The 115,343-nt window shown below is 46.8% G+C and carries 103 protein-coding genes and 1 pseudogene (1 of these 104 running past the window's edge); 30 read left to right on the top strand and 74 right to left on the bottom strand.

All coding sequences use genetic code 11. The features are described from left to right. From QNM19_RS02980 to QNM19_RS02965, 4 genes are all read right to left on the bottom strand, one after another. Positions 1 to 37, bottom strand: partial view of an alpha/beta hydrolase-fold protein gene (locus tag QNM19_RS02980; protein ID WP_284026300.1) — the beginning only. 1,148 nt of this gene lie to the left of the window's left edge; only the first 37 of its 1,185 coding nucleotides appear in the window; it begins with the start codon at positions 35 to 37; the stop codon falls past the left edge of the window. A gap of 491 nt (positions 38 to 528) precedes the next feature. Next, positions 529 to 936 carry a hypothetical protein gene (locus QNM19_RS02975; protein WP_049866323.1) on the bottom strand — a complete coding sequence of 136 codons (408 nt, stop codon included), beginning with the start codon at positions 934 to 936 and terminating at the stop codon, positions 529 to 531. A 774-nt stretch (positions 937 to 1,710) separates the two neighbouring features. Continuing rightward, a complete protein-coding gene (locus tag QNM19_RS02970) occupies positions 1,711 to 2,043 on the bottom strand; it encodes a hypothetical protein (protein ID WP_049866322.1) in 333 nt (110 codons plus the stop codon). A 379-nt stretch (positions 2,044 to 2,422) separates the two neighbouring features. Continuing rightward, positions 2,423 to 3,043, bottom strand: a complete 621-nt coding sequence (locus QNM19_RS02965) for a glutathione S-transferase family protein (protein WP_284026299.1) — start codon at positions 3,041 to 3,043, stop codon at positions 2,423 to 2,425. A 535-nt stretch (positions 3,044 to 3,578) separates the two neighbouring features. Between QNM19_RS02965 and QNM19_RS02960 the strand changes: the two genes are divergently transcribed. Further along, a complete protein-coding gene (locus QNM19_RS02960) occupies positions 3,579 to 5,753 on the top strand; it encodes a phosphatidylinositol-specific phospholipase C domain-containing protein (protein WP_284026298.1) in 2,175 nt (724 codons plus the stop codon). 64 nt (positions 5,754 to 5,817) lie between these two features. Here QNM19_RS02960 and QNM19_RS02955 read toward each other — a convergent pair whose 3' ends face one another. The 4 genes from QNM19_RS02955 to QNM19_RS02940 form a co-directional block, all read right to left on the bottom strand. Then, a complete protein-coding gene (locus tag QNM19_RS02955; protein ID WP_284026297.1) occupies positions 5,818 to 6,135 on the bottom strand; it encodes a hypothetical protein in 318 nt (105 codons plus the stop codon). 163 nt (positions 6,136 to 6,298) lie between these two features. Then, positions 6,299 to 7,333, bottom strand: coding sequence for a Kelch repeat-containing protein (locus QNM19_RS02950; protein ID WP_049863154.1), 1,035 nt, complete (start codon positions 7,331 to 7,333; stop codon positions 6,299 to 6,301). A gap of 212 nt (positions 7,334 to 7,545) precedes the next feature. Further along, positions 7,546 to 8,574, bottom strand: coding sequence for a methionine synthase (locus QNM19_RS02945; protein ID WP_049863153.1), 1,029 nt, complete (start codon positions 8,572 to 8,574; stop codon positions 7,546 to 7,548). A 28-nt stretch (positions 8,575 to 8,602) separates the two neighbouring features. Then, positions 8,603 to 9,577: a DUF1852 domain-containing protein gene (locus tag QNM19_RS02940; RefSeq protein WP_049863152.1), complete on the bottom strand. Its 975-nt coding sequence runs from the start codon at positions 9,575 to 9,577 to the stop codon at positions 8,603 to 8,605. A 444-nt stretch (positions 9,578 to 10,021) separates the two neighbouring features. On the opposite strand from QNM19_RS02940, the gene QNM19_RS02935 reads away from it, so the two are divergent. Next, positions 10,022 to 10,831 (top strand): sulfite exporter TauE/SafE family protein, encoded by an 810-nt coding sequence (locus QNM19_RS02935; RefSeq protein ID WP_049863151.1) that lies wholly within the window; start codon positions 10,022 to 10,024, stop codon positions 10,829 to 10,831. Between the two features lie 53 nt (positions 10,832 to 10,884). Here QNM19_RS02935 and QNM19_RS02930 read toward each other — a convergent pair whose 3' ends face one another. The 27 genes from QNM19_RS02930 to QNM19_RS02800 form a co-directional block, all read right to left on the bottom strand. Then, positions 10,885 to 11,844: a hypothetical protein gene (locus QNM19_RS02930; protein WP_156202149.1), complete on the bottom strand. Its 960-nt coding sequence runs from the start codon at positions 11,842 to 11,844 to the stop codon at positions 10,885 to 10,887. Between the two features lie 274 nt (positions 11,845 to 12,118). Further along, positions 12,119 to 12,631: an EF-hand domain-containing protein gene (locus QNM19_RS02925; RefSeq protein WP_049863149.1), complete on the bottom strand. Its 513-nt coding sequence runs from the start codon at positions 12,629 to 12,631 to the stop codon at positions 12,119 to 12,121. Between the two features lie 17 nt (positions 12,632 to 12,648). After that, on the bottom strand, positions 12,649 to 13,743 hold the full coding sequence (locus tag QNM19_RS02920) for a YHYH protein (RefSeq protein WP_082225319.1): 1,095 nt from the start codon (positions 13,741 to 13,743) through the stop codon (positions 12,649 to 12,651). A gap of 188 nt (positions 13,744 to 13,931) precedes the next feature. Continuing rightward, the gene (locus tag QNM19_RS02915) at positions 13,932 to 14,369 is read right to left on the bottom strand and encodes a GNAT family N-acetyltransferase (protein WP_082225318.1); all 438 of its coding nucleotides are present in this window, start codon (positions 14,367 to 14,369) and stop codon (positions 13,932 to 13,934) included. Between the two features lie 115 nt (positions 14,370 to 14,484). Next, positions 14,485 to 15,246, bottom strand: coding sequence for a DUF429 domain-containing protein (locus tag QNM19_RS02910; RefSeq protein WP_284026296.1), 762 nt, complete (start codon positions 15,244 to 15,246; stop codon positions 14,485 to 14,487). 47 nt (positions 15,247 to 15,293) lie between these two features. Beyond that, positions 15,294 to 15,800, bottom strand: coding sequence for a YfiR family protein (locus QNM19_RS02905; protein ID WP_049863148.1), 507 nt, complete (start codon positions 15,798 to 15,800; stop codon positions 15,294 to 15,296). Next, on the bottom strand, positions 15,793 to 17,772 hold the full coding sequence (locus tag QNM19_RS02900) for a TonB-dependent receptor plug domain-containing protein (protein ID WP_049863147.1): 1,980 nt from the start codon (positions 17,770 to 17,772) through the stop codon (positions 15,793 to 15,795). The genes QNM19_RS02905 and QNM19_RS02900 overlap by 8 nt, the downstream gene beginning before the upstream one ends. After that, a complete protein-coding gene (locus QNM19_RS02895) occupies positions 17,769 to 19,025 on the bottom strand; it encodes a sensor domain-containing diguanylate cyclase (protein ID WP_082225317.1) in 1,257 nt (418 codons plus the stop codon). Before QNM19_RS02895 ends, QNM19_RS02900 begins: the two co-directional genes overlap by 4 nt. A gap of 519 nt (positions 19,026 to 19,544) precedes the next feature. Further along, on the bottom strand, positions 19,545 to 20,129 hold the full coding sequence (locus QNM19_RS02890) for a TetR/AcrR family transcriptional regulator (RefSeq protein WP_049863144.1): 585 nt from the start codon (positions 20,127 to 20,129) through the stop codon (positions 19,545 to 19,547). Further along, positions 20,080 to 20,514 (bottom strand): hypothetical protein, encoded by a 435-nt coding sequence (locus tag QNM19_RS02885; RefSeq protein WP_049863143.1) that lies wholly within the window; start codon positions 20,512 to 20,514, stop codon positions 20,080 to 20,082. The genes QNM19_RS02890 and QNM19_RS02885 overlap by 50 nt, the downstream gene beginning before the upstream one ends. Positions 20,515 to 20,850: 336 nt before the next feature. Then, the gene (locus QNM19_RS02880) at positions 20,851 to 21,588 is read right to left on the bottom strand and encodes a MaoC/PaaZ C-terminal domain-containing protein (protein ID WP_010384309.1); all 738 of its coding nucleotides are present in this window, start codon (positions 21,586 to 21,588) and stop codon (positions 20,851 to 20,853) included. A 299-nt stretch (positions 21,589 to 21,887) separates the two neighbouring features. Further along, positions 21,888 to 22,688 (bottom strand): carbohydrate-binding protein, encoded by an 801-nt coding sequence (locus QNM19_RS02875; RefSeq protein ID WP_049863142.1) that lies wholly within the window; start codon positions 22,686 to 22,688, stop codon positions 21,888 to 21,890. A gap of 488 nt (positions 22,689 to 23,176) precedes the next feature. Beyond that, positions 23,177 to 24,061: a hypothetical protein gene (locus tag QNM19_RS02870; RefSeq protein ID WP_284026295.1), complete on the bottom strand. Its 885-nt coding sequence runs from the start codon at positions 24,059 to 24,061 to the stop codon at positions 23,177 to 23,179. Positions 24,062 to 24,344: 283 nt separating this feature from the next. Beyond that, positions 24,345 to 25,004 carry an NAD(P)H-binding protein gene (locus QNM19_RS02865; protein ID WP_082225316.1) on the bottom strand — a complete coding sequence of 220 codons (660 nt, stop codon included), beginning with the start codon at positions 25,002 to 25,004 and terminating at the stop codon, positions 24,345 to 24,347. Positions 25,005 to 25,008: 4 nt separating this feature from the next. After that, positions 25,009 to 25,908, bottom strand: coding sequence for an alpha/beta hydrolase family protein (locus QNM19_RS02860; RefSeq protein WP_284026294.1), 900 nt, complete (start codon positions 25,906 to 25,908; stop codon positions 25,009 to 25,011). A 91-nt stretch (positions 25,909 to 25,999) separates the two neighbouring features. Next, positions 26,000 to 27,742 (bottom strand): fatty acyl-AMP ligase, encoded by a 1,743-nt coding sequence (locus tag QNM19_RS02855; protein WP_049863136.1) that lies wholly within the window; start codon positions 27,740 to 27,742, stop codon positions 26,000 to 26,002. Positions 27,743 to 27,806: 64 nt separating this feature from the next. Continuing rightward, positions 27,807 to 28,085, bottom strand: a complete 279-nt coding sequence (locus tag QNM19_RS02850) for an acyl carrier protein (RefSeq protein WP_010384317.1) — start codon at positions 28,083 to 28,085, stop codon at positions 27,807 to 27,809. Further along, the gene (locus tag QNM19_RS02845) at positions 28,082 to 28,909 is read right to left on the bottom strand and encodes a fatty acid desaturase family protein (protein ID WP_049863135.1); all 828 of its coding nucleotides are present in this window, start codon (positions 28,907 to 28,909) and stop codon (positions 28,082 to 28,084) included. Before QNM19_RS02845 ends, QNM19_RS02850 begins: the two co-directional genes overlap by 4 nt. Continuing rightward, complete coding sequence (locus QNM19_RS02840) at positions 28,902 to 30,038, bottom strand: alkane 1-monooxygenase (protein WP_049863134.1); 1,137 nt, start codon at positions 30,036 to 30,038, stop codon at positions 28,902 to 28,904. The genes QNM19_RS02845 and QNM19_RS02840 overlap by 8 nt, the downstream gene beginning before the upstream one ends. Positions 30,039 to 30,042: 4 nt before the next feature. Further along, positions 30,043 to 31,074 (bottom strand): 2Fe-2S iron-sulfur cluster-binding protein, encoded by a 1,032-nt coding sequence (locus tag QNM19_RS02835; protein WP_049863133.1) that lies wholly within the window; start codon positions 31,072 to 31,074, stop codon positions 30,043 to 30,045. A gap of 20 nt (positions 31,075 to 31,094) precedes the next feature. Continuing rightward, positions 31,095 to 31,883 (bottom strand): SDR family NAD(P)-dependent oxidoreductase, encoded by a 789-nt coding sequence (locus tag QNM19_RS02830; protein ID WP_049863132.1) that lies wholly within the window; start codon positions 31,881 to 31,883, stop codon positions 31,095 to 31,097. Beyond that, the gene (locus QNM19_RS02825) at positions 31,883 to 33,442 is read right to left on the bottom strand and encodes a choline/carnitine O-acyltransferase (protein ID WP_197094216.1); all 1,560 of its coding nucleotides are present in this window, start codon (positions 33,440 to 33,442) and stop codon (positions 31,883 to 31,885) included. Before QNM19_RS02825 ends, QNM19_RS02830 begins: the two co-directional genes overlap by 1 nt. Before the next feature lie 152 nt (positions 33,443 to 33,594). Continuing rightward, complete coding sequence (locus QNM19_RS02820) at positions 33,595 to 34,929, bottom strand: NAD(P)/FAD-dependent oxidoreductase (protein ID WP_049863130.1); 1,335 nt, start codon at positions 34,927 to 34,929, stop codon at positions 33,595 to 33,597. Further along, a complete protein-coding gene (locus QNM19_RS02815) occupies positions 34,919 to 36,370 on the bottom strand; it encodes a DUF2156 domain-containing protein (RefSeq protein ID WP_049863129.1) in 1,452 nt (483 codons plus the stop codon). The genes QNM19_RS02820 and QNM19_RS02815 overlap by 11 nt, the downstream gene beginning before the upstream one ends. Before the next feature lie 52 nt (positions 36,371 to 36,422). Beyond that, positions 36,423 to 39,014, bottom strand: a complete 2,592-nt coding sequence (locus QNM19_RS02810) for an aminotransferase class III-fold pyridoxal phosphate-dependent enzyme (protein ID WP_049863128.1) — start codon at positions 39,012 to 39,014, stop codon at positions 36,423 to 36,425. 14 nt (positions 39,015 to 39,028) lie between these two features. Then, the gene (locus QNM19_RS02805) at positions 39,029 to 40,153 is read right to left on the bottom strand and encodes an acyl-CoA dehydrogenase family protein (RefSeq protein ID WP_156202147.1); all 1,125 of its coding nucleotides are present in this window, start codon (positions 40,151 to 40,153) and stop codon (positions 39,029 to 39,031) included. Between the two features lie 395 nt (positions 40,154 to 40,548). Next, positions 40,549 to 41,814: an NAD(P)/FAD-dependent oxidoreductase gene (locus QNM19_RS02800; RefSeq protein WP_284026293.1), complete on the bottom strand. Its 1,266-nt coding sequence runs from the start codon at positions 41,812 to 41,814 to the stop codon at positions 40,549 to 40,551. A gap of 967 nt (positions 41,815 to 42,781) precedes the next feature. On the opposite strand from QNM19_RS02800, the gene QNM19_RS02795 reads away from it, so the two are divergent. Beyond that, the gene (locus QNM19_RS02795) at positions 42,782 to 43,213 is read left to right on the top strand and encodes a hypothetical protein (protein WP_010384330.1); all 432 of its coding nucleotides are present in this window, start codon (positions 42,782 to 42,784) and stop codon (positions 43,211 to 43,213) included. Between the two features lie 326 nt (positions 43,214 to 43,539). On the opposite strand, the gene QNM19_RS02790 is transcribed toward QNM19_RS02795, so the two are convergent. Continuing rightward, positions 43,540 to 44,025 carry a TlpA family protein disulfide reductase gene (locus QNM19_RS02790; RefSeq protein WP_049863123.1) on the bottom strand — a complete coding sequence of 162 codons (486 nt, stop codon included), beginning with the start codon at positions 44,023 to 44,025 and terminating at the stop codon, positions 43,540 to 43,542. Next, positions 44,015 to 46,120 carry a TonB-dependent receptor plug domain-containing protein gene (locus QNM19_RS02785; RefSeq protein ID WP_049863122.1) on the bottom strand — a complete coding sequence of 702 codons (2,106 nt, stop codon included), beginning with the start codon at positions 46,118 to 46,120 and terminating at the stop codon, positions 44,015 to 44,017. The genes QNM19_RS02790 and QNM19_RS02785 overlap by 11 nt, the downstream gene beginning before the upstream one ends. A 275-nt stretch (positions 46,121 to 46,395) precedes the next feature. Between QNM19_RS02785 and QNM19_RS02780 the strand changes: the two genes are divergently transcribed. Next, positions 46,396 to 46,779, top strand: a complete 384-nt coding sequence (locus tag QNM19_RS02780; RefSeq protein WP_284026292.1) for a nuclear transport factor 2 family protein — start codon at positions 46,396 to 46,398, stop codon at positions 46,777 to 46,779. Positions 46,780 to 46,826: 47 nt separating this feature from the next. Next, positions 46,827 to 47,435 carry a LysE family translocator gene (locus QNM19_RS02775; RefSeq protein WP_284026291.1) on the top strand — a complete coding sequence of 203 codons (609 nt, stop codon included), beginning with the start codon at positions 46,827 to 46,829 and terminating at the stop codon, positions 47,433 to 47,435. Positions 47,436 to 47,517: 82 nt separating this feature from the next. Here QNM19_RS02775 and QNM19_RS02770 read toward each other — a convergent pair whose 3' ends face one another. From QNM19_RS02770 to QNM19_RS02760, 3 genes are all read right to left on the bottom strand, one after another. Then, positions 47,518 to 48,018 carry a GNAT family N-acetyltransferase gene (locus tag QNM19_RS02770; RefSeq protein ID WP_049863119.1) on the bottom strand — a complete coding sequence of 167 codons (501 nt, stop codon included), beginning with the start codon at positions 48,016 to 48,018 and terminating at the stop codon, positions 47,518 to 47,520. A 129-nt stretch (positions 48,019 to 48,147) separates the two neighbouring features. Then, the gene (locus tag QNM19_RS02765; protein WP_049863117.1) at positions 48,148 to 48,777 is read right to left on the bottom strand and encodes a LysE family translocator; all 630 of its coding nucleotides are present in this window, start codon (positions 48,775 to 48,777) and stop codon (positions 48,148 to 48,150) included. Positions 48,778 to 48,994: 217 nt separating this feature from the next. Next, positions 48,995 to 50,077, bottom strand: a complete 1,083-nt coding sequence (locus tag QNM19_RS02760; RefSeq protein WP_284026290.1) for an alpha/beta hydrolase — start codon at positions 50,075 to 50,077, stop codon at positions 48,995 to 48,997. Positions 50,078 to 50,161: 84 nt separating this feature from the next. On the opposite strand from QNM19_RS02760, the gene QNM19_RS02755 reads away from it, so the two are divergent. Both QNM19_RS02755 and QNM19_RS02750 read left to right on the top strand, forming a co-directional pair. Further along, on the top strand, positions 50,162 to 51,109 hold the full coding sequence (locus QNM19_RS02755; RefSeq protein WP_082225313.1) for a LysR family transcriptional regulator: 948 nt from the start codon (positions 50,162 to 50,164) through the stop codon (positions 51,107 to 51,109). An 86-nt stretch (positions 51,110 to 51,195) separates the two neighbouring features. Further along, a complete protein-coding gene (locus QNM19_RS02750; protein WP_049863112.1) occupies positions 51,196 to 52,161 on the top strand; it encodes a hypothetical protein in 966 nt (321 codons plus the stop codon). A 53-nt stretch (positions 52,162 to 52,214) separates the two neighbouring features. On the opposite strand, the gene QNM19_RS02745 is transcribed toward QNM19_RS02750, so the two are convergent. The 4 genes from QNM19_RS02745 to QNM19_RS02730 form a co-directional block, all read right to left on the bottom strand. Further along, positions 52,215 to 52,967 (bottom strand): hypothetical protein, encoded by a 753-nt coding sequence (locus QNM19_RS02745; RefSeq protein WP_049863111.1) that lies wholly within the window; start codon positions 52,965 to 52,967, stop codon positions 52,215 to 52,217. A 99-nt stretch (positions 52,968 to 53,066) separates the two neighbouring features. After that, positions 53,067 to 54,656, bottom strand: coding sequence for a PepSY-associated TM helix domain-containing protein (locus QNM19_RS02740; RefSeq protein WP_049863110.1), 1,590 nt, complete (start codon positions 54,654 to 54,656; stop codon positions 53,067 to 53,069). 8 nt (positions 54,657 to 54,664) lie between these two features. Then, a complete protein-coding gene (locus tag QNM19_RS02735; protein ID WP_010384346.1) occupies positions 54,665 to 54,919 on the bottom strand; it encodes a hypothetical protein in 255 nt (84 codons plus the stop codon). After that, on the bottom strand, positions 54,909 to 55,229 hold the full coding sequence (locus tag QNM19_RS02730) for a hypothetical protein (RefSeq protein ID WP_284026289.1): 321 nt from the start codon (positions 55,227 to 55,229) through the stop codon (positions 54,909 to 54,911). Before QNM19_RS02730 ends, QNM19_RS02735 begins: the two co-directional genes overlap by 11 nt. Before the next feature lie 314 nt (positions 55,230 to 55,543). Here QNM19_RS02730 and QNM19_RS02725 point away from each other — a divergent pair, with 314 nt between their 5' ends. Further along, complete coding sequence (locus tag QNM19_RS02725; protein ID WP_284026288.1) at positions 55,544 to 55,987, top strand: GNAT family N-acetyltransferase; 444 nt, start codon at positions 55,544 to 55,546, stop codon at positions 55,985 to 55,987. On the opposite strand, the gene QNM19_RS02720 is transcribed toward QNM19_RS02725, so the two are convergent. From QNM19_RS02720 to QNM19_RS02680, 9 genes are all read right to left on the bottom strand, one after another. Then, complete coding sequence (locus tag QNM19_RS02720) at positions 55,977 to 56,786, bottom strand: substrate-binding periplasmic protein (protein WP_058798649.1); 810 nt, start codon at positions 56,784 to 56,786, stop codon at positions 55,977 to 55,979. The genes QNM19_RS02725 and QNM19_RS02720 overlap by 11 nt on opposite strands. An 83-nt stretch (positions 56,787 to 56,869) precedes the next feature. After that, positions 56,870 to 59,917, bottom strand: coding sequence for an amino acid adenylation domain-containing protein (locus QNM19_RS02715; RefSeq protein ID WP_284026287.1), 3,048 nt, complete (start codon positions 59,915 to 59,917; stop codon positions 56,870 to 56,872). Next, positions 59,914 to 60,633 carry a DUF1796 family putative cysteine peptidase gene (locus tag QNM19_RS02710; RefSeq protein WP_049865840.1) on the bottom strand — a complete coding sequence of 240 codons (720 nt, stop codon included), beginning with the start codon at positions 60,631 to 60,633 and terminating at the stop codon, positions 59,914 to 59,916. Before QNM19_RS02710 ends, QNM19_RS02715 begins: the two co-directional genes overlap by 4 nt. Next, a complete protein-coding gene (locus QNM19_RS02705) occupies positions 60,630 to 61,733 on the bottom strand; it encodes a glycosyltransferase family 2 protein (RefSeq protein ID WP_049865839.1) in 1,104 nt (367 codons plus the stop codon). The genes QNM19_RS02710 and QNM19_RS02705 overlap by 4 nt, the downstream gene beginning before the upstream one ends. A 10-nt stretch (positions 61,734 to 61,743) precedes the next feature. Continuing rightward, complete coding sequence (locus tag QNM19_RS02700) at positions 61,744 to 63,366, bottom strand: ATP-binding cassette domain-containing protein (protein WP_049865838.1); 1,623 nt, start codon at positions 63,364 to 63,366, stop codon at positions 61,744 to 61,746. Further along, on the bottom strand, positions 63,363 to 64,046 hold the full coding sequence (locus tag QNM19_RS02695) for a glycosyltransferase (RefSeq protein WP_049865837.1): 684 nt from the start codon (positions 64,044 to 64,046) through the stop codon (positions 63,363 to 63,365). Before QNM19_RS02695 ends, QNM19_RS02700 begins: the two co-directional genes overlap by 4 nt. A gap of 8 nt (positions 64,047 to 64,054) precedes the next feature. Continuing rightward, on the bottom strand, positions 64,055 to 65,227 hold the full coding sequence (locus QNM19_RS02690) for a radical SAM protein (RefSeq protein WP_049865836.1): 1,173 nt from the start codon (positions 65,225 to 65,227) through the stop codon (positions 64,055 to 64,057). Positions 65,228 to 65,244: 17 nt separating this feature from the next. After that, positions 65,245 to 66,345 (bottom strand): glycosyltransferase, encoded by a 1,101-nt coding sequence (locus QNM19_RS02685; protein WP_049865835.1) that lies wholly within the window; start codon positions 66,343 to 66,345, stop codon positions 65,245 to 65,247. Position 66,346: 1 nt separating this feature from the next. Continuing rightward, complete coding sequence (locus tag QNM19_RS02680; protein ID WP_284026286.1) at positions 66,347 to 66,955, bottom strand: hypothetical protein; 609 nt, start codon at positions 66,953 to 66,955, stop codon at positions 66,347 to 66,349. 277 nt (positions 66,956 to 67,232) lie between these two features. Between QNM19_RS02680 and QNM19_RS02675 the strand changes: the two genes are divergently transcribed. Together QNM19_RS02675 and QNM19_RS02670 are read left to right on the top strand one after the other, a co-directional pair. Beyond that, positions 67,233 to 67,583: a hypothetical protein gene (locus QNM19_RS02675; RefSeq protein ID WP_049865834.1), complete on the top strand. Its 351-nt coding sequence runs from the start codon at positions 67,233 to 67,235 to the stop codon at positions 67,581 to 67,583. 409 nt (positions 67,584 to 67,992) lie between these two features. Then, the gene (locus tag QNM19_RS02670) at positions 67,993 to 68,187 is read left to right on the top strand and encodes a hypothetical protein (RefSeq protein WP_082225551.1); all 195 of its coding nucleotides are present in this window, start codon (positions 67,993 to 67,995) and stop codon (positions 68,185 to 68,187) included. A gap of 103 nt (positions 68,188 to 68,290) precedes the next feature. Here QNM19_RS02670 and QNM19_RS02665 read toward each other — a convergent pair whose 3' ends face one another. Then, entirely contained in the window at positions 68,291 to 69,103 is an 813-nt protein-coding gene (locus QNM19_RS02665; protein WP_284026285.1) for a pyridoxamine 5'-phosphate oxidase family protein, read from the bottom strand. 191 nt (positions 69,104 to 69,294) lie between these two features. Between QNM19_RS02665 and QNM19_RS02660 the strand changes: the two genes are divergently transcribed. Next, positions 69,295 to 69,987 carry a pirin family protein gene (locus tag QNM19_RS02660; RefSeq protein WP_284026284.1) on the top strand — a complete coding sequence of 231 codons (693 nt, stop codon included), beginning with the start codon at positions 69,295 to 69,297 and terminating at the stop codon, positions 69,985 to 69,987. Between the two features lie 111 nt (positions 69,988 to 70,098). Continuing rightward, entirely contained in the window at positions 70,099 to 72,345 is a 2,247-nt protein-coding gene (locus QNM19_RS02655; protein ID WP_049864410.1) for a hypothetical protein, read from the top strand. Between the two features lie 46 nt (positions 72,346 to 72,391). On the opposite strand, the gene QNM19_RS02650 is transcribed toward QNM19_RS02655, so the two are convergent. After that, positions 72,392 to 73,039, bottom strand: coding sequence for a glutathione S-transferase family protein (locus QNM19_RS02650; protein ID WP_049864409.1), 648 nt, complete (start codon positions 73,037 to 73,039; stop codon positions 72,392 to 72,394). Between the two features lie 88 nt (positions 73,040 to 73,127). Next, positions 73,128 to 74,012 (bottom strand): LysR family transcriptional regulator, encoded by an 885-nt coding sequence (locus QNM19_RS02645; RefSeq protein WP_197094283.1) that lies wholly within the window; start codon positions 74,010 to 74,012, stop codon positions 73,128 to 73,130. A 108-nt stretch (positions 74,013 to 74,120) separates the two neighbouring features. Between QNM19_RS02645 and QNM19_RS02640 the strand changes: the two genes are divergently transcribed. After that, positions 74,121 to 74,891, top strand: coding sequence for an SDR family oxidoreductase (locus tag QNM19_RS02640; protein ID WP_049864407.1), 771 nt, complete (start codon positions 74,121 to 74,123; stop codon positions 74,889 to 74,891). Here QNM19_RS02640 and QNM19_RS02635 read toward each other — a convergent pair. Together QNM19_RS02635 and QNM19_RS02630 are read right to left on the bottom strand one after the other, a co-directional pair. Beyond that, entirely contained in the window at positions 74,888 to 76,948 is a 2,061-nt protein-coding gene (locus QNM19_RS02635) for a TonB-dependent receptor plug domain-containing protein (RefSeq protein ID WP_156202265.1), read from the bottom strand. The two genes, QNM19_RS02640 and QNM19_RS02635, sit on opposite strands and share 4 nt — an antisense overlap. A gap of 238 nt (positions 76,949 to 77,186) precedes the next feature. Beyond that, on the bottom strand, positions 77,187 to 78,992 hold the full coding sequence (locus QNM19_RS02630) for a S41 family peptidase (protein WP_284026283.1): 1,806 nt from the start codon (positions 78,990 to 78,992) through the stop codon (positions 77,187 to 77,189). Positions 78,993 to 79,399: 407 nt separating this feature from the next. On the opposite strand from QNM19_RS02630, the gene betI reads away from it, so the two are divergent. From betI to QNM19_RS02605, 5 genes are all read left to right on the top strand, one after another. Then, a complete protein-coding gene (gene betI, locus QNM19_RS02625) occupies positions 79,400 to 79,990 on the top strand; it encodes a transcriptional regulator BetI (protein WP_284026282.1) in 591 nt (196 codons plus the stop codon). Position 79,991: 1 nt separating this feature from the next. Continuing rightward, a complete protein-coding gene (gene betB / locus QNM19_RS02620; RefSeq protein ID WP_284026281.1) occupies positions 79,992 to 81,455 on the top strand; it encodes a betaine-aldehyde dehydrogenase in 1,464 nt (487 codons plus the stop codon). A gap of 15 nt (positions 81,456 to 81,470) precedes the next feature. Further along, positions 81,471 to 83,138 carry a choline dehydrogenase gene (gene betA, locus QNM19_RS02615; protein ID WP_049864404.1) on the top strand — a complete coding sequence of 556 codons (1,668 nt, stop codon included), beginning with the start codon at positions 81,471 to 81,473 and terminating at the stop codon, positions 83,136 to 83,138. A 136-nt stretch (positions 83,139 to 83,274) separates the two neighbouring features. After that, entirely contained in the window at positions 83,275 to 84,492 is a 1,218-nt protein-coding gene (locus tag QNM19_RS02610) for a choline transporter (protein WP_049864403.1), read from the top strand. Positions 84,493 to 84,504: 12 nt separating this feature from the next. Then, positions 84,505 to 85,215, top strand: coding sequence for a TorF family putative porin (locus tag QNM19_RS02605; protein WP_049864402.1), 711 nt, complete (start codon positions 84,505 to 84,507; stop codon positions 85,213 to 85,215). Between the two features lie 259 nt (positions 85,216 to 85,474). On the opposite strand, the gene QNM19_RS02600 is transcribed toward QNM19_RS02605, so the two are convergent. From QNM19_RS02600 to QNM19_RS02585, 4 genes are all read right to left on the bottom strand, one after another. Continuing rightward, the gene (locus tag QNM19_RS02600; protein WP_049864401.1) at positions 85,475 to 86,083 is read right to left on the bottom strand and encodes an RICIN domain-containing protein; all 609 of its coding nucleotides are present in this window, start codon (positions 86,081 to 86,083) and stop codon (positions 85,475 to 85,477) included. A gap of 317 nt (positions 86,084 to 86,400) precedes the next feature. Beyond that, positions 86,401 to 87,414 (bottom strand): AraC family transcriptional regulator, encoded by a 1,014-nt coding sequence (locus tag QNM19_RS02595; RefSeq protein ID WP_049864400.1) that lies wholly within the window; start codon positions 87,412 to 87,414, stop codon positions 86,401 to 86,403. Continuing rightward, positions 87,405 to 88,307 carry a GGDEF domain-containing protein gene (locus QNM19_RS02590; RefSeq protein ID WP_049864399.1) on the bottom strand — a complete coding sequence of 301 codons (903 nt, stop codon included), beginning with the start codon at positions 88,305 to 88,307 and terminating at the stop codon, positions 87,405 to 87,407. Before QNM19_RS02590 ends, QNM19_RS02595 begins: the two co-directional genes overlap by 10 nt. Before the next feature lie 164 nt (positions 88,308 to 88,471). Next, positions 88,472 to 88,606 carry a hypothetical protein gene (locus QNM19_RS02585; protein WP_284026280.1) on the bottom strand — a complete coding sequence of 45 codons (135 nt, stop codon included), beginning with the start codon at positions 88,604 to 88,606 and terminating at the stop codon, positions 88,472 to 88,474. A gap of 114 nt (positions 88,607 to 88,720) precedes the next feature. Here QNM19_RS02585 and QNM19_RS02580 point away from each other — a divergent pair, with 114 nt between their 5' ends. Further along, on the top strand, positions 88,721 to 90,652 hold the full coding sequence (locus QNM19_RS02580) for a phytase (RefSeq protein ID WP_284026279.1): 1,932 nt from the start codon (positions 88,721 to 88,723) through the stop codon (positions 90,650 to 90,652). 51 nt (positions 90,653 to 90,703) lie between these two features. Here the strand turns inward: QNM19_RS02580 and QNM19_RS02575 are convergent, their stop codons facing one another. The 3 genes from QNM19_RS02575 to QNM19_RS02565 form a co-directional block, all read right to left on the bottom strand. Next, a complete protein-coding gene (locus QNM19_RS02575) occupies positions 90,704 to 91,150 on the bottom strand; it encodes a hypothetical protein (RefSeq protein ID WP_284026278.1) in 447 nt (148 codons plus the stop codon). Positions 91,151 to 91,296: 146 nt separating this feature from the next. Then, positions 91,297 to 92,022, bottom strand: coding sequence for a YebC/PmpR family DNA-binding transcriptional regulator (locus QNM19_RS02570; RefSeq protein WP_010384392.1), 726 nt, complete (start codon positions 92,020 to 92,022; stop codon positions 91,297 to 91,299). A gap of 111 nt (positions 92,023 to 92,133) precedes the next feature. Continuing rightward, complete coding sequence (locus QNM19_RS02565) at positions 92,134 to 92,751, bottom strand: HAD family hydrolase (protein WP_049865850.1); 618 nt, start codon at positions 92,749 to 92,751, stop codon at positions 92,134 to 92,136. Positions 92,752 to 92,964: 213 nt separating this feature from the next. On the opposite strand from QNM19_RS02565, the pseudogene QNM19_RS02560 reads away from it, so the two are divergent. The 4 genes and pseudogenes from QNM19_RS02560 to QNM19_RS02545 all read left to right on the top strand — a co-directional run. After that, a pseudogene (locus QNM19_RS02560) lies at positions 92,965 to 93,549 on the top strand (pyridoxine/pyridoxamine 5'-phosphate oxidase); the annotation flags it as partial. Positions 93,550 to 93,734: 185 nt separating this feature from the next. After that, entirely contained in the window at positions 93,735 to 94,160 is a 426-nt protein-coding gene (locus QNM19_RS02555; protein ID WP_049865852.1) for a DUF2141 domain-containing protein, read from the top strand. A 265-nt stretch (positions 94,161 to 94,425) separates the two neighbouring features. Continuing rightward, a complete protein-coding gene (locus QNM19_RS02550) occupies positions 94,426 to 96,417 on the top strand; it encodes a methyl-accepting chemotaxis protein (protein ID WP_049865853.1) in 1,992 nt (663 codons plus the stop codon). Next, a complete protein-coding gene (locus QNM19_RS02545; protein WP_049865854.1) occupies positions 96,418 to 96,918 on the top strand; it encodes a phosphatase domain-containing putative toxin in 501 nt (166 codons plus the stop codon). A gap of 45 nt (positions 96,919 to 96,963) precedes the next feature. Here the strand turns inward: QNM19_RS02545 and QNM19_RS02540 are convergent, their stop codons facing one another. From QNM19_RS02540 to QNM19_RS02530, 3 genes are all read right to left on the bottom strand, one after another. After that, positions 96,964 to 97,776 carry an SDR family NAD(P)-dependent oxidoreductase gene (locus QNM19_RS02540; protein ID WP_284026275.1) on the bottom strand — a complete coding sequence of 271 codons (813 nt, stop codon included), beginning with the start codon at positions 97,774 to 97,776 and terminating at the stop codon, positions 96,964 to 96,966. A gap of 216 nt (positions 97,777 to 97,992) precedes the next feature. Beyond that, positions 97,993 to 98,601, bottom strand: a complete 609-nt coding sequence (locus QNM19_RS02535; protein ID WP_049865855.1) for a glutathione S-transferase family protein — start codon at positions 98,599 to 98,601, stop codon at positions 97,993 to 97,995. 73 nt (positions 98,602 to 98,674) lie between these two features. Then, the gene (locus tag QNM19_RS02530) at positions 98,675 to 99,349 is read right to left on the bottom strand and encodes a type 1 glutamine amidotransferase domain-containing protein (RefSeq protein ID WP_049865856.1); all 675 of its coding nucleotides are present in this window, start codon (positions 99,347 to 99,349) and stop codon (positions 98,675 to 98,677) included. Positions 99,350 to 99,697: 348 nt separating this feature from the next. Between QNM19_RS02530 and QNM19_RS02525 the strand changes: the two genes are divergently transcribed. Both QNM19_RS02525 and QNM19_RS02520 read left to right on the top strand, forming a co-directional pair. Continuing rightward, entirely contained in the window at positions 99,698 to 100,732 is a 1,035-nt protein-coding gene (locus QNM19_RS02525; protein WP_049865857.1) for an alpha/beta hydrolase, read from the top strand. A gap of 109 nt (positions 100,733 to 100,841) precedes the next feature. Then, a complete protein-coding gene (locus QNM19_RS02520; protein WP_049865858.1) occupies positions 100,842 to 101,444 on the top strand; it encodes a hypothetical protein in 603 nt (200 codons plus the stop codon). 80 nt (positions 101,445 to 101,524) lie between these two features. Here QNM19_RS02520 and QNM19_RS02515 read toward each other — a convergent pair whose 3' ends face one another. Beyond that, on the bottom strand, positions 101,525 to 102,637 hold the full coding sequence (locus tag QNM19_RS02515; protein WP_049865859.1) for an amidohydrolase family protein: 1,113 nt from the start codon (positions 102,635 to 102,637) through the stop codon (positions 101,525 to 101,527). 176 nt (positions 102,638 to 102,813) lie between these two features. Here QNM19_RS02515 and QNM19_RS02510 point away from each other — a divergent pair, with 176 nt between their 5' ends. After that, positions 102,814 to 105,201: an ABC transporter permease gene (locus QNM19_RS02510; RefSeq protein WP_284026274.1), complete on the top strand. Its 2,388-nt coding sequence runs from the start codon at positions 102,814 to 102,816 to the stop codon at positions 105,199 to 105,201. A 38-nt stretch (positions 105,202 to 105,239) separates the two neighbouring features. Here the strand turns inward: QNM19_RS02510 and QNM19_RS02505 are convergent, their stop codons facing one another. After that, on the bottom strand, positions 105,240 to 106,631 hold the full coding sequence (locus QNM19_RS02505) for an MATE family efflux transporter (protein ID WP_049865841.1): 1,392 nt from the start codon (positions 106,629 to 106,631) through the stop codon (positions 105,240 to 105,242). Between the two features lie 98 nt (positions 106,632 to 106,729). Here QNM19_RS02505 and QNM19_RS02500 point away from each other — a divergent pair, with 98 nt between their 5' ends. Further along, complete coding sequence (locus QNM19_RS02500; protein WP_049865842.1) at positions 106,730 to 107,605, top strand: LysR family transcriptional regulator; 876 nt, start codon at positions 106,730 to 106,732, stop codon at positions 107,603 to 107,605. On the opposite strand, the gene QNM19_RS02495 is transcribed toward QNM19_RS02500, so the two are convergent. Then, complete coding sequence (locus QNM19_RS02495) at positions 107,602 to 108,171, bottom strand: DJ-1/PfpI family protein (RefSeq protein WP_049865843.1); 570 nt, start codon at positions 108,169 to 108,171, stop codon at positions 107,602 to 107,604. The genes QNM19_RS02500 and QNM19_RS02495 overlap by 4 nt on opposite strands. Before the next feature lie 171 nt (positions 108,172 to 108,342). Here QNM19_RS02495 and QNM19_RS02490 point away from each other — a divergent pair, with 171 nt between their 5' ends. Next, a complete protein-coding gene (locus tag QNM19_RS02490) occupies positions 108,343 to 110,511 on the top strand; it encodes a M3 family metallopeptidase (RefSeq protein ID WP_049865844.1) in 2,169 nt (722 codons plus the stop codon). Between the two features lie 64 nt (positions 110,512 to 110,575). Here the strand turns inward: QNM19_RS02490 and QNM19_RS02485 are convergent, their stop codons facing one another. Then, positions 110,576 to 110,953: a response regulator gene (locus QNM19_RS02485; protein WP_049865845.1), complete on the bottom strand. Its 378-nt coding sequence runs from the start codon at positions 110,951 to 110,953 to the stop codon at positions 110,576 to 110,578. A gap of 273 nt (positions 110,954 to 111,226) precedes the next feature. After that, a complete protein-coding gene (locus tag QNM19_RS02480) occupies positions 111,227 to 111,697 on the bottom strand; it encodes a GNAT family N-acetyltransferase (protein WP_010384413.1) in 471 nt (156 codons plus the stop codon). Between the two features lie 639 nt (positions 111,698 to 112,336). Between QNM19_RS02480 and QNM19_RS24450 the strand changes: the two genes are divergently transcribed. Next, positions 112,337 to 113,245, top strand: coding sequence for a GNAT family N-acetyltransferase (locus QNM19_RS24450; protein WP_082225553.1), 909 nt, complete (start codon positions 112,337 to 112,339; stop codon positions 113,243 to 113,245). On the opposite strand, the gene QNM19_RS02465 is transcribed toward QNM19_RS24450, so the two are convergent. Next, on the bottom strand, positions 113,242 to 114,027 hold the full coding sequence (locus QNM19_RS02465; protein WP_049865846.1) for an MBL fold metallo-hydrolase: 786 nt from the start codon (positions 114,025 to 114,027) through the stop codon (positions 113,242 to 113,244). The genes QNM19_RS24450 and QNM19_RS02465 overlap by 4 nt on opposite strands. Positions 114,028 to 114,283: 256 nt before the next feature. Here QNM19_RS02465 and QNM19_RS02460 point away from each other — a divergent pair, with 256 nt between their 5' ends. After that, positions 114,284 to 115,312 (top strand): DUF4097 family beta strand repeat-containing protein, encoded by a 1,029-nt coding sequence (locus QNM19_RS02460; protein WP_284026273.1) that lies wholly within the window; start codon positions 114,284 to 114,286, stop codon positions 115,310 to 115,312. Positions 115,313 to 115,343: the final 31 nt, after the last annotated feature.

Raw genomic sequence — 115,343 nt, 5'->3', positions numbered from 1 at the left:
TAATTAGTGAGAAAAGAAAAAATAAGAGCTTTTTCATCGTTGCAAATCATTCCTGTGATGATGAGTTTGGGGTGTGGTACTAATACTGTATTCGCATCCATGGCAGTTTAAGCGCATTCTCAAAACAGAGGGAATAACACTCAAGAAATAACGAAAAGCTAACACCTAGTTGTTAACAGCTCAAGTCAAAACACGCCCAAAAAGCGAGCAATGAGTTTAACTGGGCTCGTATATATACAAAAAGAGGCTATGTATCGCAGGTTAATAGGTGCCGGCTCGCAAGCGTCCGGGATGGCGGTGGGGTTTGTATGTTCGGCTGAAGCGAGTGACCACTGCGCCGCACGTTGGAAGACTCCTGTTCACAGGCATCCAAAAGACAAAGGTGAATATCCAGACCCAAACCTAGACTAACCCCCTTTGTCTTTCCTCCATATGAGATGGTTTAAAACTGATAACCAATAGGGCAGATAGCTGCCCTATTACTTGTATGAACACCTTAGGGGTTATGAATATGCACTTTGTCAGTAATTAAGTTCCATCAAATGGACTCTTAAGATCTTCACCGGGAGGAATATTATCAATCACGCTTCTTTCCACGTCTTTTATGTACGCTGTGGAAAAGCCATAATCATGAAAAATGTTCCCGCTTGGGATAAATAACTTTTGTTGATTCGTTACAAGGTATGTCGCAGCTTCACCTTCTATTCTGAGCAAAGATGCCCCAGAAGTAAGTGCCTTCCCTTCAGGGATATTCTCCAAATTGGGATCATTTTGGATACCGCTGTTGTCGTCTCCCCACAGGTTTACATAGGTAGAACCATCTGGAATGAAGCGCTTGAATCCATTGATCACCACATAGGTTGCATTAGGATGGACGCTATCTTCGTTTCGCAGTCGTTTGCCATTAAATAAATTGTAGTTTACTGAATCAGACATAATTTACTCCTCTAGCTATCAAAATAAATCAAAACCCAGGTGAATTATGAACTCTAAAACCAGGCCTTCCATTACACCCCATTACATTTAATTTACTTTTACTCATAAAGTGTAGCTTTGCCTTTCAGAAGACAGCTCCCGAATTGCAAATGTTCGGAATAAACGCGGATTGGTTGGGTTCGAGGTGAGCAAAGCAAAATGACGCCTAGGCTGGTAGACCCCAGCTTGTATGCGTCCGGGATAACGGTGAGGTTTGTATGTTCGGCTGCACTACTTTTTTAAACCATCAGTGCTCTGCGCTATTTCCGCATGGTACTTTAACACTTTGCGAAACCACAGGCTCGTTGAGCAGGCTTCCTTCAAGCCAAAGCCTGCCGAGTAAAACATGGCGTACCAACATGCCTATTGAGCTTGTCCCTATGGACAAACAACCATTAATAGCCCACGGAGATCAGTGCATCCTCGCCTTGTATTGCGGCATTGGCAGCCACAATACAAGGCGAAACACAGCCGCTATACCAGCAGCCAGCTTACTTATTAGAATTAAGCGGGATATATAATGGAATTACAGCCCAGACCAAAGACAACTGCGCTGCATCAAAATGTGTTTTCCACCGGGTGCATTTGGTACCCATTTGAAAGACAAACAGTGTTGTATTTTAACGTAGAACATACCCGGAAAGTACAGGTGGAAATCCACACGGAATCTTCCTTGCAGTACCCTTCGTTATAAGTTTTGCATGGGCCTCAACGAAGTGGCACTCAGCCTTAACTTTATTTCGCCATTGTCAGCATTGATATGACACATCGTTTTTGTGAAGGAAAATAAAAGTCGTGCGCATTTAGGAACACCTTGACTGGTTTTCCCGTTGAGAATGCGGCAAGCGCAGCAGAAACAAGATGTGTATCACTTTTCCTTATTGCGGCAACACCTTTATGACAATCGCCTGACTCAAATCCGCCCTCAATTTGTAATTGGACGATATCTGGGTGGCTTGACATATTCGCCCCCGCAAAGGCAATCGAAGTGATTTTGCCCTCATTGACCGCAAAAACGCTGGATGAAAAAGCACTTACAAATAAGCCTAACAGTATTTTATTTTTCATTGTTTCCTCAGATATGGAATGGTCGAACAGACTGAGTTTTGACATGCATGCAATGCACGCTGTTCATTGTTTGATCAAGGCGCTGCCAGAAGGTTGTTTTATTGGAATAGCATGTGATGAAAAAGCTGTGCGCGTTTTCATTTCTAATAAAACGTATTTCTGTCAGCGTTCTCATTTACCTATATTAGAACCAATTTATTTCTAATATACAAGCACCTATGGCGCAATCTGGCGATTCATATCAGGAGTTTGTTGCGCTTTTGGTTAGCAGTTCCCGACTCACTCGCGTTCGGGATGACAGCTTTGCTCAAGCATCTGCCTTAAATTCTGGCTTGGAAGCATGTTCAAATTAACAAACCACAAAGGCGCTAAGCTGCCCCTATGGTTTTTTTAACGTGCAATGCTCGCGGTTATAGAGTCGATCCATATACTCATAAATGTTCGGAAAGTCACCCAGTAGCTTTTGCTCTTGTCCCCAGCAAAGAGTGTATGCAAGTACGATATCTGTGACCGAGAATTGATCGTCAACCAGATAGTCGTGCCGGGAAAAGTGATTTTCTAACGCTGCGGCCGCTTTTTTATACAACATGTTATTTTGTGGGACAATTTCCCGAACATGCTGCTCTGCTGGCAAAACAAAGTCCATTGAGTTGATCTCGGTGGACTGCACATAAGGTTCCAGCTCACTCAATGTAAAACAAACCCATTGGTTATGTAGATTTCTCGACCAGCTTGAAGGCTCTGCGATCAGCTTTTTATCAGGCACTAGGTCGGCTATCGCTGTGACAATGGCCGCTGACTCAAAAAGAGGCAGTCCATTGATTAGCACCGCGGGTAGTTTGCCCAATGGGTGAATATTTAACAGCTCCGTAGACTTAAATATCTCTACTCCGTTTTGCACAGACTCGAATGTTAACCCTGCCTCAAGCAACGCCCAGCGTACTCGGGCAGACCTTGTTGGGCCTAATTCAAACAATTTGATACTAATTTCTTCAACCATAATCGCTAGTTAGTTTTCTTTATCCAAAGTTGTAGTGATTCTGCTGCTTATTACTTACGACCTTAGCAGCAAGATACTTAATAGCATACCCATAATACAAACAATTGGCTAAGAGGTTGCTGCAAAGTGGTTTGTCAGGTATTTGACCACAAAGAGCCAGAGTATTACGGGTTAGTAGCTTCCGGCTCGCACGCGCCCGGGATGACTGAGGGGTGGGTTAAGCTCGAAAAAGCAGAAAAATACTGAGCGTCAATTAATAACGGCCGCGTGCTCATGCTTTCATTTCTATTACAGTTTATTGAAATACATTTCGTTTACTTTTTTCATAAAACCACCTGTGTGTCGAGATTCGAACTTTTTCTCAAAATAACAAGGGGCTGGCTACACGCACACCAACCCACTTTAGAGTTTAAACTCTTTTCTTCACACTTCTTGCACTTTTCACGCCTATATTTGCCGCGGTTGCTCGTACAGGGTGCGTAAACAGCGCCCTGGTTAAGGACCAGCATCAGACTAAAAGGAGAGGATTTTTACTATGAAACCAAGCAATACACTGGCGCTGCTGCTAGCAGGTGCGGTAGCGACATCTTGCGTATCATTCGCAGTGAGTGCCGCAATAGAGACCGATGATGAGAAAGTCACCCGACTGGACCTGCAAGGGCAAATAGATAACTTTGCACCATTTTCTAAAACTCTGTGGGCCGGGGCGCACAATGCCTATGCGTCACACGCCTGGAGCAAAGGCACTTACACCGACGTCAATCAATACTATTCACCCAAAAGCCTGCTTAAGCGCGGCATTCGGGTCATGGAGTTTGATATTTATCCGGAAGGCACCTTTGATTCAACCCCTATGTTGTGTCACAACTCGCTGGAAAATAAAGCCATTTGCTCCAGCTTTCACGCTAAGTTGTCAGAAGGGTTAGACGACATTAAAGACTTTCTGAAAGACAACCCGGACGAGGTCGTTTTACTGAAGATTGAATCATACAAGCATAACGACCATAAAAACTGGCACAACAAGATTGGCGAGCGCCTGGAAAAAGACATCGGCGATTATCTGCTTATGCCCTCTGACTGGGGCTATACCGATAAGAGCTGTGCATCATTGCCAGTGTCGCATCTCACTAAACGCGACATTCTGGCAGCGGGCAAGCAACTGGTTGCTGTAGTACAAACCCCCCGGGATCACAGCAATTTGTGCTCCTATCACAGTAGCGGCAGCTACTCCAAGTTCTGGAATACCGTGTTTATCGGCGTGGATGCCTTCGATGCCAATGGTAACCTGCAAAGCAATCAGCCATTTTGTCAAAACGGCAGCAATGAGTGCGTAAATGGCGACCAAACCGCGCATTACCTTGCCAACAATATGACAGTGATCATTGATGGCGCCACTCAGCTCAACCCGGATGGCCCGAGTTCAAGTAAAACCGGCAGCAATGTGATCAGTAAATGGGCTAACAAAGGCGCGCAAATTCTCGAACTGGCGCTGGTCGAGGCCAATAACACCAGTGCTGCCAGCGGCTATGGTGCCAATGAAGTCCAGATTGAGGACTTTATCTGGTCGTGGAAATCAAGTCGACCCAATGGCTCTGGCGACTGCGCCAGCCTCGAAAGCGATACTGCGATTGTTGACAAAGCCTGCTCCACTTATCAGTACCATGCTTGTGTGGATGAGAACCGCAACTGGCAGCTGACCACCAGCAAAGGCAGCTGGGATATGGGGTTTGCTAACTGTCAGAGTCTTGGTGGCAGCTTTCAGTTTGCGATGCCATTCAACGCCTATGAACATGTTCAGCTGCAAAACGCTATCGGCGACAGTTCAGAGCACCATTGGGTGAACTATTACAAGGCATTCGACTCTTTCTGGTTGTCGAACTCTGCTGAACATATTGACTGGCAGTACGTGAAAAACAACGCGGTGGGCTCGACCAATAAAGGCGACTCCTTCAACGATATTGCTTTGTTAAAGCGTAAAGCCCTGGTAGGCGGCACCTTTAACCTCAGCTCAGTACGGGTTCGCTCAAACAATCGGGTGGATGGATTTCAGGCTTGTTACGAGACCAAACAAAGCCTGTCGCATGCCAGTGTCGGCACGTCAGAGTTGTGTGTTACTTACGGTGGCAGCGGCGGTAGTTGGGGCAATAAACTAATCTTTGATAGCAGCAAAGGCGAGCATCTGAAGAGCCTGCAGATCTGTGAAGACAATGGCAAATATGGCTACGATACCGTGTACTACCTGAAGCTGACTTCCAGCAATGGCAATTCAGTTAAAGGGGGGACTGCCTCTGGCAGCTGTACAACCTACTCAGCCAGTGCCAGCCAGCAATTGTTTGCCTTTCATGGCACCGAGAATAAAGAGCTGAATTCACTGGGTGTTTACCGTATCGCCAGTTCACAGGTCAATGGCGGGCTCTATGCCACCGGCTGGCTTGACCGCGATGACCCGGCCAGTGGTGATAACGAGCTGTTTAGTTCACACCAGTCTGCAGGCAACATAGCAGCCAGTTGCAGCACCAGTGATGTTGCGGGTGTCATTGCACGGGTTAAAGGCAGTAAGCTGGACTCAAGCCTGAGCGGGCAAAACCTGGTCAACAACAGCTCTGGCTTTGCCTGCTGGAACTCCAGCAATGGCGGGAATAGCAGCTACACCACCTGTGAAGATTACGAAGTAAGATACTTCTTCACCAAGCCCAGCTGTTTGCCATAAGTTAGCATATGAACCACTGCACTCTATCTGCCATAGAGTGCAGTACCACAAAGCGCGATTGCAGCTAATCTATCTCTACATGAGTTACTTTGCAGCTACCGCCTGGAGTATCCTGAGAGTAAGCAACAACTGATAGTTTTAGTTCTGCTACCTTAGCGGTCATCACAAGTGAGTAGAAGTTTTCACATTCCTTTGAAGCGATTGGGCAATAGAGGTTACCCCACGCACAATCTGTTGAAAACGACTTATCAAAAGACATATAAAATACCTGACCAGCATGGCTACCCAGACGCTTGATATTCACCTGATGTTGCGTAAAGTGCTTAGTACTTGCTTGTGTACTTATACATATAAAAGACAGAACAATTAAAAAGTATTTCATTAAAAATCCATTTGTTGGTGGCTGTATTAAGAGACAGCCTGTCATTGTCCCTTTATTGTACACTAGCAAGTAACATGTATGAAATATAAACAATCTTTATATCTGATAAAACCCGGCTCTCGCTCAACAACTCAGTGCTATCTAATTTGATATCGCTATTTCGTTATGGGTCCACATTCGGTGTCAGCACTAGCGTCGACGACAAGGTTTCCTGCGGCCCAACTTTAGCCGCACCGCCGATGATATGGAGTTGCTCGTTTAACGAGACAGAGCCATGTCCGTGACGTGGCTGAGGCAAGTCAGGCAATGCCTGCCACTGGTTGGTCTGCGGATCGTACGCCCAAACAACATCAAAAGCTTTACCTGCCTGCCAGTTGTCTTTCGGACCAAACACTTCTCCGCCGGAAACAATGATTTTGCCATCCAGAACACTGGCCGACAAACCGCCGGAAGCCACCGGCAGCGGTGCAATAGGCGTCCAGGTTTCGGTTTTTGTATCATACACTTCAGCGTAGCTCAGGTTAGCCCCGTCCTGGCCTGATGTACGCCCACCAATGACATAGATCTTGTGGCCAATGACTGCACTGGCAGCGGAGTTTCTGACCAGGCTCGCTGATTTCAGCTTTCGCCAGTAAGAATTATTAATAAGCACATAGTGGGCGTCGGTGTCGACATTCTTACCTGTCTCTCTGGAGATCGTTTTACCACCAATCACATGAATATTTTTGCCAACATTAGCATACACAGATTCGGCCAGAGGAATAGGCAAGGACGGGCCGGTGCGCCAGGTCTGTAAATTACCATCCAGGCGAAATACAGAGTTTTGAATTTCCCAGGCGCTGCCTTTGGCACCCGTAAAGCCACCGATACCATAAATGAAGTGCCGATTACTGACCATACCAAGGTGGTGACGTGGCGCAGGTAAGGACGGTGCTTTTGTCCAGAACTCTTTTGCCGGGTTAAGTAAAAAGACGTCTGTGCTTGGACCCAGCCCCGAAAAGGACGGTGAATCAGAGGGGGTGAATCCGCCCCCAACAAAAATACGTTCATTAAATACAGCAGGATATACTTCTTGCAGCGCCATAGGTAAGTCCGGACCTGCAGTCCAGTTGTAGGCCTGACTTGGTGTGTTGCTCTGGGTGGCCTGAAGTGAACCCGATAGCAGCAGACATAGGATACTTGCTGATAAATGTCGCATTCTTGCTCCTTAAAACTCTGTGATCTGGTTATACGTTGTTGTAATAGCACAAGATCAGATATTGTGCCGTCATCTGACGTACTGTTACCGCAAAATATAACCAACATCAACAAAAAGCCGTTGTATGCACTGCTCAGTGAGTCCTAACCCAGCTTTATGTGACAGAGATAAAAGAGCAAGCAGACACACTCATCAGCATGTCTTGCTCAGGCTTACTTAGCCAGCTCCTGACGCACAATTTCAGCGCCGGCACTGAGTGCATTCAGTTTGCCCCGGGCAATGTCGCGGGCAAGCGGTGCCATACCACAGTTGGTGCAGGGGTAGAGCTTATCGGCATCCACGTATCTCAGCGCTTCTCTGAGTGTGGCTGCAACTTCCTCTGGTGTTTCTATGGTATCTGTTGCCACATCAATGGCCCCCACCATGACTTTTTTGCCTCGAACCAGGGATAATAACTCAACTGGCACCCGCGAGTTGTGGCACTCCAGTGAGATAATATCTATGTTCGACTTTTGCAGTTTAGGGAATACTTCCTCGTACTGGCGCCACTCTGAACCCAGCGTTTTTTTCCAGTCAGTGTTGGCTTTAATACCGTAGCCATAGCAAATATGTACTGCAGTTTCGCATTTAAGGCCTTCGATGGCACGCTCCAGACAGGCAATGCCCCAGTCATTGACTTCATCAAAGAAGACATTAAAGGCCGGTTCATCAAACTGAATAATATCAACACCCGCCGCTTCCAGCTCTTTGGCCTCCTGATTCAGCACCTTGGCGAATTCCCTGGCCAGCTTTTCGCGGCTCTTGTAGTGATCGTCATACAAGGTATCAACCATAGTCATCGGACCGGGCAGTGCCCACTTAATCGGCTGATTGGTCTGCTGGCGTAAAAATCGTGCATCCTCAACAAAGACCGGCTTTTGACGGCTGATCGGCCCAACCACAGTGGGTACACTGGCATCATAGCGGTCGCGAATTTTAACTGTTTTACGATTTTCAAAATCCACACCGTCCAGGTGCTCTATAAAGGTAGTCACAAAGTGCTGACGGGTTTGCTCTCCATCGCTGACGATATCAATGCCTGCCAGTTGCTGCTCCTGCAACGACACCCTTAGTGCATCTTGTTTGCCGTCAACGAGTGCCTGATCTTCAAGTTTCCAGGGGGACCACAACACCTCAGGCTGTGCCAGCCATGAGGGTTTAGGTAAACTGCCTGCGGTGGACGTCGGTAATAGTGTTTTCATCATATTTGCCATTTATTCTCGTTAACTATCAGGCGTAATTCGCCGACCACTGCTCAAGCACACTTTGGTAAGGTTTAATAAAGTGCTCATGGGCAAATTTTCCCTGCTCCACCGCCAGTCTGCTGCGTTCCTCGCGGTCATACACAATTTGCGTCAGTGAATGGTCGAGGTTTTTAAGATTTGGCTGGTAACGTTGACCTGCCACCGCATTGGCGTTGTATATCTCCGGGCGATAGATCTTCTGAAACGTTTCCATGGTGCTGATAGTGCTGATCAACTCCAGGTTAGTGTAGTCATTCAACAGATCGCCAAAGAAGTAGAATGCCAGCGGGGCAACACTATTTGGCGGCATAAAGTAGCGTACTTGCAGGCCCATTTTCTTAAAGTATTGCTCGGTCAGCGAGGACTCATTAGGCTCATACTCATAGCCCAGCACCGGATGATGATTTTCAGTTCTTTGGTAGATTTTGCTGTCTGACACGCTCAGGCAGATAACCGGCAGTTTTTTAAAGTTTTGTTTATAGGCGCTTGAGTTCACGAAATGTTTAAACAGTTTGCCGTGCAACTCACCAAAGCCTTCAGGAATACTAAACTGCGACTTACCTTTATTGTGGTCAAGCAGTACCACACTGAAGTCATAGTCTCGTACATACGATGAGAAGTTATTGCCGACTATGCCTTCGATGCGATCACCAGTTTTATGATCAATGATGTTGGTTTTCAGTACCTCAATCGATGGAAACGCTTCTTTGTCACCCGACACGTCGATATCTACCGAGATGATTTCCAGCTCAATGGCATAGCGATCTCCATTGGGGTTATCCCAGTTAGCCAGCGCATTGAAACGATTGTCGATCATCTTCAGTGCATTACGCAGGTTTGCCTGACGGCTTTCCCCTCTGGCCAGGTTTGCAAAGTTCGTGGTGATCCGTGTGCTGTCTGACGGATGGTAGTTTTCATCAAAAATGATGCTTTTAACTGTAAAAGTAAACTCGTTATTCATGGCGTTCTGGTATCCAATATTCTGTGATTAACCCAAATGTACAATGTGCTCTTCCCGGTGCAGCGCATGCACTTAGCCATCGTTAAGCTAGCCTGGCGTTTGGAGCAATTACATTGTTACCCGGACAAGCACTTGAAGAAAAACGGTTTAATTTCACCTAAAACTTGAGTTGTATTCATGGTTGTTGTGAAGCTCTGACATTTTGCAGGGGGAGCATGGAAAAATAGGGACAAAAACACCTAGAAATAAAAACATCTAGCCATCTAGATGCTTAAATTGAATTTACTTCAAGTAAAACGTGAGGAATATTCAAAACTTATCTGAAAAGGCACAGACATTATCTTGATATACTCGCTCAGAACGTGGCGAACCGGTTGCCAGCTGGCTAACCGTCGATACACTCGCCATCCGTCTAACCCCACATAATATAATGAGAAAAACGGAATGAGTGACTTGTTGTTATTGATAGCATGCTGCGCCTTGTTAGGCAGCGGTGTTGGTTTTCTGGCCGGGCTCCTTGGCATTGGTGGTGGGCTGGTGATTGTCCCGGTCCTGAGCAGTATTTTGCTGTATTTTGCGGTCCTGCCTGCTGAGCAGGTGATCGTTGCCGCCATCGCCACCTCCTTGGCCTCTATTCTGTTTACTTCTACTTCATCAGCCATCGCCCACCATAAAAATGGCAATGTGCCCTGGGAACTTGCCCCCTGGATTATGACCGGAGTTGCGCTGGGTGCGCTGATCAGTGGTTTTTTAGCCACCATGTTACCCGAGCAAATCGTACGCTGGGTCTTCGCCGTCAGTGTGATTTTGATCGCTCTCAAAATGTTTTTTGGCAGTAATAAACCCGCATCAGACGAGCGTAGCATGCCAAACAAGGGACTGTTAACGGGGTTTACAACCATCACTGGCGGGCTCTCAGCCATGATTGGTATCGGTGGCGGTGCACTTCTGGTGCCCCTGCTGACGTTTTTCTCTATTGATATGAAAAAAGCCATTGGCTGTGCTTCAGCTTGCGGCATCGTGATAGCACTGTTTGGCTCTGTGGGTTACATCACGTCGGGCAGTGCACAGTTTGCCTTATCAGATGGGTTTGCCGGGTTTGTGTATTTACCCGCCCTATTGGGCATAGTGTGTACCTCGTGGTTTACCGCGCCATTAGGGGCGAAGTCTGTGCAACATTTGCCCGTTCCGACCATCAAGAAGCTATTTGCAGGCTTGTTGGTCGTGGTGGCCGGGAATATGATTGCCTTGTAGCCTCAGACAGCAGGCAGCTGCTTGGCTGCCTGCGAGTTTCTCACTTGCAACTATCAGAAATCAGGGAACAGGTTGCACGCTTTATCGGAGTATATATAACACGGGTTTTGGAATACCTTGTTACTCATACTGATGGTAAAGTCGCCGGACAGGTCAACATAGAACGACGCACCATCCATCTTTTGTACAGAAGAGGACATCTTGATGTACTTACCTGGCAACAAGCTGGTCAGTCTGTTTTTCACAGACACACCCAATGAACCAAATTTATCATCCGGAATTGCCTTGTCCAGCGAGAACATAGCCTTACTCCAGCCGTTCGTCTTTGAATTCAGATAGTCTTCAATCTTGTCACGAATAACGCCTTCAACTCGGCTATTGATGAAATTACTCAGCACAGGGACACTGATACCAAAGATCCTGGAATCAACATCCACATCTAAATGGAGCGGATCAACTTTAAGGTCATAGGCCTCGCCTTTCACAAAGTCATATTTTGCGTTAACAGAAATACGCTCAACCTTAACCGTTGCGTACGCGCTCGCAATCATTGAAGGGACATTTTTCAGGGTATATTTCGCTTTGGCGTAAAATCCAAAGCCATTCACATTGGCGAGGATCTCACCATTATGATTGGCCGTCAGGGTTGTCGACAGGCCACCTTTTAGTTCGAAGTTGGTGTACCTGTGTCTGAGCGAGCTGTTAATGCCATTTTTCAACTCGTCATCCAGCCTGGTTCTGAGTTCCGTCTCCAGTTGGTTGCGCAGTGAACGCTGTCGGGCAAGTACATCATAAACAGGGTTGTGAAGATCTGGCGACATGCGTACGCACTTTGACTGACTACCAGCACTGATCCAGAGTCTTTGCACTTCTTCTGATTCATGATAGCGGTTCATTTGAGAAGTGATCATAAAATCATCACACTCTCCGGGCACTGATGCCTGCGCATCTGTTACATAAGAGGCAGCAAGACTACTTACGAGCAGGGGTAAAACGAACTTAACGACTTTCACTGTCATTCTCCTTATATCATTTGTGATGTGAGTTCGAAGAAATGGTACACAGCGAAAAATCGCACAACAATTCAAAATGGGGACAAAAAAGCTCAAGTTTCATCAAGAAACATAAAGTTCGCCATATCTTGTAACAGGTCCTGCTTTCTTGCCACGGTTTTTAAGATTAACTATATGATTTATAAGAATAGAAAAAGAAACTGTGAGGCGCTGCTGCATGGCGAAATAAATGCAGCAGCCAACCCTCAATTGTAATCACTGCCCTTGAAATCCGTTAAAACACCTTAGCAGTAGGCTGCTTTGCTGTCAGGGTAAAGCGCTGCGTTAACCCCAGGCGTTTATATTTAGCACGCATGGCTAGCTGCTTTTCGTTGTTTTTGCCGTACAAGCCATTGTGAAACTGCAACCCTTGCTGGTGATCAACGCCAACAAATTTGCCCATCACCACGATTTGATCAATTTCTTTCTCGTCGCCATGGTGTGCGGTTTGTGGTGACAGCATCAAACCTTCGATGTGCTTTTGAGTCTCTCCCTGGGTCATAAAAACCTGTGCCTGGATGGCTTTAAAAAGCGTATTATGAGCCTGTTTAAACTCCTCGACTGACAAATGGCCATTCTTATCGGTATCCGCCTTTGGAAAACTTAATGGGTCGATGGCCACCACCAGATAGGCACCTGACTCGTCAAAGTTCAGTGTGCCCTGCTCGGCCACCATTAAATGTGCATGGGCTACGCTGTTGAGTGAAAGGCCTGCGGCCATCAGTAAACCTGTGATGAAATTGTGCATGCTTAAACCTCCGCTGACTACAACTGACCTTTGACACAACGCTGAAAATACGGGTAAGTATCGGTGGCATAGTAATGATAGATACCCTGAGGGAACTCAGGCGTTACACCATAACGGCCATTACATTCATCAAGGTCACCACTGCCTGCCACATATTCCCAGTCCTGTGCAAACGTCCCTAAGGCGTAAACTGATGTGGCTGGCCGACTACTGCTGACGTTTTGTACCAATTGATAGCTGCCCGTCATCACCTTTAGGGCCGACCCTGCGTCTTGTGCATCACTGAAACCATACCGGGCATAAATGGGAAAACCGTCAGCTGCCCAGCCAATCAGGGTCATACTGGACTCTGAACCACCGCGCATCGCAATAAAGCCTTCCGGCATACCATGATAATGATACGAACCATTAGGCTGAACGTGGGCGTTGTTGTCGTCGGTGCCAAAGTCAAAGCTCGTCTGACCAAGCGCTTCTATATGCCAGTTACCTGTGTTACCGACCAAGCTACAACTGTTGCCCGAGTCGTCGCAGGAACCCGCAGTATTCGCATCAATCTTAACGCCGTTCAGCACATAACCCGTTGCCCCTCTTGGTCCCCCCAGAGTCGATACCGTGTCTGACTGTTCGGGTGTGAGGGTGTAACTGACTGACACCGCCGTTTCGCTGATGGTGTTGGGGTTTCCCGGGTTAGGAAAGGTGCCGGTCTGATGATCGGGGATGCCATTCGCAGTGAGTTGCCGGGTGGTGCCTGTGCAACTCCAGTCAGCATTGCTAGTCATTTGCACCGACGCTGAGTCATTGAACTCATTATAAAAGTAATCACACAGTACTCCGTCAGTCGAGTCCGACGTCAAGGCCGTGCCTGTGTCTGTATTCAACTCGGGGGCTTCTGACCCTGAATCATCAGAGCCGGTGCTACTATCGCCCGTATTGTCTGTCGTACTATCGCTTACTGTTGCTGAGCCTGAACTGCTGCCACTGACCTCACCGCTTGGTGAACTCGACTGTACCTGAGTACTGCTGTCATCCCCAGACCCTGAACCACCGCATGCGGACAACATCCACACCGATATCCACACTGCCAACAACGACCTTTTATGCACTGTATTCATACTAATCACTCCCACAGAGCTGAACATCTGATAGCCTTTGCTGCTATCTCTGATCTCACTATATGAGTGGATTGTGCAAACACCGCGCAAAGAACGTGCAAATACTGTGCAAGGTAAAAACACTGCACTGCCAGCCAACCAGCAGCCGACGAACAAACATGGAGCCAGGCATCCAGTGAGGCAAAATGTTAGAGTAATTTTTCCATTAGCAGTAGCGGCTTGCCCTGATACTCGCTGCGATCAAACTGATCGTATCCCTGCTTTTGATAAATATGGATCCCTCGGGTATTTTCGGTAAACACATCCAACCAAATACGTTTACGTCCCAACTCATTGACGCAATAGTGTTCCATGCAACGCATTGCGTGTTGGCCAATACCACGACCCTTTTCGCTCACAACAATTCTGCGAAATTCCACACTGGTCGTATCATCCAGTGAAAGAATGATAAAGCCAACCAGGGTTTGGCGCTCGTAGATAGATAAATAAATAATCTGTGCTTGCGCCATCGCGGCAAGGTGTTGCTCTACGCTGCAGGGAATAATAAACCCGGCAGTATCATCCGCACTTTCCATCTCCACAAATCGCGCTATCTCTGCAATTTTTGATTCTTTTAACTCGATCACTAGACTTGCCTTAGAATGATTTCACATCTGAGTCTCTATCTGTTTATATATTTAAGGGTACGAGTTTGACCACTGCCAACTAGCCCAATGGGATAACGCTCCCCTGTAACAGATATTATGCACACGTTTCCTGGCTGGGTGGCGACCACGAAATACATGATATTTGCGGCACCCAGATATACCCTTGCTTGTCGCAGCCATAGGTCATCCCCTGGGCATTTATCTGATACAGCCCGGCAATGTACAAACAAAAGATGGCATCCAGTGCGTCTTCATTACTTTTAAGGGCCTGCCCGCTTAACGATTCAATATAGCTCTCAGACAAGATATAAGAGAATGGCTCTGGTACCTGAAGTGCCAAAACCTTAGAGGAAGCGAGCTGTGCAATTAAACTGGCCAGCGCTGTCTGACCGGCTTTTCGCGTAGCCACATCTCCTTTTTTATAAAGCAGCCTTTCGGGCAACTCAAAACACTCGATCATCGCAGGGTGTGGATAACACTCAATTTGCCATTGTGAATTAGCCAAATGCCCAAACCCAAGCTCCCGCAATGCCATAGAGAGTACAACACTTGACGCATCGGGATATAAGGTGGTGTTTGAGGTATGGCAAGACGCCTTTCGCGACCCATACTCTCTGCTGAGCTGTTTTTCACACTCCCGCTGACCGGTTTGATTTTCAATGATCAACGGCGCATCGATCGCAATACCTGTAAGCGATGGTTCGTTCGCGATGAACGCCATCACATCCGCGATCCCAAACAATGCAGGCTCTAAAGCCTCCAAAGACAAAACCCCCTGATCCAATTGCCCTATTGCCGCTGCGGATGGATTCTTTTCACTATGCCAGGCCAAATCGAGTCCCATCAACTTCATCATATTCTCCTTTACGCTTTGCTATTTTTATTTGTCGCGCTTTACCAGCTTCACCGTACCTCAGTGGCCAGCTTTAGTAAATGTGCACTGAAGTTCAGGCCACGCCGCTTTGCATCCGTCAGATTGACACGAAAACTGAGATTATTGGCATCAGCTATCAGGCCTATCATGGCCCCCTGACGAAACCCTTCACTGGTATCGGCCACCACCAACACCGGAGACTGCGCCAGATCTTCCAGCCAATACTGGGTTTGTTGGCGGTTTTGCTGGCTTAAAAACAAAATATCGCATTGCGCTACGTGCGCGTTGTCGGGCAGTTCAATGACTTCAGTATCATCGTCCACTTCCTGTTCGTGCAGCAGAGAATTAATGGCCTTAAATAGATCCGGGTTACCGACCACACAAAAGCTCAATTTATCGGGCGGAGGCGGCGGCCACTTACTGAACTGACTAAAACGATATACAAACGCCGCCTTGAGCTCGTTCTCACTCAGGTTCTGAGCCTTCCCCTCAGACCAAAACAATAACAAAAACATAGCAATGAGCAGCTTAATCATTGTTCCAGCCCCAGTTAACCGACAAGTGCACCTGACGACGACGCTGCAAATAAGGCACAAAACCGTCGTCGGTAATATCGAGTATTTCTTTGTCGGTGATATTCCTGACTCCCAGAGCAACGAATAAGTCCTCCTTGTTCTGCCAGTTTACACTGACATCATGGCTGGCAAAGCCCGGCAAATGACTGTCAAATGTTCTTCGTTTACTGACTGCATAAGAATTTAAACTCAATGTAAAGCCTGAGCGGCCAAGCGGTAGGCTAAAACGCACCTTACCGATAAACTCCGGCGAGTTGGCAATACCAAATCCGCCTTTTAGTCGTGAGCGCTGAATGGCTGTACTGGCGATCAGTGACATGCCGCTGGCCCAGCGTTTGTCTGCGCCAAACTCAAAACCATGACTGCGAATGGGCGGCGGATTAAAGTAGATTGGCCGGAAAAAATCCTGATGGATGAGATTGTCTATGTTGGCGTAGTACAACGTGCTAAACGACGACAGCGAATCGCTCCAGCGCTGTACCAGGCTGATTTCATTATAATCAATGGTTTCATTGTTCGGATTTGGCTCATTGAACACGTTGTTCGCATTTCTTTCGAGAAAGTTTGCGACTCTGAACGCCCGACTGTGACGTAATAGCAGGTGGTGTCCCTCAGTGACACTGTATTTGGCTGTAAAACTGGGAGACCATCTGGCTGAACTAAAGTCAGAGTTATCATATCTCAGCGCCCACTGAAATTTGAATTTTGGGGTAATACGCCACAGATCCTGGACATACACGCCATAGCGATTTTCGTTACTTTTTTGCTCAAAATTAAACTGAGTTGGCAGGCTTGAGCGGGAACTAAACTCCTGCCGGTGGTCTTTTTGAAAGTCTATTCCCACCATAAACTCGTGATTTTCGAGCCCCAAAAAGACCAGCTGACCGTCTATATTGCTCCAGCGCCCCGAGTTCATTGGGCGGACAAACTCAAGCCCGCCATCAGGCAAAATAAGCGGAAAGTTACGGATCAGGTCATTACCATGGGTTGAGATATGAAAGTACGCTTCTATGTCATCCGATATAGTGTCATCAAAGGTTAGCGCCACAAAATAGGCTTCATTATCGAGCGTCTCTAGTTCCGGAGTCGTATTCACCGGCGCTCCCGAGCGCAGTACACTAAAACCATCAGGGAAACTGCGTTGGCGCCTTGAAGCCGCAGCTTGAAACTGAAAACTGCCACTTTGATGGCTGAACATCGCCCTGCTACTACTTTCTTTGTTCAAATGTTGCCAGGCCAGCAGTTCGGGCGGTGCGCCCGGTACAGGAAAGTCGATAGAGCGTAACTTAGAGCCGCTCAAAGAAAGCCAGCTATCCGCGCCGCCTTCTGAACGAAACCCGGCTGTAATCCGGCCATGCTGTGTTTCATCGTTGGTCACAGAGAACGCAGTGTTCAGACCGCGCAGCTTGCTGCTGGTTTTAGTGACTATGTTAATTACCCCAAGCAGCGCGTTGTTCCCATACAAAGCAGCGGATGCACCGGGGCTATACTCCACCCGCTCTATCAGCCCGACATCGACAAAATTTTCATACCCAACAAGCCCGGCATCCAAAAGGTTCTCGTTCATCCTGGTGCCATCCAGCAAAAACAAAAAGCGCGAATTAAAATCCCCGGGCCGGCCTATGCCCCTTGCGCCCAGATAGATGAAGGAGCTGTTATCCCGGGTCGTGATCCCTACAAACATGGCCAGAATGTCTGCCAGTGATTGCAAGTTGAATTGCCTGATATCCTTATCGGTGATCACGTGTGTTACAGCCATGCTGTCACTACTGGAGCGTTCAATTCTGGACCCCGCTGAAATTTGCGTATTACTGGGTAGCTGGTTGAGCTGCTGGTTCAGTAAGTCTTCCAGATCGGGGAGCGGGTCATTTTGCGCCTGAGCAGAGGCGCAGAGCATGTAAATCAACCCGGCGATAAGATACTGCTGTTTCATACTGGAGCCTGTTTGCTGAATACCTTGAAGTTATTTTTCCCGGCACGTTTAGCAGCATACATGGCGTCGTCGGCACAATTGAGCAGATCCATGGGTGCATCAGCATCCAGCGGCGTATAAGCAAGGCCTATACTGATCCCAATTGGCATCACAGTATCTTTGACCATAATGGGCCGGTTAATAATGGTGACAATCCGTGCGGCCAGTTTTTCGGCGTTTTCTGTCGATTCTATACTGGGCAGTAATAACGCAAACTCGTCACCACCCAGTCGGCAAAGCAGATCATCACTACGGATCATGGCGCTGATCCGGTTTCCAACCTCAATCAGGGTTTCATCACCAGCATCATGGCCATAATTGTCGTTAACGAACTTAAAGTTATCCAGATCAATAAACATCAGGCAGCTCAGCGGCCTGGGATTGCATCCCTCGCAGGTTATTTCTTTGAGTAACTGATTCAGGGCAACCCGGTTAGGTAAATTGGTGAGTGGGTCGGTGCGTACCATTTGTTTAAGCTGCTGACCCTGGGCTTGCTCTTGCTCTAGCTGCTGTTTCAGCTCAGCCTGAGAAATATCCACCCGCTTGAGTAACTCATTGAAGCTACGCGTTAAAATGCCTATTTCATCGTCCCGTATCACATTGGCACGCAACTGAAAGTTGTGTTCACTGGATACCCGCTGAGCCAGCTCCGACAAAGTGATCAGGGGCATCAGAGCCTGACGCTGCACACGTGCCAGCAAGAAAACAGAGCCCGTGAATAAGGCGGCGATCAGCAACGCCAACATAAGCACCAGTTGTAAATACCAATACATCATGCCGGTTAAGTCGAGCACCATAATCAGGTCGCCCTCAAGCTTGCCTTTGATTGACACCGGGTAATATAAGCGCATTCGCACGCCCTCGTACTCGCGCTGAGATTCAGTGCCAACCTGTTGATATAAAGACGAATACGGCACAAAACTAGGCTTGGCATACTCGCTAAAAACCTCACCTTTGGCATTACGTAAAGACACAAACAGCACATCTTTATTAATCCCGACTAACTCCAACTCTTTGCTGGCAGTATCTGCGTCATTAAAAACCAGCATAGGTACTACGTTATGCGCTAGCTGAGCAAGGTTAATTTCCGCGGTTTCCGCCTGACGGTCTCGGACCACAAACCACAGCAATATCGAGGTTAGCGAAAAGACCAATAGCATACTGCTTGCCATCACCGACAAGTTAAGCTGAGTTAATCTCTTTACAAGAGACATAGAAGGTAACGGCTCGCTCAAGTGCCCCCCAACAAACCAGACGACTGTATTGTCTTAATAAATATAGAAGACAGCTGTTCAAAAAACAGTAAGTGGCAGGTAATTAGGGAAATTTATTAAGTTTATTACAACAAACGAAAGGTCACAAAGTAGCGGCCAGATATGTTACTCAGTATTCAAAGTACCTGCGAAACAGGCTCAGAGACACAATACAACTTGATACGCTTTTCGCCGGCAAGCAGCGTGAGTGAGGTTTTCTGCAAGCGCTAGATTTGAGTTTAAACACAAGTTTATCTTGATTATCAATCATCAACGTCATGGATACTAGCAGGCTTGCTTATATCGCTCGCCAGCACGCAGAGGCAGCCCATATCCGTCTTTTCCCTCAACCCTCTCCAGCTTAATGTTATCCTCACCGGGGCCAGTTGTTATCAGGCGAATCGTTCCGTCATTAGCTTCTGGCGCGTTATCAACTTTCAATAAACTAAGACAGAGTCATTGAGCTACGAGAGTGAGTTTCTAACTTTTATATCGATTAATGAGGTTATCAAAAGCACGCCAAAAGTGCGTTTGTTCACTGTCTTCAAAATCAACCCATTTCAATTGCTGAGAACCCAGATACAATGAATAGAATTCAAATACAAAGTGTTTGGCATCTGTGTCCTGTTTAAAGTCGCCTTTTTCTATTGTTTGACTCACCAAGTTCTCAAGGAAAGAAAGTAACAAGGTTAAATCTCTTTTCAACTTGTCTCGTACAGGCCCGGGTTGATCATCAAATTCACTCGTAGCACTGATATAGATACAGGACTGGGCCTGTTGGCCATACCACTTCTGCCAGAGTTCAACCGTTTTAAGTAATCGATCAAAGGGGTCTTCAATATCATTCAGAGGCTCAATAACCTGTTCGCGAAAAACCTTATGGGCATACTCCAACACCGCGAGCTGTAAATTCTCTTTGGATTTGAAGTGGGCAAACAATCCGGACTTAGACATCTCAGTAGCCGCGGCTAAACTGCCTATCGTTAGATCGTTTAAGCTGGTGCCTGTGGCAATATTAAGCGCAGTTTCTAAAATTTGTTGGCGGGTTTGCTTGCCTTTTCTCATTCGATGCCTCGATGTGATTAAAATTAAGTAGGTCTATTAGTACACTCGATAAACAGGCAATGGCTGTTAACATTAGCGCGACAAAAGCTACGTTATGATTGACGGGTAAGTGATGAAAAATAGCTGAGTGTATAATGCCCCACCCCATCCCCAAATGGAATAATATACTGATAATTCTAACCTCTTTCACCTGTATCTGCTTTTCTTCAAAAAGCCAAAGCGCCAGGCTAAGTGTTAAGTAAGCAGCACCTAACAGCCGTACAAACATTGGAGAACCCAAAGCATTCAGTCCCAAACCTTCCAGTAGCTGCATTGGAAAGAATGTGAATGGTATCGCCCAAAATATAACCAGCAGTCGTGCAGATAGTTTTAGTCTTGAAGTCATTTCGGTGTTTCCTTTTTTTTAGATAATAGCACGAACGTTCGTTAATACAACTAAAAAATTGACGGAAACTTAATCAAAATTGTCCAGCGTCACCTGAAGTACTTAATCGCCTCGCTACAAGGCTAAGAATAGGGTCTGATAGATGCCACAGAGCGCATTGCACCGGGAGGATAAGGGAAGCAAAACTTGATAGGCTGACATTGATAAACAGTCTCTTAAAGCCCAGCAAGCTCCAGACATAAACCAATCTTGAACAATTGACACACACATTAAGCAAAAACAAAGATTGGAGCCTGACTATCGCTCAGATACCTGATAACACTTATCAGCAAGGTATTAAAGTGACAGCCAGTGGCCCGTCAAATGTTGTTGCAACAAATTGTTTGAATACATGCTAAATTTTCCCTGGTTTTGTTCTGACTGATGAGAAAAGATAATCTCAGCAGGCAAAAGTATGGGGTTTTTAAACTTTACATGTGCCTCAAAAGCGGGCGGAAGTACATCAGACAAAGCAGATAAAGCCCTGCCTTTACTCCACATGCCATGAATAATATGCCTTTGAAAACCATATAACTTTGCAGTCAACGGATACAAATGGATCAGATTGTAATCACCTGATACTTTGGCGTAGTTGCGTCCCAGATTGTTGGCTAATGTCCAATTTTCTGTTGCCCCCTTTGGCTCAATGGGCTTTCTCAATGCCGGCATATTGCCACGGGCAATCGTCTGAACTTCTTGTCTGAGCAAATTTGTGCTTGCAGAGCGCCAAACGAGTTCATCCCCAACATACGCTTCTGTATTTAAGGTAAATTGCCATCCTCTTTTGTGAGAGATCAAATCAGATGAGTAACATTTAATATCGAGACTCTCATTAATATGGATCGGGCGTAGTTGACTTATAGTATTTTTTATATGCACTAATCCCATCAATGCGAAAGGAAAAGATTCTTCCAATACCAAAGACATCTGTAACGGAAACGCCATAATATGCACAAAAGTAGGCGGAAGTTGCTCACTTTTATTCCATCCAATCACCGAATTAAATTGCCGTAGTTTCTGTTCAGAAACTCTCATCCCTTGACACTTTAATACGGTTACTGGTAGTGAAGGAGCGCCTATAGCCACTGTTCGCTTGCAACTAGCCCGACCTAGCAAGCCTATCGTATTCGGTAGTGCTTCGGGTTCTATTAATAATGTTGAATTATCTGACACTATTCCTCATCTCCATTGATGCCAGGGATTAAGCCGGCCTTAACCAGATCTTTGTACGACACACAACTTCAAATATTAATATTTACAAATAAAACGCCATGGGTTTGTGCTGAACGTTTGGTGTTAAAGGGGCGTTCGTAACGCCCCTTTTTGGTCATAATTTATTGAAGCTTTTCCCAAGGCTCTCCTTGAGTGGAGTATTGCTTAGGATTCTGGTTGAAGTTCCACCATTTCGCGCGGTAACGCACACCCTCGTACACGACTTCGTCTCCACCAACATACTCCCGATCAGCCTGCCAGGTAGTGCCAACAGCGGAAATATCTGTCCATTGATTCGCTAAACAGATAACACTGTCAATTTCGCTGTCAGAAGACTTAGTGCCGTCTGCAAAATCACAGTAGTTTTCACTTTGCTTGTAAGCACCAATGATTCTTTGTGCAAACTGAATCGCTTGTTCCTTTGTGGGTATTGAACATGTACCGTCTTGCTTAACAACGGCCTCCCACTTCCAGTAACCTTTACTGAAATCCATGGGTCCACCACTGTTTACGTGCCAAAAGCTACTAGGTCGAGTCGCTCTGTCCAAAGTGGCCGCCGAGTAATCCGTTACCCACATATAGACCCGACGTGTTGCACCTAAATCTTTAAGCGTTTCGAATTCCTGAGGAAGGCTTACCAAAAACTCAGATAAAGCAGCATATGAAGATTCAGCACACGCCAGCGTGTTACCGGGGATCTCTACATTATGACCGTACGTATTAAGCTCTCCATAAAAACCCCATTGAACATGGTTCGGAAAGGCAAACTCTTCATAACCAAGTATAGGGAGGTATTCTGCTCCAGAGATTGTGTACCCTTTAATTTCAACTTTTTTCATATCACTTGCTTCAGCATGCGAGATGCCAGCAATCGGCAAAGATAAAAGCATAGCCATGGAGAGCATTTTATTTTTAATATTCATTGGAAAGTTCCTTAAACATAAACCCTTAGAAATAAATCATCTCAAGTGAAAAACCACTCACCCGTTTTTTATAATAAGCACCTGGCTTTCTTCACTTACAGGGATAACCCCCAAAAGAAAACCACGCACAATTTATAATACTTCTAAAACCAATCAATCGAGAAAGCTCTTAAAACCGACAACGCCTTTATTAAAAATCCATCAAGACCTGGAAGCTCGCTCCGAAATTTATTGCATCAACCGCACACACAACTGGCAATTGAGAAAAAGAAATAACCAACAAATAAAAACAACTTAAAAATCAAAAACAACAAAACCGCAAAAATCTAACAGCAAATAAAAACCTGCTTAATATAGACCAAAGACTTCTACTTAATTTTCAAAACATGTCATTTATAGCAAAGCCAGAAGTTAGCTTATTTTAAATAATTCCAGACCAACTCCAGCTGCATACTTAATTAGACAATCACTCATTAAATATATTATTTTTATTCTGGCTGTTCTAATGCGCCCCTGTTTGAAATAGAAGGGTCAATTTGACTTTTCCTTGTTCGGGAGTAAAGCAAAAGCGCAAAAGTGACAGTACATCCAATTAAGGAGAAGTACGTGAAGAATGAAACAACATGTGGGACTGATATGAAATCAGGGAGCCTGGCAAAGTCAAAACCTTGATAATTAATATCATATAAATAAAGTAACTTAGCATTAATGATCATCAAATGACTTGCCGTCAGGATTCTGGTATGGAAGAAGTCTCCTGATTTCATCGCCAAAACGACTGAAGAAAGGTGTAATATTGGCACAATGACCTTAGGGAGATAACTATTGTATTCAACAAGTAAAACACCTGATATCCAGAATAAGTATAATACTTGAAGTAGTTTTGGTTCATTCACTCCAAATATTAAAACTCTTGATGAGTCTGTGACCTTAGCGCTAAGCCCCTTAGTGTCTTTGAAAAAAAGAAGGATCCCCACAAAAAGCATGAAAGAATTCAACATCAAAAGGTAAACTTCTTTGGTATATTGAGCATAGATGAACCCGCCTACCTGTAAGAAGAACCATCCGCCAAACAGGAGCTTCAAACCCCTTTTAACATTCTCACCCAAATTGATTTTATGTGAAAACAACAATAGCAAGACAAATATATTAAAAACCGTCTCCAGCACAATCAATCGACGAGTGTAAAAGTCAGCATAATCAATAAATGGAATCAAAAGAATAGGAATACCAAGGACTATTAACACTTCATATTTAAAGCCCTTTCGCGCGAAGGCGAGAATTCCACTCAAATAAGCGTAGCTGACGATATAAACGATAGCCACGGAACAAAGAAAAAGAATAATTTGAGAGACCATTTGGTTTTCCAACATACCTACGTCCATTTCTTTTTATCTATTACACTCTTACTTCTAGCCTATTAAACATTTAAGCATTGAGTATTATTATTTATTTCATGCACCCATGGTTACATAAAAGGCAATTACTGTAAATAGTATAATTCACGAATCTTCATTAATAAATTAACACAAAAAATAATTAAAAATCACTTTAACTTACCAATTGACACTCCCCCTCTATCAGCAAAAAATAAAAATCGACCGGGATAATTTAAAAAGTATCAAATTAAAACTTATTACATTTATTTATAACTTATTATTTTACTAATCTAAAAACATCTTCCAATTCATAAATATGATAACCACCTTGGTTTTCTCGTGCAGCGTTGATCATGGCGCTTGCTACGCACCGGCCATCTATTGGACGATATTTTTTCATCCAGGGTATTAATGACAAAAACCCGAGTACTCCTATCAGGAGTGTTTCACCAATTCGCAGTGACTCCCGACTTCCACCTAACACAGAGGGTCTGATAATGCTGACCTTTTCAAATTTAAGCTTTTTGACTGCTGTATCTAGCTCACCTTTCATCCTTGAATAAAAGACAGCAGATTGAGTATCGGCGCCATAAGAAGACAACAAAACATAGTTTTTAACCCCGCTTTGGCAGGCCAGCTCAGCGACTCTATATTGCATATGAAAATCGACGTTGTACTGAGCAGCGCGCGTTTTTGCAATTTTAACCGTTGTTCCTAAACAAGAAAAAAGCACATCATAACCCTCGAACATGTTGTCATCGGGTAATTGATCAAAGTTCACAATACTCTGTGATAAACGAGGGTGGGAGATCCCCGTTGCCCGTCGTGCCAGGACTTTAACGTGCTCAATCGAACTATCTGCCAGCAATTGCTCAAGCAAGCTTTTTCCCACTAACCCGGTCGCACCAATAAGAATCACTTTCACATTAAATTCCAACTAGTTAGGCGTATAACTTGTGATAAAAAACAGCCAAGGATTCCGCAGATCTAATAATGCCACGATGCCCCAGGTTGTTTGTTTCTATCAGACTAGCCTCAGGCCATGCATCGACCAGCACTTCACTTTCAATTTTTTTGACATACGTATCATGATTGTCATGAATGGCTACTAACGGAATGGATATATGCTCGATATTTGCGTAACCACTGTAGGTATCCCAGCTACTATCACAAATACCGTATCTGTTCAGAACAACTTCCGAAAGGTGGCACTTCATTGCTTCAGATAAATTTAGTTGAGCTGATAGCTTTTCAAATATGCCGTAGAAACTGGACGGAGCACTGATAATGCCTATTCGCTGGACAGGCAGGCCAGACTTAACTGCGTTAACAGCCGCAAGCCCCCCGAAGCTGTATCCAATTATGCTTCCTATGCTATTGAACTTTTGATGGAGTTGTTGAATGCAGCCGACAAAGTCTAATAGATCTGATTGCTTACCTTCCGATTGACCATGAGCGACCGAATCAAATGCCAGCACGCAGTGATTTTTTTCCACAAGAAGCTTGATCAATGTCGAAAAATGAGAAGACTTCGATTCCCACCCGTGCACCAGAATCACGTCAGGCTGTTTCCCTCCCCATATGTAGTATTTACAGTCAATCCCGGGCTTTAAAGTAAACGTATCAGTGACATCAGCGGTTTTTAAGAACTGATCTTTAGGATCATTTTTTTTAACTCTGGGTTTAAAAATGAGGTCACCCATCATTTTCTTTGTGTAAGTTGGCAAGATAACCTCGGCCACTCTGACAAAGTTACGGAAGCATTTCAGAGTCAACCCGCCTTTGAACTCAGGTCCATCATATTGCTTATATGACAAAGAAATTCTATCTCTGTATTCCATCGTAGACATTCTCACTATACGTCTTTATAAAAATATACTGGCCACTCAGATAGCCCCTAAAAACACCTATTTTTTAAGGGCTTTAGCACACTTAGAGTGAAATATAACTGCCCTGCAGATAGTTGTTTTTCACTTGCAACCGCTTTACCTTGCCACTGGTTGTTTTCGGTATGGTGGATTGCTCCACAATGACAACCTCACCAGGGCGAATGGCATGTTGTTCAAAACACTGTGCGACTATCTGCTCTTTGAGTTCCTGTAACTCAACTTTTCTTTGCCAGGACCTTTCAATTTCCTGCACTATGATAAGTTGTTCACTGTCCTGATCGATGGAAATGGCAGCGCCACTATCGGCCCTCAATGCAGGCGATACAGATTGAACGGTGTTTTCAATGTCAGAGGGGAAATAGTTTTTTCCATTGACGATGATAAGCTCCTTCAGGCGTCCGGTAACAAATAGCTCTTTCCCGTCAAAGAACCCATAATCCCCGGTTCTTGCAAATGGCCCTCTACCGTCAGAGGTGTACGCCTGAAAAATATCTTCGGTTTCGACAGGCTTTTTCCAATACCCATCAGCAATACTCTCACCGGCAAGCCAAATCTCGCCTATTTGCTTTTCACCCAGTACTTTTTGCGAGGAGGGATCAACAATCAACACTTGGTTTTCAAGCACATCACCGGTACTGACCAGCTCCCGACTCTCATGGCCCGGTTCAGTGAGCATGACCTGATGAGACTGTAGCGCTGTTTTATCCACATTAACGGTTTTGTATGCTCTCCCGGAGTCACATCCGGAAATAAACAATGTGGCCTCCGCTAACCCATAACAGGGGTACATGGTTTCCTTTTTAAATCCGTAGCGGGAAAACACTGCGGCAAAGTCCTTAAGGGTTTGAGATTGGATTGGCTCTGCACCATTAAATGCCACTTGCCAGGAGGACAAATCAACGTCCTTCATTTGCTTTTCGTTATGATGCTTTAAACAAAGCTTATAGCTAAAGTTGGGGCCGCCACTCGATGTCGCACCGTAACGTGAAATCGCTTGTAACCAACGCATAGGTCGTCTTAAAAACGTCATTGGCGACATGATATTAGAGGTAAAACCCCCGTACAGAGGTTGTATAATTCCGCCAACGAGTCCCATATCATGAAAAGGTGGCAACCAACTCACTACCTCGGAGTTAGCTGTGTGCCCAAACTTTTTATAAATCACCCCGGAGTTATGCACCAGGTTGCGGTTAGGCACGATCACCCCCTTGGGGTTACCGGTTGAGCCAGACGTATATTGCAAAAACGCAATTTTTTGCGTGTCGATAGAGTGGCTCTGCCCGGCATATATACCCAGTTCATCTACCACGATGATGTCAAACGCATCCGGTGACAAATTTTCCTGTTTAAGCCAACTGAGCAAACGATCTTTGAGCGCAGAGTTTGTCAATATATAACGAGGCTTACAGTCATTGATTATTACGCGTAGCCTGATACTGTCCGAGTGAGATAACATCGGATACGCTGGTACAGCCGTCACACCGCCGTATAGACAGGCATAAAAGCTGGTGATGTAATCCAAACCTGACGGAAATACAAGCAGCGCACGATCAGCCTCTAGCCCCTCAGAAACCGGCGAAAAGCTTGCTGAAATCACTCGCATTCGTAGCAGCAACTCAGCGTAAGTTAACTCTTCATACTCATCCAGCCCATTGTGTAAAAACCGGTAAGCAACCATGTCTGGCTGATTTTCCCCTCGCCACTGACATATTTCGGCAACTGAATTGGCCGTCAACCCAATTTCAGAATGAGGAACATGATAAAAATCATCAGTATTTTGCGTCATTGTAATACGACCCTTTAAATAAATTGACCCAATGAAAAACACTCAGTATTGATACTGTGTGTTTTTAGCAAACCCCATTTTCTTCACACAGTGACCTTAACTCTCCCAGCGTTTTGCACTCAAATACCTGGGCATCCGACAGCGTTATGGAAAAGAGATCTTCAATGTTGCCAACCAATTCAAATATTTGTACTGAATCCAATCCGAGCCGTTGAATACTCATATTATGAAGATCGTCTTCACTTTCTAAAGACGTGAATACACTTAATGACTCTGCCTGTACATTTTCAATGGCTTCACATAAAACCCGATAAAAAGGTAGATTTTCAATTTCGCTTTTCATGAATTATCCTTACTAAATAGTCCTGCTAGATGACAGCCTTTTACGACTTTGCGTTCTGTTTCAGCAAGCATTCGTTCTCTTGCCTGAGGTAGTTTGGTCCAATGGATTTCCGGTTCATAATGGTGCTCCTGGTGATACCCATTATTAAACCAAAGAAGGTTATATACTGACGTATAACAACTGACTGAGTTACTCAATTTGTTATCAGGGCTGCATCCATGATGCTCGGCATAATTTTCTAATGACGCCATAGAGGTGCCGATATAATGAACTGGCAAGACAAAAACCAATACAGCCCATGGATTAATGATCGTAAGACCGGTGATGAACAGCGCTAACACCACGATTTCAATCAGAACAAGGCTCCCATTGCGCTGACTCGAATCTTTATATAAAAACGCGATAGATAACCTGAAGTAGCTTAAAAGTGTATACCGAAGCATTCCTTCTTCTTTGCCATTTTTGCCGTAATAATATAAAGATGATTTATCTTTAGGCGGCTCACCGTTTTGCCACTTATCATTGTTATGAACGTGGTGATTTATGTGATGCGACTTATAAAATGATTGAGGCATGATCAAGCCAAGGGTATTTAAAACCGAAAACCACCCATTCAGATAATCAGATTTAAAGAATGTATTATGAATAAAGTTATGAGCAATACACTGATAGTTTGTACACATCAGCATGATATTTGCCAACGCAAACATGCATAAATTCATAATTGATAGTTGCTCAAAATAGAGTACAGGCAAAACCCAGCAGGCGACATGCAGCATACTCAATATGACCAGAAATAAGTCTCTTATGCTGTGCTTAAACATCTTGCTTTCTCCAGTTCTGTCTCTGGGTAGCCATTACTTTTCGCTCAGCATCCGTGGCATAGTTCTCTTCCCAGTAAATCAGTTTGTCTTCCATCATTCGGAACCAATAACCCGGGACGAGCGCCTTCATCATCTGGACAACATATCCATGCTCAATCATCATATTTTCGTTTGTTGATCCCAACAGCCAATATTCTTTGTTTGGATTGGCATGGTGATCGGAATGCCGAGTCAAATTTAACAATGCCGAAGAAGAGTATGAGGCAATACAATCCCAGCTATGCTCCGGTCTCACTTTGGTCTGAGGGATACGCACCAGTCCATAATGCTGGATGTAATTAGTACTTTCGTAATTAGCCTTAGACACAAGCATGATGATCAGATACAGCATCACTCCCATCCAACCTGCAAGGACAAATGTACAGGCAGCAATTGCCAGCGTGACAAAATACCAAGGCAGGAGCTTGTTACCAAAACTGAATGCTGAGCGGGATGATCTTTCTAACCGAACTTTTTCAAACTGCCAGGCTTCTCGATGCTGTCCGAGCGCGGAGCGCAGAATAAAGCGGTATAAGTTTTCACCACGACGCGCTGTTGCGGCATCTTCTTCTGTACCAATATTCTTGTGATGGCAGTGAACATGCGAAATAGCAAACTGGCTGTCACCAACAATTGCCAGGGATACATGCCCCATAAACATATCCAACTTACTCAGCGTGCGATGCGTTAACTCATGGCCAACCACCATATTAATGCTTATCACAAACCCGGTTCCGACGGCTGCAACTACGGAACTGATAAGAGATGGATTTGCCAGCTCAGAAAGAGAGATGCCGGTCAGTTCCATTATTTTGCTTAATACCAGGCCATGATAGTCACTGGCGGTAACGCACACCGAGGCAACGGCCACGAAAGACAACAGAATATGCAAATACATAAACCCATTCAAAATGAAAGGAAAGCGGGTCGGCTCATCGTTTTGCATGGAGTCTGTAATTCTGTCAAATACTAAATAACAGACAAGAATGAAAAGAAAGTTAAGTAGCGGATACCAACCCCCTAACAAATTAGCGATAATCAGCAAGGGTAAGTAGAGTAAAGGTACTATAGAAAATCGTATATATTTCATTTTATTACCTAATATCAATTGTGTTATTTCCAAACGATTCAGCTTCTATGCTTGAGGCTCGGACTAAATATCCTTTGAGTAGCTCCACACATGAGTTTATGAGTGGCTCAGAGCCGCACATTAGAAAGTGCTCAGTACCAGTCAGCTTTTCTGCCGTTTCTAAGCGAAACATGTTCTGCAAAAGTTCTGGTGCTCGAACTGGTACAAACCCGCCCTGTTCATAATTTTCACGCGACAAAGCAATCTGAAAATCAAATCCAGGGTAAGTGTCTTTAAGGTGGTTTAAACGGCTAAGATCGTAGGAGTGGGCTTTATAGCGCACCGCATGAATGAGATGAACATTAGAAATCTTCCCAGATTTCATCCATTTTTCTGCGATACCTAATACCACCCCTAAAGCCGATCCTCCGGCAATAGCGACACAACGATTGGTATCGGGAAACGAATGGCCAAACTTACCTTCAGGCTGTCCCAGCTCAACGGTTTGGTTTACATTGCTTGCATCCGTCAACCAAGGGGAGCAAATACCTTGCTCTTTAACGGCAACATCAATGCTAATTCGGCCTTCATCTACGCCTGCCACAGAATAATAACGACCTTGTCCAAGCGCGGGAATATTCACCATCAGGCTCTGCCCGACTTGCGCTTCTAATGCTGTCTTCAATGTGATCCGAGAAACGTTGTCACTCAGAGTTTCAACCGTCTCAATCAAAGCGGATTCAAATTGCACGTCCTGGTCCACTTCGTTCACAAAGCTCAATTTAAGGTCACTTTCTGGGACCGCCTGGCAAGAAAGAATGTAGCCTTTGCTTTGCAATTCTGGAGAGAGATAAGCCTCCAGATCTACCAACGAGCTACACTTACCGTCCGTGACTTTGGCAAGGCACTTTTGACAAGATCCAACCTGACATGAATATGGGACTTCAATGCCTTCATCAAGAATGCTGTCCAAAATGGTGCGTTTTCTGTGCAGCTTAAACGACTGACCTTTTACTTCGCCGTATATAGGTGGTTTCTTTTTAAAAAGCGAAAACATGGTACTTTCCCTGCGTAAAATTACTGATTAATCTGTGCGGTTATTTGACGAGCTAACCACCTAGGTGCCAGGCGAATAGAGAACATGGCTATCTTGTTAACGATCCCGGGAACCACGACAACACGTTTTTTAAAGAGCCCTTTTACGCCTGCAGCAGCAACCTCATTGGCACTCATCACGATGCCAAATAACCCTTTCGCTAATCCTGTATCCGTCGAGCCAGCGCGATGATGAAACGGTGTGTCCGTGGTTCCTGGACACAAGGCACTGCAAATAACATTGTGCTTTTTAAGCTCAACGGCTAAACCTTCGGTAAAATGCAATATGTAGGACTTTGTTGCGTAATAACTGCTGTAGTAGGGCCCAGGTTGAAAAGCTGCCAGCGATGCTACATTCATGATGTAGCCACGTTTTTTGGCAATAAAATGTTTCGCAATAAAATGGCTGAGTGTAACTGTCGCCTTGATATTAATATCCAGCAGCCTGTGTTGCTCTGACAAGGAATTGCCCACAAACTCCCCACTCAGCCCAACTCCTGCATTGTTGATGAACACTTCCACCTGATCGATGTAAGGCTCCAAAGCTTGCATAAGCTGCTCTATTGAGGATTGGCACGTCAAATCATATGCCAGCGTAATAACGCCTACGCCATAGTTGGCGACCAGATCATTACTGACTGTTTCGAGCCTATCAGTGTCTCGCGCTATCAAGATCACGTTATATCCACGCATCGCAACCTGACAGCTCAAGGCATAGCCAATCCCAGAAGATGCACCAGTAATAACGGCATATTTATTGTTTTTCTTCATCACTTTGAATCACTTCCTTTCGTACGAATTAATTTTAAGATCTCTCGGATCTTCTCTTCTGTGATTTGAATAAATTGGGTGGCTGAAATAGGCAGTAACTTTTGCTGACAATAGAGTACTTCTAAGTAAATACCGTCGTGCTCGACTCGATACCCAACCCCTATCATATTTGGCAGATGACAAATGGTACCAAATCCCTTTACAGGCGATTTAGCAGTGCCATTTGAAACCATCATGTCCCGGTGATATATAAACTTCATTGCTGGCAAGAAAGTAAAAACGATTTTTCTTAAAAATTCTTTTAAGTGGGTATTAAAGTTGTTTCCAAACGTAGAATAGTAAGTCATACCTAACAGGTGACCTATTAACCCCAACCCTTGCTTACTTCGCTTTATATTCGCTCTGTGTATTTCTGAGCCCTGCTGAAGTAATGCGAACTTTTTATCTGCAGAAGAAGCGGAGCTGTAGTGCCTGAATGCACCAGAAACAGGATTTATAAAGTCTAAATTACGACTTGTCATATGTGACAAGGAGATCGGTTCAAAGACTGTAGGTGAGTGCCCGGCACTTTCTCTGAATGTTTCATATACGCAAAGCTGTATCAGCATATCTGATGATATGCCATTATCACGAGCACAACTAAAATCAATATCGTTAATATAAACTGACGCGTTTTGTGACGTAGATATAAGCGCTGTCAAATAGTGCTTTATTTTATTGGCTGAGTTTGTTCCAAGGAACAAGTCACTGGCGTCATTATCGTAACGAACTGGCTCTGGTAGCCTTTTATCCAGGCCATTCGATAAATCAGTTACAGAATACTGAGAAACTCTCTCAAACAGCTGATTTGCTTTCATTCCATCTACGCTGGCGTGCTCACACAAAAGCATAATACTTTGGTGATAATAGTTAACGCACAGCTGAATAGACTTATCACAAAACCGATTGTCTAAATGGTCAAATCTGCTTGGGCAGTCAATCTCCCTGTCAGGCGTGTTATCTAAGCACACGACGAAGCGACTATCTCTTAACATGTCTAAGGTGCGTTTTAAGGATGGGTGCTTGTCTACATTGTTTGACCACACAGCCCAATCCCGCCGCTTGTAAGACGCACACTCGGATAGTGTAATAGCGACACCTTCTTGCTTCGTGACTTTGCCTTCAGCGAGCAGATCATTAAGCATTTTTGCTAAACGACCTGGGTTCTCAGCGTAAGCTAAGGGCACCTGGAAAACAGAACCCTGGTATAGCAGAGCAAAATAATCGTTTTCTGTAGGTACATATAACTGATCACATATTCGACCTGGGATCCTGCATCTTCTGAACTCTTCTGAGATCTCCGTATCTTTCTCAATAGCCAGGCATAACTTGTTGATCAGCTCTGATACTTCATGGGTAAATTTCTTACTTTCTGGTGACTGGGTCACCAGCAAAGGAAAATTATTGTAAAATGGGAGGCTTTCTCTGCAAGACAAATAAAGCTGAGCCACACTTTTTCGATGATGCAAACGGCCAGGAGCACGCAGCATATCGACAAAATAAAAAAATGAAATGCTCACCACAAACAATATTGAGTTTAAATGACTGGTGAATCCACCACTTCCATTAACCAGTTTAACGTGCTCACAGATCTGCCGATAAAATCGGATAAAGCTTGCTTTTTGTCTTGTGCTATTCATTTTGCTACCTACTATTTTTTATTGTCCATGACTTACCCACCACGCAGGTTATCCATGATATTCAGGTAACGAATGTACGAATTACTGGCAATTGGTAATAATGGGATAGGTGACAAATAAGGTGCTTTTTTTCTGTGCCAATACAAACCAGTCTGAGATGACGACTCTTTTTGTTGCTGTGCGTATGCAGCACCATAAGCGAGTGACAGTGCCAGGCCATGGCCACACCAGCCAATCACACTGTCGATACTCTTGCGGTATGAGCTGATCACCGGGAAGTTATCTAGCGTGACACCAATCGTACCTGTCCATACTTTTTCAATATGGAGCCCAGTCAGGTCTGGTAAGTACTTATTTACTCCGGCAGACAGTTCTTTATAGACAGAACCCGGCCCATCACTTCCACGGCGTTGTTCGGCGATAATGCCGGAGGTGGAATAAAACGGTGCTCCACCACCAAAAATTAACCGATTGTCCGCTGTCAGCCTGAAATAATTGAATATCTTCCTGTTATCAATTACCGCATTTTCAGTTTTAAGTGCTAGTTGCTGACGTTGTTGTTCAGACAAAGGCGACGACATCATCAACGAAGTAGAAACAGGGATCACACGCCCTTTTTGAATACCCAGAGAATGAGAAAATCCGTTCATTGAAATAACAGCGCGCTCGAAATTGATACGCTTTTTACCAACCCATGCATGCCCTTCTTCCAGCTCCGTGCAAGCTGAATTAAGGATAATTTCACCGCCCAGTGCAGTAATTTTTTCGGCCAAAGCGCGTAACAACTTCACCGGATTGATCGTCGCAGTGTTGCTGTATTCAAGGGCATATCGGTAGCGCGGCCCATTGACGATCGCCTGTACCGAATGTTCATCATAGGTATTTAACTCAAACCCATTTCGATGCAAGGCATCGGATTCAAGCCTCAACTGCTGATCATTCGATGAGTTTGTTGATACTTTAAACTGGCTGCCAACGGTCAGGTCGCAGTCAAAAGCTTCCCTTTTTATCAAAGCGATACTGCTATCAACAGCATCTAGCGTATGCTGGAACATGGTGCGCGCTTTCTCTGGGCCAAACTTTTTTTCTAATCGGTGAAAAGGCGCACCAATGCCAGGACCAAGCATGCCCGAATTACGCCCACTGGCGCCAGAACCAAGCGTATGGGAGTCTATCAGGACGACCTTTTTCTCTTGTCCAAACTGCTTAAGCAGGTTGTACGCTATGGACAGACCCGTAAAGCCCGCGCCAATGATCAAATAGTCACATTGGATGTCTCCACTTAAACTTCCGCCCTTAAAGGCATCAATAGAGGGGACCCAAGGATTACCTGTGCTACGGGTATCTTGATTTGTTTTATAAGGCATTGGTCAACCTCATCAGTCGAATCAAATGCTTGAATCGAAACTTCCCGTGCACCACAAAATACTCAGGCGTTTGTTCGATGGGCTTCCACTTGTTCTTATAATTCACCTGATCCAATGCCGGATAAATTTTCTGTCCATAGCGCTCTAAAAAGCCAATAATGCGCTTCAGAAGCGGGCTCCTGGAAGGGAAGGTATCTTGTGCATCGTTCACACCGAAGAATGGCGTAAAGCCAAAATTAAGATAACGTTCGCCCTCAGACTTGAAGCGATTAATCGCTTCAGCATTAATAAGCTCCATCGTTCCCGGAGGCGCATCATTAAGGCGACGAGTCAAATCATGCATCCACCCTTGATACTGGCCAAAACTAGGCACATAACTGATATAGCCGATGATTTTGTCATCTTTAACTGCGACAAAAATACGTTCTTTGTCCAGGTCATTGGCTTCCAGATCGCCGACCATAAATGACAGCAGCTTTTTGTTACCTTTTTCCTGAAGCCATGAGCGAGTAATCTCACTCAACATCTCTTTTTGCTTTTCGCCTTTAAAGATATCAGCACCCAGTTCGTGGACCGTCACGCCAGCCTTCGCCGCCCTTTTAATTTTATTTCTCAGACTCATAAAGTGCTTACCAGCCAAAGAAAACGACTCAAGGCCTAGCGTGTAGGAGCAACCCATCTGGTTAACCTGAAACCCTTTTTGCTCAAATAGTGCGGCCTGTTCCTGACGAATTTGAGCCCCCGCAACTTCCCTTTTATGCGTCTTCGCGAATTCAATGAAGCCGTCCAGTAACACCGCTTGATCTTCATTGGCAGCAACAATACCAGCTAAAATAAACAAGCAACTACCGTCGTCCTCATAGGGGATATAGCCAACAACGCCATCTATGCAATAGGTTGATATGTTCTTGTTTAAAGCCAGGAACAATGACGGATGATCACCGTACTTTTCAGTGATCATGAACTGCCTGACTGGATCAATGGATTGAGATGGTAATTTTCTCGCGTCTGTAATCTGTTGCTCGAACTCTTTATAAATAGGGTGTTTCACCGGTTCAAAAGACAGCATTCGGGATTTAAGTCCATTACCAAACAGACTGCGATCACCAAACAGGTGTATCAGAATGCCCATTAATGCCCACTCAGGTTTAACAAAGTAGCACCAAGCTAAGGCAACCAAACCTGCCGTGAAGAAGTTGTGCGCAAAGTTATACAAAACGTAATAGATCTCGGGCACTTTCCCCTTATATTTACGATAGGCGATGGCACCAGGCAGATAACCTATTAAGTCAATGTAAGCAAACAGGAGAATAAACGGGATGATCCGCACTTCCTGCCAGTGATAAAGTGTCACAGCAACACTGATCAACAGTAAAAAGCCGTACTCCAGTCTTCCCAATAATCGGGTATTTTTGGTTTCAAAATTATTTACAGTATCCATATCACCACTCCAAAATCACACGTTGAATGTTTCATCGATAAGCACCTTAACTTCAGACATTCGTAATGGATTTGTCTCGATTGATGAAGTGGCGAAAACCATGTTTTTCAGCGATTTTGCTGACATCGATTGCCTGCTTATATGAGATTTCTTTACCCAGACTGTAATTCTGCTCAACGCCATCCATACCCAGTAAAATGGTCTCAGACAGGCAAGCTAAATTCACGCCTGGACGACAACCTATGATATTACAATCACTTAGCATAGCCCGGCGGTCAGGTAAGTAGACGAGACCGCCTTCATGGACTTCTCTGTCTTTATGTTCATCCAACACATCAAATGGCCGGGCCACATCAAATATTTTGCAGTTTTTAGGGAATATTTCGGCAGAGATGAACGCTTTACCTTCACTGGTCGCTGACAGAACACAGTCGAGATTTTCGCTGACGTTTTCAGTGTCAAGACCAACAAACAGGTTAAAGGTTGACTCTCCCTGAGCATGCCCGTGTTCAATCACCTTACGCATCATGTCTGGGACTTCGGGCGACTCACTCTGAATAAGCTGTTCTTTAACATTCAGAGCTTCTGCATATCGCCAAAATTTACCCGCTGCGGAACCCGGGCTAATTTCTGGAATTTCATTTAATACCTCAACCAGTGCATTTCTGAGGTTGACGTATTGCTCATCCAGTGGCGTATGTTGACTGCCAACCACATCCACGACGCCAAAACGATGAGATAGATCCATGAGTGCAATCCGACCCACAGAACCTCGTGCACCAATGACCATCAGATGCCTGTGCTCAATATCATCAGCAAACATTTCTCTGATGGCGTTACACGTCGATATCGCTGTCCAACAATTACCGGTCGTCAAATGAAAATCGTCTGAGGCAATATCCAGTCCACCGCGAGTGATCACTGAGGTATACGCGCCAAGTCCTATTAGATTCGCGTCAAAGTGTGATGCCTTTTGCAGATACTTTTTCATGAGTTTCGCTTTGTTGGCTCGACTCAGCTTTAACATACCTGTTGGGCTTATAGGACTATAAATCATCGCCGCATTGACGACGTCTCCCTGACCGCCGGTCATAGAAAACTCAAACACAGCTTGTGGTTCGTTTTCGATATCTCCCAGTGCAAACAGCCACTGAGACAATTCCATTTGCTGTTGTTCTGAGAAGTTTTCTTTGACTTTTTGCGGTAATCCCCGACGGATATCTTCCGCACTGGTTGAATGGAACAAAAAGGCAAGGCGGTATTCTTTACCCTCAGTTGGTGCCGGGAGTAATTGAATTGGTTTAGGTTTTTTCTTTTGCTGCTTTTTGGTTTTTTCTATTTCAACAACCGGTTTATAGCCAACCAGGAATCCCATTAGCTGGTCATAGCGCTTCTCACTGAGCAGCTCACAGACTTCTTCAAACGCGCCTAAAAACCGGCTAACTTCACTCCTGCTCACATTCAATGCTGGCTGAAAACGGATGGCTCCACCAAGCTCTGTTCTGTTAAGCATAGGCATGCAAAAGATGCCTTTCACATGGACTAAATAGCCGCAAATTAGCAAAGGCAGCAGGTCGCTTCTGTGTGCGTAGCTGACAATGTAATTGCCTTTGGTCTCGAGATCCTTGAAGTTTAAGGCATACATCAAACCCAGGCCGTTAAACGAAAAGTGCTGTGGGTAACGTTCCTGTAATCGTGTTAAACGCTCAACGATAACCTGTTCAAGCTCTTTCACATTATTCAGAACTAAGCGATCCTGTGCCTCCAAAGCATCCAGTACTCCCAGGCCAACGGCACACGCTAAGCCACCATTAGCGAATGTAGAACTGTGTTTGGAGTCAAACTCTTGCTCATATGTGCCCCGTTTCATGATCATGGCACCAATGGGAATAAGTCCTCCACCCAGAGCCTTAGACAACAGCAGTAGATCTGGCTCGATTTTGTATCGGTGCGCCGCTAATATCTCACCACTACGACCCATGCCAGTTTGGATTTCATCGAGTATGAACAAAGTGCCATACGTCTTACATAACTTAGCCGCATGCAGAAGATACTCTCTGTCTGCCGGGAGCATGCCACCTTCCCCCTGAACAGGTTCAATGATGAACGCAGCATATTTTCGGGTTTTGAGGGCCTGCTCTAGTTCAAACAGATCATTCAACTCCACTCGGTCATATTGATTTTTATCAACGATAACTGGATCACTATGGCGGTCACTGCCTGTCGCCGACAAAGCTGCAAACGTTTTCCCGTGAAATGAGTTATTGACCGAAAGAATATGACTTCTTTGTGTTTTCAGGCGGGCCAGTTTAAAGGCCGCTTCCACAGTTTCAGTTCCTGAGTTACTAAACGTTACGTATTCATATTTATCGCCTGCCAATGCAACCAAACGCGCTGCGAGCTCTTGCGTACTTTTAGGCAAAAATGGCTGAATAAAATTAGGTTGTTCCGTTGCTAGATACTCAGTAACTATTTGAGTTAGTTCACTGGAGTTATGACCTAACGGTAATGCCCCATATTGAGAAACACCATCAAGTATTTTCCGACCCTCATTGTCATAGTGATAAGATCCCTTACTACGGACAATGCTCAAATCTAACTTAAACTGCTCTAAAATCGACTGGCGATAAGGTTGACACTTCACGACGCTAAAACCTTTTAGTTCTTTAGTTGTTGTTCAAAACCGAATTGAGTTACCGGGTGAAAAGCCAGTAAATCGATTGTTCTGGATAAGTAATGAGCGGTATCATCAGAAAGGTACTTATGTGCACCAATACTTTCAAAAACGATATTCCTCACATCTTTAAGCGACTTCTGTATTTGATATCGTAAAGACAACACTTCCGGCACCAACCACTCCAGGTTCTCTGGCGCTACTTTGTGTGACAATCCACATACACTGTAACGGCACTGCGCCAACGTTCCTGTAACGGGAATGAAAATTGAAGGAGCCTGAAGCGCAGCGGGATTAAGACGCCCAACTAACGATTTACACACGCCTGTATACGCAGCGCCGATAAATAAATTGAAGTTCACCAGACCAGTACTCAGATACATTTCAAATGAATCGTCTTGCGCGAGCACCGACCATTCATTAGGCACAATGACGTTATTAAAGATCACTTCATGACTGTCGGTGCTTTTGAGGATATCTCCCGGCCAGAAAGGCTTTCGTTCCAACCCTTCAGAGCCATTAGAAACAATGGCCACCCCAGGTATGCCTTCTGCTGTGATGATAGAAACGGCAAAATAGTCGGCTACATGGCTCATCGTACAAGGCTTTTTGCTGCCGGATATGATGATGTAATCTTCCTCGGTGCTGGTCGCCGCAACACTGGTATGAAATATATCTTGGTTCCCTGAGCTTTCAGCAAAGGCAGAAGCGACTAAGGCATTGTTTTCAGATATGTCTTTGAGCAATGGCCCTGCAAACTGAAAGGAATTCGGATACATGGAAATGGTAGAAACAACGTGAAAATGCATGCACAACATCAATGCAGCTGAGGGGCAAATCATGGCGACGGAGTACACCACTTCCAGTGCATCTTTCATTGGCATTTCCAGCCCGCCAAACTCTTTTGGCACGATCATAGAGGGCAACTGAGTGCTTGAAATCAATGCTTTAATTTGCGCTGGAGTCATAGATTCCAGCTCAGATAATTCATACTCTCGCGTCAGGGCATAAAACTGCTCCAACGGAGCCAAAACAGGCAAAGAAGAATGGTTAAATGAATTCATGATAGAACAATCCTTTATAAAAATTTTTAGTGTAAATGCCTTCACATATAAACCCGAAATTCGCTTCTTCTCAGTCACAGTTGAGTTGGTAAAGCATTTAAATTTCGATTTATGTACTGGGTATCTGCCTCCAATAAACACAAAGCAACCCTCAAAGCATGAGCTTTAACTTTTGCTTAATAGCTTAAGAAAAAATGTCAGACACCTTTAAAAAGTGACTCATTATCAATGTAATTTATTATGCCACCACCCTACTTTAAAAAACACACAGCTAGCCCCTATGCGGTTTTTTATAAAACCACACCCACCAAAAAAATACAGAGTTTAGTTTCAGTAACCTTTAAGAAAATAAAGGCTCAATGTGAAAATAAAAAATCATTTTAATTACATAAAAAATAACCAAAAACAACAATGAATTAAAATAAAATCAAGTAAAAACCTTACGTTTTAAACGCTCTTAAAAACTGAGCTCTCACCAATCTAGCAAGAAAAGAAAATGTAATAAGGTCACTTAAGTTGACTTCACGATTCAAAAATAGATCAAGTTTATTTGCAACTTTTTGGTCATACACCGCTGAGGAAAGCACAGCTCTTTCAGGCGGAAATATGTAGTTGAATTCTCTACCAGATGAGTAACTTGAAATAATAAATTCATGCTCTTTTAATTTCTTTTTATGTATATTTTCATAATCTCTTACACTATTAAGTAACGCTATCGGATCATTTTCTAACAGGCTGCGGCACGTTTTTTCTACCAGCCAATCAGCGCTTAACAGGCCAAATGCAACGCCAGTTCCAGCATAGGGATCTATTGACAACATAGCGTCTCCGATCAGCGCAACACCTTCAATTTGATGCACGGCCCTTTGAGTATCCATATTAGGTCCGACCGTGATATTAGCCACACGTTCTGCGCTATCCATATCAGGACCATCCGGTAACTCTTTGAAAAAATTATGAAAGTTTGTTTTGTAGTCTTTTTTGAATTCTGATAGTTGCTCATCATGTAATCCAATACATAATAAGGTGAGATCACCATCACAGGGGAATGCGTACGCAACATGTTTTCCCCAAAACCACAGTTGTGAAATAAGTCCTGATGTAAGTTTCAGGTCTTTATAATAAGAAACATAAAATGTTCGGTTATTTTTTCTTTTCTCGTAAGATGCGTTAATCTTTTTAGCAACAATCGAATTACGACCGTCTGCTCCAACGATAAGATTTGCGAATAGCTTGTGCTTTTCGCCTCCTTCTAAATCATCAGCTTCTACACCGATAACTTTTTTAGGATCCGAAAATATAAGCGCTGTCATCTTGTAACCTTGCAGTAGAGTTACATTTTCATGCGCCGCAGCCCTTTTTCTTAAAATGGGATCTAACGTTTTACGACGAACATTGTATCCATGATGCTCAGCACTTACAGCTGGGTCTGGTTTTATCCAACCCCACTTAGTCCACAACTGTATAAAGTTTTTAATTGCCCCAGATTTTTCAATCTCATCAACAACATTTAACTTTTTCAATATAGGAGTGGCTACTCCTTGTAAAAAGTGAGTACAAACAGGTTTATAGCTATTGATGTCTTTTGACTTTTCAATCAGACCAACCGACAACCCTTGTTCTGCATATAAAATTGCCGCAGCACTGCCAACAGGTCCAGATCCGACAATTATTACATCATACCTATTTTTACATTTATGTTTCATTTCGAGCTTCACCGAACATACAACATACATTGGGTTAAAATTTATAATACATACGGGTACAAAAGACAAGCAATTGGGGAATAAATGTCTAAAAAAATGAAAGAAATAATAAAACAAACACTTAAAATGAAACATTAAATTAACAAATAATTGGGAATATTTATGATGATCCTGTGCTTTTACAGGAATAAATTAACTCTCAAATGGCCGTAGTTATGAGAATTTGCATATACATTTAGATGAATTATTAAATTATTAATAGAGCGGTTCAAATTGACGCTGATTATATACAGAAATCATCGTTCCTAACTTAATGTGAGAAACCCGCATCGTCACCTGTGACGGGAATTTAACCGCTGAGGCAAAGTTCGTGACACGATTAATCAGACTCAGGTCATCACCTGTAAAAATGGACAGATACACAACCCATTAATTTGTTACCGAAGAGGGGAACCCGGCTACAATCAGCAACCAGGTAAAAGTGTCGAAAAAATGTACGCAAAAAACAAAATCGTGTGTATAAAAAATGTCTACATATATCTAACAGGTGACGTGCCGTACTGATTCTCCAAATAAACACATGCTCCATGCGTATCACACGCACGCTTACTTTGGGGTCATAGGTTGTACTCTTGAACGTCAACATGAACGCTCAATTTAATACAAAAAAACTGGATAATCTTTGGTTTTCAATCACAATTTCCGATCACAAAACAAGAAGGGTAGAGCGGGTATGAATGCTCATGTTGATGATTTTTTGTGAAGTCAATTTTTAACTTGCCTTTTTAAACAGGTACGGGTACTTTTTTTCTCCGTGGAAGAAAATGACGCTCGTCAGCTTACAAAAGCATACGCCAGACGGACAATTTGAGCGGTAGGCCAGTCTGACAGCTAAACACCCATATTAAGAATGATTAACAGGATCAAGGGTGTTGATTCCACCTACCCACAACACATAAGGAACATCATGATAGAACTTACACAGATAGGTGCGCACCTCATCTTTATTGGTATTGCCTTCTTCCTGGTCGGTTTAATACAAGGTGCGCTGATACCAGCTGCAAAAAATTCCCGTATGGCACTTTCTGGCCACCTCACCGCTGTTCAGTGCGCCATGGCACTGGCGATCTTTGGCATTATCTGGTCACTGGTTGAACTGCCTTATTATTTAGAAGTTTTTGCTGCTTATGGCTCTGCATTGGGATTCATACTTATTTGGATCGGCATCACATTTGCCTCATTAACAGGCGCAAGTAAAGCGCTGCCCATCGCTGGCGCGGGATTCTCAGCAAACGTCTCCGCAGAAATTATGTTGAAAGTATTGGTCGGTATTGGGTCGCTGCTATCGTTAATCACCTGTGCTTTATTGGTGTTTGGATTATTGTCATTACTTAGTTAGTGAGTAATTGATGGCTGAACAAGTTAAGAGTGCACTCTAAGGAACTCTAACTTCAGTCAGCAATAATATGTAGATACGAACAGCTCATGCCCACATTGACCAGTGGGCAACGAAGCGCGATTTACAGGCAACAATGCCCAGTCACACGTGTGAGACAGAAGCTCAACAAAACACACGCTATTACGTTGAAGCATCAATGTGAATTTTTTTAAAGTTACCAAAGTGGTTTCTACATCTTCTCTCCATAGCCTGACCAGTGCTATTGATTACTGTAACAACACCTCTATCACTTTATGTTATGTCTGATGTTTAAGACCAGCGCTAACTCAGAGGCACTGTGTTACTTGATGCTCTTTCAGCAGTGTAGATAAAGTTTGCTGTGAACGATAACCCTGGGTGTAAAACACCAGCTCCCCTTGATTATCAAAGATCAAGGTCATCGGGACCGGCGGGTTTGTTCCTAACGCCTGAATAAACTCACGACTGCTTAAAAAGGCGGGAAATTCATTGTGTTTTCGCTTAAGTGCACGACGTAAATCGAGGCGATTACCATTCACGCCCATCATCACGGGCTGAACGCCAGCACACGACTCGACCAGGTCACTCAGTGCGACATGCTGCTTTTCACACCAGCGACAGTTTGGCATAAAAAAAGACATCAGCACTGGCGCCCCAGTAAACGGGGCCAGCGTTTGCAGCTCGCCATAAGCAGCGTCATCAAGACGCTGCATGGGTTGTGTATAAAAGTCAGTCGCCTGACTCTCATACACCAGGCAACTGGTCAGCAACATGGCCACCCATTTAAAATTCATAGGTGAGCCCGAGGTAAGCCTGTCTGCCTCTCAATGGGCCATGAATATACACCACATCATAGCCACCTTCAGCATCATACATCAGCGGACTGCCCATATCTTCAGCCTGATTATAATCAAACAGATTGCTGGCACCAGCGTACAGACTGAGAGCTTTGGAGAGTGGCTTAACCACTTTTAAGTCAACCGTGACATAACTCTCAGCTGTGGTGGGTTTGGCAAACTCGCCGTTGGCATCGTTAAAACCTTCATAGCCGTATTCTGTCAGATCGCGACTCGCCACCCAGATTGCACTGGTTATGATTTCCCATTCATTAATATGCAAGTCGGTGCTAAGCGTCGCGCGCTTTTCAATCGGTGCGATGCCAAAGGAGGCCTTGAATGTGTCGTCGTAATGATACTGCTCCGCGATTGCTGACACAGTCAAAGTATCTGAAACCTGCCAGTTTGCCGAAATATCCACAGCGGTCACCGCGGCAGTTTCTGCCAGCTGAGTGAGCACCGGCGTGCCTGAATCAGTATGAGACAAAGTGGCTAAGTGCTCCACTTTAGTATGTGCGGCTGAGGCTGTAACAGTCAGCATTTCTGTCTCATAGCTGAGTGAGTATGTCGCCGATTTTGAGCGTTCTGGTTCACTGACCTCTACCTGAAAACCTTTACCGGAATCCAATATGCCGTGGTCACTTTCAAAGAAAGATAAAGGTGCGCGATAACCCTGCCCCAGTGACAAACGTGAGGTAAATGAATCATTGTGGAAATAACGCATGTCGACTCTGGGGGACAGGATGGTTTTGTCGATTTCAATGCCTGGCTTTTGTGGATCAACAAAGTCGGCCTGGATCTGATCCAGACGTAACGCAGCTGAGACCTCAACGGATTCGTTTGGTAACCAGGTATCCTGTATATAAAGTCCGGTTGTATCGTAATCAAAGCTGTCCGATACATAATTTGCAGTGCTTTCGAGCGCAGCAGACGAGGAGCGCATCTTTTCATCTCGTTTGTCCGCGCCAAAGGTAAGCAGGTGCTCAGCATTCAGATCATAGTTAAAGCGCACCGAGTAATAGTACATAGTGTCTTCAGCATAGTAATCTGTGCTTTCATAAAATGAATCTTGAATATGATCAACATAGGCCAGGCTGGAGGTCACGTTCAGGCGGGATGAAATCTCATGTAACCAGCTCAGGCTGGCCTCTTCGCGCTCTGTTTTAACCCATTCCGCAGTTTCCCAGGCATTACCGATGTAGCGATTTCTGACATCATCGTTTACGAATAAGGCGTCTGCTTCCCCTTGGCTGACACTGGCTAACGTAGCAGAGATACTGGTTGCAGTATCACCCAGAACCGGGCCACCAAACACTTCTGATTGGGTTTGATTCAGCCGCACACGAATATTGTCCGAATAACCAATATCATGAGATACCATTAACGTCAGTGACTGATTGGTCAGGGCCGGATTTTCACTTACGCCGTTGCCATCACCATCAAACTGATCCTTGTTATCATACTGACCAATCAGGGTTGCTCGGGTATTGCCATCAGCACTGATGCCATTTGCCAGCGCAGAGATCAGCTTGTATCCACCGGTACCCGTCGCCATATCCAGTTCTATTTTATCTTCGCTGGGTTCAGCGGTAACCAGGTTAACCGTACCGCCAATGGCTTCCGGCGCAGTGAGTGAAGCACCCGCACCACGGGCAATTTCAATACGTCCGATGCCAGATGCCGCTACTGAGTCCATGCCGTAAAAGCCAGAAATCATAGTATGCATGGGGATGCCATCAACGAGAACATTAGTATGTTCTCCTTTTAATCCATTGATCATGATCCGCTTTGCACCACACATAGCGCACTCATTAGACACACGAATGCCAATGGCATTTTGGATTGCATCTGCCAGGCTGGAGGACTGGGTGTTTTTTATATATTCGTTTGAAAGCAGCTCCGTTTTGGCAATATCGTCTTTTAATGCACCCGACTTGATCAGGCGTGAACGCACTCCTTGTACCTCAATTTTTTCTACTGACTTGTCCACCCCGGTAGCAGGCGCAGATGCAGCTGACGCAATGACCGTCAGCGTTGACAAAAGCAATGACATGTTTGTGAGATCCTAGTTCTTATCTTAGTTAAAACCCACAAATGTTATAATATAACATTTCAGTTTTCATTAAATTGGGGTTAAATACTAAAAACGTAAGACGAAGTGAATAATTTAGTCAGAAAACAGCGCACAGACCTGCCACAAAAATAGTGCGTACTTAGGCTGTTTTTTTACCATTAAGCCTCTTGCCAAACTGTATCTCAGCCGATTTAATAACTTTAGCCCTGCCCAAATTCGCAGTGGCAAACATGGTTCATTCAAGGAGAATTGACATGTCAGAACTCACTCATATTGATCTGGTTGAGGCTTATATTCATGCCTACAATACATTTGATATCGCCGCGATGCTGGCACTGTTAGATGACCAGATCGTGTTTGAAAACGAAGCTAATGGTGAGATCACGGCCAGCGCGCATGGTAAAGCGGCGTTTGAGCAACTCGCTGTAAAAGGGGCTGCGTTATTCGAAACCCGCCAACAGACAATCACAGAATTAGCTCTCGAAGAGCAGGCAGCCACAGTCTACATTCAATACCAGGCTACGCTTGCAGCGGATCTGCCAAATGGCTTAAGTGCCGGAGACACGCTCCAACTTGAGGGCGAAACCCGGTTCCGTTTCCACAACAATAAAATAAGTTACATTAGAGACGTGAGCTGAGATACCATCAGCCAGGATAGTTTATTAAGCCCTGAAGGAGCAATTGCATGACCTTTGAACACTATATAGCATTGTTTATCGCAATGTTTGTTGTCGCCATCATACCCGGACCTGCCGTATTCGCCATTACATCGGCCTCACTTGCCAGTGGATATAAACGGGGCATATTTATGACTGCGGGCTTACTGCTGGCCGATTATGTGTTCATTTTGCTTGCAATTTCTGGTCTGGCTGTCGTTGCCGAGGTGTTAGGTGGCGCTTTTGTTATCATCAAGTACCTCTGCGCCGCCTACCTGATCTGGATGGGTATTTCCTTGTTACTATCAAAGCCCGGTGCTTCGGCCACTGGCACGGCAACACATAGCACCCAATCGGCCGTACTGAGTGGTTTTTTACTAACGCTGAGTAACCCCAAGGCCATAGTTTTTTATGTTGCTTTGTTTCCTACCTTTGTGGCCATAGAAAGTATGACCTATACGGACATTTTAGGGATCATGGCATGCGCAACGCTGGCATTTGGTTCAGTTAATCTGGGGTATGTATATCTGGGCGGTCAGGCCAGAAAGCTAATATCTACACCACGACGACTGACCATGCTCAATCGCTGTGCCGGCTCGGTGTTAGCAGCATCGGGCGTTACGGTTGCTGTTCGCTGAGCTGTTCAACAGAGGCCACGCCGTTATACGTGTGGCCTGAACAAGGCTTAACTGAATATCAGAGGCTTTGTTAAGTTCACGCTCAAAGCTCTATAGCCAGAATACAGCTATTTTGTGAGCCCGCACTGCGTTTGTCCGGATCATGAAAAGTATCAAGGATATGAAATCCGGCTTTTCGCATCATACCAGCCGAAGCCAAATTTTCCTCATGTCGCTCAATTAACACGATTTCAGCGCCGACTTGCCTGGCCTGCGTAATACACGCCTGTAACAGGGCTGTGGCAATGCCTTTCCCGCCGTGCTGACTTGCAACGACCACATCGCCGATAAAGTACATCAATTTCTGATGCGTGTATTTGTTTAAGTAATCCGGGCTATGTGTTGCGTCAATCAGTACCGAGCAGCCGATAATTTCGTCATCCTGTACTGCCACCACGGCACTTGCTGCCCCACGCTCGAGCAACTCAAACTCAGCATTGACCCCGTCTTCGGTGAGGTAATTCCATTCATTCTGACCATGCTGCCATAGCAGGGCTTTTAGTGTGTCGGCTTCGGTCGGTAAAGCGAGTCGATAGGTGATCATCTGGGTATTCCTTACATTGTTATTATCTGTCAGACCTGATTTCACTGCCCTTAAGAAGGTACCATACACTTTATCTTCCAAAGTTGTGATGATACACGCAAGTGTAAATGCCCTTTACACTAGATTCGGTCAAAGCGTGGTCATCGGTCCCGATAACTGTACCACTATTTCCTTTAAGACCGGTAATACAGAGATCACCAAGAGTCCCGCCATCGCCAGATTAAAGCGCTTACGACTGGCGGTACTGTTCAGCCAATTTTTTAGTAGTGAGCCAAACAACAGCCAGACACCAACACACGGAAAGGACACTAACAAAAAAGTGGTGGCAATCAACATAGTCTGAGTATCAACGCCACTACCCACAGTGGTAAAGGCAGCAATCGCGCCGGTCGCCACCACCCAGGCTTTACCATTGATCCATTGAAACAAGGCGCCTTTTAGGAACGAAAGTGGTTCACCCTGACTATCCGTATCCTGGGTCTCGGCTGAACGCGCGATCAACCAGGCCAGATACAGCAAATACAGCACGCCCGCACATTTAATGATCATATGTAGCGCGGGAAACCACTCAAATAAGCGAGAAAAACCAAGCCCAACTAACAGCAGCATAAAGGCAAAGCCAATGCATATACCGCTGAGTAAAGGCAGACTTTTTTTTACGCCAAAGTTCACGCCAGAGGTCATGACCATGATGTTATTAGGGCCTGGTGTAACAGAAGACGAAATCGCAAAGAGGATAATTGCATAGAGGTATTCCATACTGGGCGTTTCCTTTTTTGTTATCTAATCTTCTTTTACAGATCTCTGTGCAAATAGACAAGTAGCAGTGTGGCCCCAAGCTTGAGTATGCTCATTTACCTAGCGTATATTCAATGTTGTGATAAATAGGCAATATAGCTTTTGTAATTCGGTCACGCTTAAATGTGCTCGCGAGAAAAACTCGCCCAGAGTTCTGAACGAGCCTTCCCTCGCTTGTTTACAGCTCAGTATGCTTACTAAATACAGTCGCAAAATGTGGCAACACTCGCTCGCTGATGCGCTCACCAAAACGGCTACTGTGGTCGCCTTCAAACACTTCTACCTGTACCTTGCTATTACTGGCCCGGCTCAGCTCACCAAGGCGCATACTGCCGTCTGAGATCCAACGGTACTCATCTTTATTACCCACCTCTACATGTACAGTTTGCAACTTACTCAGGACATGTGGGTTTGTGTATAGTCTGAGCAACTCACCAAACCCGCCTTGCCAGGCGTCTTTGCTGCTCTCAAGCTCAGTATAATGGGGGCCAAACGCATCACTTTGTGTGCCTGCAAACGCACTGCCATAGGCAAGCACCAATGCCAGATTAGAGTGATCGACCCCTTGTTGCCAGAGTTTTAACCCCTGATAATCGGCAAATGCACTTGCCATAAATGCCGCGGGGTCGGCTGCTTTTGCCAGTTGCTGACGAAACAGCTTATAACCTGCCACCGCTTTCTCATCAGCCAGATAGGAGTCTTGCATGCCCTGCTCTGAAAACAGACCCGGGCTCATGGCATAAACATGGTTGAAGTGTTGCGGATATTTGGCGGCAAAGCGCAATGCGCCTGTTCCGCCCATAGAAAAACCAGCAATGGCAGTGTCTCCGGGTTGCTTGCTGATCCGGTAATTTGCATTCACAAAAGGCAAGGCTTCTTTCATCACAAAGTCTTCAAAATTACCGTGCGCTTTTGAATTGACGTAGAAACTGCCGCGCAAGGGGGTATCCCCATCTAGCATGACGACAATAAAGTCCATTCTGTTTCCGTCTTGCACGAATGTATCAAAGCGCTTAGCCAGACTCTGAGCAAATCGATCTGGCCAGTTATAAGCGCCCAGAAAATACAATACCGGATAACTTTGTGTGCTGGTGTCATAGTCTTTGGGCAGATAAACACTGATGGTGCGGTTGGGGTCAGTGCCAATATAACTGCCCTCAATGGCCTGCGAATAGTAAGCGTGTTGTACCAACTTTGCCTGAACAGCTGCACTTACAAGGGCTACACATGTCAGCAATGCGGTTAATAGTCTCTGCATCATCATTATTCCTTTTTATTATTTGCATCTAAGCTACCCAAAGCATATTGTTTAATCCAATATATAAATCACCTTTATTTATATCTAATGAATATAGATTGGCTCGACCTTAGAAAACTCCGCTATCTGGTTACCGTTGCCCAGGAGCTCAGCTTCAGCAAGGCAGCTCGGCGATTGAATATGGCCCAGCCCCCGTTAAGTCAGCAGATCAAAAAAATTGAACAACAACTTGGGTTTACCGTTTTTGAACGCTCAACACGTCAGGTCTCATTGACACGCAGAGGAGAGCGACTGATCCAGCATGCTGATAAAGTACTGGAAAGCCATTATGCGTTAATGCGTTATCTGGGAGCTGAGCAGTCAAGTGAGCTACTCCCTTTGCGCTTAGGTGCCATCGGTCTGGCAATCGATGTGTTAATTGCGCCCCGTATTGCGCCTTTTCACCAACAGCATCCGGATTATCTGATTGACCTGGAAGAAGGCACCACCCAGCAACTTATCTCACAATGTCACGCCCAGTTGCTGGATGCCGCAATTATCAGACTGCACCAACATACCCTGTCTGATGAGCACTTGTATCTTCTGAAAAAAGAGCCCTACGTACTGGCAGTGCCGCGAGCATGGCAACTCACCGCAGCAGAACTGTGCTTGTCAGCACTGGCCAAAAAACCCTATATTAGCTATCCACGGGATTTGCATCCTGAGCTATATGATGAAATTAACCAGGCATTTGCCATCGCACATGTGCGTCCCAAACTGGTCCAGCAAGTCAAAACCAAATCAGCCACACTGGCGCTGGTTGCTAATCAGGTTGGTTTTGCAATCGTACCGGCCTCATTGTCTGAGCCAGACAACAAGCACATTGATTTCATACCGATAAAACAAGCTTTGCCCAGCGTAGATTACTACCTCTATTGTCGTGATTTAGAGCGGCATCCTGGGCTCAGAGCACTGCTACGTCTGCTGAAAGAAGAGCTAAACGACATGACTCCTCCTGTGCGTGAACCTGAAAAAGATGATCTAGATTTAATTTAGTTAAAAATTAATATTTATTCCTTTGACATTGGATAACAAAAGTAGATAGCTTGTTACCGAAAATTAAAACACAAAGGAAATGAAAAATGATCACAAAAGTTAAAGCATTGACACTTGCAGCGGTTTTAAGCACTGGTTTTGTGCCAGGTATGGCATCTGCCGCTATCAACAACAATATTGGCGAGTGTGATTTCTACAGCTTATTTGAGCAATACAATCGGGACGATTATGTGACCCGGGTTAGCGCATCTGTTTCTTACAAAGGCTATCAGGATTGTGCGCTGGATAGAAACAACTATGTAAAATCTGTGCTGGCAAAAACCTCTGCGCGCAGAAATGCACTTGAGGCAGACATCCGCCAAAAGATTTATCAGAGCGTCGACGCTAACCTGAATGGCAGCTTTGACCTTGACTATGTTAACACCAACCTAAATGGTCCTATGGTATTTGAGCTGCGTGAATCAGGCGGTCGCATCTTAGCAAAAGTGGGTGGTGTCGGTATCAGTTCTACCGCAAAAATAACCTTAAAAAACACCCCGTCGTTTATTTTCAAAGCCTATGGCAGGATCAACTCCCCTGAAATCTGGGCAACCGCAGACTACAATGCCTTCAGTGGTGAAGTGAGCAACATCAGAGTGAATCCGGTCAACCTGAACATTGACTTTGAAACGCGCTTTTTGGGGATCAGCATCCCTGGCCTGTCAAACCTGATAGACAACTTTGTTGAATCCAAGCTATCGAGCATGGCATATGCCGCCATTAACAGTGATAAGTTAACCGGTTCTCGCACTATTTTCTCTCTGGATAAAGCGATCCCAAGCGGTGAATTTTTCTATGGTGGTGAAGATTTGGGAGTGAAGGCAAAAGATGCGATTCGTCACATCATCAGTGGTCAGTCCGTCCGTATTTCTGTCTCGGGTAATTCACTGGGCTACACCACGCATTCAGCTTCTTTAAACGTTAAGCTCTCTGACACGCTGGAGATACAGTTAGATAGTCAACGCAGAAAGAACCCGCTGGGCCCTGACAACTGCCCGGTCACTTGCCACTAAAAAATTTAAAAAGTAATCTGAGGCACCGCTGTCAGTGCCTCATATTTCTATACTCAACGCGTGCTTACTTGATCTCCCACTTTAGGTAAGGCGCGTTTATCAAGCAGCTTAAAGTCACGCAAATCGATCAGGGCACTGAAAACCTGCTCCTGTCGGCGATACACTATCAGTAAATTGCCCTGTTTGTTTACAGCCTGTGTTATCAGATCGCTGTAACCACTGATGATTTCGGTGTAGCCGGAGCCATCAAGACGACTCAAAGCAAAAATGAATTCATCATTGTAATCCAGCTGCTGATCCGCATTGCTGTCTTCATTGATAAGCTCGTAGAAAATCGCCTGATTTTGCTCACTCAGCCGAGTGCCTTCTTGCTCCAGGGTATCAAAGCGATAGATAAGCTGATCCACTGAGTCGAACAGCCAGCGAGATTCATTGGTACTGGCGTTGACCAAAATGGCGTTTTTCATACGCGACTCTCGATAACTGCTAAACATTTGGTGCGGCCCGCTATTGCGCTTAAACCCCTCTATCGCAGAGAGATCTGACGCGTCGACTGTCAGCTTTTCAGATTCCAGTGGGATTAAAAAGTAATCGTAATCTCCCAGCTGTACCGGATAACCCAGATCCCAGTTCTCTTCCTGGTCTTTATCCTCAGCCAGGTTCAACGTTACGTTTGGCTCACTGCGCTCCCTGAGTAAGTCTTTGCTGACTTCATAAACAAAGAGTGCGCCCAAAAACAATGCTGTGAGCAAAATGATCAGGCCGTTAATCCGCCAAATCCAGGAAAAGAAAGTCTGTGATTTCATAGTGACACAGGGTCCTTTGTATTGTGATAATTTCCCTACTATGCCTTTATTTCGGGCACAAAAAAAGGCGCTAATAACAGCGCCTTCTCAGCATGGATGTTATGCCCGAGATGTTATGGGTTCAGCGCCAATTGGCTGTGTCTTCACTTCCTGCGCATACACGCGTTTCGTTGCGGCCATACAAATGGCAGCCAACAGCAGCAGCATAGTATCCACCAGCAAAACGTCCCGCAGTGCAGCACCATCGAGCAGGCTGGACGTACTGTAGAACAAGGTCCAGTCGCTGATAGCCGTAATTGCAAACAGTGCAGCAGACGCGCTCAGCAACGCCTTACAGAACAGCTTTTGGTTGCTCATCAGTTGCGATACCACAATACTGATAACCCAGATAAGGTAGAAGCTCCGTTCAATCAACTCTGTCCGCCCCAGGTACTCAACCGGCAACGCTCGTGCCAGTGCGAACCCTGCCGCAGTAGCCGCCACAACACCAATAAAGCTCCCAGAGGTCAAACGCCTTACAAAGTTAAGGCTACGCTGGCTTTGGTTACGTTGTTTAGCGCGTTTAGCAATCCACATCAGATTACCTGTGATGATCACATAGGCAGTCGCCAGACCAAACAAGAAAAACGCCAGGCGCATGCCATAACCCGCAAAATCACCAAAATGCAGACTGGCAATGGTCGACAAGCCGCCACGCACGGCATTGTCATAGTTGTCCATGGTCAGATAAATTTGCTCCTGACTGCTCATCAGATAGCGCACTTCACGCCACAAGGAAAAGTCTTCGTTACTGGTCGCAGCGAACACCAAAATTGCATTCTCATCACCAAAGTGCTCAATGCTGATCCTTTGTATAGTGACATCGCCCATAGTAGACATTGCTCGACGATACATGTCATCGACGCCTGTCATGGCCATACGCTTATCGACTTCTTCCAGGTGAGGCTGATCGAACCCGGCCGCATCCAGCAAGGCTTCCTGATTGCCCTGATACAAAATCACCGCGTAGGAGATCTGGTAAATGATCACCAGATTAAATACCAGGCCAGTAAATGCATACATCAGGTGCATCGGCAGGCCCATAGTACCTATCAGGTTATGCGCATCAAGCCACTTATCTTTATTGCCGTCTTTTCGATACTGAAAGAACTTGCTGAACACTTTGCGCCAGTGGATCACTATGCCACTCAGGATCGCCACAAAAAAGAACAAGGTAACCAGACCAACAAAATACAGCCCTGCGCGTCCCAGCCCCAGATCGTAGTGCATTTTGTACAGGAAGTGAGCATAGTTATGCGTATCGCTGCTGGCTACGATTTCGCCTGTAATAGCGTCCAATAATAAGGCCTGATGAAGGTGGTCTTCACCGGTGATAGGATCTGGCTGAGCCAGCTCGCTCTCAAACCGGGCCTCAATAAACGGATTGTGCTGGTCAGGGGCATATATAAACATGCCACCATGCATATCCACCTGATAATTTTTCTCAATGGTGGCGATAGCTTTATCAAAAGCCGGATGCTCAGTGTTATGCGCAGCATCAATCAACAAAGGAGTGCGCTCCCAGCTGGTGATATTGTCCTTAAACAAAGTAATAGCACCGGCAAAAAACACCACAAACAAGACGGTAGAAATGATCAGACCGACCCAGGCATGCGCATTAGTCAGTGATTTAAGGGTTTGATTGTTCATTATCTGATTTACCTCAGCACCATCAGGGCAGTATTAAGTAAAACGGATGGCACCAGCGCCAACATCAAGGCCCTGAAAGACTTCCAGGCCGAAGGAAATGAGTAGGCCCATACCAGTGCCGCTGCCCAAATGGGAAACGCCAGAATAAGACCAATTAAGAGACGGGTTCCCTCTGAAAATGGCAACAGTAAATTCAGATTAAGCACCACAGAGATGGATAAGAACAGGCCTATGAACAAACCCGATAATGTTTTAGGCCACATAGCTTGCTCCCCCAAAAAGCAGGCTAAACAAACACACGCCTCCCGTAATCGACAAGGTGCGCCCTCTGGAATAACCCGAGCTAATCGTCACCGTAAACAAACTCAGCATAAACACCACCAGCGCCGCCAACATCGACGAAACCCAGGGGTAATCAAAGCTAAAAGTTACAATACCAAGTAAAAATAAAGACATAGCACCAAATCCAGCCAAAGGTCTGGGTAATGCACGCGTGATGATAATTTGTCGCTGACTGCCGAGATACAAACTCAGTGCAGCAAGCCAAAGCGGGATAATTGCAATAAAACTCATATTTATACTAATCGTTATCATTTGCAATTATGGTACGGTTTTAAAACCAGACATTCAACTACAAAGCACAAAATATAGTCGCTCTGGCGCGAAGGTCGCCCCTATTCGGTCATTATCTGTGTGTCCTGGTCATGGCTATTCCACTTCATTAAAGTTTTGTTTCTTTGAACAATTTCTGCTTGCAACCCCGGTGACTTTGGGATTAGATGAATTCAGGCCTGCCAGGGCAGAGTCCTCGCCAGCCTGTACATAAAGTATTACTGCATATCCACGCACTCTGACAAAATGTTCAGAAACAGAACAAGGAAAGGACAATGCATATTGAACTAAAACAGGCCTGCGATACCGACAAACCCTATTTATTAAACCTACGCCTGCAAACTATGGTGGAGCACCTGGAACGGGAGGGGGTTTTTCTCAGTGACGAGGCGCATTTGTGTCGGCTTGAGGAAGACTATGCCCATTCTCACTTGCTGATCATTGATCAGGTAACGGTCGGTACCCTCAAATTCCGACTGAGAGACAAGCAAGTGGAAGTGATGCAGTTACAAATTGATCCTCAATACCAAAAGCAGGGACTTGGCCGTAACACACTCAGGCACATGTTTGCGCAATATCCCGAACACCCTTTTCTCCTGACTGTGCTTAAACATAATCCGGCCCGTCATTTATATTTTTCGCTGGGCTTCAGAACCTATGATGAAGACGAATTTGAATACCATATGCGCCGACCAGCACAGAGCACACTTACTGCTTAGTTTGCACAGAGCCGGATAACAGGCGCTGAAAATGTAAATCAATCAGTCCGTCAATAGCTGCCTGATTGCGCACGATGGCCAGATTGAACTGCTGCAATTGTTGTTCACTAAACAAGCCAGGCCGGATCATATAATGTGCGGGGTTTTTATGTACGGTCAGACGGCTTGCTCTCACATGTGCTTTGTAGGGGTCTCGATTAATTAAATAAATACCCGTGAACAAATCTTCCACCGCATAGTCGACACGCTTTTTGACCAGCAAATCAAAACGCTCTGTGGCCAGGTTAATGTCCACCACACAATCCGGGCACTGCTGAACTATGCGTGAAAAAGCGTCGCCATAGACACTGCCGCGATTCACGGCCACGATAGATTTGGTTAAAAAGCTTAAGGTAGGCGCAAATGCACTTTGAGGACTCAAAGGGTTATCAACGTGGCGAAACAACTGCATCACCTCATCCCGATAAGGCAAGCTGAACTCCGAAAACCGGCGTCGTTCCTGGGTAAAGCTGGCTGCAAAAATCACATCGACTTTACCTTTTTTAAATTCTTCAAAGGTCCGGCTGGATGAGGGGAATGATACATAGCGCCAACATAAATTGGCACTTTTCAGGACCAACTCGAGGATCTCAATATCCAGCCCGTGATATTGCTCGCCTACCCGGTAAGAATAAGGTGGCCAGTTGTCGCTGGCACTGACCGTAACGGTTTGCCCACAGGTCTGTGCCGCTGCATTAAATGTACTAAAACATAGCAAGCTGACAAATATAAACGCTAAGTAGCCTCGACCTAATTGCACTTTTACCTACCTATTTAAACAGGTATCTAAGCTTATAACATATCAGGTACTTTTTCCGCCAGTTACCAAAGACAAATTATCTGTCACTCGCAGCAGTGCTCTTCAAAGCACCTTACTATCAACCCGGATAAGCTATCCAGCCAAAGCTCGCTAACAAGGTCGGCATCACTATTCAGCTCAACCATCAGGCCTACTTCTTGATCGCGAACAAAACGAACCTGTAACCAATGATAGCGCTGCTCGAACGCAAATACCTGCTCGTCTGTCAGCCAGTCCTGCCCACTCAGACCAAACCTTGGCTGAGCAAACAGCTGCTGCTCCGGCAATTCACTCAGATCTGCAAAAGCGATCGACACTCTGGGAGCCTGGGTTTGCACCAGCGTTTTAAATGCCTCATCTGTGCTAAACATACTTAGCCAGCCATAACTGTGCCCACCCACCGGATATCTGGCTAAATCCGCTTGCGTCAGTGCCAATTGTGAACCAGGTTCATCACCCGCATGCAGCAGCAACGGCGCACTGTGAGCAAACCAGCCCACAGCCTGCCCCACTTCCACCGATACCCCGCTGTCACCGCCTGTAAAAGGCTGTCTGCCATTGTTTTCCAGTGCAACAACAACGGCACTGTCACCGCTACATTGATGGTAACTGTGTGCCAGGGCAGCAAATAACACGGCTTGTAGTGATGTGCCCTGACGGGCTAAGCGCGGTAATAGCAAAGCTAGCTGCTGTGGAGTAGCTAGCTGTACCTGGCTATAAATAGGCTTATTATTGTGAAGCTTTGTGAGTTTACGCTCCGCTTCCTGACAAAATGCGCCACGCGTGCTGAGCGCTTCCCGCCAATAGCTGAGATCGGCATTAAAATGGCCCGCCATGACCGCATTGTGGCATTGCCGCTGCCAATGCAATAGCGTCCAGTCCCGCTGTCTGTCGAAATGTGTGGGGGCGTTCAGCAGGCTTTCGAGGTCGCTACTGAGTACTTGCAAGCTGATGTCATCCACCAACAAATGGCTGATCCCTACCGCGACTATATGCCCATAGCGACTTCGATAGCTGGCGATGGAAACCAACTGTTCAGTCAACGAAGACTCAGCCAAACAAGCTCTAAATGCCGCCCGGGCTTGCTGTTTAAAATCATCAAAACTCGATACTGTGAGCTCAGCACTGAGGTGTAAAGCCCCTTTACTCACGCGCTGTGTCATGTTTACTGGGTCAAAGCGCAGCCTTAAAGCCGGGTATTTCAGCAGTAATATACGCACAACCTGATGGATTTTTTCGCAGCTTAGCTGTTGTTGAGTAAACAACATAGTACATACCTGCCAGCGCTCAATCCCATCGATATGGATCATGGCCAGCTTATTAGGCAGAGCAAAGTTAAGCAACGCTGGCTCAAAACGCAATGATGTGCGAGCTGAAGAAGACGTCAACCGGGCCAGAGGTACATCGCTGAGCAACTGACTTAACGATACTGACCAGCCATGTTGTCTGGCACGGGTTTGTAACGTCAGTGCTTTCAGTGAGTCACCTCCCTGTGCCTTGTAACCTTTGCCCCTATCGAGTTCGGCCAAAGGTACATTCAGACTTCGCGCCACCAGCTCTGGCAACGTTGCCACCTGTTCGTGTTGCTGTAATCTAAGTTCAGCAACGCGCTTTAAAGCTGGCTTATCAATTTTACCAATCGCAGTGGTTGGCAGCTGCGTGTAATAAAAAAACTGTGCTGGCAACATGTAGGCAGGTAACGCCTCGCTTAGCATTTTGCGCAGCGCGGTCGTATCGGTATCATTGAGGTCGCCAGCGATAAAAGCGATCAGCTGAGTGCCAACACACAATACCGCCGAGCTGCGGATACCCGGGTACTGATCCAGCACGGCTTCAATGCCTTCTAACTCAATCCGGTGGCCAAGCAGGTTAACCTGATTGTCCAGCCGCCCAAGATAGGTGATCAGCCCCTGTTCATCCCGACACACCAAGTCGCCACTGCGATAGAAGCGCTGCGTCCTGCCAAGGCGCGCCATAGAAATAAACTGCTGGGCTGTTTTTTGCGGCTCTGCCAGATATTCCAGCGCCACCCCTTCACCACCGATCAGTAACTCACCTTGTCTGGCCGGTCTGCCCTGCTCGTCCACAATCAGCAAGATACTGCCCGCCGAAGGCCTGCCAATTGGCACCCGGCTGCGCTTTAAATCAGCCCGAGTTACCTGGTGTAAGCAGGAGGTCACTGTGGCTTCGGATGGGCCATATTCGTTATATAACGCAATGTGCTCAAACAAATTCAACCTGTCCCATTGACGTACTATGTTGTGACTGAATTCTTCACCGCCAAGGATCACCGTACTCAGGTGCATGCTCGACAGCCAGTCACGGGCTTTGGGATCTGCCAAAAAGTTCGCCATCAAGCTGGGGGGCACATCAAGATGGGTGATTGCCTGCGAGATGCAGACTTTTGCAAATTCGGCAGGATCAAGCACTGAACCTTGTGTGAAACACACACACGCTCCGGCCGAGAGAAACATCAATAATTGCTGCAAAAAGGCGTCTGTTGAGCTGGATAAAATACATAAGGCACGATTGCCCGGTGTCAGCTGGTATTGTTGCTGAGCAGCCTGGATCTGCTGAGCCAGGCTGTGCCGTGAAATCGCGATGCCCTTTGGCTGGCCTGTGCTGCCAGAGGTATACACATGGTAGGCAACGCGCGTAGCCTCATCCTGATTGTCTGTCGATACGTCACAAGTCGCCGATGCATCATCAGCCAAAACGCAATCCAGCTCGACTCGACAACTGGGCCCACCCAAACCTGGATCATCCTGGCTATAAAGTACAACGCGCGCCTGGCTGCATGCCAACATATGCTGCTTGCGTGTAACAGGAAAATGCACGTCCAGACAGACAAAAGTACCGCCAAGCAACAGTACGCTGATTATCCCCACGGCACTTAAGCGCGGATCATCGCCATACACAGCAACACAATCATTTGGCTGAATTCCCAAGTTGCGCAGTTGCTTAACACACCTCATCACTTGCCCGCGCAGTTCGCCATAGCTAAAGGTCCAGCTATCGCCCTGAAGTGCCACAGCCTGACCCGGCTGATCCAGGATATTGGCGACCATATCGGCCACGTTGACTGCGCTCATGCCGACTCCCTGTGGGGTGCCAGCCCGGTAAAGCCATTGACACCGACCAGCATGTTACTCCAATGTATGAGCTCCTGACCTTCCATCCAGGGCTCACCATTATCAAAAGTGTATTTGCGCATAAACGCCAGCCCTGGCCGGCTGTGCTCAACCAGCTCGTCATGAAAGGTGGCCACCAGCAGAGCGACCTGAGCATTTGGGCACACTTGCTCAAGCGTCGTTTTTAATTGCAGCGTGTTAGCCAGGATCTCGTCCGGCGTTTCAAACTGCCAGTCGGCATTTTCTTCCAATGCCACACTTAAAAAGAACAGCACACTGTCAAGCTCGGCCAGTTCAGAAAAGAAGCGATTGCAGATGCCATCAAATTTCTCACGAAATGCGGGATACTCACGCACCAGATCATGATTTTCAACCGCAAAGTCATGGGCAGAAAGGTATCCCGCTGAGCGATCGGCGTATTTTCGATACTCCGTGCACTCAGGTTCATAAGGCTCAAGGTTCTCCAGTAAGAGTACCTCTTTGCACCGCGTTTGCAGTGCCTTGTCGAGATCGGCCACAGAACGACCACCGATCCAGTCAAATGGTCCGCGTCGACAGCCCAGCTCCAGCTGACGAGTCAAATGACGGGGCCGGCAATCCATACCCAGACTGTGTACCCGGCTATACTGACCCGCAATAAAAGGGTTGCCGGTTTGGGCTACAAAGTGACTACTCATGCGCACGCTCCTTTACCTTGTAGTTTGTTCAGACAAACTCGTCCTATCACCCGCCACCAGGTTGGCACTTCCAGCAGCACGCGTGCAAATGGGATCAGACACAACTTCAGCTTATGGTAGGGGATGGTACGAAATTCATCGCTGGCTTTGCTGTACAGCCAAAAGGTTTCAACAAAACCCAGTGCCGTCCACGCCAAAACCAGGGCCACGCCGACAGTACTGCTGATAAGAAATGCCATCAGTAATATCAGCGGCATTAATAAAAAAATGCTCACTGAAATCATATCGATCCGATGGCGCAGTCCCAATACGGTTTTCTCTGCCATCTGGTTGCGATAAAACGCCGCTTTATGCAACGCGACCTCCACAAACCCCTGCGACCAGCGCCGACGTTGATGCAGTAAAGCACCGAAGGTTTGGGGCGGCTGTGTCAGTGCCTCGATCTGAGGTGCATAAAATACCGTATAGCCCAGCTCCAGACCCAGCAAACACGTCTCCCTGTCTTCACCGCTGCGCAGCCCGCTGTGCCGGGACAACAGGTCCTCTATGATTGGCCGTTTATACAAGCAGCCCGCACCCGGCATAATAGGCACACTGCCCTCATTTTTACTGAACTGATAACTCGCTCGCTCCAGCGCATATTCCAGCATCTGAAACTGCACCGCGGGCGTGTTACCGGCTGTAGGGCGCATACTGAAATAGCAACCCATTGCAGTGGCGTCCGCCGCTAACTTGTTGTGTATATCAGGCAGGTTATCCAGGCCCTGAAGCTCAGTGTCAAAGTCGGTAAAAATGATGTACTGATGAGACAAAGCTTGGATCACAGTGTAAAGCGCCCCAATCTTTTGGCCGTTTGGCGTCACCCGGCTGAGGCTAAGATGTGTTAGCTGCTCTGTATTCGCCGAGAAGGGTTGATCGGTAGAGCCATCATCAATCAGGATAATATCAAGTTCGGGATGACGAGCTGCCAGCCCATCAAAGTAAGCCAGTCGCTCGGCAAAGTGTGATTTATCACCCGCTTCATTGTAAAACGGCACCAATATTGCCGTCGTTTGCGTTGTCACCCTCGGTGCCAACCAGGTTAACTGATAATCTTTCATAGCAAGCTCCTTAGTGGGATTTAACCAGCGACAACGACTGTGCCGGATAGGGATGAAGCTGACCATCACGCATCAGGTAATGACAGTCACAACAATCAAAGTACGCCTCATCATGGGTGATCACGAACAAGGTTTTACCCATGGCCTTCAATGTCGGTAGCCACTGACGGTAAAACACCTGACGACTTTCGGGGTCGATGTTGGCAGCAAATTCGTCCAACACCAGAATAGGACGCTCTTCCATCAAGGCCTGCACTAGGGCCAGGCGCTTCATCTGGCCTGTCGACAAGCGGGTATTGGTAAAACAGCCGTCACGAAACTGCACTTTGTCGCTCAACGCCAGCTTGTCCAGCCATTGATTGATCAAGGCCTCATGCATCGGCTGACCATAACGATTGGCAAAAACCACACTATCCGCCGAGATGCCGGAAAACAATTGGCGATAAGCCAATAACTGAGCATCATCCAGCTGGGTATTATCAAGCCAGACTTGGCCGCTTCGCGGCGCATACAAGCCACTGAGTAAGCGCATAAAGGTGGTTTTCCCGGAGCCATTACCGCCAGATATAAACACGATATCTCCCTGATTAACTTCCAGATTAATCGGCCCCACGGTGAACCCTTGCTGGTACTCAAACATCAACTTGTGGAGCGTCAGCCGATGCGAAAACGACAGGTTAGATGGCGCAACACTCTGCTCCCCAGCTTCACTGGCCAGTTGTTTGATTTCAGCCAGCTTTTGTTGTGAAACCTGGAGCTGACTAAGCACCCGAAATAACTCCATACTGCTGTGGAACGGGCTCACCATAAACAAAGTGATGATCACAAAACTGATACTCTGCTGGGGCGATAAAGCAAACCACAGCGGCGCGACAAATACCGCCACCGCAGCCAATAGATAAAGTGCGGCCATCAGCATCAGCTGATTATGTGCAAAACGACATTCCGCCATGATTTTATTATGCTGGACCGCAGTCGCATCCCGGGTCAGATGCTCCTGATACAGCGAGTCATTACGCGCAGCATTTTGCTTCACTTCCCGGATCCCCATCAGCAGATCGTGCAAGTGCGTAAAGAAGCTGTCCTCAGCCTCTCGCGCACGTTCATATCCCTGATGAATGCGGGCAAAGCGTAAGCAATAGGCCGTCACTGCAACCGCTATCAGACCCAGTGCAAGTAGTGCCCCCATAGGGGCAATCACAAACATGTAAATCAGTGCCGCTATCACGGTGAATAGGTGTCCCACACTTAACGCGACGAACTGATTAAGCTGACTGAGTGTGTTGGCATCATAAGCAATCGCCGAGAGGATCCGCTCCTGACCAAACTGCTCAATCATCTGTAATCGTGCATGACGCACTGCATCCAGAATATCCAACCGCACGGTCTTAATGGTGGTTTCGGTCAGTCGGATCACGCTACGCTGAAAGGTCAGCTGCACCACCACAAAACCAATGAATGCCATTGAGAACCAGATAGCGCCCTGAGCCAGGCTGGCCGAATTACTGCTATCCAGTTGCAGTGCCATGGTGAAGGTATGTAGGATCAAAATGGTGGTGCAGGCGCTTAAGCTGCTCAATAAAACCAGTTTGAGTGACAGCACCTGCCACAAGGCTCTGCATTTTTCTATCATGCCTGTCCTCCCAGACTGCGGGCATACAAGCGCGGTGAAAGCTGCCATAACACGCCACCGAGCAACAACGAACCGTAATACCGCAGATAACCATGAGTGCGGAACTTTCGCTCGTTGTGAACAAAATGACTTTGACTAAGCCACACATAATGCCCACCCTCACATTGGCAACGCACACCCAGATCGGTGTCTTCGCCACGCAATAAACGTGTGTTGAAGCCACCAACGGTTTTAAACAAGTCGGCCGAAACAAAACAATTGCCGCCCATGCTCTGGTGACGCTGGTTAAAACGATTGATATCCGTCGCGACAAAACGACCGAGCCAGTGACCACTGTCGCTCTTCAGTGGCGCCGTACCATACACAGCCCTGTGACTGTCCTTGGCAAACTGAGCAATTTGCGCTGGTAGTTGCGCACTGCACACGGTATCAGCATCTAGAAACAGCAGCATGCTGCCACTTGCCTGTGCAGCGCCATAATTACGCGCTGCAGCGGCACTGCCTGCGGAAATAGTAAATACCTGCTCAGTATAGGCCCGCGCCACCTGCACGGTTGCATCCGAGCAGGTATCACAGACCACGATCAGCTCAGCATCCAGAGGCAACTGTTCAACCAATAACGGTAAAGTAACCGCTAACGTTTTTGCTTCATTATGAGCAGGCAAGATCACGGACAACATACGCACCCCTAGAGCAAAAAGTTATGCGCATCGGGACACGCATTGAGCACCTTTAGGCTTTGCTCACGCATCGTCTTAGCAGCACGCTGGTATGGCTCAGAAGCAATGAGCTCCTCAATTGGAGTATCGAGCACATTACCAAATACCAGATCAGGGAACTGCTTAGTCATCACCAGCTTGCCACCAATATCAACATCCAGTTTCACACCCATTTTGAGATAATGTGGCCGTGCTGGCATTTTGCCGCGATAGTACTGACGGATTTCATCCGCATCATAATCCGGCCCGAACAACACGGGGATCTGTGAAGGATAGGCACGCAATGTGTCTATGGTGTCTATGACGTGTTCAATGTAATCCGGGCGAAAATCCCCCATATCAAACCCGGTATAGGAGTTAGGCACAGTGTCGAAGTCTTCACAAAAGCGGTGGTATTCGCTGCGCGCCATCATGTCCACGACCCACAGGTGGTTGTAGATCATCCAGTCAACACCGGCCTGTTCGCATTCATTAAGTAACTCGGTCGCCCGGTCCAGGTTTTTGGCCATCATGGTATTCTCTACCCCGATCAGCCACTGCTTGCCCTCTTTTTTACCGTCAGCCAGTAACTTAATACCGGCCATGGTTTTGTTGTAGGTGCCTTTACCCCGGATCGAGTCATGGATGTCTTTCGGTCCGTCGATGGAAATCAAAAAGGCCAGCTGATCGTGATACTTACTCAATACCTCAAAGTGGCGCTTAATCATCAGGCCATTCGTACAGATATAAATAAAGCATCCGGCTTCAGCCAGGCGGCTGAGAAACTTAGGAAAATCAGGGTGTAAAGTGGGCTCTCCCCCGGTCAGTATGATGTCGCAGCGCTGACGCTCAACAAAATCAAACAAATGACCGCTCTGCTCATAAGGGATGGCCGTGGGATCCAGGCCATGGTGAAAGCCTGTTTCACGCCACTGAAAGCACTGTTCACAGCGCAAATTACAACTGCTGGTCATTTTAATGACCAGCTTACAGATGTTATCTGCTTCGATTTTTCCGCTCGCTGCATAGCGTCTGAGGGCGTTAGCCACTCGCTCGGTGCTGGCCTGATGATGGGCGGTAAACCCAGGGTTTCTGGCCATAAAATTCTGATGTGCCTGCGGTAATTCGCTGACCGCCAGTTGCGTGGCTTTCTTAGTCCACATAATCGACTCCTACAATATTATTTGCTACTTGCGAGTAAATGATGACAAATCTGGTTTGATGCATTGGCATTGACTAAAGTGGCAGCCTTCATAATGGTCTGGCTGCGCAGTGATGCCGATGTCTGTATCTGACTGAGCAAGTCACTGAGCTGCTGATCATTGCACGCGTTTAGTGCCGCGCCCTGAGCGACAAACACCGCTCGATTGTGTTGCTCTTGCCCGGGTAAAGCGCCATGAATGATCAGGCAGGTATTGGCCAGGGCCGCTTCGGTCAGGGTCAGACCACCAGCTTTCGTAATTATGATGTCCGCCTGGGCGTAGTAAGGCTGCATATCCGACACAAACCCGGCCAGTTGCAACTGATGTTGGGCTATTTCTTGTTCAAAACGAGCCCGTAGTTGCTGTTGTAAAGTCTCGTTCTGGCCGCAAATGACCGTTACCGTACCAGATGGATTCTGAGCCAATAACAACGCCACTGTTGAAGCCGAAATGCCCAACCCCCAGCCACCGCCACAGAGTAAAATGTTCAGAACAGCCTCGCTTTTCTTCGCGGTATCTTTGCCTGTCACCGTTAAGTCCTGAGCTACCTCTGTCGGGATCCCCAGCGGCAATATGTCGGTCCCTCTGGCGCGATGCCAGTCCAGCACAGGATGACTGTACTGATGAGAAACAAACAATTGAGTTAACGGCGTCCGCCAGCCATTAGAGATTTGATAATCACCCAGCACACCACTGACTTCGACCTTATGCCCAGCCAGTCTGGCAAAATAACGCGCGAAAAATGCACCGTAATAACTACAGGCGACCACTTGGTTATGGCGACGCAGCACCGCCTTCGCTTCTTGCAGCTTGTCATTGCCTTTAAGCGCCAGCCACAGCGGTAACAGTCGGTAGAGAAACGGGTAAAACCAGCGGCTTGCATATAACTTACTGTGATGTTGCTTACCCGACATGCACCACTGGTAATACTGACCAAACAGTAAGTCGGACAGCCACTGTGGCAAAAGATCGGACACTGACATCAGCTCAACGGTTTTGCCTTGTTTACGAAAACCGCTCGCCAGAGCCTCTGCCAGTGCTCGTGACCCCGCGCCAGACTCCACATATAACAGGAGCATGCTACTGAACCCGTTCAAGTGGACGTGTGGTGTTAAGCCATAAAGCTCTTACTTCAGCCAACTCCAGCTTCATCACCACCATATCCTGTTGCGGACCATAGAAGCTTTCGAATCGACCCAAAGAGGTAAACTGTAAAGAATGATAGATATTGAGAATATTGGACTGCGTGGTGTCGGCAAACACCTCAATATACAGCTCCTCATAGTTGGTTTCTTCCAACAAGACCTTTAAGGTATCGAGCAGCATTGCCATTTTTACCAGAGGTGAGACATCCTGATCGGCCACAAACCAGCCACCCCAGACAATGCTTTTTGGGTCCCATAAGCGATAATGATAACCGGACATGCCAATCAGCTGTTCGCCTTGCTTAAAGCACCAGTAGTGACGACCATTGTCTATCCCCGCCGCCAGACAACGACGATGAAATTCAATCGTGCGTATGGTGTCTTCGTTCAGTCCATCTACCATTGCATGCTCAATAAATTCGAGTTGCTCATCACCAAATGACACCGCTGTCTTTTCGAGCTGCTGATGACGCATAAAGCGCTCGGTACGGCGCATTTTTTGTACCAAAAGTTCTGCTCTGCGATCTTTAAATTGCTGTTCCATATCCGGCCACCCATTTTGTTGCTTTGCTTTGATGGGCTGCAAGTTATTATAAGTATTGGATAAAATCGCTTATGGAAAAGTGATGAATGGTTACGAGAGCCCTATGAAGGCTGAGCAATGGTTATTCTAACTGATGATAAAACAGCCCATTTCAAAACTATTAACATAGTCTTTTTTGCTTAACAACAGGCTCTAAAACCCGCCTTATTTCTGAGCTGGAAAAGCACGTTTATCTGTGTCATCTTAACCGGAACTTGTGCAAACAAAGAGACCAATCATGCCGATAATCAAGCCACAATTTTGCTGGCTGATACCACTCTTTTTGTCTTTAATGGCATGTGTATCACCGCCACCCAAGATCGTTGAATGGCCAGGCGGCAAATTGTCGTTATCAGAAGAGGCGGCGACATTCAGCGGCAAAGTTGGACAGCGAACATTCCAGGCGACTATCTCTGCACTATGGCATGAAGGCGCAAACTGGTACGTTATTTATGCCTGCAGCGCTTATGAGCAAAACACGGACACAGAGCGTTTTTCTGTCAGCGAGATAACCTCTGAGTCAGCGCCCATCGGCACTCCTATCACGCTTGATTGTGGCTTAGGCGTTACTTTGACTGTACGACCGTGATTATGGGCCGTTATTATGAAGAGGGAAAGACGCCTGTAATGCCACGCAAAACGCCATCAACCGGTTCATCCAGATCAAGAGCCCGTGTCGAACCCGGGATGATGGATGAAGAGGGTCAGATTTGTGCTTTATCGTAAGACACCTGAAATGGCTATTCGAAATACCCAAACACCAGCCAGAATAAGAAAGCACTCCACATGGTCACAACAACTTTCCCCGTCATGTAGGCCTTGAGCAGGTATCAGATTGCGGGCGATTGGAGTGCCGAGCAATACGCAAACCAAAGAGCCGCCTTAAACAAAAATGTCCCGAAAAACATCCCAACAAGCCTTGCACTCATTAGATGGTTGAGTTAAATTGCCAATGCAAACAATTTGCATACACAGTTTTAACAAACAAGGAAGCAAACATGAAATTAAAGTTAAACAAAAAGAAAATGAAGACTTTGTCAGCTGACAACTCAAATCTGCCATTTAATATGACACCAAATGTTGCGGGTGCAAGAGTCAGAACCACTGGCTGTCCTATAAACAACAGTGAAATCGGCTTAACACATTGCCTGGAGTTCACATGCGGTGTTGATGGATGTCGAGGCACCATCTAAGGTGAGTTTATTATAAACTTTCAGCCATCCAAATAAGGATGGCTGATTGCGAAACCCTCTCTATCTATGATTTATTTTTTAGCTATTTTTCATAGCATTTCATTCAACGCTTAGGACACACCACCTTTTCAGCTTTCAGGTGATACATCTCAATGTCCGGGTGACTAAAAAACCCCACTTCCCAGGGGTTTTTAGAGATGAACAATTCTCTCACTTCATTGAACAAGGCGCTGTCACTTGCTATCTGGTGCACCTTTCCTGCGATAATGGAGTAATTCCACTCCACATAGTTTTCAAAGGTAAAGCTGGCACGATTGTCGATGGCAAAATAGCACTGATTATCGCGCTTCATCAGGCTGGACTTAAAGGTTTGTGGCAGGGTGATAAAAAAGACATCATCATAGGTGCTGGATAAAAACGCCATCACAGTGGTGTGCGGTTGTGATTGCGCCTTAGTGATCAACACCCCGACTTTATTATCGTGTTCCTCATCATCCATCACAGGGGTTGTCGTTAACGGCGTGCATGGCAAAGGGGCTTGCACACGCGGATCGTCAGGAAACTCATACCCCGGCGCACGGTATTCCAGTTCCACTGAAATCCCGTAATATACCTGATACTCAATTGGCGAAATGGTTACCTCTGTCTCGTTCAGTGCAGTTACCCGGCCTTTATAAGACAAACGATAAACACTCAGCTCAGCGTCATATTCACTAACACCGGTGCGATTATCCAGGTGTACCGTGACCAAATCTCCTACCTGCAATGCATAGCTTTCCCTGAGCTGAAGCAGGAGTTGATTGTCATCGTCAATTTGCGCAAAACAGATGAACACATCGATGCCGCCAAGGTGTGTTTGGTAAGCCGATGCAACGGCAATCACAGGCGATGGAATAAACTGATTTAAAAACGACATAACATTCCCTGAAACTGGATTAGCAATCTACTTTCGACTGTATAACTCTAGCATACAGGCGTAAAAGCGCGTGCTCTGCAAAGCCAGGTAACCATTCTTTTTTACAGAATGATAAATACGAAATTCGCACATTTTGTTCTCTATACAGAATCCGTAAAGTGGGGCTATCACAGTTTAGGAGCGTCATCATTATGCCATTACTTCGTCGGGGCTCAGAGCGGGGTCAGGTAAACCTGGGCTGGCTGCAAAGCCTGCATACTTTTTCATTTGGTCATTATTACGACCCAAAACATATGGGGTTTTCCATGTTACGCGTTATCAATGACGATACTGTGGCCCCGGGTATGGGGTTCGATACCCATGGCCACCGGGATATGGAGATCATTTCTTATGTTATGCAAGGAGCGCTGGAACACAAAGGCAGTAAGGGCAATCATCACGTTATTCCGGCCGGAGATATTCAGCTGATGAGCGCCGGTACCGGGATCACCCATTCCGAGTACAACTATTTTGCAACTGAGCCAACCCGCTTTTTACAGATCTGGATCCGACCTGGCAAAAAAGGGCTCAACCCCAGCTACGCACAGGCTACGATCCACCAAAAAGGGCCCCTTACGCCACTTGTGACCCCGGACGGGCAGAGCGATTCACTGGTCATTCATCAGGATGCCAGGCTCTATCGTTTGAAGTTATCTGCTGGTGAGACTGTAATCCTGAACGCACCAGGGCGCTGGGGCTACCTGCACCTCATTAAAGGCGCGGCTCAAACCTTGCAAACACACCTTAGTGCAGGTGATGCAGCGGGTCTCACAGAAGAAGAGTCTATTGAGCTAACTGCAACAGCCCCACTTGAGGCGCTGTGGTTTGAATTACCACCCGGTTGAGTTGCGCTCTTGAGCATGATCCCTTAGGGTAGGAAGCTTGCACCTAAAGCACCAACAAAACAATGTAAATACTCACTACCAGCATTGTTTCTTATCTTGAGGGAGTAAGGCATGCCAATACATGTGCAATACAATCAATCACAACGATTACAGCGCCTGAGTCATTCATTTAAAGACTACAGCGGGCCCGCTCGTTTGCTACACAACCAGTTCACCGACAGCACACCCTTTGATGTGCCGGGTGGGCATGCCATTGCAAGTGGTGCACTGACCGTGACGCTGCTGGATCACCCGGAGCACAGTCAAACACCGGCAAGTCAGACAACCTCTCAGACTACGTACTCAACAACCCAAACCAGCGCTGAGCCCCAAACCTTTTGGCTCAATTATGAACTGTCAGCGTCACTTAGCGGCACCACAATACAACCCAGTCAGCAAGCAAATAACATATCGGGCCAGGCCAGTGCGCATATGCAACTAACAGCTTGCCTCAGCGCCCGCCCCGGTAACATCATCGCGGACACACTCACAACGCAATTGACCACCCTGCCTTGCATTTATTCCCGCGAGGACGTCAAAGCGCTCAAGCCCGGCGAGTCTCTCGCGCTTGATACGCAGGGTACATTGACGGTCCAAACTTCCATAAAGTGGAGTGAGTTGCTGTGTCGAAACTTTCATCTGATCAGCCGCTGGCTTGCACAAGGAGAGCTACTGGATCTGTCGTTCAATGCCAGTCTGAACGCCGACCTTGAGGTCTCCATCGAGGGAGGTTATCAGGTGATATTTTTCCGGCCTGTCGACACACCTCATATACTGCGCCTTAGCTATGTCAAATCGACCTCAAACAGCACACAAGGCACAGTAAATACCAATATTACTGCAAAACTGCGTAACCGAGAGGCGTTTCAGGTCGCATACACGGCTATCTTAGAGGCTATCTTTCAGCGCTCTGAGGAGGAGATTGAGGCACTGACAGCCCATTTGCCTCCAAATGCCCTGCCAGATCAACTGCTCCCCGTTGCGACAGCGCTCTTAAAACGACTTGGGCTGGACAAACTCGAAGAACTAAAACCGCGTATCAAAGAAATTCAGCAGAGCCTGGAAACCTCGATCTGCACAGCCGCTCAATCAGGTGTTGAGCTAAGCTTCTACTACCATTACCATCGCGTGCAGATGCATCAGGCACTTTTGCACCTGACAGTGTGCGACGACGCACTCACACCGACATTGCATGAAGCCACAGTCGCCGGCACACTGATGAGTCAACTGGACACACACCTGAAACAGGTGAATGTTGAGCAGTTTTTCAATCAGCGAATAACACAGCAACATCACACCTGGGGTGTCCACTTCAATGTCTTTTCCTGGCAGATGATGAGCCGAGAAGATACTAAGTTTCAGGTTATCACCGAGGAAAATGTGCATGGTGAAATCAAGCTGTCCGGGCAAGGCCTGCGATGTTATCAGGACCAGACGGGCGAAGAGAAACGCCAGTTTTATATCGACTTTGAAGCGGCTATGCCGACCTTTAAAGCCCCGGCTCTGGTGTCAATGCAGGACTTTGACCTAACGCTGACCCTGGCACATAGCACACGTCAGGAAAACCTGGACGAACACGCTGCCTGCCAGCTGGCTGATGAGTTAGCTATCTGGGGACTCATTCCACCCGGCGAAGTCGATACCCTTGCCGGGCAACTCTATCGCAAGCTCAAAGGGCAGCAAGATATTCAGGCCACCCTGACACTCACCATCCCTCGTGATGTATTTCGTGACTTACTGCCCACACTGGCAGACGCGAACCCGACCCGGTTGTCGGAAGCACTGGCAGCGGCTATGCCTCGTCACCTCCAGATGCCTAGCTGCCGGGCCAACCCATTATTAAGAAAGGCTTTTTATTCACCGGCCTTTGCACACTACCTTAGTGCTGACGAGTCAAAGGCCGCTACTCTTATTGAACTTGCAACCACACGATTGAAACAACTCAAACAATATGACAGCGCACATAAAGAACGAGACTGGCGCAGTAAACCCGGTCCGACGCTTGGCCGAATGATGCAAATGCACCCGGATCTCAAGGCAGATCTGAACAATCTGATAACAGGTATGCACAAGCTGAATGGACACAACACGCTCAATGGCGACCCTGAAGTACTGCAAACCATTTATCATTTATTCGATAATATGGGATCACAACACTTTTATATGCGCTTTTTTGCGTACTATCTGCAGCTGAGCCTGACTGAATTGGGTTATCAGCACACTGCACTGCAGAGCACAGGGCTGATTGAATTTGGCGCAGCGACCGCAAGACAAGCCTGGTTGCTGTCAGGTGTTGCGCCAACGCGCCATTCTCTGTGACCGGCACATTGACGAAATCAGCTGTGTATCTTAACCAAGGCTATGATTATTTTGCAGGCAGTGCCCGGTATCCGGGTAACTGCTCAAAGCGCGCCAGCCAGTCAAGTACGCGCGGATAATCACGTAAGCTCGGCTCCAGTCTGGCAATCAGCGCAGTATAACTGTACAAGGCAATGTCAGCCAAAGTTGGGGTCACTCCGGCAAGCCAGGGGCTTTGCTCAAGCTGGGTGCTTAACAGTGAAAATAACCTTAGCGTCTGCTGCATCGCATGCGCCTCATTGCCGGGCTTCCCAAGCACCCGGATCCCGCGTAGTGCCACGGGGCCGGTACACAATTCACCGGCAGATAGGGCAAACCATCGCTGGATCTCAACCTGAGTCGCCAGATCGGTAGGATACCAGACTCTTGCAGGGTCGTATTGCTGGGCAAGATAAAACAAAATTGCATGAGAGTCGGTGATAACCGTGTCTCCATCAACCAAAACAGGTATCCTGGCAGCCGGATTGAGGTGCACAAACGACTCAGACAAGTGCTCACCGGATTTTATATCAACGGTCACAGTCTCTATGCTCAGATCCAGCATTGACGCAAGTGTGAGCACTTTATGGCTGTGCCCGGACAGTGGAAAATAGTAAAGCTGAAGATGACTCATAATAGCAACCAAATGCTCCTTATCGTGGTGTAGGTCAATCATTAAACACCAAATGCCTGACAGAATAAAATGAAGAATATTGCTGACTGACTCCGGGAGGTTGCTTCAATGACTGTTTTTCACTCGGCGTTTAAAGCGCCCGCTTACAATGCTCACTCATCAGATCAATAAAACATCGGATCTTGGCCGGGACATACCCCCCGGGTCGATAAACAGCATGGACAGGAAACCCCTCGAGCTGATAATCGGGTAACAAGGCCACCAACTTGCCACTGTTCAGCGCTTCTTTGAATGCCCACCTTGGTCCCAGATGCACCCCCTTGCCTGCCAGTACAAGCTGCCTGACAGCAGATACGCTGTTCACTGTAAACCCCCCTGACACTTTAACTTGGGTTGCTTTTGTGCCTTGCAGAACTTTCACCCGAGCGTTGCCCTGAGCACGGGAATAAAACACAAACTGACATCGCTCAAGCATCGAAGGGTCATTCATTTCGCCCACTTGGGTGAGGTAATCCGGACTGGCAACCAATACCCGCTCAGCAGTACCCAGCCCTCGACAGATCAACCCTGAATCGGGCAACACACCAATACGCACCGCCACATCGATGCCATTTTCGGTCAGGTCTTCGAAATGGCTCCCCAGCCGCAATTCGACCTTGAGGTTGTCGTAAGCCGCCTGCATCTGACTGAGTACAGGCACGACAAATTGATTACCAAAATCGACTGGTGCAGCAATGGTCAAAGTTCCGCCAGGCTGATCCTGCAAACCTCGCAGACGATTTTCTAACTCTATCTGCTGCTCCGAAATATGTTTTAGCCCCTGAAAATAAACCAATCCGGCTTCAGTCGGCTGGGATCGAACCGTAGAGCGGTTAATCAGTTTAACACCCAGGTGCTGCTCTAATGCCGCCACCTTGCGACTCACCGAAGAAGGGTCTGTGTTCAATTGCTCGGCAGCGCCTTTCAAACTGCCGGCTTCAATGACCTTGAGAAATGTCAGTTCATTTGCATTCATTACTTTTTGCATTTTTCGCAATTAATAAATGAAAATTTATGGGATACCTGAAATAAACGCAAGCGACTAAGCTTACTTTCGTCAACTAATCCAACAGGAGTAAGTATTATGTCCACCTCAAGCACGCTTTTTGATTTGACTGACAAAGTCGCCATTATCACTGGCTCAGCGCGTAATATGGGCCGTGCCTTTGCTATTTCACTGGCCGAGCGAGGCGCGAATGTTGTGGTGCATTATCATAGTGATACATCGCTGAGTGACGCACAGCAGACCGCAGCCGAGATCACTCAGATTGGCAGGCAAGCACTTGTGGTTCAGGGCGATCTGAGCCAGGAAAACCAGGTTCAGTCGCTCTACAGTCAAACGTTGGAAGCCTTCGGCCGGGTAGATATTGTGATCAACAATGCCGGTAAAGTGCTGAAAAAAGCCATTGCGGATATCTCAGAACAAGAATACGACCAGCTATTTGCCATCAATACCAAAGCCCCATTCCTTATGATGAAGCACGCAGCACAACATATTCAAGATCAGGGTCGCATTATCAATATGGGTACCTCTTTACTCGGAGCGTTTACTGGCTTGTACGGTGCTTATGCTGGTGCCAAAGCGCCGCTGGAAGACTTTACCCGGGCATTGGCAAAAGAAATTGGCAGTCGTGGTGTCACTGTCAACGTCGTGGCACCAGGCCCGATAGATACCGCATTTTTTCATGGCGAAGAAAATGCGCAATCCGTGGCCTATCTGAGCGCAGCCAGTGTCCTGAATCGCTTGGGTAACGTCGACGATGTGGTGCCCATGATTGATTTTCTGGTCAGTGAAGAAGCACGCTGGATCACCGGCCAGACTTTATTTGTCAACGGTGGTTTCGTTACCCGCTAAAATCGATATGACCAGCTCAGGCGCAGATTTCGGGGCGCCTGAATATACTTCACAGGAGAGACACCCCGGGCATTACCATGATAATAGGTTTTGTCGAACAAATTTTCGATATACAAACCCAGGGTGCTCTCTCCTTGTGTATAGGTCAGGTTAACATTGAAGGTCGTCCAGGCGGGTATCGTAACGACCTCAGTGCCGCTTTGTTGAAAGCGGTTAGCTTCGGTCTTTATTTTATCCCAATGATCAACAAAAGCTGAGATCTGCCAGTGCTGATCCAGGGTGTAACCCAGCCCCAGCTTGACCTTATGACTGGGCACATCCAATCTGACGGATTGCGCTGCCACCTGGGTTTTATCTGGCGAGACATAACGCAGAGCCAGTTGTCCGTGCCAGCGCCGGGCCTGCCAACGCAATTGGTTTTCCCAACCTGAGACTCTGTGCTCTCCTGCCACTATAGTGCGCCAGATCTGGGTATTCGGGTCTTGAACTTTTTGATAAAAGTTCTTCGCCTGCATACTATATAAGGCAGAAATATTGGCAAATTCAATCTCGCGCCAACGGAACTTGCTGCTCCAGTTGAGCTCGTACATCTGCATACTCTGCGATTCAATCTCGTCATCAACCACCAAATCGAATTCAAAAATGGTTGGCGGACGAAACGCCTTGCCATAGGTCACTTTGATTGCCTGATCTGGGTCTGGCTGATAAACCATACTGATCCGCGGCAGCCAGCTGGCATTGGTGTAATCCTGACGGTGGTATCTTAGCCCGGCATTGACCTTAAGTGTGCGCTCGCCAAAGTGCCACAGCCTGGAATATTGTCCAAACACCGCATGCTTATCCGAGCGCTCTTTGTCTGTCGGCCAGGATTCTGGGGTGACCAGTTTTACGCCGTCTTCAGTTTGCCGATATTTGATTTTACGACCAATTTTAGTGCGCCAACCATCATATCCCAGTATCCAGTCCTGATCGGCGCTGGCCTGATAGGTCCATTGGGTATTGAGCCGAATTCTGTCCGACGGACCGATATCTTCGCGCTCTGTATATAACACCAACGCTTCATACCGGCTTGCCTGTTCAGTGTTATCAACACTCAGGCGGTATTTCTCTTTGTATTCCCGGAAATAACTCAGCTCCACATTACCCGACCAGTTTACAGACGGTTGCATGTGCTTACCCAGATAGTAGCTACTGTACCCGCGATACGCATCATCGCCGGTAATGTAATCGAACGCCACCGCTTCTATGCCACTCACGTTGGTCGTGCGAGTGAGGTTATTGCCAAAGTAAAACCAGGGGGTGCTGAGTCGGCTGTCCAGCGTAATGTTTTTCTCACGATTGCGAAAATCATCCGGGTTGTGGTTTCTTAACCTATCTTTGCTGTTTCGACTGAACGCTTCATCATCGACGATAAACTCACGTATTTCACGATAATCCAGATCGCTTTCAAAATAACTGGCCGCTACCGCCAGCTCAATCTCGCCTTGTTGAAAATGAATCAAGCCGTGACCGTGACGTGTACCCACCTCACCGAGCAGTAAAGCCACTTCATTCACACCACTTTCCAGGCGAGTGATTACGTTGATCACCCCTTGGGTTGCATTGCCACCGTACAGAGTTGAATTTGGCCCTTGCAAAATTTCAACACGCTCAATTCTGGCACTGGGAAAGTTATTCATAATGAAGGCTTCGTTAGCCAGCAGATTTTGTACTTCCCGGCCATCTATGAGCATCAAAGTACCCGACATATTGCCGGTAAAGCCTCTCTGACCGCCCGGCAACCAGGCCCATTGATAGAAATAATCCATATTCGGCACTGAAGCGAGGATCTCTTTTAAATCGCGCCAGCCATAACGCTCGATATCAGAGCGACTAATCACATACACAGTGCCGGATGACGCCAGCCAGGTTTCGCTTTTACGTGCCGCAACCGTCACATCCTGGTCGAGTAACTCTTCAAACGACATAGCAAATATCGATCCCTCTTGTTCCTGTGCGCCAGCCAGCGAACTATAGAATACCGCGAAGAAAAACAAAGAATTAGCTAGTCTAATCATATACTGTTTACTGAACAAAGCATCTTTGGCAAGTATAGCCAAGCATTTTGACTTTTGAGTGAATCATGACGAGCGCAATCAGTTTCTGTCATCGAGGGGCTAAATCAAACATCGGCGATTGAGCTGAGATTTTAACTTATGACCCTACAGGCAAGACGAGCAAGTGATAGCAAGTTTATGATTCAGCACATCAAGTCATAACACTGACTTGATGTGCTTGGTGAAGGTGATACAAGTGTTACAGCAAGCCTTTGAGATACTCAATAGCAGCAGACAACTGATTGTCTTCGTTAGCTACAATAGAATCTATGGTCCGTGGGACATAGATATCGGGCTGAACACCACGCCCGATCAATACGGAGCCATCCCCATTATCTACACGTAAGCCTGTATAGCTGAAATAGGACCCGCCATCCATGTACGAACCAAAGTAATTCGCAACCATACGGTCACCATTGATGCCAGCGGTAGGCACACCTACCACAGGTATGCCTGCATTTTTTACAAAAGTGAGTGCATGTTCAGTTTGACTCAAGCTGTCTCGGGATGAAAGGGCGACGACAGGAATATTCAAAGGCTGCTCTGAGACGTCAATCGTTTGGGTGAACATTTCCTTGTATGTCGCTCGCAAAGCGGGGCCTTTTCGGTATCTTATATGGAGTTTGTCGTGCTTCACTGGCTGTGTCAAAAACCATGACAGCCCTTCGCGCCACCCAATTGGATCATTAGGATATTGTCGCAAATCGATGACCACTCCTCGCGCAGTTAATAACTCAGACTTCACCTGTTCTGCATTTTGCTCCGTCAGATTATATAAATTGAGTTTCCACAGTCCTTCCTCTAACTCTCTTACGGGCTCTACATCGTAAGGTACAAGTTCGTGGTACTGGGCAAACTTAAATTCTTTAAAGGCCATCGGCTTTGCTGCAATATCAATCACGTCACCATCTTGTTTTTTAAAAGAAGCCTTAACTGCATCTTCTGAAGTAGCATACTTTGAAAACTCTACGGCATCTGCTTCACTCACATGATCACTACGCATAAGCCAGCTTGCTCTTTGCTCTATCATCTCTTCAAAGGGAACATCATTGATAGACAGCAATTCATCGCCAATCTCGATTACCCCACTAAGTGATTCATCAATACCCACAACTATTGTTTTCCCTTCAATCCGACGTAACTCGTAAGGGTACCTGCCAACATTATAGGAGCGATATGAAAGGGGATAGCCTATAGAAACGTGGTTATCCTGCAGTTTTTTGAACTCACGGTTGATAGCCATAATACGCTCAGTTCTGACATCCTCAGTGCATGCTTTTAGTAAAGGGGTTAGACTGCGACGCCAATTAACATCAACTTGTTCGAAATAAGGCCAGAAATGGTGAATTTCTCCCCACATTCCTGACATAGTAGACATACATATAGGCAAGCTGGCGAAGTCTGTACCAATATCCCACAGGCGATAATCATCAACCCGCCTTCCCTGTTCACTTGCGTGCTGAGAAAGATACAATGGCAAATACACAGTGCGCCAGCCATACCGGATCCGTGAAAAAGCACTATCAGGTATACGTGGATCCATCCTCATTTCGGTAAGCTCACCAGCCACAAGCGACCGGGTGTATGAGTGTTGTGTTCTGGCGGCTATTTGCTCCCACGTAACAACCTGCTCACCATCACTCAGGGTGGGCAACTCCTGCTTGCGTTCAGTCATAAACGGGGCAATCTCACGCAGCCTTCGTAAACCAATCTCCTGCCTTTGGTATGACCTTGCCTGACTCATTTCTACAATCGTTTCTGCAATGAATTTGTCCCAGTTTGTATCGGCAACTGCCTGACTGGAGTAGAAAAATTTAACTTTATGCGCAAATTTGACAAACTGTTTTATATCTCTGAGTAATTGCTTGTCCACATTCATAGCTGGCGGGGGCAACAGCTTTATAGCATCTGCTGGAGGGGATGTATTTTGTGCGAGTGCATTAGATGCAAAACAAAGCGTAGAAGTGATCAGCGAGGCAACTGTTAGATTCTTAATTATTATCATTTTTTAATCTCCTTTTAGTCAGTCGCATTTCAACCTAGCAACAATTCTAGGTGCATTCAACGGCAGAAAATTACCCTCAGAAAGCAGCAATAACAAGTGAAAACAAGACCATACGACTTGTCTGAATAGTGCGCAAAAGTGTTTAGTCCTGAGATAGCGATCCCTCATACATAATCCTGTATCGACTGAAAGCGCCTCCAAATAGACCATTGCGCCCGAAGCAATCATCACAAAGCGCACACAGGAAAAATAGTTTTATTGAATTTACCGGCACAAAAAATCATTAAATATCATAAAGTTAAATTGGACTTTTTTTTTAAAATAGAGAGTTCACAAAATATCAACCTTGATGTTCCTCTCTGTTCACCTTAAAATTTATTTTTATTGAACGATCAATTAATAAAAATATGCCCAAAGTCGGAATGGAACCTGTGCGTCGCCAGCAGTTGATTGAGGCGACTTTGCAGTCAGTCGCAGAGCTTGGATTACAAGCCACCACAATTAATAGCATCAGTAAAAAAGCAGGCATGTCGTCGGGGATCATTAGCCACTACTTTGGTGGTAAACAAGGTCTCATAGAAGCCACAGTGCGCTATCTGCTGAGCAGTCTGCAACGCAGCTTATTACAACGAACAGTTCAGGGGTGTACGCCTGAACAACGCCTGATGTTTATTGTCGAAGCCAACTTTGCTGTGGTGCAACAACAGCGAGACACCACTCGTACCTGGTTGAGCTTTTGGGCGCATTCCATGCACGATGCTGAATTACATCGCTTACAACGCGTCAATGCTCGCCGACTTTACAGCAATTTGTTGTATTCGTTTAAACAGTTAATGGCCCCAGGCAAAGCGCGTGAAGCCGCAGAGCTGAGTGCCGCCATGATCGACGGCCTGTGGCTCAGAGCCGTTCTCAATAAAGCCGATGATGCGCAGTTTGACAGCGCGCAGGATCTGGCCAAACGCTATATCCAGTCCCTCATCCAACAATTTGGAGTCTAATATGTCCACACCTGTCTACCAGAACTTTATTCACGGCCGCTATCTTGCCAACCAGACCGGCGAGCAGTTTGCGGTAAAAAACCCCGCGACCGACGAAGTCATTTATCACGTTGAAGTGGCCGATGCGCACATTCAAGAAGCCGCCATCGACAGTGCCAAAGCCGGGTTTGCGCAGTGGTCAGCCATGACCCCCATTGAGCGCAGTCGAATTCTGAATAAAGCGGTAGCCCTGTTGCGTGAACGCAATGATGCGCTTGCCAAAATTGAAGTGCTGGATACGGGCAAACCCTGGCAAGAAGCCGAATGCGTTGACATTCAAACCGGTGCCGATGTGATCGAGTACTTTGCCGGTCTCGCACCTGCGCAGGTTGGACAACAACAAATGGTCGGCAATGATTTTTACTACACCCGCAAAGAGCCACTGGGTATTTGCGCGGGCATTGGCGCCTGGAACTACCCACTGCAAATTGCTTGCTGGAAATCCGGCCCGGCACTGGCGGCAGGTAATGCCCTAATCTTTAAACCCTCTGAAGAAACCCCGCTGGGTGCAATGAAACTGGCCGAGATTTTTATCGAGGCAGGTATGCCTGCTGGTGTCTTTAACGTCGTACAAGGCGCTGCAGAAGTTGGGCAATGGCTCACGCTACATCCGGAAATTGAAAAAGTGTCATTTACCGGTGAAGTGGGCACAGGTAAAAAAGTCATGCAAAGTGCGGCTGCTAATCTCAAAGACGTGACTATGGAACTGGGCGGTAAATCACCGCTATTGGTGTTTGATGATGCCGATATCGAGCAGGCCATCAGTGCTGCCATGTTAGGCAATTTCTACACTCAAGGTGAGATCTGCACCAACTGCACTCGTGTTTATGTACAGCGCGGCGTGTATGAGCAGTTCCTTGAGCAACTTAAAACTCGCACAGAGCAAAATATCATCGCCGGCGATCCACTTAACCCCGAGGTCAACCTGGGCGCATTGATCTCGAAAAAACATCAGCAGCTGGTACTGGATTACATCGAACAAGGCAAGCAAGAAGGCGCCACTGTGCTCACTGGCGGTCATGCCCTGAGCCCGGCTTCGGCACCTAACGGCTACTTTGTCGCACCGACCATCTTCACTGACTGTCATGAGGATATGGCCATAGTCCGCGAGGAGATCTTTGGTCCGGTGATGTGTGTCATGGTGTTCGATGACGAACAAGAAGCAATTGAGCGCGCCAATAACACCCATTTAGGGCTGGCTGCTGGCGTGTTTAGCCGTGATATTCAACGTGCACATCGTGTTATCCACCAACTAAAAGCCGGTATTACCTGGATCAATGCCTATGGTAATTCTCCTGCCGAAATGCCTGTTGGGGGATATAAACAGTCTGGGATCGGCCGCGAAAATGGCATCGAAACACTGGACCATTACACCCAAACCAAATCTGTCTATGTCGGTATGAGCCAAATCGAAAGCCCATTTTAAGCAAGGAGCCAGATCATGAAAAAAGTATTCGACTACATTATTGTCGGAGCTGGCTCAGCAGGTTGTGTCCTGGCAAACCGATTGTCTGCCAATCCACAACATCGGGTATTACTGTTAGAAACAGGTGGCAGTGACAAGAGCATCTTTATTCAGATGCCCACGGCACTGTCTATTCCCATGAATACCGACAAATACGCCTGGCAATTTCATACTGAGCCAGAACCTTACCTGAACAACCGGGTGATGCACTGCCCACGTGGCAAAGTACTGGGCGGCTCTTCATCTATCAATGGCATGGTGTATGTTCGTGGTCACGCGAAAGATTTTGATGAATGGCAGCAGCATGGTGCACAAGGCTGGGATTACCAAGCCTGTCTGCCTTACTTTAAGCGTGCTGAAAGCTGGTACTTGGGCGACGACCCTTACCGTGGCAATGACGGCCCGTTGGGTACCAACAATGGTAATGAGATGGCCAACCCGCTGTATCGCGCATTTATCGAAGCTGGTGCGCAGGCAGGATATGCCACCACACAAGATTACAATGGCGAGCAGCAAGAAGGCTTTGGCCCCATGCATATGACGGTGAAAGATGGCCGCCGATGCTCCGCCAGCCGTGCTTACCTTGACCCTGTAAAGGGGCGTGACAACCTGACAATCGTAACTGGTGCACTGGTACATAAAGTGCTACTGGAAGGTAAACGCGCGGTCGGTGTTGAGTACCAATGTAAAGGTAAAATCCACAGTGTAAGCGCCGAACGCCGCGTGATTTTAAGTGCCGGCCCAATTGGCTCGCCTCACTTGTTGCAGTTATCGGGCATCGGCGATCAGGCAGCTTTGCAGGCCGCCGGTGTTGAAGTTAAGCACCACCTGCCAGGCGTCGGCAAGAACTTGCAAGATCACCTGGAGTTTTATTTCCAGTATAAGTGTAAGCAACCCATCACTCTGAATGGCAAACTGGACTGGTTCTCTAAAGGCTTGATCGGCGCACGCTGGCTACTGAATAAATCAGGTCTTGGCGCTACCAACCATTTTGAATCCTGTGCTTTTATCCGCTCAAAAACAGGCGTAGAGTGGCCGGATCTCCAGTATCACTTTTTACCCGCGGCCATTCGCTACGATGGTAAAAGTGCGTTTGACGGACACGGGTTCCAGGTCCATATTGGTCACAACAAACCGAAAAGTCGCGGTGAGGTCACCCTTAAATCAGCAGACCCCACGCAGGCGCCTAAGATCCAATTTAACTATCTGGCCCATCAGGATGATATTGAAGGCTTCCGGGCGTGTGTCCGACTCACTCGTGAGATCATTGAACAACCGGCCTTTGATGTCTACCGAGATGGCGAGATTCAGCCAGGTAAAGACGTACAGAGCGACGCTGAAATCGATGCCTTTGTACGCCAGGCAGTCGAAAGTGCCTATCATCCGTCCTGCTCATGCAAAATGGGTGAAGATGACATGGCCGTGGTGGATTCAAACACCCAGGTACATGGTATTGATGGCCTGAATGTAGTGGATTCATCTATCTTCCCAACAATCCCTAACGGCAACCTCAATGCGCCAACCATTATGGTCGCAGAGAAAGCCGCAGACCTTATTCTGGGCCAACCAGCCCTGAAAGCAAACAACGCTCAGGTTGCCATTGCGAGACAATGGCAGACAGTACAACGTAGCACGGAGATTTAACAAAGCCACCTGCGGCCCAAACGGGTCGTGGGGTCTGCAGTGGTGCGCGATACAAATTGGTTGTATCGGGTTAATGCGGAAACAATAAAAAACGGAGAGACAATGAGTTATTTTTACTTATTTTGGGAGGGTGACAATGACAGTATGGCTTAGTGCAGGCATTGTATTTACCCTAGTTGCCATCGCTTTTATCCTATTAAAATGGGGGAACCTACGCTGTGTCGGTGTGACACCGGTTAAAACTTTTACCTTTATTGCTATCTTATTTACGTCCGGCCTGGATGTTGGACTTATCATGTTTCCGCTGACGGAGTTTGCGGGTTACGCAGACATAAAAGCAAGCCCAGAGTATGCGTTTGCCAATCCACTTGCCATTGAATTTGGCTTTTGGGGCTTCCTGATCTGGGGATTTTATTTTCTGACGTGTTTTTATTTCTGCGTAATAGAACCTAAGGTGAAGTTCTTCGAAATTCCCTGGGTTAAATTTATCAACAATGTTGTTATTATTGGTACTTGCGCCTTTACGGCTTATCTGTTGCTGACTAACCTGCCCTGGTATATGCCAAGTGTGGGCGATGGCGAGTCCATTATTCCAACCTTTTATCTCATCGTGTTCGCCGCCATTTGTTTTGCGGTGTATTCAAGCACCAGCCTGAAGTATGTACGCATTCTGAGTATCTCTACGACCTGGATGTTTCTCGCCCTGATCGCCTTTATGTGGGCCTCTGCGTTCGTATTTGGTAACAGTGAGATGAGCGCCTTTACGAATAACATTGCGCTACTGGGTGGCTACTTTAGCAATATCAACGAGTTTGTGTTGCCACTTAACGATTACCACGAATTTTATCTGTTCTGGTGGTTTGCGTGGAGCATTATGATAGGTCAGTTCACCTCTCGTTTTGTCGGTGGCCTGAAAACCTATCAGGTACTGGCTGCAATGCTGGTGTTCCCGTCTATTCCCATCGCTGTCTGGTTTAGTGTTTTATATCACTATCATGAAGCAGGCATTGACACAGCAGGGATTAAAAACCTTGCCATGGTGGTGGTTGGCGTGATTTTCGTGATCAACTCTCTGGATTCATTAGTTCGACTGTATACCGACAACCTGGGTTTGACGGTTAAAAAACTCGGGAAACGCAATTATATTTTGTTTAATATTGCCGCCTTGTCATTGCTGACGCTGCTATTTAAACTAAACTTTTTGCAGATACAATGGGTTGGTGCACTGGTTATTGCGCTCTTTTTTGGCTGTTTTGGCTATATTTGCTACAGCAAATTCAAAACAGTGGCCAACATTACCCGTTCACCTAAAGAGAATACCATCGACTTCAGCCGTATCGAGACCGTAAACTAAGGTTCAAAAGAAATGAAAATAAATTTAAAAACGACACTCTGCGCACTCCCTTTGGCTATGCTATCTAATCTCGCTGTAGCAGGTTTGTCGACCACCATTACTGCTACGTCTGACTATACCTTTAACGGTGTTTCACAGACGCAAGGCGATGCGACTATTCAGGGCAGCCTGGACTATGCCGATGATGCGGGTTGGTATGTGGGTACTTGGGGATCAGGGGTAGATTTTGGTGACGACACCAGCCATGAACTCGACTTTTACGTTGGTAACACCACTGACCTTTCAAGTGCCTGGTCACTGGACTATGGTATTGCCTATTACAGCTACCATGGCTTCACCGACGCCAGCAGCTTTAACTACCCAGAAGTCTATTCCAAGTTTGCCTATGCCAGTAGCCTGGGGACGACGAATATCAACCTGTGGTACAGCTGGGATTACGCCGGTAAAGATGTTGGTCATACCATCACGATGCTGTCGCATACTTTTGATATCGCCGATAACCACTCTATTACCCTGAGCGGCGATGTATCTAACTCATTCGATGCAGATAAACATGCCTGGGATGAACTCGGGCTAGACAGCTCCTATACACACTATTATATCTCTTATTCCACCACCCAGTTTGATTTCGATCTGACCTTTACGCTGGAAGACACCACGATTGATGGCGAACATTCCGACGACCGGTTTGTGTTCGCGATTTCAAGAACATTTGACTTGTAATCTTAATTAAAGCCAGCTGCTTAAGAGGTAACTTTAATTTCGAGGCTCCCTATTAAAGGGGGCCTCGTTACATATCACAACCCTAAAGACTACCGCCACATTGTTTCCTACATATCAGCCTTATCTTAGTATTTATGATGCCGCCTGGCATTTTTTCACCTTACGCGCCAAATTGGTGCCATGACCTACGTAATAACGAAAGTTGCCGACGTAGATACCGCTAAACGAGTTCATTACGATATTCATCAATTAGCCGGACTTACAAATTTGCTCTATACCAAATCTTCTGTTCCGATTTAGGATGCCCACTACTGTAAGTACTTTCGAGGCGGATAAACCTTTCTGGAAAATTCATACTGTACATGGTCAAAGCTTTATAAAAGTCAGTAGAAGATCGAACTGAAATACTATTGTTGGTCAATACGACCCACCACTTCTGATTGGAAGAGCCATCACAGTTTTCAGTCCATACAAAGGAACTAGCATTGGTAGTGCGATGAAAACATCGGTTGGGGTTATTAACTGGCGAAATTGTATAGTATCCCCCAGAGGTTGGATTTAATATAAACCCTTTATAAGAGGAGCTATAACTACATGGAAATAGCTGACTATTCCATTTTGAAGCACAGTATCCGTTGACTTTAACGCCCAGTAACTCACTGCCAGAAGCCGGCTGCATATTAGCTTTGACACTTTCCTCTAAAGTGTCTGTAGCCTGCGACTTAACCAAGTACTCCTGCTCGATGCGGGCTTTAAAAGCCTCATATTCGTGAGATAAAACGTCTACTTCTGGATTTGATTCAACTATTTTCGAAGATGCATCCTGGCTCATAAAAACCAGGAAAATAGGGGTAACATATTTAAACATGCTCTCTTCCTTCCGTATTTAGTATTAATGTCAGTGATGATTACTATTAGCAACCAAAAGAGTGAAATGATAATAAAAATCATTTCATCAAAAGGATCGTATTCAAAACCATCAAGATCAATTACAACCAATTACATCCAAAGGGTGCTATGGGTACTGAATCTGAGAGTATGTTCGTTGTGTGCTAAATTGTTTTTTGACTTAAACATTGAAGCTCAACACACTTTTGACAGGACTTTATCATTGCTGCTTTCGTAATCGTTCAGGCACACCAAACCCTATGATTAAGTTAGGCAACCGACTCTGACACCTCCAGCTTAAGAGCCACAGCGAAAGGCACTTGGCACAGCGCCCGTCCAGCGCTTAAACGCGCGACGAAAGCTATGCACATCGGCAAACGCCATGGTGCTGGCAAGCTGGCTGTTATTCCACTGATTGAGATCCATCAGGTGCAACGCTTCTTGCCCCCTCACTTCATCAACCAACAATTTGAAATTGGTGCCGTCTTGTTTGAGACGACGCTTGAGTGTGGCCGGGCTCATACCCAGATAATTGGCGGTATATTCCAGCGACCAGGCCTGCCCAAGGTTCTTTCGAAACAAACGGCGTAAGTGTGCCTGCAGTAATTGCGGAGGGTGCGAAAGCTGGCTGGCACTGCGTTTTGCCTGAGCAAAGCGCAATGCACTGGCCTCTTTAAAAGGCTGATACATCACCTCGTCGGGCAGTACAATCGCGCAACGCGGTGCATTAAACCGTACATGCTCACCCAGATAGACCGGATAATGAAAATCCTGCCCGGGTTGCGACCAGGGTAGCTCTATCTGTATCCAGGTCTGTGCACCAAGCTGCTCTTTCAGCAATAAGCGGCAGGCCGACAGGACAATCTCAAACACCATTCGCTGTTGAGTGCTCAACGACGCTGATTCAGTCAGCCTGATATACAGCTTGCCCTGATGTCGCTCAACATTAAACTGGATCAGCGTCTCAAATCCTTTTTGCACTCTTGCCCAGGCCGTCAGTGCGCTGTGCAGGTCAGGGGCATACCGCCACAAGTCAAACAAAACATGACCATGTCCGGTCGCGATTCTTTGTCCCAGCTCCATCGCCAATTGCGGTTGTTCTGCAAGTTCTCGCTTGAGCTTTTTCAGGATAATAAGTACGTTGATTGGGGCAACCTGGGCCCCCGGGTAGGCTAAATCTTCAAGAAACAACTGAGACCCACGGATCAGGTGCTGTGGTTTTATCTGATAGTGTTCTGCCAGCTCTAATATGGTAATCAGGAAGTGTGCGGGCATGCGCTTATCATGCAAATAGGCAAATTTCAAAGACATCGCACATCCTCCCCATCCATGGCCACAGAGCTCGTGCGTTTCGCTCCTGCCAGCTGCTGATTCAGTCGTTCGAACAGAGCGTGCTCTGATTCCCCGGCAATTCGGGTGGCCTGTACTGTGGTCACAGTCAACGCACCCTTTAGCGCTGAGTTACAACACGCCTGGATCAACTGCGAGAGTACTCTGGCTTCATCCGGTGGTGTTTCGGGCAGTAAAACCGCAAACCGATCACTGGTGTAACGGCACGCCAGATCCGTTTCTCGCAGCGCTATTTCCAGCGCAGAGGCAACCTCATTGAGAGACTCGTCGCCTTTTTGCACACCATGTACCCGGTTGTAATGAGCAAAACCCTTTATATCAACCATCACCAACGAAAGCGGCTGGTTGCGTTTATCGTGCAATACCGCTTCACGGTTAAGCTGGATCAACAAGTAGCGCAGGCTGTAAAGCTGAGTAACGGGGTCGATCAGGCTATGTTCACGATGAAAATGCTCCCTTTGTTTCAACTGACGGTTGACCGCTTGCTGTTCGCGATACCAGGTGACTAGTCCCCAGGTTAACAAGGTCATACTAACCGGGGCAGGCAGCGACTCAAGCCAGGTAAACAGGTGGCTCTGTAGCGGGTAAGCAATGAACTCATCCAATAGGTCCAGCCAGGTCGTGAGCCAGTAGGTTGCAGAGCCCAGCAGCAATACCGTGGTAACCCGGCCTCTTGGACGACACAACATCAAGAGAATAAACCAAATAGCTGCCATCATCGACGTGGTGGCTTCGCCCACGGCGTCAACCCAATCGATGTCATTCACAGATTTCAGGTCACCGATGAAGAGCGCCAACATAGTCAGCAAGATACTGACACAGAGAGTTAAACATAAGCTGCTGACATTCTTCATTTTTTAGCCAATTACACATTCATCCGGGTATCCTAGCTCGGATATATGACACTTTTAAGGCAAGCTCAATAATGGTCTGAGCTAATTGGACCCGGCCAGAATAGCTCACTTAACTTGCTGCGGGTTATACAGCCCTCTAAATCAAACCAAATATCACTATGATTTTATTGCGCTTTATATGAAATAAAGTCGATGCTCTTAAGACAAAGTAGCTCACCATTACTACGATATTGTTCTATCTGCATCGTTTTAGGTCCATCGACCGCCAAACCCAGAACAGGATGAAACAGAACTGTCACATTACCTGCTTAAGGTAGCCGCTCTCTTTACACCCGTTGATGGTTTGGCGGCCTGAACACAACACCTGATGTAGGCGCGCTTCTGTCAGTTCTCAGTGATGTCGGAGCAAAAATATGAACATACAAACCTTATCTAAAATCATGCTTACCTTAGGTCTACTGGGCGCATTGAGCGCCTGCCAAAGCCAGCAAACACAACAAGTAGTTAAGCAGCCACTGCAAACCAAAATACAAGGCTCTGTCGCGGCGATTGTTGACAGCTGGCCCTTGCCCGGAACAGATCAGGTATTGACGGCGTCAGAGCAACATGGACTCAGTTTGCATCAGGGTAATGTACTCAAAGCACAGCTCCCGGGCGCATTCAAACAACTCCGCCTCAATGCGATAAATAATAACCAGTGGCTATATGCCGCACTTGAAGGCAGCAAAGACAGTGTATTTGTGGGCACGCTGGATGTCACTGATGCACAACTGAAACCACGTTTTGAACTCACGCAAACCGGACTCCTGGTCGATAACTTCTGCTTATTTGCAGATCCGGCAGATCAGACCCTGTCTATCTTTGTTTCCGATGGACGTGGCAGGGCGGAACAATGGCTGCTTCGCCAGCAGCAACACTGGCTTCAGGCCCCTTTACTACTGCGCTCATTGTCTTTGCCCTACGACGCCGACTCCTGTGCCGTGGACCCTGGCAATGGCTACCTCTACATCAGCGAACCACTGGGGATCTGGCGCTACTCAGCGCGCATTGAAGACAATCCACAATATTATCCGGTCTCTCTGGTTGCCCCATACGGCGAGCAGCAAGCACCGGCAATAAGCCTGGCAACCAGTGACTCTGGAGAACTCTTTGCGTTACTGGAAAATGGCCTGGAGATCCTGTACTGGGATACGCCAGATGCCGCAGACAGCTGGATGTCCGCTGACACGTTAGTGCTCAAAAATTACGAAGCCACTATGATGAACCTCAGCCAGTCACCGGGGCAACAAACTGCCGAGCTGAGCTTCGTCAACGAACAACAAAGCAGTTATACCAGTACGCATATTGCTCTTAAATCAGCCCCAACTGCGCAGACGCTACCAATAGTTCGACCTAAGGCACAGAGCCACCCTGCTGAGCAGTTTGGCGATGCGATGGATGACCCAGCCATCTGGGTGCATCCGAGTAACCCCGCTGCTTCTCTGGTACTGGGGACACACAAAAAACAAGGTCTGGAAGTCTATGACCTCAAAGGTAACCTGTTGCAACAGTTCAAAGATGGTCGACTCAATAACGTCGACCTGCGCGATGGTTTCAGCTGGCAGGGTCGCACCATCAGTATCGCTGCTGCAAGCAAGCGCAATGATGATAGTCTCGCATTTTATGGTATTGAAGCTGATGGCACAGTGTTTAGGCTAGGAACTGTGGCAGCCGGGCTTGATGAAATTTATGGTCTCTGTATGGCCGCTTTTGAAGGCACCCATTATGTATTTGCCAATAATAAAGCCGGTCTGACAATTCAGTACGCATTACAAGCTAACACAGGCAAAATTGCCGCCGCCAAAGTACGCCAAATATCATTGAACTCACAACCGGAAGGCTGTGTGGCAGATGATGAGCGCGGCCGCTTGTTTATTGGCGAAGAAGATGTTGGGATTTGGGCCACCAGCCTGAACCCGGCGGATAACAGCCAACCTGTGTCAGTAGCCAAAGTGGGTGAGCACCTGGTTGATGACGTCGAAGGCCTTGCCTTATCGTTTGGCAAATCACCTGTTCTGGTCGTTTCCAGTCAGGGCAACAACAGCTATCAACTATACGAAGCAACGCCCCCATACCGACATCTGGCCGGGTTTCGCGTCGGTCTGGATGGCTTTAACGGCATTGATGGGGCATCAGAAACGGATGGTCTGGCTTTATCCACCCGCCTGCGTACGCCAGACTATCCCGAAGGCCTGCTGGTGATTCAGGACGGTCGTAACCGCTTTCCAGATAAACCACAAAACTTTAAATACGTTAGCTGGCAGAATGTTATGAGCACCACCGGGCTTGATACAGCTGCTAAATAACCTGCTAATTGTATCTTGAGGCCCGCTATGGGCCTCTTACCTATACTTGTGTTATTCAGTTGACCCAGACGAGAAGGTTTTCTCCAACCTATTCAGCCGCTCAGGCAGATTGACGTATATATCCGGGTCGCCAGTATATTCTCCCGGACTTTGCAAAAGAAACGTGACCGCTTCGCGACATTTGTGCCAAAGAGGATCTTCAAACGATACCCGATCAGCAAGCTTTTCTTCTAGCAAGGTAGTAAAGCAATCTGCCAGTGAGGGTTTATCATCGTCAAGGTGCTCGTGCTCTGTGAGGTAGCGGGTAAAGTAGCCCAGATAAGCATTGAATAACAGTGGAGGCATAAACCTAAGCTCGTCCGCTCGTTCAATAAAATTTGCCCGAAAACGGCCAAATATTACTTCATCCGTTTGGTTATAAAATACCGACTTTGCATAGACTAAATCAGGGTCTGAACCACTGTCCAGAATCGCCTTATTCCATTGTTCTTCAGTCATTAACTTCGTGGTCTGATTGATATTGGTCACTCAGCTTAGTCTGCAACTTACCCAGAGTATGTACACAAAACAACAAAAAAGCCGAGCGCACTAGCCCGGCTTTCTTAATTTTGCGCCCAGAAAGGCAACTTATCTGCCGCAACAGATTAGTTTTTCACAATGGCGTTGTGATATACGTTTTGTACGTCGTCACAGTCTTCCAGCATGTTGATAAACTTCTCGAAGTTTGCCAGATCGTCTTCACCTGTGATCTCAACGTGTGTTTGCGGTACCCAGGTAATCTCATCTACTTCGAAAGTGATGCCGTCAAACGCTTCGATCAGGGCAGTTTTCGCTTTGAAGTACTCAGTATGTGGTGCAAACACAGAAACCTGACCGTCTTCTACTTCAACGTCCGTCACGTCAACATCCGCCATCATCAGCGCTTCCAGTACGGCTTCATCGTCATCACCGGCGAAGCCAAGGATAGCAAAGTGATCGAACATGTGAGCAACACAGCCCGGACTACCAATTTTTGAGTCTGTCTTAGTGAACGGCAGACGTACATCCTTGATAGTACGGTTTGGGTTGTCTGTCAGACAGTCCACAATCACCATACAGTTACCAGGGCCGTAACCTTCATAACGTGCTGGTGAGTAATCTTCACCTGCACCACCGGCCGCTTTTTCAATCGCTTTTTCAATAACGTGTGCCGGAACCTGGTCTTTCTTAGCTTTATCGATCAAACGACGAAGGGAGAGGTTGGTGTCTGGATCAGCGCCACCATTTTTTGCGACTACATAGATCTCTTTACCATATTTTGAGTTTACTTTGGTCTTTGCCGCTGCCGTTTTTGCCATGGCGTTTTTGCGGACTTCAAATGCTCTACCCATCTTAATTCTCGTTTGTGCAAATTAAATTGGACAAGATTCTAACAAGACATTGCATTTTGGGCCATACCCAGACGAGAATTGCCCGATATTGCGATATTTACTCTGAGATTTTTAGGCAAACTGGCCAGTTCGGGACCGATGATGCAGGCCAAGTGCCACAGGTAGGTCAACAAATCGCTCAATGATGATATCAGCCTGCTGAGCATAGTCTGGCAGGCCAACGGGAGCAAACAAACAAGCATGCATGCTGGCACGCTGTGCAGCTTCAATGTCGTATTTATAATCACCCACATAAACACAGTGTTGATACGGTAAAGACCAGCTATCAGCAACCATATGCAATGCCTGAGGATCCGGCTTAGGTAGCGCATCTTCGCGTGTTAACATATAGTCCAGCTCCAGGCCGCATCGCTCAAGCTTTAATTGCGCAGCTTTGGAGTAGTTACGCGTGACGATGGCCATAGGTATGCCAATAGATTTAAAAAATGACACTGTGTCTACTACGCCGGGGATTAGCTCGGCATGCTGTGCGTCCTGCATCTCATGTTGATGGATCAGCGCCATGGCTTCTTCGCGCATATAAGGAGAAGGTAAAGACTCGACGAAATCGAGTAAGTCTGCATCACGATCACAGCCGACCTGCGCTTTGATCAACGCGAAGTCAAGTGAGGAGGTTACCAGGGTACCATCCAGGTCAAAAATCACACCTTTTACCGTTAAATCAGCCATTCATATTTCCTTATCACCAAGGCTTCAACCACACTAAACATAGGGTAAGCCGAAACACCTTGCAAAGATATTAAAAATAAAATTGTTGAGGCCCTACCTGCTGGTCACATCGCAGCAATGGGACCTGTATTTCATACGCGCGCAACCATTGTATGGATCATTTGAAACCGAAGTAGGAACATGCCATGGTAAAGAAAAACAACTCAACAAGGAGTCGTGATGAATAACCCTATCGAACAGTTTCTGTCCTGGTGGCAACAGGCCAAAGCTCAGCCTAATCTAAAACAACGCAGTGCCGTTTGCGTTTCTACCATAGACGAACAGGGCTTCCCCTGTGGTCGTTTTGTCGATCTTAAAGCGGTGAGTGATGCCGGTTTTACTTTTTGCACTCACCTGGGTTCGCAAAAAGGGCAAGACTTACGACGTAATCCCAAAGTGGCCATGACAGCCTGGTGGGACGCCCTGGGCTATCAGGTTCGTGTTAAAGGACTGGCATACGAGATCAGCCGTGCCGATGCACTGCGTTATTGGCAAAGCCGCAGTCATGACGCTCAGCTCACCACCTTAGTCTGTCAGCAAAGCCAGCCGCTGGTATCCATGCAAGCCGTTACCAGCAAACTCGAAACACTTGGTAATGACTTTCAGGCACAAACAATACCACTCCCCGAAGACTGGGGTGGCTTTGTTATACAACCGCTCAGTATCGAGTTTCTGACCTTCAAAGAAAACAGGCTCCATGAACGCGAGCTCTACCAGCATGAAAATGGGGCTTGGTGCAAAACCCAGTTACAACCTTAGCAAGTGTAAAGGCCCTTGCCATCTAGGAGGACTTGCTCAGCTCAGGAGGTGTAAACAACAAGCCTGTTTTTTGAGTACGAATGACATCTGTCATGCCCTTGTCATGACAGATCACACACGTAATCACCCGCGCCATTTCGTAAAGTTATCCCATCAACACAATGACTCATCAAAGGATAACTGACATGACTAAACATATTACTCGCACCACCGCCCTCGCCTGTATGCTTGCCGCACTTTCAACCAGTGCGATGGCACAGGATCTGACCATCACATTCAGTGGTTTGGCACACCAATCTGGTACCCTGAAGCTCGTCGCTTATGACTCTCCGGCCGCGTTTACACAGCAACAAGCATGGCGGGTGGCGCAACAGCACGTATCTGGCAACCAGCCTGAACTCATATTACGCGACGTAGAACCCGGACAGTACAGCTTTATGGTTTATCAGGACCTCAACAACGACGGCAGGCTGAATCGAAACCGCTTTGGTATACCAACTGAGCCTTATGGTTTTAGCAATAATGCCACACTCACAGGCGCCCCCCAGTTCCCACAACTGGCGGTACACGTCACGCAACAAAATCAGAGTTTAAAAATACGACTGCGTTAGCCAGAAAAGTGTCACAGTAAGCCTTTAGTCTGTGACACTCCCCCCTTCCCCATCAAAAAAGCCCAGCCCCATTAACATACCCGTAAGAGAAACATGACGTACCCACAACAGAATCATAGTATTTTTTTCTTATTAAATGTTATGAAGTTACTGGATCAATAACGAAACTTTATGCAATAGTGTGTGCGTAAAGTGATCCAAAATTGTCACTTCGCACTATATTTAAACAGCTATTTACGCTAAAACCCCAAGAAGTGAGTCGTGCATGCTCAAAACAATAGCTAAAACCATATCCAGCCACCTTACCCTTGTTGTTCTGCTTCCATGTTTGCTGTTGGGCGGCGTCATTTTTTATGATGTGTCAGTGTCAGCAAAACGCATGAATGACGCCTATGACGCCGAATACAATGCCTTTTTGAGCCATGCTGTGCTCGCTCTGGTACACGAAACGCAAAAAGAGCGGGGGGCTTCTGCAGGCTTCATCGGTTCGCAAGGCCAAAAATTTCAAAGCAACCTGACACAGCAACGCCGCCTGACCGAAAGTCAGCTCACTAAGCTTAAAAGTGAGGTGATACACTGGGACTTGTCGGAAGAAATGACGCGCGAGCTCAACATATTGCTGCAAAAGTTTGACCAGCTCGACAATGTCAGGCGCAAAGTCAGCTCGCTCTCTATGAGCCTGCCTGAAGCATTAAAATACTACACCGACATTAACAATCAGGGCCTGCATATTGTTATCACAGCAGCGCGTCTGAGCCGCGATTATATCGTTGCCACTGAGTTAATGGCGATATACAACTTCTCCAGCGCCAAGGAGTCTGCTGGCATAGAGCGTGCGGTTCTGACAAATGTGTTTGCACAAGATAAATTTACCCCGGCACTTCGCACCCGCTATACCCAGCTTCACACCAAACAAGAAGTCTATCTGACTGAAGCACTCGAAGCATCTCCCCCAGAAATGAAAGCCATGTTTTCTTCGGCATTAAACAGCAGAGTCATGAAAAACGTTGACGCTTTCAGGGCCACCGTCGCGGATCGGGATTCGGGGTTCGGACAAGATCCCGAAGCCTGGTTCTCAGCCGCTACTCAACGGATTAATGCGCTCAAAGAAGCTGAAGAAAAAGCGCTGACACTGGTCGATAAAACGGCCATCAAAATTCAGGAAGCAGCGGTTACGGTTCTGGTGGTTGAATTGATTATTCTGGTAATAGGCTTACTGATAACAGCTGCGCTGTTCATATCAATCCGGCTTCGTCATCAGCAGTCTGCCAAGATTGCAGAAGGCATCATCATCGCTATGGAACAACGCAATCTGGCGCATGAAATCGGTATTCTTAGCTCCGACGAGCTTGGTAAATCAGCAACCGATATCAACAGTCTGACCCGACAATTTGCTGAAGATCTGATTGAGTTCGGTCGTGCATCGCAAAAAATCACCACATCAACCCACGAAACCGCTTGTGCCATCAGCCAGAGCCAGACCAATTTGGTTGAACAGCAATCCGGTGTGCAAACCATTGCCTCAGCGGCTGAGCAAATGAGTGCCAATATTCAGGTCATCGCCAACTCTATGGTAGAAAATGCAGCCGCGGCAAAGTCCGTGTCGCAGGAATCAGTCAATGGTCAAAAGGTCGTGACAGACGCGGTACAAGTGATCCAGCAAGCATCCCTTGATATGGAGAAGTCTGCGACATCCGTCGATGCGCTGAACGAGCGGGTGGGCAGCATTTCGGGTATGGTTGATATGATCCAGAGCATTGCCGAACAGACCAATCTGCTGGCACTGAACGCGGCTATTGAGGCCGCCCGGGCTGGTGAGCAGGGCCGCGGCTTTGCGGTGGTTGCCGACGAAGTCCGCAGCCTGGCCAGTCGCACTCAGCAGTCTACAGAAGAAATTTCTGCACTCGTGAGCGAACTACAAACCAGTGCTAAATCTGCCTCGGACGTTATCACCCAGGGCAAAGAAAATGCCATGCAGGCTGCCGAGCGTGCCGAACTCATTAAAGAAGCGTTAGGCAAAATAGTCGAACAGGCTAAGCAGGTAGAATCAGTGACGGATTCGGTGTCAGTGAATACCCAGCAGCAAAGCAACGCCATTGACGAAGTCAGCCGGCATATAGTAGAAATATTTGCCAAGGCCACCGAAACAGTAGCGGGGGCCGAACAAATTGCCGTGGCAGCCTCTAATATCGCAGAGGCCGCAATGGATATGGATGAATTAATTGACCGGTATAAAGTACAGGAACAGACAGACTAAATGACCTCACACCCTTTCGATACGCTGCGCCTTGGTAATGGCGCAGCGTTGTTATTTACCCCATGCCCGGGCACTAAGGGCACCACATTAGATGAGTCAGTACGACAATTGCGTGACGCCGGAGCACAGGCTATTGTGACGCTCATGTACCCTTCGGAGTTAGAAAGTAACGAGGCAACCGCCTTACCTCAGGTGTGCGAAGACCTTGGCATGTCTTGGTTTCAGTTGCCTATTGCAGATGACGCCCCACCTAATGAAGACTTTACGCAGGCATTTGTGAAGAGCTGGCCGCAACTTAAGGCCATTCTGTCTGAACAAGGTACTGTTGCAGTGCACTGTAAAGGCGGCTCAGGGCGCACAGGACTGGCCATTGGTTTGATCATGTATCAACTTGGACTGGATAAAGCGGACATCATCCCTCAGGTGCAGTCACTGCGTCCAAAAGCGTTAAATCACCCGGCTCAGCTTGGGTTTTTCAATCAATTTTCCCGCTTCGAGTAATCGTTCGCTCTTGATTGCCACTGTCAAAGCACAGTGGCAAATGCATTACGCAAACCCATATTGCTGACGAAAATGCTCTAAGACTTTGAGTAACTCTGTTACTTTTTGCTCATCATATGCGTCATCATGGGCCCGTGCAAAGCGTCCATGGTCATTGTCAAAATACTGGCCGGACGCCCCTGAGAATTCCTCGGACAACGCCGCCCGAACCAATATATCCGCGCCTTCCTGAACATTGCCCCCGGCGACACCATAGGCCTGCTCAACCATTTTTGAACCCAGAAAAGACTTGGGATTCACCGCAACAATCATCGCCTGGGAATCATCAGAGGCTGCGCCCAGTTGCATCGACCACATGGTCAGGGCCAGCTTACTTTTGGCATACGCCGCATTATCCGACAAATTGCTGGATGCGATTATCTCTTGTGGCTTCAGAGATGCCTGTGCAGCCGATGATAAGTTGATCACTCTGGCACCTTGCTTCATATCAGGCAGCAACGCTTGGGTCAGCAGATAAGGGGCAATGGTATTCACCATAAAGCGTACATCAATCCCCTCTGGCGTGGTTCGCTCTGGTATCACAAATACACCGGCGTTGTTGATCAGCACATCCAGCTCAGTACCTGCCTGCTTAAGCGTATTGACCAGATGCTTAATATCACTGATCACACTCAAATCTGCGGTGTAAGTCGCAACACGTTCCGGCTCGATATACACCGAAAGTTCAGCTTTGAGCGCTGATAGCTTTTCAGCATTTCTGCCATGTAAGATCACACGGTGGCCCAGCTCAAGGAGTGTTCTCGCCGTAGCCAGTCCAATCCCATCGGTTGCACCGGTAATTAATATGGTTTTTGTCATCACTGTATCGCTCACTGAAGTTAATAGGGTCGATTAAAAAGAACCGGAGCACACTCACGGTACAGATACAGCATAGATTATTTAATAAAGATTTATTATCCAGACAAATAAACAATCAGTATTTTATTTTTATTGATAATAAATCGATATTCAGTGGTCAACGCCAGAAAAACAGCTGCTCTGCGCAGATAAAGCAAAGCAGCCCATAGAAACAATTTACCCTTGCTTTCTGGCAGCCTGATAAGCCTCGCGACTTTGTACCTGGTTAAGATAGCGCTGTATCTGTGGTTTATCATCCAGCAGCTTAAGATTAGCCGCAAACTCCAGCGTGATGGTCATCATAATGTCTGCTGCGCTAAATTGCGGGCCAGCAAAAAACGTTTGCTGCGACAACGTTGCTTCAATATAACTCAGATCCAGTGCCAGCTCTTTGGCAATGTATCCATCCATTGGCGCGCTTCCCTCACGCTGTTCCATACCCAGCAACAAAGTCGTGATCACCGGCAGTGCCAGAGATCCTTCGGCGAAATGTAACCATTCAAGATACTGATAATAATGGGTATCGCTTTTTGCAGGGCGCAGCGCTGTCGACTCAGCCTGATCAAGTAAATACTCCATGATGGCCCCCGACTCACACAGCACCAGCCCGTTGTGTTCAATGGCCGGCGCTTTATTTAGCGGATGAACCTGGCCCAGGCTTGCTGGTGCCAGTCGGGTATGCGGATCGCGCTCGTGGTGTACCACTTCGTAAGGCAGCTTAAGCTCTTCAAGCAGCCACAGTACGCGAGTTGAACGTGACTGATTAAGATGGTGTACTTTAATCATGAAAACATGGATCCCTTGTCTGAGAAAAGTCGGCCGTACACATATCAAAAACGACCGACGAGGATAACAATGATTACTGTGTAAGATGTTTAGCCAATGCCACACCCACAGCGTGTGCGCTGGCCGGATTCTGACCCGTTATCAGGCGTTCATCTTCGACCACCAGTTCCTGCCAGGGCTGCACTTTTCGGTATTGCGCCGCTTTACGAGCAATGGCTTCTTCAAGCAAGAACGGAATATCGCTGATGGTACCAAAATCAATTTCCTCTTCGCGGGTAAAGCAAGTGACTGACTTATTCGCAATGAGCGGCTCACCGGTACTCAGGGTGATCGGTAATAAGGCCGCTGGCCCATGGCACACTGCCGCTATCACCCCACCCGCTTCATAATGACTCGCTGCCAAAACAGCAAACTGGTCGTCGCTTGCCAGATCGCTGAGCAGACCAAAGCCACCCGGGTAGAAAATCGCATCATAATCGCTCACATTCAGCTCTGAGGCTTTCAGCGTATTGGCTATTTTTGCCTGTAATTCAGGATCTTCAAGCATCTGCCGGTTTACCTCATCGTCTTCCGTTTCCGTGCCATATAAAGGCACCTGACCACCCCCAATAGACGCTAGCTCAAAGGCAATTCCCTGTGCTTTTAATACATGAACGACATGTGTCAGCTCCGGGGCGTAGGTACCATTTGCCTGATCTGTTTCACCTAAGGTTGCGTGGTTGGTGACCGGAATTAGAACTTTTTTCATCGTACTTTACCCTCCTGAGTTATTTGATCTGTATGTGTAGTACTGGCGTTTCTGGTAGCCATTGCGTTGTGCGTATTCACTGTAGATTATTTCTCAGAAAAAGATAATGGACGTAACTGGCAAACACTTTTTCCACACAGCAAAAATCATCTCGTACAAGTTACAGGCCGCTTATATCAGCCTTGGTGCGACCAAAACCATTGGTTCGGACAGAAATTACCTTTACCTTAGCTGAAGCCTTACAGCTAATTACAACTTTTCCACAGAGCTTTACACCCTTAGGGCGGGTCAGTCTATATGGTAGGAGTCTGTTGATTATTGGACGTATCAATTAAAGGAGAGATCATAATGCCCAGATGGAATCCGACTTTTTTCACTGCCTTCTTTTTTATCCTACTTTGCTCACTCAGCGGTTGTCATAACAGTAACCAGGAGCTGGTTGAAGACCGTATCATCACCTTCAGTTCAGACGAAAACACGTTACAGGCCAGACTAGTGGTACCTAAAGTGCACCAAAGTAACGATGCTATCATTTTGCTTGTACATGGTGATGGCGCGATGGATCACAGCGCCAAAGGCTACTTTGAGCCAATTATCACCACGTTAAACGAACAACGATACGCGACGCTGTCATGGAGTAAACCTGGCGTTGGCAATTCTGATGGCGACTGGCTGGCGCAAACCATGTCACAACGTGCAGAGGAAGTCCGCAGTGCTATTCGTTATCTTAGACAAAATGGTTATCCGAATAATCCCATTGGTGTGGTTGGCTTCAGCCAGGCAAGCTGGGTGCTGGCCGAATTAGGCAATGAACCTAAAATCACCTTTGCCGCCCTGATAGGTGGCGCTGCAAACTGGCGGGAACAAAGTAAATATACCATGTGGTTGCGCCTGATAGAGGAAGAAAAAATTCACCCTGACGACACCGCCGTGTGGCAAGAGATTGAAGAGCTCAACGAGCTGGAATATCAGCTCATTAAAAGCGGATTTAATGATTATCTGGGCAGTGACCTACACTTGCATCCATTTATGGCACAACCATTGGAGGATGAAGCACGCTTTGGCTTTGTACGTGCGAATATCGACTCCGACGTCAGTCTTGGATTTGCTCAGATCCACTTTCCGATGCTGGCGCTATTTGGCGATTCAGATATCCGGGTTGATATTGAGCATAGCCAACAGATATTTGCCAGTACCCTGGGGGCATCAGACAAGCTGACTCAAAAGGTGATCAGCAATGCTTCCCACGCCCTGCTTAAAACCGAGCTGTCGATACGAGCAGCACTGTATTTAACGGAAGATGATTTTGCACCAGGCGCACTGGACACACTGGTCGAGTGGCTGAATACACACGCTCACAAGGCACCTACACAGCGCTTATAGCCTAAAACCAGGGTGAAGCAGCAAGCAAACTTCACCCTCTTTCGCTTTTTTGTTGCATAATAAGAATAAAATCAATACTTTATTTATAAAATAATAAAAATATCCAATTATGCTGTATATCATACTGACCATTGCTCTGCTGGCACTCAGCGCTTTACTGTTTACCCCTTCATTCAAAGCTTTTACGCTCCGTTACGAAGTTGCCTGCAATTTCATTCTGACCCTGGTTGCCACCCTAGTCGGCGTGCTACTGGCAATTGCGATCAGCAATTACGATGCAGACAAAAAAGAAATTAAAGACTTAATTAAGGTACTTAATGCCGCCGAAGCGGTGGTTGAAGAAAGCCTGGACTACAGCGTCAAACTCAATGAAATCTACCAGGAAAATCCCGAACAGTTTGGTGAACAGGGCGACTTTTTTACCCGCAATCCACTCGTTTACCCACACTACCTGGATAATATGCTCACTCAGAATTTGATCAGTAAAAACTTGTCACAGGAAGGGTTAAGTGAGTTGAATGAGCACCTGATCACACTACAGCGCTCAAAGCAGGTTGCCCCTCAGGCCTTTATAGCCAGTATGCGTTACATCAAACAAGTGCTGATTTTAGAGCGTCGCTTTCAACTCACAGAAATCTCAGCACAGGAGTATCAGCAAACACTTGATGAATATGAAGAACAGCTGGTGTACCAACAACACGAGCAAAAATAATCAAGCCCGCCATGCGATGATAACTTGCTGCGACATGACGGGCTGCGGAGATTGTTCTACAAGGTCTGTCAGTATTTTATTTATTTGCATACCTCAGGAGCCTGATAGTCCAGCTTCATCAAATCAAAGTAGTTTTGCCCCAGCGCGATATATCGAAATGCCTCGTCATTCAAATATTGGTTAATGCGGCTGTTGATCTCCACTTCACGCTTGTAATCCCTTTGTTGATAGCCTTTTGCTGCCACAAAATCACTGCCGGTCAGAATACGTTTTGGATAACGATTAAAAAATGCCACATACTGCTCTCGTATTGCCGCATGACGAAAATACGCCTCATATAAAACTCGCCATGAAATATCCAGCATCAGGTTAGGATAGACATCCAACAGACGCGATAAAATCGCGATATGCAGCTGTGGATCCAGCTTCGTTTGCTCCCGTGACAACCCCATATGAACCCAGACAATCGGGTTTTCCGGGTAACGGGCCAACACACTTTCCATCAGATGCAAATACTTGGTTGGCGCCTGATCTGAGCCGATATCAGCATGGATGGACAAAGGCATGGGTGCCCTGCCGCCTTCAGGTGCTCTGAGCCGGGCCATAAACGGCGCCCAGTCATCAATTCGTTGCGGCGGCGTTGCCCGGTGCGAATGATCAAACAAGGCCTGCTTTACCAGATTCACCTCGCCCATCCAGGTAAATGCAGGTCCAAATTCATCATCAAGCAATGCCATTTTTTGCGCGACATACTGCGGCTCACTGAGGTCGGCAAAGCTCATTGACAGGGTCAGATGAACATCTGTATTTGGGTGCAATAACGCATTGGATGCATTGATAATATCGTTTCTGATGGTCGGCTTAATTTCACCCGTCGGACACACTGAAAAGCGCTGACAACCACTTTGCGCGCTGAACATTTGTCCGATGCCAAAGGCATTCACAAATAACACGCCCGCAGGCTGAAAATAACCTATTAGTTCAGGGTAAGGAACCGCCTCACCACCGAAAGGGCGAAAATGAGCATGGGCATCCACTACAAACGTATAAGGCTGTGTATCCCTGTCATAACAAGCCTGCTCTGCACCCGGCTTAAATTGTGTCAAATGACGCTCGCTTAGCGTGCTTTGACAAGCCGCTGTCAGGGCCATCACCATAGGTAGCAGTACGGCACGTAATTTATGTATTTTCACGGTTTCTCCCTGCCTGATTGAGCAATGGCAACATGGCAATTCCGGACTTTTGGTCCGCTTTTGCAATTGATAGCAGCATGAAATATATAACCAATTGTTATCACTATACAATTTTTCTGGTTCATTCTTTGCTGTAGACTAAATCCTGATCACCGACCGTTCAAGGGATATTGGCCATGTCACAGCGCTATCGCGACTTTATCTGGTTCACCTGTTTACAGCCAGCACTTATGCAATTGCACAGGCAACCGCGCTGGGCATTAAGCATGCTTGTCCTGCTGACACTGACACTCAGTGCCGTACTCTGTGTTGCTGCTGTGCTTTACCATATCTGGTTTAAGCCACTTCCCTACCCTCAGCCACAGCACCTCCATCTGATGGATCATCACCGTCAGGGGAGTGCAGCAGAACTGACTGATCAGGGCTGGCCTTACCCGGCACTCACTCAGCTGTTATCAGCGCCGGGTAAACACACATTGCTGGCCCTCTACTATGCCGAAGAGGTCCCTCTGGACACGCTCTACCAGAAGAAAATAAATACCGCGTATGTCAGTGGCGACTGGCAAACTATGCTGGGAGCTGAACTCATTCATGGCCATAGTAATGCGTTTTTAGCCGCGCCAGACACTCAATCACACGGTGCGGTGATCAGCCATGCGCTGTGGCAATCCGCTTTCGGTGGCACACCAGATATCTTAAAACATCACCTTAATATCAACGGGGTACGTCACCCTATTCAGGGTGTGGTTAGCCCGGGCTATCATCCACCTGAGCTATTAAAACCCGGCTGGCAGCCAGAGCTGTGGCTGCCCTGGCGTTTTAACAACTCTGAATATAAAGGGTACTGGAAAAGCCCCGATCCGCACATTCGCGTCCTGCTACGCACGCAGACACCTCAAGCACAACTTGCGGACTTACAAACGAGAGCCAATGAATCAGCAGCCTTGCATGCACCAGCGCAACTCAGAGACTGGCAAACCCGTTTGACCGGACATCCTCTGACCAAGGCATTGCGTGGTGATCATCCGGTTATTGTTATTGTCTTTACCTGCACGCTGGCGTTATTGTTGCTAGCTAGTCTGAATCTGGCGCAAATGTTTTTACTCCAGTTGCTGCAAAGCCGACATCAGCTGGCTGTGCGATCTGTGGTTGGTGCAAAATACACAACTTTGCGCAATACCTTGCTGTGTCAGCTGACTTTATTAATAGTCCCAGCACTGGCATTCGCCCTCGGATTAACGCATCTGGCACTAAACTACAGCAACACATGGATATCACAGTTCATTTATCAAAGTGCACAACTAACCGTTAACTGGCAGATCGTATCGCTGGCATGCCTGCTGGGGGGTGTAATCCTGGCTTTGTTCATGATCTTAAGCCACAAACATTGCCAGCCAGAAAAGTTGCTGAACAGTCTCAAGCGCAGCGGCAAAGGCCAGGCTGCGCAACTATCGCAAACAACCATCAGGCGCTTCGTTGCCTCCCAGGTATTATTGGTTTCCCTGGCCATTTTGGCTTGTACTCAGCTGGTTTGGGACAACCTGAAGCAGCTGACTCACCCGCTGGGGTTCGATACCCAACAAATCTATGAACTGGAGTTCAATGTTGCAACACTTGACTGGCAGGGCTGGCCAGCTTATGCACCAATGGCTAAAGCATTTAAACAGTCTTTGCTGCAAGAGCCTGGTGTAATAGCAGCCAGTTTCGCCCGCACTCCGCTTAAAGATGACTTTCAGTTCAATGTCACTGCATCGTGGAGCAACACCCGCTATTTGCCATTTCATCGCAATGTGGATCAAGACTACTTTTCGATACTGGCACAACGTCTTATTGCAGGGCGGACCTTCACCGCACAGGACATTGAGGAACAACGCCCTGTGGTGATCGTCAATCGTACATTCGCCCGTCAGCTGGGCGGTGAGGTGCTGGATAAAACGCTGAATATTGATGGGGTAAAAGCACAACGTATCATCGCGGTCATCGACGACCTGCAACTGCCAGGTAAACCCATTCCTCCGGCACGCTTTTACCTGCCGAACTTTGGCTCAGCGACTTACCTGCTGGTTAAACTCGCGCCTGGGGTGACTCTGAGCAAAACACAACTCAGTACGCGGTTAAAACAACAGTATCCGCAATTTGTCCTGACTCAGTGGCGCGCATTGGCAGAGGAAGTCGCCCATGCCCATCAGTATCGGCGTATCACAACCTGGCTGTTGGTCGTTGTCAATCTGCTGATCCTAATCATTACCACCTATGGCATATACAGCCTGCAAAGCTACGCAGCTTATCTTCAGCAAGGTGTAGTCAAAGTTCATTTGATGCTGGGAGCAAAACGTCGTCAGGTATTGTTGGCAAGGATCCGTGCATTTTTGCAGCCCGCATTGCTCAGCCTTGCATTTGCAGTAATTGCGATAAGCTTGAGCTGGCCCTGGCTCGACACCTTAATGGCATTTTCTCCCAGCCTGACACTCATTGCAGCAAGCTTCGCCGGTGTAATTATAACTCTGGTGGCTATCAGCCTCATCACAGCCCGCCAATATGTTCCCACCAAGCGTTTGTTATGATGTGTAAAGGGGGTTTCCATCCCCCCTTTTTTAAAATACTAACCGCGGACCTCTGCGACTTGTTTTAATCGCGATAAATCCCGCCACAACACAGGTGCCACAATCAAGGTTAGCACCAGGTTAGACACAGGCACCGATAACCATACTCCATCTACCCCAAATTGTTCTGGCAGCAAGTATAAAAATGGCACCTGAATGACCATGTTACCCAGCGAGATCAACAGAGATTTCCCTCCCTGATCCAGTGCCACATAATACATGGCGGCAAGAAAAATAAACCCATCCAGAAACACCATAGACAAATGCAGACGTGCACCATGTTGTGCCTCATTAAGCAATGCCTGATCCTGAGTAAAGAAGGACACGATTGCTTCGGGAAACACGTTCAGACACAACACAATCACAAGACCAACCGACAAGCTCACCTGACATGCCAACTTAAGGGTCGCGCGGATTTTCTCTATTTGCCCCGCGCCATAATAATAGCTCACCGGTGGCTGCATACCACTGGCAACCCCTTCAGCAAAAAAGTAATAAATTACCCCAATATAACCGATGAGCGCAAAAGCAGCGACGTGCAACGACTCTCCATAGGTCAGTAACTGCTTGTTGTGCAGCGCAGTAATAAATGCAAAGTACAAAAACATTGCAAGCCCCGATGCGCCCTGTACTAAGGTGCGCCCCGCCAGTTTCTGAGAAAAAGTCAGCCTGCTTAAGCTCAGTCCGATACCCGCTTTTGAAGAGCAAAAATAACTCAATGCCAATATGCCCACCAGGGACTGCGATACCACGCTGGCCCAGGCTGCACCTGCAAGCTGCCATTGCAACAACACGATAAACACATAATCCAGAACAATATTAGTCAGTGCCCCCAGGATCAGTAACCGCGTAGCCACACCTGGACTGCCATCATTACGGATCAACATAGGTAACGCGCCTGCTGCCATAGTTGCTAACGCACCCCAGCCAAATACCGACAAATAGCTGTAACCAAACCTAAGCACCTCACCGCTGGCCCCCTGTACGTCAAGCAACAGACTGCCACTGGCATACAAACCCAGACTAGTTGTCATTGCCAGTATCAACAGCAACCAGATACTGGTTGCCAGCACAGCATGCGCCTGTTCGCTGTCTTTGGCACCGCGAAACAACGACAACAAGCTCCCGGCACCTATGCCTACCAAAGTGCCGAGGCCCGCTATCAGGCCAACAACAGGCCAGGCGATGTTCACCGCAGCCAGGCCATCTGCCCCTATAAAATGACCAACGAAGACCCCATCAACAACCTGATACAGCCCATTCACCATCATGGCGGCAACAGCCGGTATGGTGTAACGCCAAAATGTTCGGACAACCGAATCACTCTGCTTACCTGTCGGATCTTTTTGATTTTGACTGAGCTCAGTCAGCTCAACATCATGCGTTTGCATAAAACTCCCCGCTCATTGCGAATAACCGCTATTATGCTTAACTATCGGATGAAAGAAAGTTAGTTACTATCCGCTTTTCGGATACATTGGAGCCTGTTATGCACTGGACACTGGATCAACTGGAAGCCTTTGTGACTGCCGCCAGAACGGGGTCATTTTCTGCAGCCGCCCGCAAGCTGGGTAAAGCTCAGTCCCGGATCAGCACAGCCATTGCCAACCTGGAAACCGATCTGGGTTTTGAGTTATTTGACCGCACAGCCCGGTTACCAGTGCTGAATGCCGCCGGGCATGACCTGTTTGCGGAGGCAGAAGCAGTGCTCATGCAATGCCAGAGATTACAATCAAGAGCGCTGTCTATGAGCTGTGGTGAGGAAGTATCCCTGACCGTCGCCATGGATGAGGCTGTGCCCATCAATGCCTTTGAAACCCTGTTCGAACAGCTGTCACATCAGTTTCCTCTCCTGAAGCTGTCGATATTAAACGGCTCACAGGATGATATTGCTGGCTGGGTTGATGAGCAAAAAGCCGATCTGGGCATTTTATTTCACCAAAAGCCACTTTCACAAAGTCTCGACTTTACACCGCTGGGCAGCTTTGAGCAGCGCCTGATAGTCGCCCCCGATCACCCGCTGGCATCACATTCACAGCCAACCGTAGAGCAATTAAATCAACATCGGCAGCTGGTGATCCGAGACCGCATTGGCAACAGCCAATCTCAGGCGATTTCTTCTTTTCACTGGCATGTAGACAGCTATTACTATATCGCTGGCCTGGTGTTAAGAGGGGTTGGCTGGGCACTGGTGCCTGAGCATGTCGTAAAATCTCATTGGTTTAACGAGGCAGTTATCACGCTTTCCACCCGGCATATTCCCGGCTCTCTGACCGTAGACATGGGTCTGGTCAGGCGCAGAGACAAAGCCTCGGGGCCTGTCATCCACTGGATTTACGACACCGCTTTATCAATGGCACTTTAGAGCCAGTTATAGTCCATTTGCCGGGCCGTTTTAAACGCCAGTGATTTACCAAAGTGCAGCTTAACCAGCTCAAGGCTCATGTCGATACCCGCTGACACACCTGCCGAGCTGGTAAAATTCTGATCCATCACAAACCGTTTATCCTCACACACTTTCAGATGCGGGTAACTGGTTTGCAGCCGCGCCAGGTCATCCCAGTGAGTGGTCACCGATTTACCGTCAATGAGCCCAGCTTCGGCAAACAAAAAAACCCCTGTGCACACAGATGCACAGCGGCGAGTATGCGTCGCCGTTTCAGCCAGCCAGGCTAACACTGAGGTATTACTGAGTACGTGCTGATGTTGTCCGCCTGCAACAATCAGCAAATCAAATCTGGGATGACCATGAATACTGTAATGCGGGTTTACAGACAAGCCACCACGGCAACTGACGGGTGCATGACTGGGTGCAATCAGGCTTACATTTACGGGCTCGTCAACAAAACGGGCAGCCGTGCTGAACACTTCAAATGGGCCGCTAAAGTCCAAGACTTCAACGCCATCGTAAATAAAAATACCGATTTCCATTGAATGATCCAGAATAAGGAAGTTTTTTAGCTCCCTTAGTGTAGCGCAGATCTTAGCCATTCATATCTATTTACACTTTGATTTTGGCGATTAATCGAGATCTGATTGCACTTTCATGAATTTGTCTTTTAGTATGCTTGGCAATAAAATACCAACAAGCGAAAACCAACTATGTTGAAAATCAAACTAACACTACTTAGCGCCGCCGTTGTGATCGGTCTGGCAGGTTGTAGCAGCACCCAGCAAAGCAGCACAACCACGCCAACCGTTGCGGAAAAACAATACCAAAACCCGCTGTTACAGCCTTTCACCGGTCCTTATCAAGGCGTACCTCAATTCGATAAAGTACAACTGAAAGATCTTGAGCCCGCGCTGGATATCGCACTGGCTGACCACTTAAGCGAAATTGATCTGATTTCAAACAACACCGCACCGGCGACGTTCGACAATACTATTGTTGCGATGGAACGTTCAGGTCAGGCACTGGATCGCCTTTTTACCTACTTTGGTATCTGGAGCGCCAACAATTCATCACCTGAATTTCGCCAAATGCAGGGCGGCCTGATGGCAAAGTACGCTCAATACCGTTCTAAAATCACCCAAAACAAGGCGTTATTTGAGCGCGTTAAAACAGTGTATGACAGCCAAGAGTTTAAGCAGCTGAGTGCTGAAGAACAACGTATCACCTGGCTACAGTACAACAGCTTTGCTCGTAACGGTGCGACACTGGAAGGTGAAGCCGCTGAACGTTACGCTGAAATTAACCTGGCTTTATCGAAGCTACACGCAGACTTTGCCAATAATGTACTGGCCGACGAAGAAGGCTATGTCGTTTACCTGACCAAAGATCAGCTTTCTGGTCTGCCTCAGTCCTACATTACCTCTGCGGCTGCCGCGGCTGAAGAGCGTGGCAAACCAGGCATGTATGCAGTTACCAACACCCGCTCTTCCATGGCCCCATTCCTGATGTACTCCACTGAACGTGAGCTACGTAAGCAAGTATGGCAGAACTACTACAGCCGTGGTAACAACGCAGGTGAGCACAACAACAAAGCCATCATCAATGAAATCCTGACATTGCGTCACGAGCGGGTGCAACTGCTGGGTTATGAAAACTATGCTCAGTGGCGTCTTGAAGATCGCATGGCTAAAGATCCAAAAAATGCGATGGAGCTGATGGATAAAGTCTGGCCAGCCGCAATTGCCCGCGTAAAAGAAGAAGTGGCAGACATGCAGGCACTGGCAGATAAAGAAGGCGCCAATATTAAGATTGAGCCATGGGATTATCGCTTTTACTCTGAAAAAGTCCGTAAAGCCAAGTACGACCTGGACTCTAACGAAGTTAAACAATATCTCCAGCTGGACAAACTTCGTGACGCCATGTTCTACGTCGCGGGTCGCCTGTTTAACTTTGAGTTTACCGAAGTACCAGAAGGCTCAGTGCCTGTCTTCCACGAAGACGTACGCGTATGGGAAGTCACCGATAAAACCAGCGGTGAGCATATTGGCTTATGGTACTTAGACCCATTTGCCCGTCAGGGTAAGCGCTCAGGTGCATGGGCAACTTCATACCGTGGCCACACCACCTTTGATGGCAAAACCAACGTATTGAGCTCGAATAACTCAAACTTCGTAAAAGCACCAGCAGGACAGGCTAGCCTGATCTCGTGGAACGATGCAGAAACCTATTTCCATGAGTTCGGTCATGCATTGCATTCTCTGTCTTCGAAAGTGAAATACCCAGGTTCCAACTCTGGCGTACGTGACTACACTGAATTCCAGTCACAGCTGCTGGAGCGCTGGCTGGTCACTGATGAAGTCATCAATCGTTTCCTGGTTCACCATGAAACAGGTCAACCTATGCCGAAAGCACTGGTGAATAAAATCAAGCAAGCAGCCAACTTCAATCAGGGCTTCGCCACCACTGAATACCTGGCATCAGCCATTATGGATATGAAGTTCCACACCACAGATCCCGCTCAGATTGGCGACCCGGTTGAATTTGAAAAATCTCAACTGACTGCAATTGGTATGCCATCAGAGATCGTCATGCGTCACCGCACCACACACTTTGGTCACGTTTTCTCAGGTGAAGGTTATTCAGCTGGCTATTACGGCTACCTGTGGGCCGAAGTGCTGACATCAGATGCTGCACAGGCATTTGCCAGTGCACCAGGTGGTTTTTATGACGAAGAAGTAGCAGATCGTCTAGTGAATTACCTGTTCTCTGTGCGTAACGCAATGGACCCGGCAGAGGCGTACCGCAAGTTCCGTGGTCGTGATGCAGCGGTAGAAGCCCTGATGTTAGACCGCGGCTTCCCGGTTAATGCTGACAAGTAACCGTAAAACCAAAAAAGCCCTGTTATAACAGGGCTTTTTCTTTACAAACGGCGTATTTAAAACGCTACTCAATGAGCTCTAGTAAGTGCAGCTTTTTGAACTGCTTTTCTAATGTTGCCATGCTGAATGGCTTAATAATAAACCCATCCACTTTTTCTAGTAACACCTGCTGTACTCGCTCACGACCATTTTCACAGGTCACCATCACAAGCTTGAGATTTTTTAGTGCCGGTCTGGTGCGAATTTCGTGAAGTAAGGCCAGCCCATCTATGTGTGGCATATTCAGGTCGGAAATCACCAGCTGGTAGGGTTTTGCCTCAAGTAGCTCCAGTGCTCGTTTGCCATCTGTCGCTTCATCTATGTCTGTATAACCAAGCCGACGGAGCATACCTATCATCACATGCCGCATTGACGCCATGTCATCAACAACCAGTATCTTCACCTGTCTCTCCTTAATATTAATACCAATTTCACTTAATACGAGTTCATTTTGACGGAGCAAAGATGACGCTAACGGCGTTAAAAATTTCTCATTTAGAACCTTATACCTTAGACATAGGTTCACAAATTTTTTGCCTGGTTATCGACCCTATTTTCTCGCCTCAAAATAGAACGCTTAATTAAGCAAATTGGTATAACTTCACCGATAATAAGAATAAAAATTAGACCAAGATATCAGCAAAGTCGACCTTACTCGTAAGGTTTAGGAAAATTCCTAGTTTGACTCTTTATTCAGTGACAAAGACATAAACACACTGAGTGGGTTATCACGATACAGACCGAAGCGTTCACAACGGTCAAAACCAAGACTTTCATACAGATTAATTGCTTGTTCTTGCTTCACACCAGTTTCAAGGCGGATCAGTGGAATTTGTGCGTCGCCCGCGTAATGCAACAAGATTTGCATGATACGCTTAGACAACCCCTTGCCCCGATACTGAGGTTTGACATACAAACGCTTTATTTCACCGTATAAGGTTTTATCGAATTGTTTAACGATGGCGCCACATGCAACTATGCCCTCTTCGTTGCGTAGCCCCACAGCACGTACATTAGGTTGATTGAGCTCTTCCAGTGCCAAAGACTGATCACTGGCAATGGGGTAGAGGGTATTCATCAAGCGGTCAATTTCTGCAAATAGTTCTCTAACACTTTGATCATCTGGTTTTAAATCAACTAGTTGCATAATTTTCCTTTCAACTGACAGTTACTTTCCAGGCCCAGCCAGACCCCATTTACACGACACGTAATCAGGTTAAGCGTAATGACTGGTGCGACAAACTAAAAGGGCATTTTAACGTACTTTGCGGGAAATATAACTAAATATATTCAGATTAAATGGTAAGGAAACATGTTGCAGCATGTGATTAACGTAGAATGTCAGACGGTGTCACGCCTGTCGGGTAAATAGCCATTCATACCCTCCATGGCATCTTACCATTCAGGCTAGCCAAAGTGTGATAGCAAGCAACAGTATGGTGGCAACCGTAGTAAAAAGCAGTGAACACTGATTCTGACCAGTACGGTCTGATTGTGAAAACAACATAAACAACTCTCCTATGCTTCCCCCAACGTAAAAACCACAAAAGTATTAATAAAGGAGAATGCACTACAACCAAAAGTAGTAACATAGATAGCAAAAAAATACCCAAAACACCAGAAAATAGTACAGATATTATCCTAAAAACTAGGCCAATTGTCCGACTCGTACGTGCAACTTCATACAATACAACAACTTAAATAAACCCATTGATTTGAATAAAAAACACACAAAAAGCTTGGGTTTTCGCTAATACGGACCTATATAAGGAAAAAAGGAGGTGTCATGATCACATTAAAAGCAACCCACAAAGACAATTACAGTGATGTATTTGCGCTACAATTGCTGCCTGAAGACCTGAACTTTATCGCATCGCCAGCCGAAACCCTGGCAGAGTCAGCGTTTTTTCCTTACTACCGAAACCTGCTTATCTACCATCATCAAACGCTGGTCGGGTTTATACAATATCACCCCATGGAACCTGAGGGTACAAAACATGAATATACCATAACACAGCTGGCTATAGACAAGCGCTTCCGTCGTCAAGGGTTTGCCAGACAAGCCCTGAAAAAGTTGCTCACACAGCTCAGAGCCAAGTCTGATTGTCAGGTAATTTCTGCCGTCTATGTCGAGGGCAATGAAAGAATGCGCAGTTTACTCAGTGGCATGTCTTTTGAGTTTAAAGGCCGCTGGGGAGACACAGCTTATCTGATGGAATGGCATCGTGACACGCCTCTGCCAGAGGTATACCTCAGCACAGTGTGGCAAAAAAACTTCGAACATCTGGGTGACCTTACGCTGCATGAACCACAGCAGCCGTTGGTGGCCCCAAACGAATGGACTTTGCTGGAAGCGGCCTATAACCCAGGGTATGAAGTGCGTGCGATCAATTACCAGGATAAACAAGTCGGGTTGCTGATGTGGGTTCCCGAAAAACCGCATCGCATTTCAATTTGGCGCTTAATGATTGATAAAGCCTATCAACAGCAGGGCATAGGCAGACAAGCGCTGCAAGCGGCACTGGAAGAGATCCGTAGCCTGCCAGAGGTAACAGAAATCGCCATCTGCTATGTACCGGACAACCCCGTCGCTAAAGACTTTTATGGCAGCTTTGGTTTTGTAGAAACAGGCTTCGATGAAGAGGAAGAAGAAATGCTCGCTGAAATCAGATTACACCACTGTAAAGGGGCTTAACACAAAGGAATAAGTTGCTGTGGTTTCGCGTAACGAATACCGGCATCATCAAACGCCTGCACATCCTCTTGTGAATGATAATGGTATACACACAACCTGTTTAAAATCGCTGGCGGATACTCTCGTAACAGGTCATCCAACCCGGCATGGCTGGGATTACCAGACGCCACACAGTCATGAAAAATGATTTCTCCCTGAGTCACCTGATGGATCAGTAACTCGGGAATAGGGCGGGTATCACCGCTGTAAAAAAACCGTCCGGGAAGATGCAAAGAAAATGCACTACCGGGCGCCTGATGGCGGACCGGATAGCAGTTCAGCCGGAGCTGTTGATGGAAAAAGTGCTCACCAATGGGGTGCAATTCAAAAGTATGCCAGATATCTTCGCGTAACTCTGCCAGCCCGGTGTATGCCAACATCGCACACAGAGGTTGAATTAGCTGAACTGGTACATATAAACGTACTTTCTGTCTGCCTAATGCGGCCTTAAAATACAGCTGCTCCAGGCCGCCAACATGGTCGTAGTGCAGGTGAGTGATAAAGACAGCCTGAGGCAAAGACTGGCTGCCAAAAGTACGTTTAAATCGTGCCAGTGTGTCGTGGCCACAATCAATCAGTAACCAGGGGGTGTCTTCGCAGCAGATTACACAGGCTGCATTACCAAGCTCAGCCGCACTGGCCGCACCAACGCCCAGAAACAGTGCACAATCAGGCACTGGCACCTGTCGATGGGTGCGATGCGGTTGCTCTTGTGTTGGCCGGGCCACTATCGAATCTAACATCTGTCTGCTCGTCAATATTCGCCACTCGGTACAAACCCAATGCTAGATGCAATAATTGACATTCCGGTGACAAGGCGATACTCGGCGAATAGATAGTTACACCAACATTTAGTTAATTTCGCTAAATTGAGTCAATTTATGTCCAAACCACCAAGCGTCAGAAACACGTAAGATACTGATATAAATAAACTATCCTTTTTGGCATCTGTTTTGCTATATTCCAGTCATATAAAAAATAACAAATCGGAATTGCGCCATGATCAAAAAACTTTCTCCCTTATTCGCAGCACTCGCACTCAGTGGTTGTGTGATTCATATTGATGGTCACAGTAAAACAGTAGCAGACGTGGAGCTGCACAAAACCCTGACGCTGGACGCCACAAATTTGAACAGTTTGATGGCAGATACCAGTTCAGGCTCACTGGATATCATCGGTGATGACACGCTTACACAAATAGAAGTTGATGCAAAAATACTGACAGACAAAGATCACAGTTATCAGCTTACGCTTGAACAGGACGGCAACAACGCACGACTGATCGCAAAACACAATGCCAGGGTTGGTGTCGTCTGGTACAGCGGCAATAGCCCCAGAATCGATCTGACTGTCCGCGTACCCAACAGCCTTGCACTGGATATTGACGATAGCTCAGGCGACATTGCTATCAAAGGCATGACAGGAGACATAGAGCTGGAGGACGGCTCGGGCGATATCAGCATCAATGGTGCGGCAAATGTTAAAATTGATGATGGTTCAGGGCAAATGCTTATCCGTGGCGTCAGCGGCATGCTGGATATCGAAGATGGTTCAGGCGACATTACCATTCAGGGTGGCAACCAGTTGAAGCTCGATGACGCGTCGGGCCAGGTATATATTACCGACGTGCGTGGGGATCTGGATATTGAAGACGGTTCCGGCGATATCCAAATTATTGGCGGACGTTCGCTTACCCTGGATGATGAATCAGGCAACATCAGCCTAACCGACATGAGCGGCGACCTGACCATTGTAGATGGCTCTGGTAACCTCGAAATCCGCGGCGGCAATTCACTTGATTTACGCGACGACTCGGGGTTTATCCGGGTTCAGGACTTGCAGGGCAACGCTAAGGTCAATGACGGCAGTGGCAATCTGGTGCTACAAAACATCAAAGGTCATGTGACTATTGACGATGATTCCGGCGATATCGAAGTCATTCAGGCAGGTGGCCTTACCATCACCGGTGATTCTTCCGGCGGTCAGCGTATTGAAAAGATCCGTGGCGAAGTCAACATTCGAGATTAACCGCGCCCGCAACGACACCTTTTGCAAGCAA

Source organism: Pseudoalteromonas ardens (assembly GCF_030125445.1).
GTDB classification, from domain to species: Bacteria; Pseudomonadota; Gammaproteobacteria; order Enterobacterales; family Alteromonadaceae; genus Pseudoalteromonas; species Pseudoalteromonas ardens.
The sequence above is the reverse complement of the archived record's forward strand: the minus strand, read 5'-3'. Positions and strand labels throughout refer to the sequence as shown.

Excerpts from the sequence above, each read along its gene's own strand:
- QNM19_RS02975 (WP_049866323.1), bottom strand. The coding sequence starts at position 936 with ATGTCTGATTCAGTAAACTACAATTTATTTAATGGCAAACGACTGCGA.
- QNM19_RS02970 (WP_049866322.1), bottom strand. The coding sequence starts at position 2,043 with ATGAAAAATAAAATACTGTTAGGCTTATTTGTAAGTGCTTTTTCATCC.
- QNM19_RS02965 (WP_284026299.1), bottom strand. The coding sequence starts at position 3,043 with ATGGTTGAAGAAATTAGTATCAAATTGTTTGAATTAGGCCCAACAAGG.
- QNM19_RS02960 (WP_284026298.1), top strand. The coding sequence starts at position 3,579 with ATGAAACCAAGCAATACACTGGCGCTGCTGCTAGCAGGTGCGGTAGCG.
- QNM19_RS02955 (WP_284026297.1), bottom strand. The coding sequence starts at position 6,135 with ATGAAATACTTTTTAATTGTTCTGTCTTTTATATGTATAAGTACACAA.
- QNM19_RS02950 (WP_049863154.1), bottom strand. The coding sequence starts at position 7,333 with ATGCGACATTTATCAGCAAGTATCCTATGTCTGCTGCTATCGGGTTCA.
- QNM19_RS02945 (WP_049863153.1), bottom strand. The coding sequence starts at position 8,574 with ATGAAAACACTATTACCGACGTCCACCGCAGGCAGTTTACCTAAACCC.
- QNM19_RS02940 (WP_049863152.1), bottom strand. The coding sequence starts at position 9,577 with ATGAATAACGAGTTTACTTTTACAGTTAAAAGCATCATTTTTGATGAA.
- QNM19_RS02935 (WP_049863151.1), top strand. The coding sequence starts at position 10,022 with ATGAGTGACTTGTTGTTATTGATAGCATGCTGCGCCTTGTTAGGCAGC.
- QNM19_RS02925 (WP_049863149.1), bottom strand. The coding sequence starts at position 12,631 with ATGCACAATTTCATCACAGGTTTACTGATGGCCGCAGGCCTTTCACTC.
- QNM19_RS02920 (WP_082225319.1), bottom strand. The coding sequence starts at position 13,743 with ATGAATACAGTGCATAAAAGGTCGTTGTTGGCAGTGTGGATATCGGTG.
- QNM19_RS02910 (WP_284026296.1), bottom strand. The coding sequence starts at position 15,246 with ATGATGAAGTTGATGGGACTCGATTTGGCCTGGCATAGTGAAAAGAAT.
- QNM19_RS02905 (WP_049863148.1), bottom strand. The coding sequence starts at position 15,800 with ATGATTAAGCTGCTCATTGCTATGTTTTTGTTATTGTTTTGGTCTGAG.
- QNM19_RS02900 (WP_049863147.1), bottom strand. The coding sequence starts at position 17,772 with ATGAAACAGCAGTATCTTATCGCCGGGTTGATTTACATGCTCTGCGCC.
- QNM19_RS02895 (WP_082225317.1), bottom strand. The coding sequence starts at position 19,025 with ATGTCTCTTGTAAAGAGATTAACTCAGCTTAACTTGTCGGTGATGGCA.
- QNM19_RS02890 (WP_049863144.1), bottom strand. The coding sequence starts at position 20,129 with ATGAGAAAAGGCAAGCAAACCCGCCAACAAATTTTAGAAACTGCGCTT.
- QNM19_RS02885 (WP_049863143.1), bottom strand. The coding sequence starts at position 20,514 with ATGACTTCAAGACTAAAACTATCTGCACGACTGCTGGTTATATTTTGG.
- QNM19_RS02880 (WP_010384309.1), bottom strand. The coding sequence starts at position 21,588 with ATGAGAGTTTCTGAACAGAAACTACGGCAATTTAATTCGGTGATTGGA.
- QNM19_RS02875 (WP_049863142.1), bottom strand. The coding sequence starts at position 22,688 with ATGAATATTAAAAATAAAATGCTCTCCATGGCTATGCTTTTATCTTTG.
- QNM19_RS02870 (WP_284026295.1), bottom strand. The coding sequence starts at position 24,061 with ATGTTGGAAAACCAAATGGTCTCTCAAATTATTCTTTTTCTTTGTTCC.
- QNM19_RS02860 (WP_284026294.1), bottom strand. The coding sequence starts at position 25,908 with ATGGAATACAGAGATAGAATTTCTTTGTCATATAAGCAATATGATGGA.
- QNM19_RS02855 (WP_049863136.1), bottom strand. The coding sequence starts at position 27,742 with ATGACGCAAAATACTGATGATTTTTATCATGTTCCTCATTCTGAAATT.
- QNM19_RS02850 (WP_010384317.1), bottom strand. The coding sequence starts at position 28,085 with ATGAAAAGCGAAATTGAAAATCTACCTTTTTATCGGGTTTTATGTGAA.
- QNM19_RS02845 (WP_049863135.1), bottom strand. The coding sequence starts at position 28,909 with ATGTTTAAGCACAGCATAAGAGACTTATTTCTGGTCATATTGAGTATG.
- QNM19_RS02840 (WP_049863134.1), bottom strand. The coding sequence starts at position 30,038 with ATGAAATATATACGATTTTCTATAGTACCTTTACTCTACTTACCCTTG.
- QNM19_RS02835 (WP_049863133.1), bottom strand. The coding sequence starts at position 31,074 with ATGTTTTCGCTTTTTAAAAAGAAACCACCTATATACGGCGAAGTAAAA.
- QNM19_RS02830 (WP_049863132.1), bottom strand. The coding sequence starts at position 31,883 with ATGAAGAAAAACAATAAATATGCCGTTATTACTGGTGCATCTTCTGGG.
- QNM19_RS02820 (WP_049863130.1), bottom strand. The coding sequence starts at position 34,929 with ATGCCTTATAAAACAAATCAAGATACCCGTAGCACAGGTAATCCTTGG.
- QNM19_RS02815 (WP_049863129.1), bottom strand. The coding sequence starts at position 36,370 with ATGGATACTGTAAATAATTTTGAAACCAAAAATACCCGATTATTGGGA.
- QNM19_RS02800 (WP_284026293.1), bottom strand. The coding sequence starts at position 41,814 with ATGAAACATAAATGTAAAAATAGGTATGATGTAATAATTGTCGGATCT.
- QNM19_RS02795 (WP_010384330.1), top strand. The coding sequence starts at position 42,782 with ATGATAGAACTTACACAGATAGGTGCGCACCTCATCTTTATTGGTATT.
- QNM19_RS02790 (WP_049863123.1), bottom strand. The coding sequence starts at position 44,025 with ATGAATTTTAAATGGGTGGCCATGTTGCTGACCAGTTGCCTGGTGTAT.
- QNM19_RS02785 (WP_049863122.1), bottom strand. The coding sequence starts at position 46,120 with ATGTCATTGCTTTTGTCAACGCTGACGGTCATTGCGTCAGCTGCATCT.
- QNM19_RS02780 (WP_284026292.1), top strand. The coding sequence starts at position 46,396 with ATGTCAGAACTCACTCATATTGATCTGGTTGAGGCTTATATTCATGCC.
- QNM19_RS02775 (WP_284026291.1), top strand. The coding sequence starts at position 46,827 with ATGACCTTTGAACACTATATAGCATTGTTTATCGCAATGTTTGTTGTC.
- QNM19_RS02770 (WP_049863119.1), bottom strand. The coding sequence starts at position 48,018 with ATGATCACCTATCGACTCGCTTTACCGACCGAAGCCGACACACTAAAA.
- QNM19_RS02765 (WP_049863117.1), bottom strand. The coding sequence starts at position 48,777 with ATGGAATACCTCTATGCAATTATCCTCTTTGCGATTTCGTCTTCTGTT.
- QNM19_RS02760 (WP_284026290.1), bottom strand. The coding sequence starts at position 50,077 with ATGATGCAGAGACTATTAACCGCATTGCTGACATGTGTAGCCCTTGTA.
- QNM19_RS02755 (WP_082225313.1), top strand. The coding sequence starts at position 50,162 with ATGAATATAGATTGGCTCGACCTTAGAAAACTCCGCTATCTGGTTACC.
- QNM19_RS02750 (WP_049863112.1), top strand. The coding sequence starts at position 51,196 with ATGATCACAAAAGTTAAAGCATTGACACTTGCAGCGGTTTTAAGCACT.
- QNM19_RS02745 (WP_049863111.1), bottom strand. The coding sequence starts at position 52,967 with ATGAAATCACAGACTTTCTTTTCCTGGATTTGGCGGATTAACGGCCTG.
- QNM19_RS02740 (WP_049863110.1), bottom strand. The coding sequence starts at position 54,656 with ATGAACAATCAAACCCTTAAATCACTGACTAATGCGCATGCCTGGGTC.
- QNM19_RS02735 (WP_010384346.1), bottom strand. The coding sequence starts at position 54,919 with ATGTGGCCTAAAACATTATCGGGTTTGTTCATAGGCCTGTTCTTATCC.
- QNM19_RS02730 (WP_284026289.1), bottom strand. The coding sequence starts at position 55,229 with ATGAGTTTTATTGCAATTATCCCGCTTTGGCTTGCTGCACTGAGTTTG.
- QNM19_RS02725 (WP_284026288.1), top strand. The coding sequence starts at position 55,544 with ATGCATATTGAACTAAAACAGGCCTGCGATACCGACAAACCCTATTTA.
- QNM19_RS02715 (WP_284026287.1), bottom strand. The coding sequence starts at position 59,917 with ATGAGCGCAGTCAACGTGGCCGATATGGTCGCCAATATCCTGGATCAG.
- QNM19_RS02710 (WP_049865840.1), bottom strand. The coding sequence starts at position 60,633 with ATGAGTAGTCACTTTGTAGCCCAAACCGGCAACCCTTTTATTGCGGGT.
- QNM19_RS02705 (WP_049865839.1), bottom strand. The coding sequence starts at position 61,733 with ATGAAAGATTATCAGTTAACCTGGTTGGCACCGAGGGTGACAACGCAA.
- QNM19_RS02700 (WP_049865838.1), bottom strand. The coding sequence starts at position 63,366 with ATGATAGAAAAATGCAGAGCCTTGTGGCAGGTGCTGTCACTCAAACTG.
- QNM19_RS02695 (WP_049865837.1), bottom strand. The coding sequence starts at position 64,046 with ATGTTGTCCGTGATCTTGCCTGCTCATAATGAAGCAAAAACGTTAGCG.
- QNM19_RS02690 (WP_049865836.1), bottom strand. The coding sequence starts at position 65,227 with ATGTGGACTAAGAAAGCCACGCAACTGGCGGTCAGCGAATTACCGCAG.
- QNM19_RS02685 (WP_049865835.1), bottom strand. The coding sequence starts at position 66,345 with ATGCTCCTGTTATATGTGGAGTCTGGCGCGGGGTCACGAGCACTGGCA.
- QNM19_RS02680 (WP_284026286.1), bottom strand. The coding sequence starts at position 66,955 with ATGGAACAGCAATTTAAAGATCGCAGAGCAGAACTTTTGGTACAAAAA.
- QNM19_RS02675 (WP_049865834.1), top strand. The coding sequence starts at position 67,233 with ATGCCGATAATCAAGCCACAATTTTGCTGGCTGATACCACTCTTTTTG.
- QNM19_RS02670 (WP_082225551.1), top strand. The coding sequence starts at position 67,993 with ATGAAATTAAAGTTAAACAAAAAGAAAATGAAGACTTTGTCAGCTGAC.
- QNM19_RS02665 (WP_284026285.1), bottom strand. The coding sequence starts at position 69,103 with ATGTCGTTTTTAAATCAGTTTATTCCATCGCCTGTGATTGCCGTTGCA.
- QNM19_RS02660 (WP_284026284.1), top strand. The coding sequence starts at position 69,295 with ATGCCATTACTTCGTCGGGGCTCAGAGCGGGGTCAGGTAAACCTGGGC.
- QNM19_RS02655 (WP_049864410.1), top strand. The coding sequence starts at position 70,099 with ATGCCAATACATGTGCAATACAATCAATCACAACGATTACAGCGCCTG.
- QNM19_RS02650 (WP_049864409.1), bottom strand. The coding sequence starts at position 73,039 with ATGATTGACCTACACCACGATAAGGAGCATTTGGTTGCTATTATGAGT.
- QNM19_RS02645 (WP_197094283.1), bottom strand. The coding sequence starts at position 74,012 with ATGAATGCAAATGAACTGACATTTCTCAAGGTCATTGAAGCCGGCAGT.
- QNM19_RS02640 (WP_049864407.1), top strand. The coding sequence starts at position 74,121 with ATGTCCACCTCAAGCACGCTTTTTGATTTGACTGACAAAGTCGCCATT.
- QNM19_RS02635 (WP_156202265.1), bottom strand. The coding sequence starts at position 76,948 with ATGATTAGACTAGCTAATTCTTTGTTTTTCTTCGCGGTATTCTATAGT.
- QNM19_RS02630 (WP_284026283.1), bottom strand. The coding sequence starts at position 78,992 with ATGATAATAATTAAGAATCTAACAGTTGCCTCGCTGATCACTTCTACG.
- betI (WP_284026282.1), top strand. The coding sequence starts at position 79,400 with ATGCCCAAAGTCGGAATGGAACCTGTGCGTCGCCAGCAGTTGATTGAG.
- betB (WP_284026281.1), top strand. The coding sequence starts at position 79,992 with ATGTCCACACCTGTCTACCAGAACTTTATTCACGGCCGCTATCTTGCC.
- betA (WP_049864404.1), top strand. The coding sequence starts at position 81,471 with ATGAAAAAAGTATTCGACTACATTATTGTCGGAGCTGGCTCAGCAGGT.
- QNM19_RS02610 (WP_049864403.1), top strand. The coding sequence starts at position 83,275 with ATGACAGTATGGCTTAGTGCAGGCATTGTATTTACCCTAGTTGCCATC.
- QNM19_RS02605 (WP_049864402.1), top strand. The coding sequence starts at position 84,505 with ATGAAAATAAATTTAAAAACGACACTCTGCGCACTCCCTTTGGCTATG.
- QNM19_RS02600 (WP_049864401.1), bottom strand. The coding sequence starts at position 86,083 with ATGTTTAAATATGTTACCCCTATTTTCCTGGTTTTTATGAGCCAGGAT.
- QNM19_RS02595 (WP_049864400.1), bottom strand. The coding sequence starts at position 87,414 with ATGTCTTTGAAATTTGCCTATTTGCATGATAAGCGCATGCCCGCACAC.
- QNM19_RS02590 (WP_049864399.1), bottom strand. The coding sequence starts at position 88,307 with ATGAAGAATGTCAGCAGCTTATGTTTAACTCTCTGTGTCAGTATCTTG.
- QNM19_RS02580 (WP_284026279.1), top strand. The coding sequence starts at position 88,721 with ATGAACATACAAACCTTATCTAAAATCATGCTTACCTTAGGTCTACTG.
- QNM19_RS02575 (WP_284026278.1), bottom strand. The coding sequence starts at position 91,150 with ATGACTGAAGAACAATGGAATAAGGCGATTCTGGACAGTGGTTCAGAC.
- QNM19_RS02570 (WP_010384392.1), bottom strand. The coding sequence starts at position 92,022 with ATGGGTAGAGCATTTGAAGTCCGCAAAAACGCCATGGCAAAAACGGCA.
- QNM19_RS02565 (WP_049865850.1), bottom strand. The coding sequence starts at position 92,751 with ATGGCTGATTTAACGGTAAAAGGTGTGATTTTTGACCTGGATGGTACC.
- QNM19_RS02555 (WP_049865852.1), top strand. The coding sequence starts at position 93,735 with ATGACTAAACATATTACTCGCACCACCGCCCTCGCCTGTATGCTTGCC.
- QNM19_RS02550 (WP_049865853.1), top strand. The coding sequence starts at position 94,426 with ATGCTCAAAACAATAGCTAAAACCATATCCAGCCACCTTACCCTTGTT.
- QNM19_RS02545 (WP_049865854.1), top strand. The coding sequence starts at position 96,418 with ATGACCTCACACCCTTTCGATACGCTGCGCCTTGGTAATGGCGCAGCG.
- QNM19_RS02540 (WP_284026275.1), bottom strand. The coding sequence starts at position 97,776 with ATGACAAAAACCATATTAATTACCGGTGCAACCGATGGGATTGGACTG.
- QNM19_RS02535 (WP_049865855.1), bottom strand. The coding sequence starts at position 98,601 with ATGATTAAAGTACACCATCTTAATCAGTCACGTTCAACTCGCGTACTG.
- QNM19_RS02530 (WP_049865856.1), bottom strand. The coding sequence starts at position 99,349 with ATGAAAAAAGTTCTAATTCCGGTCACCAACCACGCAACCTTAGGTGAA.
- QNM19_RS02525 (WP_049865857.1), top strand. The coding sequence starts at position 99,698 with ATGCCCAGATGGAATCCGACTTTTTTCACTGCCTTCTTTTTTATCCTA.
- QNM19_RS02520 (WP_049865858.1), top strand. The coding sequence starts at position 100,842 with ATGCTGTATATCATACTGACCATTGCTCTGCTGGCACTCAGCGCTTTA.
- QNM19_RS02510 (WP_284026274.1), top strand. The coding sequence starts at position 102,814 with ATGTCACAGCGCTATCGCGACTTTATCTGGTTCACCTGTTTACAGCCA.
- QNM19_RS02505 (WP_049865841.1), bottom strand. The coding sequence starts at position 106,631 with ATGCAAACGCATGATGTTGAGCTGACTGAGCTCAGTCAAAATCAAAAA.
- QNM19_RS02500 (WP_049865842.1), top strand. The coding sequence starts at position 106,730 with ATGCACTGGACACTGGATCAACTGGAAGCCTTTGTGACTGCCGCCAGA.
- QNM19_RS02495 (WP_049865843.1), bottom strand. The coding sequence starts at position 108,171 with ATGGAAATCGGTATTTTTATTTACGATGGCGTTGAAGTCTTGGACTTT.
- QNM19_RS02490 (WP_049865844.1), top strand. The coding sequence starts at position 108,343 with ATGTTGAAAATCAAACTAACACTACTTAGCGCCGCCGTTGTGATCGGT.
- QNM19_RS02480 (WP_010384413.1), bottom strand. The coding sequence starts at position 111,697 with ATGCAACTAGTTGATTTAAAACCAGATGATCAAAGTGTTAGAGAACTA.
- QNM19_RS24450 (WP_082225553.1), top strand. The coding sequence starts at position 112,337 with ATGATCACATTAAAAGCAACCCACAAAGACAATTACAGTGATGTATTT.
- QNM19_RS02465 (WP_049865846.1), bottom strand. The coding sequence starts at position 114,027 with ATGTTAGATTCGATAGTGGCCCGGCCAACACAAGAGCAACCGCATCGC.
- QNM19_RS02460 (WP_284026273.1), top strand. The coding sequence starts at position 114,284 with ATGATCAAAAAACTTTCTCCCTTATTCGCAGCACTCGCACTCAGTGGT.